Annotated in this window: 106 protein-coding genes, 1 other RNA gene and 2 pseudogenes (1 of these 109 cut by a window edge); 66 read left to right on the top strand and 43 right to left on the bottom strand. The window is 62.1% G+C overall.

Features of this window, described 5'->3' with window-relative positions; all coding sequences use genetic code 11:
- The 6 genes and pseudogenes from PFU01S_RS10760 to PFU01S_RS10785 all read right to left on the bottom strand — a co-directional run.
- Positions 1-914, bottom strand: a pseudogene (locus PFU01S_RS10760) (right-handed parallel beta-helix repeat-containing protein); the annotation flags it as partial.
- Positions 915-932: 18 nt separating this feature from the next.
- The gene (locus PFU01S_RS10765; protein ID WP_028687186.1) at positions 933-2,408 is read right to left on the bottom strand and encodes an alginate export family protein; all 1,476 of its coding nucleotides are present in this window, start codon (positions 2,406-2,408) and stop codon (positions 933-935) included.
- Positions 2,405-3,838: an alginate biosynthesis TPR repeat lipoprotein AlgK gene (gene algK, locus PFU01S_RS10770; protein WP_042139490.1), complete on the bottom strand. Its 1,434-nt coding sequence runs from the start codon at positions 3,836-3,838 to the stop codon at positions 2,405-2,407. The genes PFU01S_RS10765 and algK overlap by 4 nt, the downstream gene beginning before the upstream one ends.
- Before the next feature lie 10 nt (positions 3,839-3,848).
- Positions 3,849-5,015 carry an alginate biosynthesis protein Alg44 gene (locus tag PFU01S_RS10775; RefSeq protein WP_028687188.1) on the bottom strand — a complete coding sequence of 389 codons (1,167 nt, stop codon included), beginning with the start codon at positions 5,013-5,015 and terminating at the stop codon, positions 3,849-3,851.
- Positions 5,016-5,051: 36 nt separating this feature from the next.
- Positions 5,052-6,533: a mannuronan synthase gene (gene alg8, locus PFU01S_RS10780; protein WP_161780414.1), complete on the bottom strand. Its 1,482-nt coding sequence runs from the start codon at positions 6,531-6,533 to the stop codon at positions 5,052-5,054.
- A gap of 69 nt (positions 6,534-6,602) precedes the next feature.
- A complete protein-coding gene (locus PFU01S_RS10785; protein WP_023534285.1) occupies positions 6,603-7,919 on the bottom strand; it encodes a nucleotide sugar dehydrogenase in 1,317 nt (438 codons plus the stop codon).
- Between the two features lie 901 nt (positions 7,920-8,820).
- Here PFU01S_RS10785 and PFU01S_RS10790 point away from each other — a divergent pair.
- The 3 genes from PFU01S_RS10790 (at position 8,821) to PFU01S_RS10800 (ending at position 10,752) form a co-directional block, all read left to right on the top strand.
- Positions 8,821-9,258 (top strand): hypothetical protein, encoded by a 438-nt coding sequence (locus PFU01S_RS10790; protein WP_028687189.1) that lies wholly within the window; start codon positions 8,821-8,823, stop codon positions 9,256-9,258.
- An 88-nt stretch (positions 9,259-9,346) separates the two neighbouring features.
- Positions 9,347-10,129 carry a hypothetical protein gene (locus PFU01S_RS10795; RefSeq protein WP_128610837.1) on the top strand — a complete coding sequence of 261 codons (783 nt, stop codon included), beginning with the start codon at positions 9,347-9,349 and terminating at the stop codon, positions 10,127-10,129.
- On the top strand, positions 10,126-10,752 hold the full coding sequence (locus PFU01S_RS10800; RefSeq protein ID WP_033736888.1) for an ABC transporter ATP-binding protein: 627 nt from the start codon (positions 10,126-10,128) through the stop codon (positions 10,750-10,752). The genes PFU01S_RS10795 and PFU01S_RS10800 overlap by 4 nt, the downstream gene beginning before the upstream one ends.
- 21 nt (positions 10,753-10,773) lie before the next feature.
- On the opposite strand, the gene yaaA is transcribed toward PFU01S_RS10800, so the two are convergent.
- On the bottom strand, positions 10,774-11,553 hold the full coding sequence (yaaA, locus tag PFU01S_RS10805; protein ID WP_028687190.1) for a peroxide stress protein YaaA: 780 nt from the start codon (positions 11,551-11,553) through the stop codon (positions 10,774-10,776).
- 136 nt (positions 11,554-11,689) lie between these two features.
- On the opposite strand from yaaA, the gene PFU01S_RS10810 reads away from it, so the two are divergent.
- The 5 genes from PFU01S_RS10810 (at position 11,690) to moaE (ending at position 15,777) form a co-directional block, all read left to right on the top strand.
- Positions 11,690-12,832, top strand: coding sequence for a polysaccharide deacetylase family protein (locus tag PFU01S_RS10810; protein ID WP_028687191.1), 1,143 nt, complete (start codon positions 11,690-11,692; stop codon positions 12,830-12,832).
- 264 nt (positions 12,833-13,096) lie between these two features.
- The gene (locus PFU01S_RS10815; protein ID WP_023534350.1) at positions 13,097-14,491 is read left to right on the top strand and encodes a PhoH family protein; all 1,395 of its coding nucleotides are present in this window, start codon (positions 13,097-13,099) and stop codon (positions 14,489-14,491) included.
- A gap of 118 nt (positions 14,492-14,609) precedes the next feature.
- Complete coding sequence (gene moaC / locus PFU01S_RS10820; RefSeq protein ID WP_023534451.1) at positions 14,610-15,080, top strand: cyclic pyranopterin monophosphate synthase MoaC; 471 nt, start codon at positions 14,610-14,612, stop codon at positions 15,078-15,080.
- A complete protein-coding gene (locus tag PFU01S_RS10825; protein ID WP_027914453.1) occupies positions 15,080-15,325 on the top strand; it encodes a MoaD/ThiS family protein in 246 nt (81 codons plus the stop codon). Before moaC ends, PFU01S_RS10825 begins: the two co-directional genes overlap by 1 nt.
- A gap of 2 nt (positions 15,326-15,327) precedes the next feature.
- Positions 15,328-15,777: a molybdopterin synthase catalytic subunit MoaE gene (moaE, locus tag PFU01S_RS10830; protein ID WP_027914454.1), complete on the top strand. Its 450-nt coding sequence runs from the start codon at positions 15,328-15,330 to the stop codon at positions 15,775-15,777.
- A gap of 149 nt (positions 15,778-15,926) precedes the next feature.
- Here moaE and rhlB read toward each other — a convergent pair whose 3' ends face one another.
- Together rhlB and PFU01S_RS10840 are read right to left on the bottom strand one after the other, a co-directional pair.
- Positions 15,927-17,375 carry an ATP-dependent RNA helicase RhlB gene (rhlB, locus tag PFU01S_RS10835; RefSeq protein ID WP_028687192.1) on the bottom strand — a complete coding sequence of 483 codons (1,449 nt, stop codon included), beginning with the start codon at positions 17,373-17,375 and terminating at the stop codon, positions 15,927-15,929.
- A gap of 100 nt (positions 17,376-17,475) precedes the next feature.
- Positions 17,476-18,132, bottom strand: coding sequence for an alpha/beta hydrolase (locus PFU01S_RS10840; RefSeq protein ID WP_027914456.1), 657 nt, complete (start codon positions 18,130-18,132; stop codon positions 17,476-17,478).
- Positions 18,133-18,463: 331 nt separating this feature from the next.
- Here PFU01S_RS10840 and PFU01S_RS10845 point away from each other — a divergent pair, with 331 nt between their 5' ends.
- From PFU01S_RS10845 to PFU01S_RS10860, 4 genes are all read left to right on the top strand, one after another.
- The gene (locus PFU01S_RS10845) at positions 18,464-19,492 is read left to right on the top strand and encodes an amino acid ABC transporter substrate-binding protein (protein WP_027914457.1); all 1,029 of its coding nucleotides are present in this window, start codon (positions 18,464-18,466) and stop codon (positions 19,490-19,492) included.
- A gap of 67 nt (positions 19,493-19,559) precedes the next feature.
- Positions 19,560-20,738 (top strand): amino acid ABC transporter permease, encoded by a 1,179-nt coding sequence (locus PFU01S_RS10850; RefSeq protein WP_027914458.1) that lies wholly within the window; start codon positions 19,560-19,562, stop codon positions 20,736-20,738.
- 10 nt (positions 20,739-20,748) lie between these two features.
- Complete coding sequence (locus tag PFU01S_RS10855) at positions 20,749-21,846, top strand: amino acid ABC transporter permease (RefSeq protein WP_023534443.1); 1,098 nt, start codon at positions 20,749-20,751, stop codon at positions 21,844-21,846.
- Between the two features lie 10 nt (positions 21,847-21,856).
- Positions 21,857-22,621, top strand: coding sequence for an amino acid ABC transporter ATP-binding protein (locus PFU01S_RS10860; protein WP_027914459.1), 765 nt, complete (start codon positions 21,857-21,859; stop codon positions 22,619-22,621).
- 72 nt (positions 22,622-22,693) lie between these two features.
- Here PFU01S_RS10860 and algW read toward each other — a convergent pair whose 3' ends face one another.
- Positions 22,694-23,854 carry a Do family serine endopeptidase AlgW gene (algW, locus tag PFU01S_RS10865; RefSeq protein ID WP_027914460.1) on the bottom strand — a complete coding sequence of 387 codons (1,161 nt, stop codon included), beginning with the start codon at positions 23,852-23,854 and terminating at the stop codon, positions 22,694-22,696.
- A gap of 169 nt (positions 23,855-24,023) precedes the next feature.
- Here algW and PFU01S_RS10870 point away from each other — a divergent pair, with 169 nt between their 5' ends.
- The 3 genes from PFU01S_RS10870 (at position 24,024) to cysN (ending at position 27,969) form a co-directional block, all read left to right on the top strand.
- Positions 24,024-24,782: a Nif3-like dinuclear metal center hexameric protein gene (locus PFU01S_RS10870; RefSeq protein ID WP_027914461.1), complete on the top strand. Its 759-nt coding sequence runs from the start codon at positions 24,024-24,026 to the stop codon at positions 24,780-24,782.
- Positions 24,783-24,972: 190 nt separating this feature from the next.
- Positions 24,973-25,890 carry a sulfate adenylyltransferase subunit CysD gene (gene cysD, locus PFU01S_RS10875; RefSeq protein ID WP_023534492.1) on the top strand — a complete coding sequence of 306 codons (918 nt, stop codon included), beginning with the start codon at positions 24,973-24,975 and terminating at the stop codon, positions 25,888-25,890.
- Positions 25,891-26,067: 177 nt separating this feature from the next.
- Positions 26,068-27,969: a sulfate adenylyltransferase subunit CysN gene (cysN, locus tag PFU01S_RS10880; RefSeq protein ID WP_027914462.1), complete on the top strand. Its 1,902-nt coding sequence runs from the start codon at positions 26,068-26,070 to the stop codon at positions 27,967-27,969.
- Between the two features lie 51 nt (positions 27,970-28,020).
- Here cysN and PFU01S_RS10885 read toward each other — a convergent pair whose 3' ends face one another.
- The 6 genes from PFU01S_RS10885 to PFU01S_RS10905 form a co-directional block, all read right to left on the bottom strand.
- Entirely contained in the window at positions 28,021-28,311 is a 291-nt protein-coding gene (locus PFU01S_RS10885) for a GTP-binding protein (RefSeq protein ID WP_028687193.1), read from the bottom strand.
- A 220-nt stretch (positions 28,312-28,531) separates the two neighbouring features.
- Complete coding sequence (locus PFU01S_RS22815; RefSeq protein ID WP_353888273.1) at positions 28,532-28,717, bottom strand: bacteriocin immunity protein; 186 nt, start codon at positions 28,715-28,717, stop codon at positions 28,532-28,534.
- 106 nt (positions 28,718-28,823) lie between these two features.
- Positions 28,824-29,081 (bottom strand): pyocin-S2/colicin E7-DNase domain-containing protein, encoded by a 258-nt coding sequence (locus tag PFU01S_RS22145; RefSeq protein ID WP_154665195.1) that lies wholly within the window; start codon positions 29,079-29,081, stop codon positions 28,824-28,826.
- 190 nt (positions 29,082-29,271) lie between these two features.
- Positions 29,272-29,535, bottom strand: a complete 264-nt coding sequence (locus PFU01S_RS10890; RefSeq protein ID WP_028687194.1) for a bacteriocin immunity protein — start codon at positions 29,533-29,535, stop codon at positions 29,272-29,274.
- Entirely contained in the window at positions 29,532-32,228 is a 2,697-nt protein-coding gene (locus tag PFU01S_RS21420; protein ID WP_050437991.1) for a pyocin-S2/colicin E7-DNase domain-containing protein, read from the bottom strand. The genes PFU01S_RS10890 and PFU01S_RS21420 overlap by 4 nt, the downstream gene beginning before the upstream one ends.
- 112 nt (positions 32,229-32,340) lie before the next feature.
- Positions 32,341-32,820 carry an Lrp/AsnC family transcriptional regulator gene (locus tag PFU01S_RS10905; protein WP_028687195.1) on the bottom strand — a complete coding sequence of 160 codons (480 nt, stop codon included), beginning with the start codon at positions 32,818-32,820 and terminating at the stop codon, positions 32,341-32,343.
- Between the two features lie 127 nt (positions 32,821-32,947).
- On the opposite strand from PFU01S_RS10905, the gene PFU01S_RS10910 reads away from it, so the two are divergent.
- Positions 32,948-34,144 carry a methionine gamma-lyase gene (locus tag PFU01S_RS10910; protein WP_027914464.1) on the top strand — a complete coding sequence of 399 codons (1,197 nt, stop codon included), beginning with the start codon at positions 32,948-32,950 and terminating at the stop codon, positions 34,142-34,144.
- 277 nt (positions 34,145-34,421) lie between these two features.
- Here PFU01S_RS10910 and PFU01S_RS10915 read toward each other — a convergent pair whose 3' ends face one another.
- Positions 34,422-34,859 (bottom strand): Z-ring associated ZapG family protein, encoded by a 438-nt coding sequence (locus tag PFU01S_RS10915; protein WP_023534478.1) that lies wholly within the window; start codon positions 34,857-34,859, stop codon positions 34,422-34,424.
- Positions 34,860-34,994: 135 nt separating this feature from the next.
- Between PFU01S_RS10915 and PFU01S_RS10920 the strand changes: the two genes are divergently transcribed.
- The 3 genes from PFU01S_RS10920 to zapE all read left to right on the top strand — a co-directional run bounded on the left by PFU01S_RS10920 (position 34,995) and on the right by zapE (position 38,258).
- Positions 34,995-35,645, top strand: a complete 651-nt coding sequence (locus tag PFU01S_RS10920; RefSeq protein ID WP_027914465.1) for an alpha/beta hydrolase — start codon at positions 34,995-34,997, stop codon at positions 35,643-35,645.
- A gap of 10 nt (positions 35,646-35,655) precedes the next feature.
- A complete protein-coding gene (locus PFU01S_RS10925; RefSeq protein WP_028687196.1) occupies positions 35,656-37,005 on the top strand; it encodes a tryptophan--tRNA ligase in 1,350 nt (449 codons plus the stop codon).
- Between the two features lie 158 nt (positions 37,006-37,163).
- Complete coding sequence (gene zapE / locus PFU01S_RS10930) at positions 37,164-38,258, top strand: cell division protein ZapE (protein ID WP_027914467.1); 1,095 nt, start codon at positions 37,164-37,166, stop codon at positions 38,256-38,258.
- Between the two features lie 69 nt (positions 38,259-38,327).
- Here the strand turns inward: zapE and PFU01S_RS10935 are convergent, their stop codons facing one another.
- Both PFU01S_RS10935 and PFU01S_RS10940 read right to left on the bottom strand, forming a co-directional pair.
- Positions 38,328-39,224 carry a GlxA family transcriptional regulator gene (locus tag PFU01S_RS10935; protein ID WP_162832347.1) on the bottom strand — a complete coding sequence of 299 codons (897 nt, stop codon included), beginning with the start codon at positions 39,222-39,224 and terminating at the stop codon, positions 38,328-38,330.
- 238 nt (positions 39,225-39,462) lie between these two features.
- Entirely contained in the window at positions 39,463-40,503 is a 1,041-nt protein-coding gene (locus tag PFU01S_RS10940; protein WP_028687197.1) for an NADP(H)-dependent aldo-keto reductase, read from the bottom strand.
- A gap of 258 nt (positions 40,504-40,761) precedes the next feature.
- Here PFU01S_RS10940 and rplM point away from each other — a divergent pair, with 258 nt between their 5' ends.
- The 7 genes from rplM to PFU01S_RS10975 all read left to right on the top strand — a co-directional run bounded on the left by rplM (position 40,762) and on the right by PFU01S_RS10975 (position 45,626).
- On the top strand, positions 40,762-41,190 hold the full coding sequence (gene rplM / locus PFU01S_RS10945; RefSeq protein ID WP_003260798.1) for a 50S ribosomal protein L13: 429 nt from the start codon (positions 40,762-40,764) through the stop codon (positions 41,188-41,190).
- 14 nt (positions 41,191-41,204) lie between these two features.
- The gene (gene rpsI / locus PFU01S_RS10950; RefSeq protein WP_003251821.1) at positions 41,205-41,597 is read left to right on the top strand and encodes a 30S ribosomal protein S9; all 393 of its coding nucleotides are present in this window, start codon (positions 41,205-41,207) and stop codon (positions 41,595-41,597) included.
- Between the two features lie 261 nt (positions 41,598-41,858).
- Positions 41,859-42,452 carry a ubiquinol-cytochrome c reductase iron-sulfur subunit gene (gene petA, locus PFU01S_RS10955; RefSeq protein ID WP_023534417.1) on the top strand — a complete coding sequence of 198 codons (594 nt, stop codon included), beginning with the start codon at positions 41,859-41,861 and terminating at the stop codon, positions 42,450-42,452.
- Entirely contained in the window at positions 42,452-43,663 is a 1,212-nt protein-coding gene (locus tag PFU01S_RS10960) for a cytochrome b (protein WP_028687198.1), read from the top strand. The genes petA and PFU01S_RS10960 overlap by 1 nt, the downstream gene beginning before the upstream one ends.
- Entirely contained in the window at positions 43,663-44,442 is a 780-nt protein-coding gene (locus PFU01S_RS10965; protein WP_027914471.1) for a cytochrome c1, read from the top strand. Before PFU01S_RS10960 ends, PFU01S_RS10965 begins: the two co-directional genes overlap by 1 nt.
- 118 nt (positions 44,443-44,560) lie before the next feature.
- Positions 44,561-45,184, top strand: coding sequence for a glutathione S-transferase N-terminal domain-containing protein (locus tag PFU01S_RS10970; RefSeq protein WP_028687199.1), 624 nt, complete (start codon positions 44,561-44,563; stop codon positions 45,182-45,184).
- 10 nt (positions 45,185-45,194) lie between these two features.
- Positions 45,195-45,626, top strand: a complete 432-nt coding sequence (locus PFU01S_RS10975; RefSeq protein ID WP_027914473.1) for a ClpXP protease specificity-enhancing factor — start codon at positions 45,195-45,197, stop codon at positions 45,624-45,626.
- Positions 45,627-45,712: 86 nt separating this feature from the next.
- On the opposite strand, the gene PFU01S_RS10980 is transcribed toward PFU01S_RS10975, so the two are convergent.
- The 4 genes from PFU01S_RS10980 to PFU01S_RS10995 all read right to left on the bottom strand — a co-directional run bounded on the left by PFU01S_RS10980 (position 45,713) and on the right by PFU01S_RS10995 (position 49,156).
- Positions 45,713-46,291, bottom strand: a complete 579-nt coding sequence (locus PFU01S_RS10980) for a BON domain-containing protein (protein WP_027914474.1) — start codon at positions 46,289-46,291, stop codon at positions 45,713-45,715.
- The gene (locus PFU01S_RS10985) at positions 46,288-46,881 is read right to left on the bottom strand and encodes a phosphoheptose isomerase (RefSeq protein WP_012274070.1); all 594 of its coding nucleotides are present in this window, start codon (positions 46,879-46,881) and stop codon (positions 46,288-46,290) included. The genes PFU01S_RS10980 and PFU01S_RS10985 overlap by 4 nt, the downstream gene beginning before the upstream one ends.
- A gap of 86 nt (positions 46,882-46,967) precedes the next feature.
- A complete protein-coding gene (locus PFU01S_RS10990) occupies positions 46,968-47,339 on the bottom strand; it encodes a YraN family protein (protein ID WP_027914475.1) in 372 nt (123 codons plus the stop codon).
- Positions 47,339-49,156, bottom strand: a complete 1,818-nt coding sequence (locus PFU01S_RS10995; protein ID WP_027914476.1) for a penicillin-binding protein activator — start codon at positions 49,154-49,156, stop codon at positions 47,339-47,341. The genes PFU01S_RS10990 and PFU01S_RS10995 overlap by 1 nt, the downstream gene beginning before the upstream one ends.
- 186 nt (positions 49,157-49,342) lie before the next feature.
- Between PFU01S_RS10995 and rsmI the strand changes: the two genes are divergently transcribed.
- The 18 genes from rsmI (at position 49,343) to lpxC (ending at position 68,786) form a co-directional block, all read left to right on the top strand.
- Positions 49,343-50,218 (top strand): 16S rRNA (cytidine(1402)-2'-O)-methyltransferase, encoded by an 876-nt coding sequence (gene rsmI / locus PFU01S_RS11000; RefSeq protein ID WP_027914477.1) that lies wholly within the window; start codon positions 49,343-49,345, stop codon positions 50,216-50,218.
- A gap of 67 nt (positions 50,219-50,285) precedes the next feature.
- An RNA gene (gene rnpB / locus PFU01S_RS21425) (RNase P RNA component class A) lies at positions 50,286-50,659 on the top strand.
- A 308-nt stretch (positions 50,660-50,967) separates the two neighbouring features.
- Positions 50,968-51,423, top strand: coding sequence for a division/cell wall cluster transcriptional repressor MraZ (gene mraZ / locus PFU01S_RS11005; RefSeq protein ID WP_023534344.1), 456 nt, complete (start codon positions 50,968-50,970; stop codon positions 51,421-51,423).
- Positions 51,420-52,367, top strand: coding sequence for a 16S rRNA (cytosine(1402)-N(4))-methyltransferase RsmH (gene rsmH, locus PFU01S_RS11010; RefSeq protein ID WP_023534295.1), 948 nt, complete (start codon positions 51,420-51,422; stop codon positions 52,365-52,367). Before mraZ ends, rsmH begins: the two co-directional genes overlap by 4 nt.
- The gene (gene ftsL, locus PFU01S_RS11015; RefSeq protein ID WP_023534348.1) at positions 52,364-52,657 is read left to right on the top strand and encodes a cell division protein FtsL; all 294 of its coding nucleotides are present in this window, start codon (positions 52,364-52,366) and stop codon (positions 52,655-52,657) included. Before rsmH ends, ftsL begins: the two co-directional genes overlap by 4 nt.
- Positions 52,657-54,405, top strand: a complete 1,749-nt coding sequence (locus PFU01S_RS11020) for a peptidoglycan D,D-transpeptidase FtsI family protein (RefSeq protein ID WP_161631443.1) — start codon at positions 52,657-52,659, stop codon at positions 54,403-54,405. Before ftsL ends, PFU01S_RS11020 begins: the two co-directional genes overlap by 1 nt.
- Entirely contained in the window at positions 54,405-55,892 is a 1,488-nt protein-coding gene (locus PFU01S_RS11025) for a UDP-N-acetylmuramoyl-L-alanyl-D-glutamate--2,6-diaminopimelate ligase (RefSeq protein ID WP_028687200.1), read from the top strand. The genes PFU01S_RS11020 and PFU01S_RS11025 overlap by 1 nt, the downstream gene beginning before the upstream one ends.
- Positions 55,885-57,252 (top strand): UDP-N-acetylmuramoyl-tripeptide--D-alanyl-D-alanine ligase, encoded by a 1,368-nt coding sequence (locus tag PFU01S_RS11030; protein WP_028687201.1) that lies wholly within the window; start codon positions 55,885-55,887, stop codon positions 57,250-57,252. The genes PFU01S_RS11025 and PFU01S_RS11030 overlap by 8 nt, the downstream gene beginning before the upstream one ends.
- Positions 57,252-58,334 carry a phospho-N-acetylmuramoyl-pentapeptide-transferase gene (gene mraY, locus PFU01S_RS11035; protein ID WP_015271711.1) on the top strand — a complete coding sequence of 361 codons (1,083 nt, stop codon included), beginning with the start codon at positions 57,252-57,254 and terminating at the stop codon, positions 58,332-58,334. Before PFU01S_RS11030 ends, mraY begins: the two co-directional genes overlap by 1 nt.
- Before the next feature lie 6 nt (positions 58,335-58,340).
- Complete coding sequence (murD, locus tag PFU01S_RS11040; protein WP_028687202.1) at positions 58,341-59,687, top strand: UDP-N-acetylmuramoyl-L-alanine--D-glutamate ligase; 1,347 nt, start codon at positions 58,341-58,343, stop codon at positions 59,685-59,687.
- On the top strand, positions 59,684-60,898 hold the full coding sequence (gene ftsW / locus PFU01S_RS11045; RefSeq protein ID WP_023534433.1) for a putative lipid II flippase FtsW: 1,215 nt from the start codon (positions 59,684-59,686) through the stop codon (positions 60,896-60,898). Before murD ends, ftsW begins: the two co-directional genes overlap by 4 nt.
- Positions 60,888-61,967 carry an undecaprenyldiphospho-muramoylpentapeptide beta-N-acetylglucosaminyltransferase gene (murG, locus tag PFU01S_RS11050; RefSeq protein ID WP_028687203.1) on the top strand — a complete coding sequence of 360 codons (1,080 nt, stop codon included), beginning with the start codon at positions 60,888-60,890 and terminating at the stop codon, positions 61,965-61,967. Before ftsW ends, murG begins: the two co-directional genes overlap by 11 nt.
- A 13-nt stretch (positions 61,968-61,980) precedes the next feature.
- Positions 61,981-63,408, top strand: coding sequence for a UDP-N-acetylmuramate--L-alanine ligase (gene murC / locus PFU01S_RS11055; RefSeq protein ID WP_173645895.1), 1,428 nt, complete (start codon positions 61,981-61,983; stop codon positions 63,406-63,408).
- The gene (locus tag PFU01S_RS11060; protein ID WP_027914482.1) at positions 63,405-64,361 is read left to right on the top strand and encodes a D-alanine--D-alanine ligase; all 957 of its coding nucleotides are present in this window, start codon (positions 63,405-63,407) and stop codon (positions 64,359-64,361) included. Before murC ends, PFU01S_RS11060 begins: the two co-directional genes overlap by 4 nt.
- A 5-nt stretch (positions 64,362-64,366) precedes the next feature.
- The gene (locus tag PFU01S_RS11065; protein ID WP_027914483.1) at positions 64,367-65,236 is read left to right on the top strand and encodes a cell division protein FtsQ/DivIB; all 870 of its coding nucleotides are present in this window, start codon (positions 64,367-64,369) and stop codon (positions 65,234-65,236) included.
- Between the two features lie 14 nt (positions 65,237-65,250).
- Positions 65,251-66,510 (top strand): cell division protein FtsA, encoded by a 1,260-nt coding sequence (ftsA, locus tag PFU01S_RS11070; RefSeq protein WP_023534383.1) that lies wholly within the window; start codon positions 65,251-65,253, stop codon positions 66,508-66,510.
- Between the two features lie 55 nt (positions 66,511-66,565).
- Positions 66,566-67,762: a cell division protein FtsZ gene (gene ftsZ, locus PFU01S_RS11075; RefSeq protein ID WP_028687204.1), complete on the top strand. Its 1,197-nt coding sequence runs from the start codon at positions 66,566-66,568 to the stop codon at positions 67,760-67,762.
- A 112-nt stretch (positions 67,763-67,874) separates the two neighbouring features.
- Positions 67,875-68,786 (top strand): UDP-3-O-acyl-N-acetylglucosamine deacetylase, encoded by a 912-nt coding sequence (gene lpxC / locus PFU01S_RS11080; RefSeq protein ID WP_023534425.1) that lies wholly within the window; start codon positions 67,875-67,877, stop codon positions 68,784-68,786.
- 391 nt (positions 68,787-69,177) lie between these two features.
- Here the strand turns inward: lpxC and PFU01S_RS11085 are convergent, their stop codons facing one another.
- Positions 69,178-69,633 (bottom strand): DUF721 domain-containing protein, encoded by a 456-nt coding sequence (locus PFU01S_RS11085; RefSeq protein ID WP_028687205.1) that lies wholly within the window; start codon positions 69,631-69,633, stop codon positions 69,178-69,180.
- Positions 69,634-69,986: 353 nt separating this feature from the next.
- Between PFU01S_RS11085 and secA the strand changes: the two genes are divergently transcribed.
- From secA to PFU01S_RS11100, 3 genes are all read left to right on the top strand, one after another.
- On the top strand, positions 69,987-72,722 hold the full coding sequence (gene secA / locus PFU01S_RS11090; protein ID WP_023534287.1) for a preprotein translocase subunit SecA: 2,736 nt from the start codon (positions 69,987-69,989) through the stop codon (positions 72,720-72,722).
- A gap of 209 nt (positions 72,723-72,931) precedes the next feature.
- The gene (argJ, locus tag PFU01S_RS11095) at positions 72,932-74,149 is read left to right on the top strand and encodes a bifunctional glutamate N-acetyltransferase/amino-acid acetyltransferase ArgJ (RefSeq protein ID WP_027914485.1); all 1,218 of its coding nucleotides are present in this window, start codon (positions 72,932-72,934) and stop codon (positions 74,147-74,149) included.
- 106 nt (positions 74,150-74,255) lie between these two features.
- The gene (locus PFU01S_RS11100; RefSeq protein WP_028687206.1) at positions 74,256-75,200 is read left to right on the top strand and encodes a Nudix family hydrolase; all 945 of its coding nucleotides are present in this window, start codon (positions 74,256-74,258) and stop codon (positions 75,198-75,200) included.
- 29 nt (positions 75,201-75,229) lie between these two features.
- On the opposite strand, the gene PFU01S_RS11105 is transcribed toward PFU01S_RS11100, so the two are convergent.
- Genes PFU01S_RS11105 through PFU01S_RS11115 form a run of 3 tightly spaced genes read right to left on the bottom strand, consistent with a single transcriptional unit; the run spans position 75,230 to position 78,782 of the window.
- Positions 75,230-75,796 carry a cob(I)yrinic acid a,c-diamide adenosyltransferase gene (locus tag PFU01S_RS11105; RefSeq protein ID WP_027914487.1) on the bottom strand — a complete coding sequence of 189 codons (567 nt, stop codon included), beginning with the start codon at positions 75,794-75,796 and terminating at the stop codon, positions 75,230-75,232.
- A 1-nt stretch (position 75,797) separates the two neighbouring features.
- Positions 75,798-77,828 carry an ATP-binding protein gene (locus PFU01S_RS11110; protein ID WP_027914488.1) on the bottom strand — a complete coding sequence of 677 codons (2,031 nt, stop codon included), beginning with the start codon at positions 77,826-77,828 and terminating at the stop codon, positions 75,798-75,800.
- A gap of 36 nt (positions 77,829-77,864) precedes the next feature.
- Positions 77,865-78,782, bottom strand: a complete 918-nt coding sequence (locus PFU01S_RS11115) for a putative 2-dehydropantoate 2-reductase (protein ID WP_027914489.1) — start codon at positions 78,780-78,782, stop codon at positions 77,865-77,867.
- Between the two features lie 99 nt (positions 78,783-78,881).
- On the opposite strand from PFU01S_RS11115, the gene PFU01S_RS11120 reads away from it, so the two are divergent.
- The 3 genes from PFU01S_RS11120 (at position 78,882) to PFU01S_RS11130 (ending at position 81,757) form a co-directional block, all read left to right on the top strand.
- Positions 78,882-79,367 (top strand): YajQ family cyclic di-GMP-binding protein, encoded by a 486-nt coding sequence (locus tag PFU01S_RS11120; RefSeq protein WP_027914490.1) that lies wholly within the window; start codon positions 78,882-78,884, stop codon positions 79,365-79,367.
- Positions 79,368-79,478: 111 nt separating this feature from the next.
- Positions 79,479-80,321: a mechanosensitive ion channel family protein gene (locus PFU01S_RS11125; protein ID WP_027914491.1), complete on the top strand. Its 843-nt coding sequence runs from the start codon at positions 79,479-79,481 to the stop codon at positions 80,319-80,321.
- 191 nt (positions 80,322-80,512) lie between these two features.
- Positions 80,513-81,757 carry an MFS transporter gene (locus tag PFU01S_RS11130; protein ID WP_028687207.1) on the top strand — a complete coding sequence of 415 codons (1,245 nt, stop codon included), beginning with the start codon at positions 80,513-80,515 and terminating at the stop codon, positions 81,755-81,757.
- A 36-nt stretch (positions 81,758-81,793) separates the two neighbouring features.
- On the opposite strand, the gene PFU01S_RS11135 is transcribed toward PFU01S_RS11130, so the two are convergent.
- Together PFU01S_RS11135 and PFU01S_RS11140 are read right to left on the bottom strand one after the other, a co-directional pair.
- The gene (locus tag PFU01S_RS11135; protein ID WP_027914493.1) at positions 81,794-83,341 is read right to left on the bottom strand and encodes an AmpG family muropeptide MFS transporter; all 1,548 of its coding nucleotides are present in this window, start codon (positions 83,339-83,341) and stop codon (positions 81,794-81,796) included.
- A gap of 42 nt (positions 83,342-83,383) precedes the next feature.
- On the bottom strand, positions 83,384-83,725 hold the full coding sequence (locus PFU01S_RS11140) for an MGMT family protein (RefSeq protein WP_033695031.1): 342 nt from the start codon (positions 83,723-83,725) through the stop codon (positions 83,384-83,386).
- 162 nt (positions 83,726-83,887) lie between these two features.
- On the opposite strand from PFU01S_RS11140, the gene PFU01S_RS11145 reads away from it, so the two are divergent.
- The 5 genes from PFU01S_RS11145 (at position 83,888) to groL (ending at position 88,489) form a co-directional block, all read left to right on the top strand.
- Positions 83,888-84,898 (top strand): DUF481 domain-containing protein, encoded by a 1,011-nt coding sequence (locus PFU01S_RS11145; protein WP_027914495.1) that lies wholly within the window; start codon positions 83,888-83,890, stop codon positions 84,896-84,898.
- A 104-nt stretch (positions 84,899-85,002) separates the two neighbouring features.
- Entirely contained in the window at positions 85,003-85,734 is a 732-nt protein-coding gene (locus tag PFU01S_RS11150) for a HugZ family pyridoxamine 5'-phosphate oxidase (protein WP_028687208.1), read from the top strand.
- A gap of 67 nt (positions 85,735-85,801) precedes the next feature.
- The gene (locus PFU01S_RS11155) at positions 85,802-86,266 is read left to right on the top strand and encodes an FxsA family protein (RefSeq protein WP_028687209.1); all 465 of its coding nucleotides are present in this window, start codon (positions 85,802-85,804) and stop codon (positions 86,264-86,266) included.
- A gap of 235 nt (positions 86,267-86,501) precedes the next feature.
- Positions 86,502-86,795 (top strand): co-chaperone GroES, encoded by a 294-nt coding sequence (locus PFU01S_RS11160; protein WP_003251905.1) that lies wholly within the window; start codon positions 86,502-86,504, stop codon positions 86,793-86,795.
- A gap of 50 nt (positions 86,796-86,845) precedes the next feature.
- Positions 86,846-88,489, top strand: a complete 1,644-nt coding sequence (gene groL / locus PFU01S_RS11165) for a chaperonin GroEL (protein ID WP_027914498.1) — start codon at positions 86,846-86,848, stop codon at positions 88,487-88,489.
- 93 nt (positions 88,490-88,582) lie between these two features.
- On the opposite strand, the gene PFU01S_RS11170 is transcribed toward groL, so the two are convergent.
- Positions 88,583-89,311 (bottom strand): phosphatase PAP2 family protein, encoded by a 729-nt coding sequence (locus PFU01S_RS11170; protein ID WP_027914499.1) that lies wholly within the window; start codon positions 89,309-89,311, stop codon positions 88,583-88,585.
- 182 nt (positions 89,312-89,493) lie between these two features.
- Here PFU01S_RS11170 and colR point away from each other — a divergent pair, with 182 nt between their 5' ends.
- The 4 genes from colR (at position 89,494) to PFU01S_RS11190 (ending at position 92,645) form a co-directional block, all read left to right on the top strand.
- A complete protein-coding gene (gene colR, locus PFU01S_RS11175) occupies positions 89,494-90,177 on the top strand; it encodes a two-component system response regulator ColR (RefSeq protein WP_023534349.1) in 684 nt (227 codons plus the stop codon).
- Entirely contained in the window at positions 90,167-91,474 is a 1,308-nt protein-coding gene (locus PFU01S_RS11180; RefSeq protein ID WP_027914500.1) for a sensor histidine kinase, read from the top strand. Before colR ends, PFU01S_RS11180 begins: the two co-directional genes overlap by 11 nt.
- Before the next feature lie 108 nt (positions 91,475-91,582).
- Complete coding sequence (locus PFU01S_RS11185) at positions 91,583-92,263, top strand: class I SAM-dependent methyltransferase (protein WP_028687210.1); 681 nt, start codon at positions 91,583-91,585, stop codon at positions 92,261-92,263.
- A gap of 148 nt (positions 92,264-92,411) precedes the next feature.
- Complete coding sequence (locus PFU01S_RS11190) at positions 92,412-92,645, top strand: hypothetical protein (protein WP_023534390.1); 234 nt, start codon at positions 92,412-92,414, stop codon at positions 92,643-92,645.
- Between the two features lie 27 nt (positions 92,646-92,672).
- Here PFU01S_RS11190 and PFU01S_RS11195 read toward each other — a convergent pair whose 3' ends face one another.
- The 9 genes from PFU01S_RS11195 to PFU01S_RS11235 all read right to left on the bottom strand — a co-directional run bounded on the left by PFU01S_RS11195 (position 92,673) and on the right by PFU01S_RS11235 (position 102,636).
- Positions 92,673-93,770, bottom strand: a complete 1,098-nt coding sequence (locus PFU01S_RS11195) for a DUF1513 domain-containing protein (RefSeq protein ID WP_027914502.1) — start codon at positions 93,768-93,770, stop codon at positions 92,673-92,675.
- A gap of 2 nt (positions 93,771-93,772) precedes the next feature.
- Positions 93,773-94,837 (bottom strand): imelysin family protein, encoded by a 1,065-nt coding sequence (locus PFU01S_RS11200; protein ID WP_027914503.1) that lies wholly within the window; start codon positions 94,835-94,837, stop codon positions 93,773-93,775.
- A gap of 19 nt (positions 94,838-94,856) precedes the next feature.
- The gene (locus PFU01S_RS11205) at positions 94,857-96,284 is read right to left on the bottom strand and encodes a di-heme oxidoreductase family protein (RefSeq protein WP_027914504.1); all 1,428 of its coding nucleotides are present in this window, start codon (positions 96,282-96,284) and stop codon (positions 94,857-94,859) included.
- A gap of 108 nt (positions 96,285-96,392) precedes the next feature.
- A complete protein-coding gene (locus tag PFU01S_RS11210) occupies positions 96,393-96,779 on the bottom strand; it encodes a hypothetical protein (RefSeq protein ID WP_027914505.1) in 387 nt (128 codons plus the stop codon).
- Positions 96,780-96,791: 12 nt separating this feature from the next.
- Entirely contained in the window at positions 96,792-97,274 is a 483-nt protein-coding gene (locus PFU01S_RS11215) for a hypothetical protein (protein WP_027914506.1), read from the bottom strand.
- A 137-nt stretch (positions 97,275-97,411) separates the two neighbouring features.
- Positions 97,412-98,749 carry an imelysin family protein gene (locus PFU01S_RS11220; RefSeq protein ID WP_027914507.1) on the bottom strand — a complete coding sequence of 446 codons (1,338 nt, stop codon included), beginning with the start codon at positions 98,747-98,749 and terminating at the stop codon, positions 97,412-97,414.
- 151 nt (positions 98,750-98,900) lie between these two features.
- Positions 98,901-100,955: a putative bifunctional diguanylate cyclase/phosphodiesterase gene (locus tag PFU01S_RS11225; RefSeq protein WP_027914508.1), complete on the bottom strand. Its 2,055-nt coding sequence runs from the start codon at positions 100,953-100,955 to the stop codon at positions 98,901-98,903.
- Between the two features lie 233 nt (positions 100,956-101,188).
- Entirely contained in the window at positions 101,189-101,785 is a 597-nt protein-coding gene (locus tag PFU01S_RS11230) for a superoxide dismutase (RefSeq protein ID WP_027914509.1), read from the bottom strand.
- Between the two features lie 251 nt (positions 101,786-102,036).
- The gene (locus PFU01S_RS11235; RefSeq protein WP_027914510.1) at positions 102,037-102,636 is read right to left on the bottom strand and encodes a LysE/ArgO family amino acid transporter; all 600 of its coding nucleotides are present in this window, start codon (positions 102,634-102,636) and stop codon (positions 102,037-102,039) included.
- A gap of 91 nt (positions 102,637-102,727) precedes the next feature.
- Between PFU01S_RS11235 and PFU01S_RS11240 the strand changes: the two genes are divergently transcribed.
- The 3 genes from PFU01S_RS11240 (at position 102,728) to PFU01S_RS11250 (ending at position 105,577) form a co-directional block, all read left to right on the top strand.
- Positions 102,728-103,618, top strand: a complete 891-nt coding sequence (locus PFU01S_RS11240) for a LysR family transcriptional regulator ArgP (RefSeq protein ID WP_028687211.1) — start codon at positions 102,728-102,730, stop codon at positions 103,616-103,618.
- 50 nt (positions 103,619-103,668) lie between these two features.
- Positions 103,669-104,664, top strand: coding sequence for an NAD-dependent epimerase/dehydratase family protein (locus PFU01S_RS11245; protein ID WP_027914512.1), 996 nt, complete (start codon positions 103,669-103,671; stop codon positions 104,662-104,664).
- Between the two features lie 85 nt (positions 104,665-104,749).
- Complete coding sequence (locus PFU01S_RS11250; protein ID WP_028687212.1) at positions 104,750-105,577, top strand: hypothetical protein; 828 nt, start codon at positions 104,750-104,752, stop codon at positions 105,575-105,577.
- Between the two features lie 42 nt (positions 105,578-105,619).
- Here PFU01S_RS11250 and PFU01S_RS11255 read toward each other — a convergent pair whose 3' ends face one another.
- On the bottom strand, positions 105,620-106,669 hold the full coding sequence (locus tag PFU01S_RS11255; RefSeq protein ID WP_027914514.1) for an alkene reductase: 1,050 nt from the start codon (positions 106,667-106,669) through the stop codon (positions 105,620-105,622).
- A gap of 16 nt (positions 106,670-106,685) precedes the next feature.
- Positions 106,686-106,987, bottom strand: a pseudogene (locus PFU01S_RS11260) (ArsR/SmtB family transcription factor).
- Positions 106,988-107,132: 145 nt separating this feature from the next.
- Here PFU01S_RS11260 and PFU01S_RS11265 point away from each other — a divergent pair.
- Positions 107,133-107,729: an acyl carrier protein phosphodiesterase gene (locus PFU01S_RS11265; protein WP_027914515.1), complete on the top strand. Its 597-nt coding sequence runs from the start codon at positions 107,133-107,135 to the stop codon at positions 107,727-107,729.
- Positions 107,730-107,743: 14 nt separating this feature from the next.
- On the opposite strand, the gene PFU01S_RS11270 is transcribed toward PFU01S_RS11265, so the two are convergent.
- Positions 107,744-108,535, bottom strand: coding sequence for a lysophospholipid acyltransferase family protein (locus PFU01S_RS11270; RefSeq protein ID WP_028687213.1), 792 nt, complete (start codon positions 108,533-108,535; stop codon positions 107,744-107,746).
- Entirely contained in the window at positions 108,532-109,287 is a 756-nt protein-coding gene (locus tag PFU01S_RS11275) for a GNAT family N-acetyltransferase (protein WP_028687214.1), read from the bottom strand. Before PFU01S_RS11275 ends, PFU01S_RS11270 begins: the two co-directional genes overlap by 4 nt.
- Positions 109,288-109,493: 206 nt before the next feature.
- Here PFU01S_RS11275 and PFU01S_RS11280 point away from each other — a divergent pair, with 206 nt between their 5' ends.
- The 3 genes in view from PFU01S_RS11280 to PFU01S_RS11290 are tightly spaced (at most 51 nt apart) and all read left to right on the top strand, a layout consistent with a single transcriptional unit that may run on beyond the window.
- Positions 109,494-110,075: a YceI family protein gene (locus tag PFU01S_RS11280; protein WP_027914518.1), complete on the top strand. Its 582-nt coding sequence runs from the start codon at positions 109,494-109,496 to the stop codon at positions 110,073-110,075.
- Between the two features lies 1 nt (position 110,076).
- Positions 110,077-111,234, top strand: a complete 1,158-nt coding sequence (locus PFU01S_RS11285) for a phospholipase D-like domain-containing protein (protein WP_027914519.1) — start codon at positions 110,077-110,079, stop codon at positions 111,232-111,234.
- A gap of 51 nt (positions 111,235-111,285) precedes the next feature.
- Positions 111,286-111,748, top strand: partial view of a DJ-1/PfpI family protein gene (locus PFU01S_RS11290; RefSeq protein WP_027914520.1) — the 5' portion only. The gene runs 116 nt beyond the window's last position; the window shows 463 of its 579 coding nt (coding positions 1-463); its start codon is at positions 111,286-111,288; the stop codon falls past the right edge of the window.

Consider the following 111,748-nt stretch of genomic DNA (forward strand, 5'->3'; position numbering starts at 1 on the left):
AAGCGGTCGTGCGGGTCGATGCCGTAGACGATGTTGTCGCGGTAGGTGTTGTCCTTGACCACGAAGTCGCGCGTCTCATAGCAGTAGAAGCCGTACCACAGGTCGCTGAACTGCGAACCGATGATCCAGCCGGTCGGCTCCGCTCGGCCCATGCGCTTGGCCAGGTTGGGGGTGTACTGGGAAATGCTCACGCCATAGGACTTGGACTTCGCATAGCCCAGGCTGGCCAGGGTGCTGTTGACGATGTAGGTCTCGGTGCCGCCCCAGGACAGCAGAAACGGGCGAAACGCCTGGGGCGAGCGGAACGTGGCCGGGCCTTTGGCCTGCTCGCGCCACCCGGTCACCTGGGTGTCGGTGATGAACAGCTTGCCGTCGTTGACCAGAAATGCCCCGCCTTCCTCGGACAGGCGCAGTTGCTTGACCTTGCCGTCGATCTCCAACGTCCCGGTGCGCCCGACCACGATGGGCAGACGCGCCAGGTACACACCGGGCTGCACCTCGGACAGGTACTGGCGCGGCACCTGGCGGCTCAACTGCGCCAGGTCCACGTGGCCATCGTCGATGAAAATGGCCTGTGGAATGCCGTGTTGGCGCCGCACCCATTCGGCGGCCTTGTTGTCGCCACCGACGAATGCCTTGAGGCTGTCTTCCTGGAACATACGGCGCAGGCTGACCTTGCCCGGCTGGCTGCGGTCGATCTTTTGCTGCACGGCCTGTGCGGTGTAGCCACTGAGGTCAGGGAGCTTGGGCGCGTCCAGCTGCAGCGGCGCTATCGGTGCGCTAGAGACGGTATAGCTGCGCGCCTGTTGCAGTTCCTTGGTCAGCAGGCCGGGTTGCGCCGCCCAGGTCGAACCACTGGCAAGCAGCAGGGCGCAGGCCAGCAGGCTATGGCGAAGATGGGGATGAACGTTCATGGCAATTTCCTCGTGGCCTCAGAAACGCCAGATCACGTCGACGAAGGCGCGGTGCATGTAGCTGTCTGCCTCTTTGCCGTAGGCATCGCCCGGCTTGAATACCCCAGCACGCAGGCGAACCAGAGCCGAAGGCTCGTCGATCGCCTGGCTCATCGAGGCGGGGAGCAGGCCTTGCTTGAAGTACTTGGTCACGACCACGTCCATTTCCTGGCCAAGGTCTTTCTCACCCTCGACCAAAGGCCGGTTGATGCCGTTGTCGTTGACTACGGCGTTGATGCCGCTCGAGCCTATGTTCTGCGCACCGTCCACTCGCCAGAACCTGTGGTAGAGGAAGCTTGCGTCGTAGTCGTCGCGCAGCTGCCAGGAGGCGAACAAGGTGGCGGCCTGCAGGTTGCCCAGCTCGCCACGAAAGGCCTCGCCAAAGCGATGCACACGCGATCGGGTGCCGGTGAAGTTGGAGCGGTTGCTTTCAAGGCCGGTCTGCTCGAAGTTGTTGCCGCCCTCGTCACCGCCGCCGCTGCCGCGGGCGTAGGCGGCGCCCACCTGCCACTGCGGGTTCAGGCGCAGGCGTACGCCCAGGTCGGTGGCCCAGGCATTGACGTCGCCGCGTTGGGTACCGGTGGCCACTTGCTGGTCGCCCACCTGGCGGCTGCTGAGGGTGTCGCGGTTGCCGGTCAGCCAGGTCAGGCTGCCCCAGTAGTTGACGTCATGCTCATTGCGCCAGTTGTAGGCATCGCTGTTGGCCTCCAGGCCCAGCCATGTCAGGTCGCCGGTGCGGGTCTTGTCCAGAGCGTCGACGGTTTGGCCGGGGTTTTTCAGGCTACCGCTGTCGTGGGTGTGATGAGCCCGCAGGCCCACCCAATGGCCAGGCGTCCACTGGGCAGCGACATTGCCGTAGAGGTGAGTACGATCCTCGTCCTGCGGGGCCAGGTCGGTCAGGTCGGTTCGGTATTCGCTGAAACGCCGGGCTACACCCAGGTCGGCCTTGAGCAGGGTGGTGTCGAAGGTCCAGTTGAGGGCTTCGATGTTGGTGTCGCGCCACATGCCATCGTCGCTGCGCAACCGTTGCCGGCCCAGTCGCAGTTGCTCGCCGGGGTAGGCGGTCAGGCCGCTGTAGCCCACCCAGAACTCGCGCATGGCCAGGTAGCTCTTGTCCGGTTGACGACTGTCTGCGCCCGTGTCGGTGGTGGTGCCATCGTCGTTCTGGCGCAGGGTATCGGTTTCGATGGTATCGGTGGCAGTGACCGCCTGGCCCATGGCATAAGCGCTCCAGTTGCCGCGCTCGCCGTAGACCCACGGGCGCAGGTCCAGGCCCAGGCCATTGACGTCACCGCCTGGGCGGGTGCCCAGGTCGCGGTCGTCTTCGGACTGGCCAGTGACTTTCACTTCCAGGCCAAAATTGCGTTCGGCCGTGACCTGGGCCAGGCTCGGGCAGGACCACAGCAAGGCAAAGCCAAGGCCGATCCCGGCTTTGACGAAAGGGTTGAGCATCATGGCGCGTCCTCACCGTCTACGTCGTTTTCATCGTCTTGCAGCACATCCAGGGCCAGGGTATTGATGGCGCCGGGCGTCATGGCCATGCGAGCTTGGGTCTCCCGCGCCAGCGTCTGCTGAGCCTGGCGGCGCGCCTCGGGCGCCAGCTGCTGCTCGATCTGCTGCAACAGCTCGGCCGACTGGGGCGTCGGGTTGGCCTGGGCGAGTTGCGCGAAGACCCATGCATCGGCAGGTTGCGGGCGGATGCCATGCCCCTCGCTGAACAGCTGCGCCAGGGCATAGTCGGCACTGACCTGGCCACCGCGTGCGGCCGCCAGCAGGTTGTCCAGCGCTTTCTGCGGCTCGACGTTGCCCAGGTAGCCACGGCGATAGAGTTGGCCCAGGTAGTAGCGGGCACTGGTCTCGCCGGCCGTGGCGGCGGCCAGCAGGTGACGCTCGGCGCTCTCGGCATCGGCCGGCAGCTGCTTGCCCTCGTAGTACAGGCGGCCGAGCAGCAGGTCCGCGCGAGGCTGCTGCGCATCACGGCCTTTTTTCAGGTAAGCCAGCAACTGGTCGGTGTCCCCCAGTTCAGGGAAGTCGTACAGCAGCTGCGCCAGGCTGACCCAGGATGCCGGGTACGCCGGTGCCACGCGTTCGAGTAACGCCTTGGCAGCTTGCCCGTCGGTCTGGCCCAGGCTGCGGTCGGCCAGCACGCGAGCGACGCTGTCCACCCGGCTGGCAGGCACTGCCCCGCGGGCGTAAGCCGATTCGAGCTGGTGCATCAGGGCGGTCAGCTGTTCGGCCTGACCACGCTTGCGGTACACGGTGGCCAGCTCCACGTAGCACAGGTCGGCAGTCGCCAACCCCGCCTGGCACAGGCTCTGCACTTCGTCCAGGTGCTGGTCGTAGGTGCCCTGCGTACGGTAGAGCAGCACCTGGGCGATGCCCGCTTCCGGGTAGCCCTCGGTACGCCACCGCTCGATCTGCTGCTGCGCGTTGATGGTGGGGAAGCTCTGCGGGTAGGCCAGGTACAGCATGGCCAGTGGCACCAGGGTATTGCCCTGGCCCTGGCGGGCGGCAAGCTTGAGCAGCGTTTGCGCTTCTTCGCGCTCGGCCTGGGTGCTGCCCGGCTTGGTCACCAGCAGGCGGCCAAGGCGCGCCTGGGCACGGGGCGAGGTGGCAGCGGCGGCGCGGTAGGTGGCTTCGGCTTGCTCGCGTTGGGCGCTGTCACCGGTGGCCACCTTGATGTCGGCCAGCCCGACCTGGGCATCGCTGTAGCCCAGGTCGGCCAGTGCCTGGTAGTTGCGTTCGGCCACAGCCAGGTCGCCGCGCTTGAGCGCTTCGTTGGCCAGGCGCTGGTCGGGCAGACCGGCGCAACCGGCCAGTGTCACGGTCAGGGCAAGTGCGCACGCAGTAAAGGGGCGCGGGTTGGACCCAGGCAAGGTTGGCATGCTCGTCATCTCACAGGTCACGGGCCGACGCACTGCCGATCAGCCAGTCCAGCGAAGGGCCGCGGTTGCTGGCAACCGACACCGGCCGGCCTGCCAGGGCCGCTGGCAGGGCGCTGTCCGGTTTGATCTGTACGCGGATGTCGGCGGCCAGCGCGTCGGGTTCCAGGCTGCTGCTGGCGACGATTTCCCCTGCGCGCACCTGGTCTTCGCCTGCCACCTGGAAGTTGACCCGCGTCCCCGGCTTGACCTCGTCGAACTGGCGGTAGCTGAAGCGGGCCTGGACAGTGGGTGTGCTCGTGCGTGGCACCAGCTCGAAGATCGGTTGGCCCTTGGCGGCGTACTGGCCGTCTTCCACACGCTGGCGGGCGACGATGCAATCGCAAGGGCTGGTGAGGGTGCCGGACAGTTGCTTGCCGAACAGCTCCTGGATTTTGGCGGGGTCGAGCTGGGTGTCGTCCAGGCTGCCCTTGAGCACGTCCAGCATGCTGGTGCTGAAGCTGGCAAGCGGGGCGCCCTTGCTCGTTTGGGCGCCGCTTGGCACCAGGCTGCTGACGGTGCCGTCCCTGGGCATGGTGATGGTGGTGACAGGCACGGCGACGACTGCGGCCTGGGCATGGCTGACGAAGTACAGGCCATACAGCGATTTGGCAACGAAGCCGAACGCTGCCACGCCCGCCACGAACACGCCCAGCGTCACGCTGACCGCCTTGAACCGGGCCAGGGGGCCCTGCCCGCTGCCGGCGTCCTTTTGCTTGCGCGCCTTGGTGAAGTTGTCCCGTTGCAGCGTGCTGAGCACATCGCCCACGGTGATCAGCTCGCCGGACAAGTGGCTGGTGATCAGGTGGCGCAAGGTGGCGATATCGCGCGGCTCCAGGTTCTGGAACTGCACGCCGGCCCGACCGCTGCCTGGGACGTAGGAGCGCACCTGAAACGCCACGTCCATCGACAGCCCCAGGTTATCGACGCTGAACTGCAACCGGCCGTGCAGCACCTGGCCTACGGCCAGAGGATGCGGGCTATGGAAGCTCAGGCCGCCGGCCGACAGGTCATCTACCTTGGTTTCATGGGGCTGACCCTGGGCGTCGACAAAGCGCAGCCTGGCAGGCATGCGCACCCGTGCGTGCTGGCGCTGGGCTTCGGATTCATGCACGACGTTGACGTTCACGGCGGTATTCATGGCGGTTGTTCCTGTTAGTTCCGATCCGGGGCGGGGTCACACGACCATGAACAGCGCAGCGACGAACAGGCTGGCAGCCGAAAAGGTCATGGCCCGCGAGGACCAGGTGTTGAACCATTGTTGAAAGCTGGCGAGGTCACGCTTGAGGGTGGTGGGCTGGCGCGTCCACGACTGTTTGTCGAGGCGGAAGAACACGTAGATCTTCATCAGCGCGCCGACGATCTGGTTGTAATAGAGAATCACCGGGTAGGCCGGGCCAACGCTGTGGCCCGAGCACAGCAGCATGAAGGTGAGTACCAGGCGGGTGAAACCGATCCACAGCAGGTACACCAGCAGGTAGGCCATGCCGAATTTCAGGCTGGCGATGAGGGCCACTGTCAGGCCCAGCAGGCTGGTCCACATCGAGACCCGCTGATCGAACAGCACGATGCTGGTGAACAGCCCCAGGCGGCGCAGGCCAAGCCCAAGGGCGCGTGAATTCTGCCGAAGGTTGTTGCCGTACCAGCGGTACATCAGCTTGCGGCTGGCCTTGAAGAAGCTTTTTTCAGGCGGATGCTCGACCGTGTTGATGGCCGCATCGGGCACGTAAAACGTGTCGTAACCCAGGCGCATCAGGCTGAACCAGCTGGACTTGTCGTCACCGGTCAGGAACTTGAAGCGCCCCAGGCGCCAGTGCATCAACGCGTCGCTTTCCACGTCGGCGATGAACTCGGGGTTGGTCACCACGCTGGCGCGGAACATCGACATGCGGCCAGTCATGGTCAGCACGCGCTTGGACAGGGCCATGGAACACATGTTGATGTGGCGCTGGGCGAAGCGCAGCTTGTGCCACTCGCTCATGATGTAGCCGCCGCGCACTTCGCAGAACTCGTTGGTGGTCAGGCCGCCGACGTTGGGGAACAGCTTGAACCACGGCACGGTCTTGCGCACCACGCCCTCGTCCAGCACGGTGTCGCCGTCGATTACCGCCACCACGGCATCGTCATCGGGCAGCATGCGGGAAATGGCGCGAAAGCCGTAGGCAAGGCCATCGCGTTTGCCGGTACCTGCGATGCGCACGATGTCCAGGGTGACATGAGGGGGCGGGTTGTACCTGGCCCACAGGCTCTTGACCAGCAGCTCGTCCGACATCTCCACCAGCGAACAGACCACGGTGGTGGGGAAGCCGCAGTCGATCGCTTCGCGAATCACCGAGCTGTACACCTGGGCGGTGGTCAGCGCTTCGATGCGAAAGCTGGTGACCATCAGGTAGACATGGGACGGATCGGCTGCCTGGCCCATCTTCTGCACCTTGCGGCGCAGGTACGGATAGACGCCGTACAGAAAGACCATGCCACGGATGAAGTGGGTGGCGCCCATGGAGTAACGCCAGATGCCAACTGCGCCGACCAGGAAGATGAAGTGCCTGGACTGCGGGTCGAAGATGTCGGCTGGCAGGGCCAGGGCGATCAGCATGAGAAGGCTCATGTAGAACAACCAACCGGCGCACTGCAGCAGCGCTGTCTTAAGCCTTTGCATGTTCAGCATCCGTGAAGAATTCAGGGTAGGGGCGACGCGGGATGGGGCACCGCGTCGCCTGGCCAGGCGTTACCAGCAGATGCCTTCGGTGCGGCCATCGGGGCTGGTGGGCTTGGCCATGAAGCCCACCAGGTCGATCACTTGCTTGCCGGCCGGCGCGTGCTGGGCCAGGGCGCGGAACTGCTCGTCACGGTTGCCGAGCACGATGATGTCGGCGTTGTCGATCACCTTCTGGAAATCGGCATTGAGCAGCGAGGACACGTGCGGGATCTTCGATTCGATGTACTCTTTGTTCGCCCCGTGTACCCGGGCGTACTGCACGTTCTCGTCATAGATGTCCAACTGGTAGCCCTTGCCGATCAGGCGCTCGGCCAGCTCCACCAGTGGGCTTTCACGCAGGTCATCGGTGCCGGCCTTGAAGCTCAGGCCCAGCAGGGCCACCTTGCGCTTGTCGTGGCTGTCGATCAGGTCGAAGGCGTTCTGCACCTGGGACTCGTTGCTGCGCATCAGCGAATCGAGCAGGGGCGCTTTCACATCGAGGCTGGCGGCGCGGTAGGTCAGTGCACGGACATCCTTGGGCAGGCACGAGCCGCCGAAGGCGAAGCCGGGACGCAGGTAGTACTGGGACAGGTTCAGCGCCTTGTCCTGGCAGACCACTTCCATCACTTCGCGGCCATCGACGCCCACGGCCTTGGCGATGTTGCCGATCTCGTTGGCGAAGGTCACCTTGGTGGCATGCCACACGTTGCAGGTGTACTTGATCATCTCGGCCACTTCGACCGACTTGCGGATGACAGGTGCATCGAGTTCTTCGTAGAGCGCCTGGAGCACGTCGCCACTGGCGCTGTCGAGCTCACCGATGACGGTCATCGGCGGATGGTCGTAGTCCTTGATGGCCGTGCTCTCCCGCAGGAACTCAGGGTTGACTGCGACGCCGAAGTCGATGCCGGCACGTTTGCCGGAGCAGTCTTCGAGCAGCGGTATTACCACGTTCTTCACGGTGCCCGGCAACACGGTACTGCGTACCACGATGGTGTGGCGGCTGGCTTTTTCACGCAGTACGAAACCGATCTCGCGGCACACCGATTCGATGTACTCAAGGCCCAGGTCGCCATTCTTCTTGCTGGGGGTGCCCACGCAGATCATCGACACATCGCTGGCCCGGATGGCCTCGGCAAAGTCGGTGGTCCCCCGCAGGCGGCCATTGGCGATGCCCTGCTGCAACAGCGCCTCCAGGCCTGGTTCGACGATGGGCGACTTACCCTGGTTGATCAAGTCGATCTTGGTGGCCGAGACATCGACGCCAATTACGTCATGGCCACGTGCAGTCAGGCAACCTGCACAGACGGCACCTACATAACCCAAACCAAAGATGCTGATACGCATCGCTATCACCTCGTGTGTTATCACGCTGGCACTTGTACTTGCAGGTGCCGAGTGGGGTTGATTAACAACAAATTTAGGGCGCACGGGGGCGTGGCGATTATCGGCATCGCCCCAGGCAATCACATTCAACATTAAACGTATGCGTTTAAAGTGCTTAGTTGAGCAAGCCCATTTGAGCCACGCTTAGAAAGTACTTGGGTGCGGTCGGCACGTCTGTCCATGTTTATATACAGGTGCCGGGTCGCTGGGTGTGCTATTTAAAATAAAAACCATAGCGTTCAATTACCCGCGCTGGGCGTGGCCATTATTGACGTGCTGGGCGCGACATTTTATTGCCAGGGTTTGATATCGAGATGCTGGCAACTTTCCGGTATGGGAATTTATCTTTAGGCCATCTCTTACAACCTACGAACAGCAAAATCGTTACGGCACCTATGAGCAGTAGGGTTGAGAGAAGTTCCGGCCTGAGATTCATTCGTATGCGGGTTTTTTCAGTATTTCGCGAGGGTCATACAATTTCAAATTGATGGCACGAGGCGGTTTGACCTCGGTATATAAAGGGCGAAAATGTTTCGAGATGTTTATATGCCAGCATGAGCGTCGGGTGCGAAAAAAACTAAAAAAATCGGCCTGAGCGATGGTGGCAATCTGAGATTTTTTGGACCGGTGTTTATTTCTTGACGTCAATAAACAGTCCTTTACGGCTGGGTTTCACGATTTCTCGCCATATTTCGTAACGCTTGAAGGCCCTTCGCTTCCTAAGGTTTTTCAGCACCGGGCCGCCAACGTGGCTAGACGTCGTCATCGGCGGCTGTGAACGAAGGATCGTCGCAGTCCATGCGTGGCCGGCCCACGCAGGCGTCTGCTCCCTAACCACATGGAAGAGACGAGGCTTGAAACGATGAAGAACTGCATGCGAATCCTGTCTGCCACCGCCGTCATGCTGGCGGCGGCTCCAGCCCTTGCTGGGCCACCCGTTGAAGTGACGTTCAGAAATCTTGGAACCGAGTCGGTGAAACTCCAGCTGACCAATGCGAACGAGACCAGTACGTATCAGATTGCCAGGCCCGCACCACTTCAGGAGGTACAGCCCGGCTCGTCGATTACCTTTAGCGTGCAACGATTGGTGAGCCCCGACACCAACGGCGCCATGTTGCGATATGCGGCAGGGCGTAAAACCTGTGCGTTCAGCACTACGTTTGTGATGATGATGTCCGGTGGCATCAAACAGCCTAAATGGAACAAGACTGCAACCCCTTCCGGTGGGGCAACGTGCACGGCAGTGAACTCTGGATTCAGCGCAAATTATGCCTGGAAGGCTGAATTCACCATGAAGTAAGCGGCTAAAAAGACTCGCTTGGCCTGTTGTTTCAAGCCATGCGAGCCCTTGGGATATTCGCGAAACTTTAAAAAGTGAGTAATTGCCGATGCCAAAAATAAGTGATTTTTCTGCTGGTTCGATCCGTGGGGTTGCTTTTACGCGCGCCCCTACCCATCCAGCCCCCCAAAAACAAGAGGCCGCGGTAAGCTCAGGTGCGACTCGCCAAGCGTCCCTTGATCTTTCGCCGTTGGCCAAACAACTTGCCAGTGCCGCTCAGCGGGCGGCTGCGCGTGACAGTCAGCTTAGTCGGCAAGAGCTGGCTACTCTGGCATCCAAGATACAGATGGAGCTAGGCGGAAGTGCATACAGGCTTACCAAGCCCCTTCACGACGCACATGTCCCAGACACGGAGGATCCCGAGTTATTGGCAAGGGCAAGGCAAGCCACGGATTTTCTGAACGGAAAGGGGAGTAATCCTTTCCGGAGACTGACAATTGAACAGCTCGCTCTGATCGGTTACGACGAAGGCGGCGATTTCACCCACAACGAGCGCCTCGCCGCAAGCAGAGAGTTAGGCAAGCGCTATGAAGTGTGGTCCCGGGCGATGGTCGATAAATTGAACGCCGAATACCAGCAGACGGGGTATCAAGATGAGACAACCCGGGAAATTATTGCAACTTACAAGGCGTTGCCGCCCATTCTGGAAGCAGGCTTCGGCAACTACGAAGTCAACATGACCCTGATGATAGGCAAAACCGACCCACCGCGCGGCGATGAAGCCGATTCTCTGATAGACACCCTCCTGAAAACCGCCCGCAAGCTTGAAGACCAGGCAAAGAAGGATCACCCGCCGCTCGAAGGCCCTGACGAACCAGGCAAGCCCGCATGATGCCCGCCGTACAGCTGTGCAATGTCAGCCGGTTTCAGGGTGACGTGCCGGTGCTTCAAGGCATCGACCTGCTGATCCCCAGCGGGCAGACGTGCGCTGTCATCGGCCCGTCCGGTTCGGGCAAGAGCACGTTGCTGAACCTGATCGGGCTGCTAGACCGCCCGTGCGCAGGCCAGGTATGGATCGGCGGTACCGACATGACAGGCGCCAGCGCCGACCAGCGCGCCGTGATGCGCAACCGCCTGATCGGCTTCGTTTTCCAGAGTTTCAACCTGCTGCCGCGGTTGTGCGCCCTGGACAACGTGGCGTTGCCGCTATCGTATCGAGGGCTGCGCTTGCCCGTTGCCCGCCAGCACGCCGAGGTGCAATTGCGTGCCGTAGGCCTTGCCAGCCAGGCGGGGAAGCGGCCCGCCGAGATGTCCGGTGGTCAGCGCCAACGTGTGACGATCGCGCGTGCGTTGGTGACCGAGCCGAGCCTGCTGGTGGCCGACGAGCCCACCGGGAGCCTTGACGCCCAGACCGGTGAGCAGGTGCTGCACCTGCTGCTGACCCTCAACCAGGAAAGAGGCACGACCTTGCTGGTGGTCACCCATGATGCCAAGGTGGCACACAGGCTGCCCTGACGACCTGTTGCGCTCAGCGCCCTATGCGTCGGGCTGATCCCGCAAGAACACCAGGTGTTCGGCCTTCGACTGCTCGGCGCTGTAGTAATACCCCTGCACCTCGAACTGCTTGAGCTGCGTCGGGTCACTGATGCGCTCTTCGATGACGAAGCGGCTCATCATGCCGCGCGCTTTCTTGGCATAGAAGCTGATGATCTTGTGCTGGCCGTTTTTCAGGTCCTTGAAGTCCACGTTGATCACCCGGGCCTTCAGGGCGCTGCGCTTGACCGCGCTGAAATATTCGTTGCTGGCCAGATTCAGCAGCACATCGTCGCCCTGTTCGGCCAGGGCCTCGTTGAGCCACTCGCTGATGCGCGTGCCCCAGAACGCGTACAGGTCCTTGCCACGGGCGTTGGCCAGTTTGGTGCCCATTTCCAGGCGATAGGGCTGCATCAGGTCCAGAGGGCGCAACAGGCCGTAGAGGCCGGAGAGCATGCGCAGGTGATCCTGGGCGTAGCTGAGGTCGTCTTCAGTCAAGGTCTGGGCGTCCAGGCCGGTGTAGACGTCACCTTTGAAAGCCAGCAGGGCCTGCTTGGCGTTCTCTGGCGTGAAGGCGGGTGTCCAACTGCCGAAACGCGCGGCGTTCAGGCCCGCCAGCTTGTCGGACAGGTGCATCAGTTCGCTGATCTGCGCCGGGCTCATTGCTCGCAGCTGCTCGATCAGTTCCTGGGAATGGTCGAGGTGGCGGGGCAGGGTGAAACGCTCGGTCACCGGCGGGGTGTCGTAGTCGAGGGTCTTGGCGGGGGAAATCACCGTCAGCATCGGATCGGCTCCTGGCATCGTTGAGCGGGGATTCTAAGGGTTGGAAGAGGCAAGTCCAAACTATGGCGACAATAGTCAACGCCCATGGCCGATACAGCGGCTATAGTGCCTGTTTTCCTTGAGCGGAGCCCTGACCGTGCGCCTCGTTACAGCCCTGCTGGCTGGCCTGTTGAGCCTGGCCGTTCAAGCCGCCCCTGCCACGCCGGCCAGCCTGGACCGTGGCCTGTGGCCGGAGCAGCTGGACAGCCCTGCGCTGTTCGATGTGGCATCACGGGCCGAAATACTCTCGTTCGCCCGGGTGCTGCACGAGAACGAGCTGCTCGACGAGAATACCTTGGCAGCTCGCCTGGGCCTGCGGCAGGTCAACGTGCAGAAGGTCAGGCAGGTGAGGGCGCGGCTGTGGCAGCGGCTTTGGCAAGGTTATCAACAGGCGCAACGCAGTTGCGAGCAGGATGCGTCCTTTTGCTATGCGGTGACGTCGATGGCCGAACTGCGCTTGCAAGCGGCGAGCTTCGCCACGGATGTGGGTGAGTTCTACACGGGCTGGATCGAGCCCAGCCGGCAATTTCATGAGCAGTACCTGAACGAGCAACTGCGCAAGGCGGCGTTGTTGCCGCAGACCAGCAGCGAAGTACAGCGGCTGCCGGCGGCCGAACGCAACGGCGATGAGCTCAATGACCGGCTGTTTCTGCTCACCTTTGCCGGTGGGCCGGGCGCGGCGGCGGGCACCACAGACGCGTTGACCGCCTACCTGCGCAAGCAGAAGCTCGATGGGACGTTCTTCGTGCTCGGCAGCCGTTTGCAGCAACGTCGTGACGGCGAATCGCTGGCGGCCCTGCGGCGCTTGTATGAAGGGCAGTGCGTAGGCATTCAGGGGTGGGAGTACCGGTCCCACGCGCAGTGGACGGATTGGCAGGCCTCGATCAGCCGCAGCCAGGCACGGGTGCGGGCAGACCTGCCCGAGCAGTACGTGCCGCTGTTTCGCCCGCCCTATGGCCAGCGGCGGGCCGACGGCCAGGCCTTCATGCAGCGCCAGCAGTTGCAGGTCTCGCTGTGGGATATCGATGCGCAGGACGACTCGGGCTTGAGTGCGCAGGCCTCAGCCCAGCGTGTGTTGACCTTGATGCTGCTATGGCGCAAAGGCGTAATCCAGTTTCATGACGCGTTGCCCAAGGCCAGGCCTGCGCTGCAGTGGCTGCTTGAACACACCGCGCAAAGCGGCATTGGTTGGCAGGATTGTCGCGAATACGGACAGGGCGCGCAGCAACCTGACTTCTGACTGTAGACCTGCTTGGCGCTGGCGCCAAGGCCTGTTCGTCAATCAGAAAAATAAAGTTGGCAATCGTATAAAAATGCTTTTTCCGGTCATGGCTTTTGCGGTATGAAGAAACCAGACAGCCGATTCCTGCAGCACAGGTGGCGTCACATGGGTCCACCTGGCCAGATCGCTTCCCGCCCGTAACAACGCGGATACGGGAAGAACGGCAGTCACTCCGCGGCGTAACAGACCACGCCGTGCCGCTTCGACATAAGGTGACCGAGTATGGATGACCAAGGACGCACCCCTTCCTCCAGCAAGCCAATCCTCTATGTGCTCGATACCAACGTCCTGATTCACGACCCCAACGCATTACTCAACTTCGAGGAGCACCACGTCGCCATTCCCATGACGGTGCTGGAGGAACTGGACAAGCTCAAGGCCGGTAAGCAAAGTATCGCTGCCGAATGCCGCCAGGCCATCCGCCTGATCGACCAGACGCTGGGTGATGCCTCGCCCAGCGTGGTGGAGCAGGGGGTACCCATCCAGCGTGGCAAAAGTGGGCCAAAAGGTTATCTGTCCATCCTGATGACCCCGCGCAACGAGCCGAACAAGCTGTTGCCCGAAACCCTCAACGACAACATCATCATCAATCAGCTGCTCGAAGTCAGGGCACGGCGTACCGACTTGGACGTGGTGCTGGTCACCAAGGACATCAACATGCGCCTGAAGGCGCGTGCCTGCGGCATTGCCGCCGAGGACTACAGCACCGACCAGTTGGTCGACGACGTGTCGCTGTTGTCCAAGGGCTACCACTCGGTCACCGGCTCGTTCTGGGACCGGGTCAGCAAGGTCGACACGCGTCAGGAGCGTGGCCGTACCTGGCACAGGGTGCAATTGGCCGAGCCGCTGCCAGCGGTGCACGTGAACGAGTTCATCATCGATGAGCAAGGGTTCGTCGGCTGGATCAAGGGCACGCGCGAGGGCGAACTGCTACTGCTCGACCTGCACCAGGAGCCCTTGCTGCACCAGGAAGCCTGGGGCTTGAAGCCGCGTGACATTCATCAGAGCCTGGCGTTGTTGGCGCTGCTCGATCCGGATATCCACCTGGTCAACCTGACCGGGGCGGCGGGTTCGGGCAAGACCATCCTGGCGCTGGCGGCGGCCATCGAGCAGACCATGGTCAGCAAGCGCTACCGGCGCATCATCGCCACCCGTAGCGTGCAGGGGCTCGACCAGGAGATCGGTTTTCTACCGGGCACAGAGGCCGAGAAGATGGAGCCCTGGCTGGGCGCCATCACCGACAACCTCGAAGCCTTGCACATGGACGACGAAAGCACCCATGGCAGTGTCGAGTACATCCTCGAGCGGGTGCCGCTGCAGTTCAAGTCGCTCAACTACATCCGTGGTCGCAGCTTCCAGCAGAGCCTGATCCTCATCGACGAGTGCCAGAACCTCACGCCGCACCAGATGAAAACCATCATCACCCGTGCCGGCGCAGGGTCGAAGGTGGTGTGCCTGGGCAACCTGGCGCAGATCGATACACCGTACCTGTCCGCGACCAGTTCGGGCCTGACCTACCTGACCGAACGCTTCAAGGACTTCCCCCACGGCGTGCACATCACCCTGCAAGGGGTTCCTCGGTCGGTGCTGGCCGAGTTCGCCGAGTCCCACATGTAGCCCCGTGCGCTGGGCGGTTCGCCGCCCGGCGGCTTCTGGCCGCGATGCGTCGGCCTGGCCCCTGCTCAAACCTGACCCACCGGTTTACACTCTCTGCTCCCTTCACAGGAGCAGAGCAGTGCTGACACATCTTGATTCCCAAGGGCGGGCCAACATGGTCGACGTCACTGAAAAAGCCGTGACCGAGCGCGAGGCCACAGCCGAAGCGCGCGTGCGCATGTTGCCGCACACCCTGCAAATGATCGTGGACGGTGAGCATCCCAAGGGTGATGTCTTCGCTGTAGCGCGCATCGCCGGCATTCAGGCGGCGAAGAAGACCAGCGACCTGATTCCGTTGTGTCACCCGCTGATGCTGACCAGTGTCAAGGTCGAGCTCAGCGCCGAGGGCAGTGATGCAGTGCGCATCGTCGCCCGGTGCAAGCTGGCCGGGCAGACCGGCGTGGAGATGGAAGCGCTGACGGCAGCCAGCGTGGCTGCATTGACCCTCTACGACATGTGCAAGGCCGTGGACAAGGGCATGGTCATCGAGCAAGTGCGCTTGTTGGAGAAGCTGGGCGGAAAAAGCGGCCCGTACAAGGTGCAAGGCTGATGAAGATCAAGGTGATGTATTTCGCTCGCTACCGGGAGCGACTGGGACGCGGTAGCGAGTCGCTCGAAGGGACGTTCAAGGATGTGGACGATGTGCGCCTGGCGTTGGTGGGTAGAGGCGAGCCTTATCAGGTGCTGGCCGAGCAAAACCTGATGTGCGCCCGCAACGAGGAATTGTGCAGGCTGGATGAGCCTGTGCAAGAGGGCGATGAAGTGGCGTTCTTTCCGCCTGTAACCGGAGGTTGAGCATGGCCGTTCGGGTACAGGAAGGCGCTTTCGACCCAGGCGTTGAGACCAACGCCTTGCACGCGGCCAACGTGGGTGTCGGGGCAGTGGTCAGCTTCATCGGCTACGTGCGGGACTTCAACGACGGCCAGGACGTGGCGGGTATGATGCTTGAGCATTATCCCGGCATGACCGAGAAGGCCCTGGCCAAGATCGTGGCCGAGGCGCAGCAGCGCTGGCCGTTGCTCAAGGTCGAGGTGCTGCACCGCGTGGGTTACTTGGCGCCCGGTGAGCCGATCGTGTTCGTCGGCGTGGCCAGTGCCCATCGGCAGGCCTCGTTCGAGGCTTGCAACTTCATCATGGATTACCTGAAGACCCGTGCACCGTTCTGGAAGAAGGAAACGACCGGGCAAGGGGAGCGATGGGTGGAAGGACGTCAGAGCGACCAGGACGCGGCGGGGCGGTGGGGGTAGAGGGAGCGATTGACCTTGGGCGTCGCAGAAACGCCCAGGGTTCAGTCATGCAGGCTCAACGCCCAGGGTCGCTGCGCGGCCCATTGCGGCCGATCCGGTGGTCAGGGCCCGGAGCATGGGCATCATCGACCTGACCGCCCGCAACCCGATCACGTGTGCTTACGCGGCACTGGCTTGAGCAACTCATCAGGCGGCATTTCACACTTGATCTTGCGCCCCAGCAGCGTTTCGATCGCTGGTAACTGGTAGGAATCATCTTCGCCGGCAAAGCTGATCGACACGCCGCTCGTGCCTGCCCGGCCGGTACGGCCGATCCGGTGCACGTAATCGTCAGGGTCTTCCGGCAGGGTGAAATTGATGACGTGGCTGATGCCGTCGATATGAATCCCGCGCCCAGCCACATCGGTCGCCACCAGCACCGTGATACGCCCCTCACGGAAGTTCTCGAGGGTACGGATACGCTTGTGCTGGGGTACATCGCCGGACAACTGCGCGGCATTGACGCCATCGCGTACCAGTTTTTCCTCGATACGGCGCACTTCGTCCTTGCGATTGGCGAACACCATCACCCGTTCCCACTTGTTCTGGGTCACCAGGTTGTACAGCAGCTTGTATTTGTCGCTGCCAGCCACCGCGTAAACGTGCTGCTCGACCGTTTCGCTGGCCACGTTCTCGGGCTCGATCTCGACGATGGCGGGATCGGTCGTCCACTGCTTGGCCAGGTTCATCACGTCATCAGTGAAGGTGGCCGAGAACAGCAACGTCTGGCGCTCGCTCTTGGGCGGCGTCTGGCGAATGATCTGACGCACCTGCGGGATGAAGCCCATGTCCAGCATGCGGTCGGCTTCATCCAGCACCATCACCTCGACCATGTCCAGGTGCACCTCGCCACGCTGGTTGAAATCCAGCAGGCGGCCGGGGGTTGCCACCAGGATGTCGCAGTGACGTGCTTCCAGGGCCTTGAGCTGCTTGTCGAAGTCCATGCCGCCGACGAAGCTCATCACGTTCAGGCCGGTGTATTTGGTCAGGGCGACCGCGTCCTTGGCAATCTGCACCACCAGCTCGCGCGTGGGGGCGATGATCAGCGCGCGTGGCTCGCCCATGTAGCGTTCCTTGGGCGGGGGCGTCTGTTGCAGCTGGGAAATGATCGAGATCAGGAACGCGGCCGTCTTGCCGGTACCGGTCTGGGCCCTGCCGATCGCGTCCTGGCCCCGCAGCGTGAAGCCCAGCACCTGCGCCTGGATCGGCGTGCAGTAGGGGAACCCCAGATCGTGAATGGCGTGCATCAGCTCAGAGGAGAGCTTGAAGTCGTGGAAACGGGTCTTGCCCTCCTGGGGCTCGACCACAAAGTCCTCCGGTTTCCACAGGCTGGCCTGCGGCTTGGGCTTTGGCTTGCGCTCTCGACGCGGTTTGTCACTGGCCGGTTTGGTGGCGGCAATGTGTTCGATTTGGGCGGCAGGCGGGTTGCGCGCAACGGCAGGGGCCGCTGGCAAATGGGCCTGTGGGGCCGCTGGCGCCGGGGTAGTGCTGGCAGCGGGCGCAGTGGCCTGGGGGGCAATGTCTCCCTTGCCGAATATTTTCTTGAGTGCCTTGAGCACGGTCATCTCGTCAATTGGTTAAGGAATGTACGCCGGGCAGTGTAATGCAAGATCCCCGCTCGGCGTAGTGCAATGGCCTTGAGCGAACCGTGCGCCCAGGTCACTGCAGTTGCGTGGCCAGCCATTGAAGGATGTCATTGAGTTCTTCGACGATCACTTCGTGCTCCATCGGGTACTCGTGCCATTGGGCAGCGACGCCCCAGGTGTTCAGGTACTCGAAGGCCGTGCGCCCCATCGACGGGATCACCACCGGGTCGTGCACACCATGCAGGCACAGGGCCGGGGTGCGTTGCTGGCAAGCACTCAACGTGTGCTCGTCAGCGAAGGTGGGGGCATAGGTGGAAAGGGCCAGCACGCCACCCAGCGCTTCCTGCCACTTTATATAGGCCGTGTGCAGCACGACGGCGCCCCCTTGGGAGAACCCGGCCAGGAAGATGCGCGACAGGCTGATGCCCTTGGCCTGCTCGGCCTTGATCAAGGCGATGACCTGCTCGGCCGAGGCCTCGAGCTCGGCCTCGTCTATGGCCCTGGCCGGCGTCATGGCCTTGATGTCGTACCAGCTGGGCATGGCATAGCCGCCATTGATGGTCACCGGCCGGGTCGGCGCCTGGGGCATGACGAACCGGGCAGTGAGCAGATGCTGCTGCATGAATTCGGCCACCGGTAGGAAGTCGTAACGGTCCGCGCCCAGGCCGTGCAACCAGATCACACAGGCATCTGCGGCTTTTTGGGGTTCGAGAATGAGTGGGTCGGTCATGGCTGCTCCGAAAACGTGCGTGTGGAAGGGGTCGTGCTTGAAAAGAAGGCGCGCGCCCGACGAGCCGGAAAAAGAATGTCGCAACGATGCAACTTTCCCTACTTGACTCGTGCTTAAACGCTCAAGCCGCGCAATCTGGTACGCGGTTTGCACTTCCCTCTGTGATGCAAGGGACAGGCCGAGACGGTAACACCCTTTGCACGCGAAGGCTGTCACAGAACAGCCCATTGCGCCAAGTGACCCAATAACAAGCCAATACGGGTCGGATGCGCCTCAAAAGGGTGCGGTGCAATTCCGGCTCGATACAACAAGAGCGATTTGGAGGTTGTGAATGAAGATGTTGAAAACCACCCTGGCAGTCCTGACCGCTGCCGCTGCCCTGGGCGCCGTGAGTACGGCCCAGGCCGGTGCGACACTCGATGCGGTAAAGAAGAAGGGCTTCGTCCAGTGTGGCGTGAGTGACGGTCTCCCTGGCTTCTCGGTTCCAGATGCCCAAGGCAAGATCGTCGGGATCGACGCCGATGTCTGTCGCGCTGTAGCGGCAGCAGTGTTCGGGGACGCGACCAAGGTCAAGTTCAGCCAGCTCAACGCCAAGGAACGCTTCACCGCGCTGCAATCGGGCGAAGTCGACGTGCTGTCGCGCAACACCACCTGGACCAGCTCGCGCGATGCCGGCATGGGCCTGATGTTCACTGGGGTCACCTACTACGACGGCGTAGGTTTCCTGGTCAACAAGAAGCTTGGCGTATCCAGCGCCAAGGAGCTCGATGGCGCGACCATCTGCATCCAGGCCGGCACCACGACCGAACTGAACGTATCGGACTTCTTCCGCGCCAATGGCCTGAAATACACCCCCATCACCTTCGACACTTCGGATGAGAGCGCCAAGTCCCTGGAGTCTGGCCGTTGCGACGTGCTGACGTCGGACAAGTCCCAATTGTTCGCCCAGCGTTCCAAACTCGCCGCCCCGACCGACTACGTGGTACTGCCGGAAACCATTTCCAAGGAACCGCTGGGCCCGGTCGTGCGCAAGGGTGACGAGGAGTGGTTCAGCATCGTCAAGTGGACCCTGTTCGCCATGCTCAATGCCGAAGAAGCCGGCATCACCTCCAAGAACGTCGAGGCCGAGGCCAAGAGCACCAAGAACCCGGATGTGGCGCGTCTGCTGGGTGGCGACGGCGAGTACGGCAAGGACCTCAAACTGCCCAAGGACTGGGTAGTGCAGATCGTCAAGCAAGTGGGCAACTACGGCGAGGTGTTCGAGAAGAACCTTGGCCAGAGCACCGACCTGAAGATCGACCGTGGCATGAATGCCCTGTGGAACAACGGCGGCATCCAGTACGCACCACCTGTGCGTTGAATGGTTGCACCTGCGGCGGCATCCCGCCGCCGCAGGCGGTCCGCTACCCTTCTCTTCGGGGCATTTCATGCAAAATCGAATTGGCGCACGAAAGGGTTTATCCCTGAGCGATCCACGTGTGCGCGCGTGGCTGTTCCAGCTATTGACCATCGTCTTCGTGGTCGGTCTGGGCTGGTACCTGTTTCACAACACGCAAACCAACCTGCAGCACCGAGGCATCACCTCGGGCTTCGACTTTCTTGACCGCAGTGCCGGCTTCGGCATCGCTCAGCACCTGATTCCCTATGTGGAGTCGGACAGCTATGCGCGGGTGTTCGTCATCGGGCTGCTCAACACCTTGTTGGTGACCCTCATCGGGGTGGTGCTGGCCACACTGCTGGGCTTCATCATCGGTGTCGCCAGGTTGTCGCCGAACTGGATGATCAACAAGCTGGCTACCGTGTACGTGGAAACCTTCCGCAACATCCCGCCGCTATTGCAGATCCTGTTCTGGTACTTCGCCGTGTTCCTGACCCTTCCGGGGCCGCGGGGCAGCATCAACATCGATGACGCTTTCTTTATCAGCAACCGCGGCCTGAACATGCCTGGAGCCTCCATGGCAGAAGGCTTCTGGCCATTCGTGGCTGCCCTGCTGGTAGCCTTGCTGGCAACCGTGTTGATGGCGCGTCGAGCCAACCGGCGCTTCGAAGAAACCGGCCAGCCGTATCACAAGTTCTGGGTGGGGCTGGCGCTGATGATCGCCATTCCGGGTGCCTGTGTGCTGTTGTTCGGCAGCCCCGTGCAGTGGGAGGTGCCGCAGCTCAAGGGCTTCAACTTTGTCGGCGGCTGGGTACTGATCCCTGAACTACTGGCGTTGACCCTGGCCTTGACGATCTACACCGCAGCATTCATTGCCGAAATCGTGCGCTCGGGTATCCGTTCGGTCAGCCATGGCCAGACCGAGGCTGCGCGTTCGCTGGGGCTGCGCGAGGGGCCAACCCTGCGCAAGGTGATCATCCCGCAGGCACTGCGCGTGATCATTCCACCGCTTACCAGCCAGTACCTGAACCTGGCGAAGAACTCGTCGCTGGCCGCAGGCATCGGCTATCCGGAAATGGTCTCGCTGTTCGCCGGCACCGTGCTCAACCAGACCGGCCAGGCCATCGAGGTGATCGCCATCACCATGAGCGTCTACCTGGCCATCAGCATCAGCATTTCGCTGTTGATGAACTGGTACAACAAGCGCATCGCGCTGATCGAACGGTGAGGATACGTCTGTGAATGCTCATGTTTTCAAACCTGACATGCCGCCTCCGGTGAAAACCGTCGGCGTGCTCGCCTGGATGCGCGCCAACCTGTTCTCCAGCTGGCTCAACACCCTGCTCACCCTGTTCGCCATCTACCTGGTCTGGCTGATCGTGCCACCGCTGCTGCAATGGGCGTTGATCGATGCGAACTGGGTGGGCACCACCCGTGCCGACTGCACCAAGGAGGGCGCCTGCTGGGTGTTCATCCAGCAGCGTTTCGGCCAGTTCATGTATGGCTATTACCCCTCCGAGTTGCGCTGGCGGGTGGACCTGACGGTATGGCTGGCGGTGCTGGGCGCAGCGCCGCTGTTCATCCGCAGCTTCCCGCGCAAGGCGGTCTACGGGCTGGGGTTCCTGGTGCTGTACCCGCTGGTGGCCTACACCCTGCTGCACGGCGGGCTGTTTGGCCTGGAGACGGTACCGACCAGCCAATGGGGCGGCCTGATGCTGACGCTGGTGATTGCCACCGTGGGCATCGTCGGGGCCTTGCCCCTGGGGATCGTACTGGCGCTGGGGCGGCGCTCGCGCATGCCGGCGGTGAAAGTGGTGTGCGTGACCTTCATCGAGTTCTGGCGGGGCGTGCCACTGATCACGGTGTTGTTCATGTCGTCGGTGATGCTGCCGTTGTTCCTGCCCGAGGGCATGAGCTTCGACAAGCTGCTGCGGGCCATGATCGGGGTGATCCTGTTCCAGTCGGCATACATCGCCGAAGTGGTGCGTGGCGGCCTGCAAGCCATCCCCAAGGGGCAGTACGAAGCCGCCGCCGCCATGGGGCTGGGCTACTGGCGCTCGATGGGGCTGGTGATCCTGCCCCAGGCGCTCAAGCTGGTCATCCCCGGCATCGTCAATACCTTCATCGCCCTGTTCAAGGACACCAGCCTGGTGATCATCATCGGCCTGTTCGACCTGCTCAACAGCGTCAAGCAAGCTGCCGCCGACCCGGCCTGGCTGGGCATGGCCACCGAAGGCTATGTGTTCGCCGCCTTGGTTTTCTGGATTTTCTGTTTCGGTATGTCCCGCTACTCCATGCACCTGGAGCGCAAGCTGGACACTGGCCACAAGCGTTAGGAGTTTCGAAATGAGTGAAGCGATCAAGCAGCCTGCCGGCCCCGAAGGCATCATCCAGATGCAGGGCGTGAACAAGTGGTATGGCCAGTTTCATGTGCTCAAGGACATCAATCTCAATGTTCGCCAGGGCGAGCGCATCGTGCTGTGCGGGCCCTCGGGTTCGGGCAAGTCCACCACCATCCGTTGCCTGAACCGTCTGGAGGAACACCAGCAGGGGCGGATCGTGGTCGACGGTGTGGAACTGACCAACGACCTCAAGCAGATCGAGGCCATCCGCCGCGAAGTGGGCATGGTGTTCCAGCACTTCAACCTGTTTCCGCACCTGACCATCCTGGAAAACTGCACCCTGGCGCCCATGTGGGTGCGCAAGATGCCCAAGCGCAAGGCCGAGGAAATCGCCATGCACTACCTGGAGCGAGTGCGTATCCCCGAGCAGGCGCACAAGTACCCCGGGCAGTTGTCTGGCGGTCAGCAGCAGCGCGTGGCCATCGCCCGGGCGTTGTGCATGAAGCCCAAAATCATGCTGTTCGATGAGCCGACCTCGGCGCTGGACCCGGAAATGGTCAAGGAAGTGCTCGATACCATGGTTGGCCTGGCCGAAGATGGCATGACCATGCTGTGCGTGACCCACGAAATGGGCTTTGCCCGCACCGTGGCGAATCGGGTGATCTTCATGGACAAGGGCGAGATCGTCGAGCAGGCGTCACCGGACGATTTCTTCGACCGGCCACAGAGTGACCGCACGCGCTTGTTCCTCAGTCAGATTCTGCACTGATGCAGTAGAGGGGCGAATGGCCTGCGTAGCGCCGCAGGCCAATCGCAAGCGCCCACATGTTGGGCACTTGCGTTACTTTTCTTCCTGCTTGGCCACCGGCGCTGGCGGTGGCCGCAGGCCTACCTCGGCGATCAGCTTGAGCTGCTGACCGTTGCGCATCACCTCGATGGTGATCTTTTCGTTGGGCTTGATGCGCGCCACCTGGTTCATCGACCGGCGGCCATCGCCCGCCGGCTCGCCGTTAATGCTCAGGATCACATCCCCTAACTGCAGGCCGGCCTTGGCCGCCGGGCCTTCGCGGAAAATGCCCGCCACCACGATGCCTGGCCGGTCCTTCATGCCGAACGACTCGGCAAGCTCTGTGCTGAGCGGCTGAACCTCAATACCCAGCCAGCCCCGGATGACCTGGCCGTGCTCGACGATCGACTTCATCACCTCAAGGGCCAGCTTCACTGGAATAGCAAAGCCGATGCCTTGCGAGCCACCCGACTTGGAGAAGATGGCGGTGTTGATGCCGATCAGGTTGCCGTTGGCATCCACCAGGGCGCCGCCCGAATTGCCCGGGTTGATCGCCGCGTCGGTCTGGATGAAATCTTCGTAGTTGTTCAGGCCCAGCTGGTTACGGCCGGTGGCGCTGATGATACCCATGGTCACGGTCTGGCCGACGCCGAACGGGTTGCCGATCGCCAGCGACACGTCGCCGATGCGAATGGTGTCGGAGCGCCCGATGGTGATGGCCGGCAGTTTCTTCAGGTCGATCTTGAGCACCGCCAGGTCTGTCTCCGGGTCGCTGCCGATCACCCTGGCCAAGGTTTCCCGGCCATCCTTGAGCGCCACGACGATCTGGTCGGCGCCGCTGGTCACGTGGTTGTTGGTCAGCAGATAGCCCTCGGGGCTCATGATCACCGCCGAGCCCAGGCTGGACTCCCAGCGGCGCTGCTTGGGCAGGTTGTCGCCGAAGAACCGGCGGAACTGCGGGTCTTCGAACAGCGGGTGCGAGCTCTTGTTCACCACCTTGGTGGTGTACAGGTTGGCCACCGCAGGCGCGGCCAGGGTGACGGCATCGGCATAGGAGACCGGGCCCTGCACCACCTGTGTGGACTGGGGCGCCTGTTGCAGGTTGACATCCTGGCTGGGCAAGCCGACCCACTCCGGAAAGCGTTGGATGATCAGGGCGGCGATGAGCACGCCAGTGAGCAGGGGCCAGCCAAAGTAACGCAGAGCCTTGAACATGAACGAATCCTGGAAAGAGCCGGGGCCTGGGGCCGCGCATTGGAGCGTGGGCGCGCGATCATACACCGGTTCCCCCAGTGCCGACGACGGCCCATAATGGCCGGCATTATACGGACCTTCGCCAGGCCTTGCGCCTGGCAGGCACCCAGTTTTTTCGAGGAGATTTCCCATGGCCGTCGCGCTGAGTACATTGGTCGAAGAAGCCGAGCGCTACCTGGGCAGCAGCAGGATCCAGGACTATTGCCCCAATGGCTTGCAGGTCGAAGGCCGGCCGCAGGTCGGGCGCATCGTCACGGGCGTGACCGCCAGCCAGGCCTTGCTCGATGCGGCCGTAGAGGCTCAAGCCGATCTCGTGCTGGTGCACCATGGTTATTTCTGGAAGGGGGAAAACCCCTGCATCACCGGCATTCGCCAGCGACGCCTGAAAACCCTGCTGAACAACGACATCAGCCTGCTGGCCTTTCACCTGCCGCTCGACGTCCACCCGGAAGTGGGCAACAACGTGCAGCTGGCGCAACAGCTTCAGATCACCGTCGAGGGCCCGCTGGATCCAGAAAACCCCAAGGTAGTCGGGCTGGTCGGGTCGCTGGCCCAACCCATGACTGCCCGCGATTTCGCCCGACGCGTGCAGGATGTGCTGGGGCGTGAGCCATTGCTGGTCGAAGAAGACAGGGTCGTTCGTCGTGTAGGGTGGTGCACCGGCGGCGGGCAGGGCTACATCGACACCGCGATCGCCGCCGGGGTGGACTTGTACCTGACCGGCGAAGCGTCGGAACAGACCTACCACAGCGCCCGCGAAAACGGCGTGAGCTTCATCGCCGCAGGACACCATGCGACCGAGCGTTACGGGGTGCAGGCATTGGGCGATTACCTGGCACGGCGTTTTGCCGTGGAGCACCTGTTCATCGATTGCCCCAATCCGATCTGACCGGCCTGTCGGCGCAGGCCAGATGATGGATCAGCGGGCTTGAGCGCCAACCCGCAGCCCAAACCCGCAGTCATATGGTTAGACGCTTTCGATCTATCCAGGCGTCTAAATAGAATCATCTGCTGTGATAGAGTGGCTCGCTCGAACACGGCCCGCTGGCCGTCCATAAGATCGTTTTTCGTGAGTAGCCATGGTCGACAAACTGACGCACTTGAAACAGCTGGAGGCGGAAAGCATCCATATCATCCGCGAGGTGGCCGCCGAGTTCGACAACCCGGTCATGCTGTACTCGATCGGCAAGGATTCCGCCGTGATGCTGCACCTGGCGCGCAAGGCTTTCTTCCCGGGCAAGCTGCCGTTCCCGGTGATGCACGTCGACACCCAGTGGAAATTCCAGGAGATGTACCGCTTCCGCGACAAGATGGTCGAGGAAATGGGGCTCGACCTGATCACCCACGTCAACCCAGAGGGTGTGGCGCAGGGCATCAACCCGTTCACCCATGGCAGCGCCAAGCACACCGACATCATGAAGACCCAGGGCCTCAAGCAGGCACTGGACAAGCATGGCTTCGATGCCGCTTTCGGTGGCGCCCGCCGCGACGAAGAAAAGTCGCGAGCCAAGGAACGCGTGTACTCCTTCCGTGACAGCAAGCACCGCTGGGACCCGAAGAACCAGCGCCCTGAGCTGTGGAACGTCTACAACGGCAAGGTCAACAAGGGCGAGTCCATTCGTGTGTTCCCTCTGTCGAACTGGACCGAGCTGGACATCTGGCAGTACATCTACCTTGAAGGCATCCCGATCGTGCCGCTGTACTTCGCCGCCGAGCGCGAAGTCATCGAGAAGAATGGCACCCTGATCATGATCGACGACGAGCGCATCCTCGAGCACCTGTCCGAGGAAGAGAAAGCCCGTATCGTCAAGAAAAAGGTGCGTTTCCGTACCCTGGGCTGCTACCCGTTGACGGGCGCCGTGGAGTCCGAAGCCGAGACGCTCACCGACATCATTCAGGAAATGCTCCTGACGCGCACTTCCGAGCGTCAGGGCCGGGTCATCGATCACGACGGCGCCGGGTCCATGGAAGACAAGAAACGCCAGGGCTATTTCTAAGCTTCAAGCGGCAAGCTGCAAGAGCAGTCGAACGCGCTGCGTTCGAACCTTGTGGATTGCCGCCTGCATGGCCCGCGAGCGCTCCAGAATGCCAAGTGGGTTGATCAACCTAATTTCTAACTAGTTGTACGCCGACAAGCTTGCCGCTTGAAGCTGACAGCTTGGAGCTTGAATGAGATGAGTCACCAATCCGATTTGATCAGCGAAGACATCCTCGCTTATCTGGCTCAGCACGAGCGCAAAGAACTGCTGCGTTTCCTGACCTGCGGTAACGTGGACGACGGCAAGAGCACCTTGATCGGGCGCCTGCTGCATGACTCGAAGATGATCTACGAGGACCACCTCGAAGCCATCACCCGTGATTCGAAGAAGTCCGGCACCACGGGCGAGGAAGTGGACCTGGCGCTGCTGGTCGATGGCCTCCAGGCCGAGCGCGAGCAGGGCATCACCATCGACGTGGCCTACCGCTACTTCTCCACGGCCAAACGCAAGTTCATCATCGCCGACACCCCGGGCCACGAGCAGTACACCCGCAACATGGCGACCGGCGCGTCCACCTGCGACCTGGCCATCATCCTGGTCGATGCGCGCTACGGTGTGCAGACCCAGACCCGCCGCCACAGCTACATCGCCTCGTTGCTGGGCATCAAGCACATCGTGGTCGCCGTCAACAAGATGGACCTCAAGGGCTTCGATGAAGGTGTCTTTGAGTCGATCAAGGCCGACTACCTGGCATTCGCCGAAGCCATCAACCTGACGCCGAGCAGCCTGCACTTTGTGCCGATGTCCGCGCTCAAGGGTGACAACGTGGTCAACCACAGCGAACAGTCGCCGTGGTACACCGGCCCGACCCTGATGGAAATCCTGGAAACCGTGGAAGTGGCGGCCGACCGCAACTTCACCGACCTGCGTTTCCCGGTGCAGTACGTCAACCGCCCCAACCTGAACTTCCGTGGTTTCGCAGGCACCCTGGCCAGCGGCGTGGTGCACAAGGGCGATGAAGTCGTCGTGCTGCCGTCGGGCAAGAGCAGCCGGGTGAAGTCCATCGTCACCTACGAAGGCGAGCTGGAAAGCGCAGGCCCGGGCCAGGCCGTGACCCTGACCATGGAAGACGAGATCGACATCTCCCGTGGCGACCTGCTGGTGCATGCCGACAATGTGCCGCCTGTGACCGACCAGTTCGAAGCCATGCTGGTGTGGATGGCCGAAGAGCCGATGCTGCCGGGCAAGAAGTACGACATCAAGCGTGCGACCAGCTACGTGCCGGGTTCGATTGCCAGCATCACCCACAAGGTGGACGTCAATACCCTGGAGAAGGGCGCTGCCAGCGCCTTGCAACTGAACGAAATCGGTCGCGTCAAGGTGTCCCTGGACAGCGCCATTGCGCTGGACGGTTACGAGAGCAACCGCACCACCGGTGCGTTCATCGTCATCGACCGCCTGACCAACGGCACCGTGGGCGCCGGCATGATCATCGCCCAGCCCGTACTGCCCCATGGCAGCGCCGGGCAGCATGGCAAGTCGGCGCATGTCTCGACCGAAGAGCGCGCCCTGCGCTTTGGCCAGCAACCGGCAACCGTGCTGTTCAGCGGCCTGTCCGGCGCCGGCAAGAGCACCTTGGCCTACGCGGTGGAGCGCAAGCTGTTCGACATGGGCCGCGCCGTTTACGTACTCGACGGGCAGAACCTGCGCCATGACCTGAACAAGGGCCTGCCACAGGATCGCGCTGGCCGTACCGAGAACTGGCGCCGCGCCGCCCATGTGGCGCGCCAGTTCAACGAAGCCGGCTTGCTGACCCTGGCCGCGTTCGTGGCCCCGGATGCCGAAGGCCGTGAGCAAGCCAAGGCGCTGATCGGCAAGGACCGCCTGGTGACCGTCTACGTCCAGGCCTCGCCACTGGTCTGCCGCGAACGCGATCCGCAGGGCCTGTATGCGGCCGAAGGCGATAACATTCCAGGCGAAAGCTTCCCGTTCGATGTGCCGCTGGACGCCGATCTGGTCATTGATACCCAGGCCACCAGCGTGGAAGAAGGGGTCAAGCTCGTGCTGGATGTGTTGAGGCAGCGTGGGGCGATCTGACGGCGTTTGACGCTTAGGCTTTATTGCGAGCTACGCTCGCTCCTACGGGTTTTACTTTCCTGCAGGAGCGAGCGCAAGCTCGCCACCTTCCATCTGCACCCAACGCTTGGGCCCCGCCAATATCGCCTCCTCGCTCAGCAAACATCCATTCAGCGCCGACTTCAGCGCATCAACGTCCAGCCGCTGGCCGATGAACACGATTTCTTGACGGCAATCACTCACGTTTTCATCCCATTTTCCCATGCTCGCTTGGCGCCGATAGGCTTCCAGCGGCCACTGAGGTTGCTCGACGAAGCGCCACCAGCGCCCTTGGTATTCCCATTCGAACCGGCCACCACTCAACGCTCAACAGCAACCCGATTTCAAACCCGGCTGGCCGGGCTGGCCGATCAGAAATCGCCTTTATCGCGCAGCAGGTGGCCGTTTGTCCCGGCTGTTCGAACAAGCTTCGCAGACGTAGTGGATGGAAGGACGCGTTCGCAGGGGTACGGAATCCTCGCAGTCAGCAGGGCAGGGAACGCCGGGATGGGCGCCACACTAGGTGCTCGAGCGCAGGCTTTGGTCACCGCAAGTCGGTGAACACCGGGAGTTGGTTGGAAGTGCGCCAGGCTACAAGGGTTGCCAGCACCTGCTCAGCGGTTCGCTCATAGGCGGGATCAAGGGGGTAGATCAGGTCTGAACCGTCGGGATGGTCTACAGCCTCGATGGAAATGTTCGAGCTGCGCGTCTTGGTATGCTGTCGTTCCAGTGGCGGACATTATCGTTTGGATCAGCGTCAGGAAGTCGGCTGCGGTGTAGTCGACCAGGCGTTTGGGCGGGAGTTGCTCCACTGGCGTGGCGCGGCCGCAACACCTTTAATTGAGATCATGGCATTTCGCTTCAGGGCCGTGGTTGCAAAGTTCGTAGGATCTTGAACCCTCAAGGGTTTGATGAAACGGCGCACGGGACGGCCAACCCTCTTTCATAGGATTCAATTGGTAAGTCCCGAACTGTTTTGAAAAGGTCGCGTCGTTGGCATAGGTGCTCCACAAGGCGGACTTGAAATCGGCAAATGTTTCAAACTGTTGGCCACGGAGTTTGGTCTTGATCTGTTCTGGCAGGTGTGTGTTCATTCATGACTCGCTGTAAAGGCAATAGTGTTTTTCGACTGGCGCGGATAGTGCGCGAGTAGTATTCATAATATCGCGCGGGGGGGAATGCTTTCCGGGGCTGACTGAATGTAGGTGAACGCCGAACCGTAGGATTTTTTCTGGGGTTTGGGATGGTGGTTGATAGGCCCTGGTTGTCCAGAGCCTTATGGCTTCAAGGAGTTTTGAAGCTTTCTTTTTCATTGGCTAATCGCCAAGCCTTGACAATTTCCAATACTTCGCCAGGTGCTCCGGTATTGCTCCCAACAGGCCTGAAGAATAAGTCGCTACCACTGGGATGCTCGGTAATGCGTTCAAAGTGCTCAAGTAGTGGGTCGAGTATACGGTCTGGCTCATCTTCGATCGCACGGTTTATCTCGAGTAAGAAGTCAAGGAATTCCTGTTCGGTATAATCGCGATAACTGCCTTTTAAGATCATGGCCTTTTCCCATAATGAATGCTGTTATGAATGAGAGGTGTCAGAATGACTATATTGTTCATGTCGTATACGCCACCATTTTGACTAATGGGGATCACATGGTGTAACTCATAAGATCGCTTGCTTTTGTATTCATCTTGCTTATCCACCCTGGGTGAATAGCCGTGCTTTCTCATTCGGCGAAGTTCTTGAGGGCTGAAGTGTTTAGACAAATCTGGGTCGTTAGCTATCTCCTTCCAAAACCGTCTTCTAAAAGCATCGAAACTCTTGAACTCCCTACCTCTGAGTTTATCCGCGATCTGAGCCGGGACGGGAGCACCTTCCGGGCGTCTCGCATCCTGGCGCCAGGTTTCGGAGGGGACGGCACCTGTTCCCACAGATGTACCCGACTCATACCTCGGACTTTTCAGCACTACCAACAGAGGCGGCAGCCCTGAATCCGCGGGGAACGTGACAATCAGCCGTTCCTGGTCCAGCAAGTCCAAGGCGGGATAGCTTTCCGCTTCGGGGGTAACAGGGTTCAGGCTGGACCCTGTGTACACAATGATCCCTTCTGGTACCTGTGGTAAACCGGTGGGGCCGCCCAACTCAGCCCCCGGTGGACTAGCCGGCGTCCAGGTCAAGGTGCGCTGCGGGTTCTCCAGCGCCACGATGTAGACACCTCGTGCGCTATCCCATCTGGCGGCGCGGACAGGGACCGAAGCGCGACCAGCTGTTATGTGCAACTTGAGGTCAGTACCTTCTTCGCTGCCCGATAGCAGGTACGGAAGGTCCAGTTGCGGTAATGACAAGGAAAGCGCTTCTAGGTCTGGACCCTCTGGCGGCACCAAATCTCTCAGCGGGATACCGATCAGGTATTGCCGGTCGCTGTTGCCCAGATTGGATGGCCATGCCAGAGACATGGTCGCGACAAGCGCCGTGGTGCCGGTGGCCAAAACACTGGCTATCGCTGTGCGTATTGCGGCTTGCAGGCCTGCATATGCGGTTGACAGGTTGCCGAACGAGGCTGACCCGATCGGCAGTACCAATGGCAACGAAGCAGCATCGCGGGCGGGGTAAGCATATGTTCGGCGCACGCGTTCTTCCTGCTGCTTGCGCATCGCCTCGGCCTGCTGCCTGGCTTTGTCTGCACGGCGTTCAGCTGCAAGTTTTCGCGCAGCTTTTTTTGCCTGTCGCTCTGCCAGCGCTTCCTTGACCTTACGTTCAGCTTCAACCCGCTGGGCTGCTCTGGCGGCCCTTGCTGCCTCCTTGGCCTGCTGAGCCTGCTCCCTGCGCAAGCGGAGCATTTCGGCTTTTTCAGCTGCCTCTCTGGCTTTGCGTTCTGCTAGGACCTTTCGTTGGGCCTTTTTTGCCAGTCGCTCTTCCCTGGGGCGTTCAATTGCCTGAAGCTCCCCAGGAACCCACTTGTGTATGAAGGCTTGCTCCTTCGCCCGGAGATCTGCCTGAGCTTTTCGCCTGGCTGCTTCCGCTTCGGCCTGCTGCTGAGCAGCTTGGTCTGCAGCGGCCTGCTGACGAGCTGCTTGCGCCGCAGCGGCTTGTGCCTCAAGCAGAGCGCTTTGTTCGATTGCATGTCTTGCCAACAGCTGCTCTGCAACCTGGGTACGTTCAAGCAGGTTCTGAGTAGCGCTTGCGTAACGCTCCAGAAACCGTATGGATTCGGTGAGCGACATTGCCAGGTGGTAGTCTTTCCACAACGGGCCGGCCCGACGGTTGCGTTGTTCATCTACAAGGTGCTGCAAAGCTTCTGTTTGCGGCTTGGACAGCGGGCTTGTGATCTTGGGGTTGGATGAGGAAAAGGCGGGGATGGCCTGGCGTTTGGCGGCGATCAACGCGTGCGCGGCGGCAAGGTGCGCGGCGAGGTTGTCGGTCAGCTGCTGCCCTTCCAGTCCAACGGTACTGACTATTTCGTGCTGGAGAAAACTTGGCAGGCCGTCGAATTGGATGGCTCTTTCCACGTGGATCTGGCCAAGCCTTCTGGTCACAACTTCAGGCAGGTCGATGCCGGGCTCTTCAAGCTCGATACGATCCAGCGCGGCAGCCAGTGGCGCAAGATCCGCCGCATGCACTGCCAGTGCGCTCGCTTTGAGGTGCAACCTGTAAGAGCCATCGGCAGACCTGTTCAGCCGTGAGTACAGTTCGTTGGCGAACGCCTCCCCTTTTTCTGTAAAGACACCCGGGTCATAGATCCGGGTCATCATCGAGTCCGTGCGCTTGTAGAAAGAGGGTGCCCCGTAGAAGCTCACAGCATCCGGCAAGTCCTGCAAGTAGCCCCTACGCGTGTCGCTTATCAGTTCCGTAAGCCGTCTTTGTTCCTCCTTCAACTGGCCGAGCGTGGTGGTTGCTGAGGCGCTTGCGGCCTCGGTTATGCTCGATCTCTGCTGTGCTATTTGCGCGGGCAATGCCTGAATGGAGGCGGCATACTTGGCATCATGGTCCTGCTCGATGCCCTTGCGCTCGATATCGAGCACGCGGCTGGGGGCTAGTTCGTGTGTGTCTATTACACGAGGTGGGCTGGTGCCACGTGGGCGCCCTGCATCCAAGCCCCAGCCACCGAAGCCGAATCCACCGCCTCCGCTGATTGGGGCCAGTGGCATCCGGTCCGGGGCGGTGTCGCTGATCCAAAGTGCCTCGGTCAAGTACAGCGGGGGGTGTACGTAAGTGGGTTCAAGTACAACGGGGTTGTTTTTGGCCATGTAGTCAGCTCCTGATCTCTACATGGCCAGCTTTTCGTAAGGCAACCTTCGCAGATATCGGCTGCCGGGTAATCAATCCGTAAGACACTTCCCTCGCGATGGAAGGGCGTATCTAGCGATGGTTCTCCCATACCGGAACCACGCGTCTTTCCTTCACCGCCTTATAGGAAAAACTCGAATAGATCTCCTTCACTCCCGGCAGACGCTGAAGCACCTCACGGGCAAATTCTCCGAAGGCCTCCAAGTCCCTGGCCACGATTTCCAGCAGAAAATCGTACCGCCCGGAAATGTTATGGCAGGCGACAATCTCGGGTATCTCCATCAGTCGCTGCTCGAACGCCAGCGCCATCGGTTTGGTATGGGAATCCATCATGATGCTGACGAAGGCAGTTACCCCGAACCCTAGCGATTTGGAGGAAAGCATGGCCTGATAGCCGGTGATATAGCCGTTCTCTTCCAGCAGCTTAATCCTGCGCCAGCAGGGCGAAGTGGTCAGCGATACCCTGTCGGCGAGCTCGGCGACGGTGAGGCGAGCGTTATTCTGCAAGGCCGCGAGCAGTGCGCGGTCGATGCGGTCCAAGGGTGCAGGCATGCTTTGCCCTCAAGTACTCACATTTATTGTTTTTGTTCCAAAACAGCGACGCTGGCTTGGTCATTTTGGAAAAATTCTGGGGTTGCCCTGGCATAAGCTTAGATCAAACCAACAAGAGGCTGTTGCCATGCGCGACTCCCGTCACGACAACGGTTTTTCAACGCGTGCCATCCATCACGGTTACGACCCGCTAGCGCACGGCGGCGCACTGGTACCGCCGATCTACCAAACCGCTACCTATGCCTTTCCAACCGTCGAATACGGCGCGGCGTGCTTTGCCGGTGAACAGGCCGGGCATTTCTACAGCCGTATCTCCAACCCCACGCTGAATGTGCTCGAAGCGCGCATGGCGTCGCTTGAGGGCGGGGAGGCGGGCCTTGCGCTGGCATCGGGGATGGGCGCCATCACGTCCACGCTCTGGACCCTGCTGCGCCCGGGCGATGAGTTGATCGTCGGGCGGACCGTGTATGGATGCACCTTTGCCTTCATGCACCACGGCATCGGGGCGTTTGGCGTGACGATCCGCCACGTCGACCTCAACGATACCGACGCACTGCGCGCCGCGCTCAGTGATAAGACGCGCATGATCTACTTCGAGACCCCCGCCAACCCGACCATGCGGCTGGTCGATATTGCCGCCGTGGCCGAAGCGGTACGCGGCCGTGATGTGCTGGTGGTGGTCGACAACACCTACTGCACGCCTTACCTGCAAAGGCCGCTGGAACTGGGCGCTGATCTGGTCGTGCATTCGGCCACCAAGTACCTCAGCGGCCATGGCGATATCACCGCCGGCTTGGTGGTGGGCCGTCAGGCGCTGATCGATCGGATTCGTCTGCAGGGGCTCAAGGACATGACAGGGGCGGTGCTGTCGCCTCAGGACGCCATGCTGCTGATGCGCGGAATAAAGACCCTGGCCCTGCGCATGGACCGGCATTGCGAAAACGCCCGGCAGGTCGCCGAGTACCTGTCGCGTCAGCCGCAGGTGGAGCTGATCCACTACCCAGGCTTGCCGACGTTCGCACAACACGACTTGGCCAAGCGGCAAATGCGCCTACCCGGCGGCATGATCGCTTTCGAGCTCAAGGGCGGCCTTGATGCTGGACGCCGCTTCATGAATGCGCTGGGCCTGTTCGCACGCGCCGTGAGCCTGGGTGATGCCGAGTCGTTGGCCCAGCACCCGGCAAGCATGACCCATTCTAGCTACACGCCCGAAGAGCGGGTGCAGCACGGTATCTCCGAGGGGCTTGTGCGTTTGTCGGTAGGGCTTGAGGACATTGAGGACCTGCTGGCAGACGTGCAACAGGCGTTGCGCGCCTGCTCATGAGGTGCGAGGAAGCGCTACCTGATGCCTTGTCCAGACTGGGCGAGGGCATTCTGGCGGTGCTGGCGAAAGAGCCAGCGTATCCAAGAGGAGCGTCACCATGAAAGTATCTGCATACCCACTCGATCTGATCATTCGCCATGCTGGCGGAGATGACGATGAGGGCGGTCATTCCTGGCGCAAGCCTTGACCTGAAGGGCGTTCCCCGCCCTTGCAGGGGGCGCCTGGTCGATGTTGATCGTGCATTGAAAAAGGCCTCTTTCGAGGCCTTTTTCAATGTTCAGTGCTTCAGACCATAGCTCTCGTCGAGCATGCCCGGCGAGTTGGGCGTTTTCGGCGCGTAATCGCGCGGCACTTCGGCGGTATCCCTGGGCGGCGTCAGGCGACTGTGCGGGCCGTGGGAGCTTTCCGAGTGCAGCGCTGCCAGCAGGCGTTGACGCGTCACTTCGTCCAGGGCCAGGTTGTTGGCGCCATCGGCCAGGTGATCTTGAACATCCTGATAGCTCTGATTGAGCTTTTTGACCAGTACGGCGGTGCTGTTGAAGTGCGTCACCACCTGGTTCTGGTAGCTGTCGAAACGCTGTTGGATGTCATCGAGCTGGCGCTGGCTGCTGCTGGGCGCAGCGTTGGGCAACAGGCGCGCCACGACGAAACCGACGACCACACCGATGACCAGGGCCAGGGTAGGCAACAACCAAACAAGGAGCGAGAGTTCCACGAGTCCTTCCTCTATAAACGGCTTTGCTTTACGTTAACGGCTCAGACCTGCGCTGTATACCGCGAGCGATCGCAAATCAGAACAGAATTCCTCACCTAGACGAATCGACCTCCCCCAAGGTCACGGAGTAGTGCCTTGCTTGTCCGCGAAACCCCTCTGTTCATCGACGGCCCCAGTGGCCCGCTCGAAGCCCTCTACCTGGACGTGGCAGACGCCCGTGGCGCCGTGCTGATCTGTCATCCCAACCCGGTCCAGGGCGGCACCATGCTCAACAAGGTGGTTTCGACATTGCAACGCACGGCCCGGGACGCCGGGTACGTGACCCTGCGTTTCAACTACCGCGGCGTTGGGCAAAGCGCCGGCAGCCATGACATGGGTGAAGGCGAGGTGGCTGACGCCCAGGCCGCGGCCGCCTGGCTGCAGGCGGCGCATCCCGGGCTGCCCCTGGTGTTGATGGGCTTTTCCTTCGGCGGCTTCGTGGCGACCGCCCTGGCTGGCCGCCTGGAAGCCGAAGGCACTGCCTTGCAGCATCTGTTCATGATCGCTCCGGCCGTCATGCGCCTGACCGATCAATTCCCCGTGCCGCAGCGGTGCCCGGTGACCCTGGTGCAACCCGATGCCGACGAGGTCGTTTCACCGGCGCTGGTTTACGATTGGTCCGACAGCCTGTCACGCCCCCATGAGCTGCTGAAAGTGGCAGAATGCGGACACTTCTTCCATGGCAAGCTGACCGACCTCAAGGATCTGCTGCTGCCGCGACTTTCGAACCGAGCCAAGCCTGAATAAGCGAACACCCATGACCACGCGTATCCTTACCGGTATCACGACCACCGGCACTCCGCACCTGGGCAACTACGCCGGTGCCATCCGCCCGGCCATCCGAGTCAGCCAGCAGCCTGGCGTGGACTCGTTCTACTTCCTGGCCGACTACCACGCCCTGATCAAGTGCGACGATCCGCTGCGCATCCAGCGCTCGCGTCTGGAAATCGCCGCCACCTGGCTCGCCGGTGGCCTGGATCCGGACAAGGTGACCTTCTACCGCCAGTCCGACATTCCGGAAATCCCCGAGCTGACCTGGCTGCTGACCTGCGTGGCGGCCAAGGGCTTGCTCAACCGCGCCCATGCCTACAAGGCATCGGTGGACAAGAACGTCGAAAACGGCGAAGACCCGGATGCCGGCGTCACCATGGGTCTGTTCAGCTACCCGGTGCTGATGGCGGCGGACATCCTGATGTTCAACGCCAACAAGGTGCCGGTTGGTCGTGACCAGATCCAGCACGTGGAAATGGCCCGCGATATCGGCCAGCGCTTCAACCACCTGTTCGGCCAGGGCAATGAGTTCTTCGCACTGCCGGAGGCGGTCATCGAGGAAAGCGTGGCCACCTTGCCCGGCCTGGATGGGCGCAAGATGTCCAAGAGCTATGACAACACCATCCCGTTGTTCACCAGCGCCAAGGACATGAAGGATGCCATTTCGCGCATCGTCACGGACTCGCGCGCGCCGGGTGAAGCCAAGAACCCGGACGACGCGCACCTGTTCACGCTGTTCCAGGCCTTCTCCACACCTGAGCAGTGCGCCGAGTTCCGAGCCGAGCTGGAGCAGGGCCTGGGTTGGGGCGAAGCCAAGCAGCGACTGTTCCAGTTGCTCGACGGCCAGCTGGCCGAAAAGCGCGAGTATTACCATCAGCTGATCGCGCGGCCTGCGGACCTGGAGGATATCCTCCTGGCAGGCGCGGCCAAGGCGCGCGCCATCGCCACGCCATTTCTGGAGCAATTGCGCGAAGCCGTTGGCCTGCGCTCGTTCCGCAGCAGCGTACAGGCCACGGCGAACGTCAAGAAGAAGGTCGCCAAGAGCGCGCGCTTCGTCAGCTTCCGCGACGAAGACGGGAGCTTCCGCTTCCGCCTGTTGGCTGCCGATGGCGAGCAACTGCTGTTGTCGCGCAGCTTTGCCGATGGCAAAAGCGCAGGTGCCGTGAGCAAGCAGTTGCAACAAGGCGACGGGGTGGATATCCGCGCCGAGGGATTGGGCTTTGCTGTGTGGCTCAAGGATCAGCCGGTTGCCGACGGTGCGCCGTTCGACAGCGAACAAGCCCGTGATGCTGCCATCGAGCGTCTTCGCGCAGCGCTTGAGCCGCAACAGGACTGACCGACGGGTGGGAGGTATCCGCCCACTGGTACTGTGATCAGGGTAGCCTCATCGGGTCTCTGGTGCCGGTATGAGGCATATTGACGCAAGTCGCATTGCCATTAGGCGGGCCGCTCGCTACAGTGACGGCCCGTTTTTTGTTGCCTCGCTAACGAATCATGACTCCCCTAGAACGCTATCAAGCAGATCTGAAACGTCCCGATTTCTTTCATGACGCGGCGCAGGAAACTGCGGTGCGTCACCTGCAGCGCCTGTACGACGACCTGGTGCAGGCCCAGAACAACAAGCCGGGTGTATTCGGCAAGTTGTTCGGCAAGAAGGAGCAGACCCCGGTCAAGGGCCTGTACTTCTGGGGCGGGGTAGGGCGAGGCAAGACCTACCTGGTCGACACCTTCTTCGAAGCGCTGCCGTTCAAGCAGAAGATGCGCACGCACTTCCACCGCTTCATGAAGCGTGTCCACGAGGAGATGAAAACCCTAAAGGGCGAGAAGAATCCCCTGACCATCATTGCAAAGCGCTTCAGCGATGAGGCCAAGGTGATCTGCTTCGACGAGTTCTTCGTCTCGGACATCACCGACGCCATGATCCTGGGCACCTTGATGGAGGAGCTGTTCAAGAACGGCGTTTCCCTGGTGGCCACTTCCAACATCGTGCCGGACGGCCTCTACAAAGATGGCCTGCAGCGTGCGCGCTTCCTGCCGGCCATCGCCATGATCAAGCAGTACACCGATGTAGTGAACGTCGACAGCGGTGTCGATTATCGCCTGCGCCACCTGGAGCAGGCCGAACTGTTCCATTACCCGCTCGACGAGGCGGCGCAGCAGAGCATGCGTGCCAGCTTCAAGGCGCTGACGCCCGAGTGCACGGCAGCGGTCGAGAACGACGTGCTGATGATCGAGAACCGTCCCATTCATGCGCTGCGCACCTGCGACGATGTGGCCTGGTTCGACTTCCGCGCCTTGTGCGATGGGCCGCGAAGCCAGAACGACTACATCGAACTGGGCAAGATCTTCCATGCGGTCCTGCTGAGCAACGTCGAGCAAATGGGCGTGGCAAGCGATGACATCGCGCGTCGCTTCATCAACATGGTCGACGAGTTCTATGACCGTAACGTCAAGCTGATCATCTCGGCCGAAGTGGAACTCAAGGACCTGTACACCGGTGGGCGCTTGAGCTTCGAGTTTCAGCGCACGCTGAGCCGACTGCTGGAAATGCAGTCTCATGAATTCCTGTCCCGCGCGCACAAGCCTTGAAAACCTGGGGCTGCCTTGCAGCCCATCGCCTAACTGCCGGCGATGGGCTGCAAGACAGCCCGATTGCGCTCAGGCCTCTTGCATGAACTGCTGGCGATACTGATTCGGTGACAGGTCGGTGTGCTGGCGAAACAGCCGGGCGAAGAAGCTGGCATCGTCATAGCCCACCTCGTAACTGATGGTCTTGATGCTCTTGCGCGTGCTCGACAACAGCCCCTTGGCCGTCTCGATGCGCAAGCGTTGCAGGTAATGCAGCGGCTTGTCCCCGGTTGCGCCCTGGAAACGGCGCATGAAATTGCGAATGCTCATGCCGTGGTTGCGGGCTACGTCCTCGAAGCGAAACTTGTCGGCGAAATGCTCTTCCAGCCAGTGCTGAATCTGCAGGATGATCAGGTCCTGGTGCAGCTTCTGGCCGCCAAAGCCCATGCGTCCCGGCGTGTAGTTGCGCTGCACCTCGTACAGGATGTCGCGCGACACGGCCCGCGCCACATTGGCCCCGCAGAAGCGCTCGATCAGGTAGATGTACAGATCGCAGGCTGACGTGGTGCCGCCAGCGCAGTACAGATTGTCCGCATCGGTCAGGTGTTTGTCCTGGGTCAGGCGTACGTGTGGGAAGCGCTCGGCAAAACTGTCGAAGAAACGCCAGTACGTGGTCGCTTCCTTGCCGTCGAGCAGGCCTGACTCGGCCAGCCAGAACACGCCGCTGGCCTCTGCACACAGCACGGCGCCCCGCGCATGCTGTGCCTGCAGCCAGGGCAGCACCTGCGGATAACGTTGCAACAGGTTGTCAAAATCGTCCCAGAACGCCGGAAGGATGATCACATCGGCATCATCCAGGCCGCCGTCCACCGGCAGCTGCACGTTGCTGAAGCTCTCTACCGGCAACCCGTCAGGGCTGACCAGGTGGATCTCGAACATGGGTTGCAAGCCCAGGCCAAGCTGCTTGCCGTAGCGCAAGCTGGCCAGGTGAAAGAAGTCCTTGGCCTGCATCAAGGTCGAAGCGAATACCTTGTCAATGGCCAGGATGCTGACGCGCCGCAACGACGCGGAGGGTTGGGTAAACATCATTGTCATTGTTCTTATAGGATGGAGTGGTCAATCACTGGCTGGATCGTCTTATTTTTTACGGGTCATGTCTAGCCTGGTAGACAGCGCCGCCCGCTTCGCGGGTAAACCCGAGAAGCAAGCGGCGTTGGGTGCGTGCTCAGGGCGCGGGGTTGGGTTGATCCTGGTGGATGGCCTCGATGGCTGCCAGCAGTTCGTCATCGAGGCTGAGTTCGAGGCTGGCCAGGTTGCTGTCCAGTTGCTCGAGGCTGGTGGCACCGATGATGTTACTGGTCACGAACGGTTGACGGGTAACGAAGGCCAACGCCATCTGCGCCGGATCGACACCATGTTCCCGGGCCAGCTGTACATAACGCTCGCAAGCGGCCACTGTCTGTGGGTTGGAATAGCGCGCAAAGCGGCTGAACAGGGTCAGACGCGCCTTCTCCGGGCGGGCGCCGCCGTCGTATTTGCCCGAGAGCATGCCAAAGGCCAGGGGCGAGTAGGCCAGCAGGCCGCACTGCTCGCGAATGGCGATTTCGGCAAGCCCCACCTCGAAGCTGCGGTTGAGCAGGTTGTAGGGGTTCTGGATGGAGACGGCCCGAGGCCAGCCACGGGTTTCGGCCAACTGCAGGAATTTCATGGTGCCCCAGGGGGTTTCGTTGGACAGCCCGATGTGGCGGATCTTGCCCGCGCGCACCTGCTCGTCGAGCACCTCCAGGGTTTCTTCCAGTGGGGTGAAATGGTCCTGCGGCAGGTGCTGGTAGCCCAGCTTGCCGAAGAAGTTGGTGCTGCGCTCAGGCCAGTGCAGCTGGTAGAGATCGATGCGATCGGTCTGCAGGCGCCGCAGGCTCTCTTCCAGTGCCGCGACAATGTGTTGCCGGTTGTGCCTGAGTTGACCGTCGCGGATATGGCTGATGCCATTGCCGGGGCCGGCCACCTTGCTCGCCAGTACCCAGTCGTCCCGATCGCCCTGGCGGGCGAACCAGTTGCCGATGATGCGCTCGGTGGCGGCATAGGTTTCCGGGCGCGGGGGTACCGGGTACATCTCTGCAGTGTCGATGAAGTTGATGCCTGCGGCCTTGGCCCGGCCAATCTGTTCGAATGCCTGGGTCTGATCGTTCTGTTCGCCCCAGGTCATGGTGCCCAGACACAGCGCGCTGACTTCGAGGTCGGTGCGACCCAGCTGACGGTAGTCCATCGGTTGCTTGCTCCTTGGCTATGGTCATTCATCAAAGCAGGTTGATATTTTTCCCGCAATCTGGATAATTCAGCCCCTCTCCGCGTGGCGGAAGTGATGCACCATCACGCAGGAAGAACCCCGTCGAACATTGGCGTGCCTGACCCGAGCCCCCAAAAGCGTCAGCGTTCGGCTGCGCGCTTGCCCTTGGCAAGCTGTGCACTATCCAGTAAGATTCGCCGTCTATTTTTCGCTGGGCGGCCTCTGAGGCTTTAGAGAATGAAAACTTTTACTGCTAAACCGGAAACAGTAAAGCGCGAGTGGTTCGTAGTCGACGCCGCTGGCCAGACCCTGGGTCGTCTGGCTACCGAAATCGCTAGCCGTCTGCGTGGCAAACACAAGCCAGAATACACCCCTCACGTTGATACCGGCGACTACATCGTCGTCATCAACGCCGAGCAGGTTCGTGTGACGGGTGCCAAGTCTTCCGACAAAATGTACTACTCCCACTCCGGTTTCCCAGGTGGTATCAAGGAAATCAACTTCGAGAAGTTGATCGCCAAGGCCCCTGAGCGTGTTATCGAGACTGCGGTCAAAGGCATGCTGCCGAAGAACCCGCTGGGTCGCGACATGTACCGTAAGCTGAAAGTGTACGCGGGTGCTGCTCACCCACACACTGCTCAGCAGCCTCAAGAACTGAAGATCTAACGGGATAGTTCATTATGTCGGCGACTCAAAATTACGGCACTGGCCGTCGCAAGACCGCAACCGCTCGCGTATTCCTGCGTCCGGGTACTGGTAACATCTCCATCAACAACCGTTCTCTGGACGTGTTCTTCGGTCGCGAAACCGCTCGCATGGTTGTTCGCCAGCCACTCGAGCTGACCGAAAGCGTTGAGAAATTCGACATCTACGTCACCGTTTCCGGTGGTGGTGTCAGCGGTCAGGCCGGTGCGATCCGTCACGGTATCACCCGCGCTCTGATGGAATACGACGAAACCCTGCGTGGCGCACTGCGTCGTGCTGGCTACGTCACCCGCGACGCTCGTGAAGTCGAGCGTAAGAAAGTGGGTCTGCGTAAAGCGCGTAAGCGTCCTCAGTACTCCAAGCGTTAATACCGCTTCGGCAGTCGAAAAAAGCCCGGTTCCTTGGAACCGGGCTTTTTTTTGCCTTGAATAATTCACCCGCTCGGCGGTGAGCGTCTTTCCCATAGACGTAGATCAAGCAAAGCGTGGGTAGTGGCCGTGCAGCCCGGTAATCACCTTGTCAGTGTGTGGTTTTGTTACTTACCATGGCGACCAATTTTTAGCGCCACTGACACAACCTAGGTACGAGCCTGGTTCAACAGGCCAAGCAAGCTGATGGGAGAGGACTGAATGAGCAATGACGGCGTCAACGCAGGCCGGCGCCGCTTCCTCGTAGCCGCGACATCCGTGGTCGGGGCAGCGGGAGCAGTGGGGGCTGCGGTACCGTTCGTGGGGTCATGGTTCCCCAGTGCCAAGGCGAAAGCTGCAGGTGCACCGGTAAAGGTCAACATCGCCAAGGTCGAGCCAGGGCAGCAGATGGTTGCAGAATGGCGAGGGCAGCCTGTATTCATCGTGCGGCGAACGGCTGAGATCCTCGGCAATCTCAAGAAAATAACCGGCGAACTGTCAGACCCCGATTCCCAGGCATCGGACCAGCCGACCTACGTCGATCCGCAGGTACGCTCCATCAAGCCGGAGATCCTCGTGCTGGTTGGTCTGTGCACGCACCTGGGTTGCTCGCCGACGTTCCGCCCTGAAGTGGCCCCTGTCGACCTCGGACCCAAATGGGTCGGAGGTTATTTCTGCCCCTGCCATGGTTCCCACTACGACATGGCGGGGCGAGTGTACAAGTCGCAGCCGGCACCGCTGAACCTGCCGGTGCCGCCGCATGCCTACGAGTCCGACGAAATCATCGTCATCGGTATCGACCAGGAGAACGCATGATGAGCAAGTTCATGGACTGGATCGACGCGCGTTTCCCTGCCACCAAGATGTGGGAAGACCACCTCAGCAAGTACTACGCGCCCAAGAACTTCAATTTCCTGTACTTCTTCGGCTCTCTGGCCTTGCTGGTGCTGGTCAATCAGATCGTCACCGGGGTCTGGCTGACGATGAGTTTCACGCCTTCGGCCGAAGAGGCATTCGCCTCGGTCGAATACATCATGCGTGACGTGGAGTACGGCTGGATACTGCGCTACTTGCATTCGACAGGTGCGTCGGCCTTCTTCATCGTCGTCTACCTCCACATGTTCCGCGGCTTGCTGTATGGCTCCTACCAAAAGCCCCGGGAGCTGGTATGGCTGTTTGGTATGCTGATCTACCTGGCGCTGATGGCTGAGGCGTTCATGGGCTACCTGCTGCCATGGGGGCAGATGTCGTATTGGGGCGCACAGGTGATCATCTCCCTGTTCGGGGCCATTCCCGTCATCGGCGATGACATCACCCAGTGGATTCGCGGCGACTACCTGATTTCGGGCATCACGCTCAATCGCTTCTTCGCCCTGCACGTGGTGGCCTTGCCGATCGTCATTCTGGGCCTGGTGGTGCTGCACATCCTGGCCTTGCACGAAGTCGGCTCGAACAACCCTGACGGCATCGACATCAAGAAGCACAAGGACGAAAACGGTATCCCGCTGGACGGCATTCCGTTCCACCCGTACTACACCGTCAAGGATATCGTCGGGGTGGTCGTGTTCCTGTTCGTGTTCTGCGCCGTGGTGTTCTTCTTCCCGGAAATGGGCGGATACTTCCTGGAAAAACCCAACTTCGAACAGGCCAACGCCTTCAAGACCCCTGAGCACATCGCGCCGGTGTGGTACTTCACGCCGTTCTACGCCATCTTGCGCGCCGTACCGGACAAACTGATGGGCGTGATCGCCATGGGCGCTGCCATTGCCGTGCTGTTCGTGCTGCCCTGGCTGGACCGCAGCCCCGTTCGCTCCATGCGCTACAAGGGCTGGATAAGCAAACTCTTCCTGCTGGTGTTCTGCGTCGCCTTCATCGTCCTCGGCGTGCTGGGGGTACTGGCGCCGACGCCTGGGCGTACCTTGCTGTCGCAGGTGTGCACGTTCCTGTACTTCGCCTACTTCCTGCTGATGCCGTTCTACACAAGGCTCGAGAAGACCAAACCGGTTCCGGAAAGGGTGACTGGCTGATGAAAAAGTTGATTGCTGTAATTCTCCTGGCAGTGATGCCTGCATTCACCCTTGCTGCAGAGCATGGCGTGGAACTGGACAAGGTCGATATCGACCTGAGCGACAAGGCGGCGATGCAGGACGGTGCGCGCACGTTCGCCAACTACTGCATGGGTTGCCACAGTGCCAAGTTTCAGCGCTATGAGCGTGTGGCCGATGACCTGGGCATACCCCACGATGTGATGCTTGAGAACCTGGTGTTCACCGGGGCAAAGATTGGCGACCACATGCAGATTGGCATGAAGCCCAGCGATGCCAAGACCTGGTTCGGTGCCGCGCCGCCCGACCTTACCCTGGTGGCGCGGGTCAGGGGTGCCGACTGGCTGTACAGCTACCTGCGCAGTTTCTACGAGGACCCATCGCGGCCCTACGGCGTGAACAACAAGGTCTTCCCCAACGTCGGCATGCCGAACGTGCTGGTTGGCCTGCAGGGAAACCAGGTGATCGGCTGCAAGCAGGTGCAGACGGTGGTGGATGGCAAAAAACAATTTGACCCATTGACCGGCACGCCGTTGACCCATGAAGCCTGCGATCAGCTGACCATTACGCCGAATTCCGGTACCCTGACCACCGAGCAGTTCGACGAGAAGGTCAAGAACCTGGTGACCTTCCTGGCCTATTCGGCCAACCCGGTCAAACTGGAAAGTCAGCGCATTGGTACTTACGTATTGCTGTACCTGGCTTTCTTCTTCGTATTCGCCTATTTGCTCAAGCGTGAATACTGGAAGGACGTGCACTGATCACGCAGTAACCTCTGGTTGTTGAACGCGCCTGTGGCGCACTGGCAGTTATGCCAGTGCGCCACAGGCGCGTTTTCATTTACAGTTTTTACAAGCATCCCTCGAGAGGAGGCGCTACATGGGCGTAACCAATGGGTTAGCCTGCTATTCCGACCCTGCCGATCAATACTCGCATCGGGTTCGCCTTGTGTTGGCCGAAAAGGCCGTTGACGCGCACATCATCGACGTCGATACCGGCAAGATCCCGCCGCGGCTCGCCGAACTGAACCCGTATGGCAGCGTGCCGACCTTGGTGGATCGGGATTTGGTTCTGTACGAGTCGACCGTGATCATGGAATACCTGGAGGAGCGCTATCCGCACCCTCCGCTGATGCCGGTCTATCCGGTCGGGCGTGGCAATAGCCGGTTGCTGATGCACCGTATCCAGCGAGACTGGTGCAGCCTGGCCGATCAGATTCTCGACCCACGCACCAGTGAGGCTGCCCGTGCAGAGGCTCGCAAGGCACTGCGCGAAAGCCTGACCGGTGTCTCGCCGCTGTTTGCCGAGTTCGCCTGTTTCATGAGCGATGAGCAAAGCCTGGTCGATTGCTGTCTACTGCCCATACTCTGGCGTCTGCCGATGATGGGTATCGAATTGCCGCGGCAAGCCAAGCCGCTGCTGGATTACATGGAGCGACAGTTCGCCCGGGAATCATTCCAGGCAAGCCTGTCGTCCGTTGAACGCGAAATGCGCACGCTTTGAGGAGCTGTTGATGAACTCCAGTCGCCCCTATCTGGTTCGAGCACTGTACGAGTGGATCGTCGACAACGATTGCACACCCCATATGTTGGTCAATGCCGAGTACCCGAAAGTACAGGTGCCGGACGGTTTCGCCAGTGATGGCCAGATCGTCCTGAATGTGTCGCCAAGCGCTGTGCGCAGTTTGCACATGGACAATGACGCCGTCAGCTTCGAAGGCCGTTTTGGCGGTGTGCCCCATTCATTGTTCGTGCCCATTGGCGCGGTGCTGGGTATCTATGCCCGCGAGAATGGACAGGGCATGGTCTTCGAGTTGGAGTCTTCGATGATGGAGGACGACGAGATCGAGGACGATCAGGAGCAGCCTGATGATGATGGGCCGCCAGAAGGCGGCGGGCAGCCTCCGCGCCCAAGCGGGCGGCCAAGTTTGAAAGTGGTGAAATAAAAAAAGGCGATCCGCAAGGATCGCCTTTTTAGCCTGGGCAATAGACGAGGTGCGCGCTGGTCCGCGCTGCCTGCGGGCTCACGTGTTCAGTCGATGTACTCGAACAGTTTCACGATCTTCTGCACGCCAGACACGCTCTGCACGACGGCAGTGGCGGCATTGGCCTCCTGCTGGGTGACGAGGCCCAACAAGTACACGATGCCATTCTCGGTGATCACTTTGATCCGCGAGCTGGGTACTGCTGTATCGGTCAGCATCTGGGTCTTGATCTTGGTGGTCAACCACGCGTCGTTGTTGCGTGCCAGGATGGAGGAGGGCTGCATGACCTGCAGTTCGTTATGCACCTTCTTGACGCGTTGGACCTGGCTGGCCGTCTGTTCAGCAAGGCTCTTGAGTTCGGCGCGTGGTGTCTGGCCAGCCAAGAGCACGATGCCGTTGTAGCTGCTGACGACGATGTGCGAGCCCTTGTCCAGGTCTGGGCTGGCCTTGGCGATATTCACCGAGGCCTTGGTCTCGATCAGTGAGTCGTCGATCTTGCTGCCAATGGTACGAGTGCCTCGGTCATCCTCGATGGGCGAATTACGAGCAGAGTTGAGTACCGAACTGCAGCCGGTGACGCTCAGGCACAAGGTCAAGGCCACAAGGCCAATGCGCATAGGGGTCATTCTTCACTCCCGAACAGTTGGCTGTCGATCAGATCGCACAGGCAATGGATCGCCAGCAGGTGGACTTCCTGGATGCGAGCGGTCACCGTCGAGGGTACCCGAATCTCGACGTCCTCTGGCAGCAAGAGCGAGGCCATGCCCCCGCCGTCGCGGCCGGTCAATGCTACGACAATCATTTCGCGGTCATGTGCGGCCTGGATGGCCTGGATGACGTTGGCGGAATTGCCGCTGGTAGAGATGGCCAGCAGAACATCCCCAGGTTGGCCCAGGGCGCGGATCTGCTTGGAAAATACCTCGTTGTAACTGTAGTCGTTGGCAATCGAGGTCAGGGTCGAGCTGTCGGTGGTCAGCGCGATCGCTGGCAGGCTGGGGCGTTCGCGCTCGAAGCGGTTGAGCAGCTCCGAGGAGAAATGCTGCGCATCGCCGGCCGAGCCGCCATTGCCACACGCGAGCATCTTGCCCTCGTTGAGCAGTGCGTTGACCATGACCAGGCTGGCCTGCTCGATGTGCGGTGCCAGGATGTCCATTGCCTGTTGCTTGGTATCGATGCTGGCCTGGAACAGCCGGCGGATTCGGGATTGCATGTCCATCTGGTGACCTTAAATGGGGCGGAGGCCGGCGCGGCACGCGACGGTAATCAGCCCGCGAAACATAGAGCAAAAAGAACGGAGTGGGTTCAGCATTCGAAGGCGTTTTTCAACCATTCGAGCGGCTTGCCAGCATGATGGCTGCCTTGCAGGGCAACCACGTCGAAGCGGCAAGGACAGTTGCCCCATTGAGGCTTCTGATGCAGGAACAGGCTGGCGGCAAGCACCAGCCGCTTCTGCTTGCGCTGATCGATACTGCCGAGGGCGCCACCGAAGCGTGCGTGCAACCGATAGCGGACTTCGACGAATACTACTGTATCGGCGTCGAGCATGACCAGATCAAGCTCGCCTCCTTTGCATCGCCAGTTGCGGGCAATCAGCTTGAGGCCATGCCCTTGAAGGTACTCAAGGGCCTGGTTTTCCGCCGCTTGCCCGGCATGGCTTGGCGAGGCAGGGGGCATCAACGGGGCGTGTCGGGGAGGCGCTTGACCTGGCCACCGGCAAACTCTGCCCACGGCAGCTGACGCTCAACGCGTTGGCTGGCATTGATGCCCAGGTTGCCAGACAGGCCCTGGATACGGCTGTCAGGCAGAGCCTTGAGCTGCCCCAGGCGCGGGGCCAGGCTGTAGGCGTCCACCCCCATGGCATACAGGCGACCCAGGCTGCCGGCAGCTTGCGGCCATTGCTGTACCACCTGCTGGCGGAGGCTGTTGCTGCTGTCGAGCAACCATGGGGTTTCACAGAAACGGATGCCGTTCATGTCGTTGTACTGGTTCACATCGCCGCTGGCGCTGTACAGGTTGGAGGTGGCATAGACCGGCACATCACCTGCGTACTGGAAGTTCAGGGTCGGCTTGATTTGCTGTGCCTGCTGTGGGGTGGCTGCGAGGAACAGGAAGTCGATGTCCTGGCGACGCGCGGGCTGGGCAGCGATGCTGCCGCCCACGGTGCTTTGCACGCTCTTGGCGCGACCTTCGCTTTGGCGCAGCTGGAACAGGTCGGCAATCTGCTGGGCCAGTGCCACGGGCTGGGCAATACGCTCTGCAGCCAGCAATGTGCCGCCGTTGCTCTCCCAGTCCTGACGGAACGCGGCCAGTACACGGTCGCCCCATTCCCCGCTCGGCACCATGGCAACGGCACGGACCATGCCGTCTGCGCGCGCCCTGCGGGACACCTCGCGGGCTTCGTCCTCGGCGGCAAGGCCAAATTGGAACAGTTGAGGCGGCGCTTTCTGACCGGCGTCGGCGTAGTTCAGTGCCAAGGTTGTGATCGGAAGCTGCGGTTTGGCAGCCAGTTGCTTGACCAGCGGTTTTTCCAGCGGGCCAATGACAAGCTGCACGCCATCGGCCTGGGCCTGGCGGTAGAAGTCGTCCAGCGACCCTAGGCGGGAGCTGTCGACCATCTGCACGGACGGGGCAGGCTGCCCGGATTGCTGGGCCTGGAAGTGGGCAGCCATGAAGCCGTCACGCAGCGCACGCGCCACGCCAGCCAATGGGCCTTCCTGGGGAAGTAGCAGGGCGATGCGCGTCAGAGGCTGGCTAGCCAGCTCCTTGAGCTTGGTCAGAGCGGTTGGCAACTGTTTCGCGGCAGGATGATCCGGGTGCTGTTTGACCCAGTCGTCGATCGCTGCCTGTTGCTGTTCCAAGGTACCAGCGCCCTTGACGGTCAGGGCCAAGCTGGACCAGCCTGCCAGGACAGGATCGCTGGTGGGCTGTTGCAGTTGCTCGTTCGACAGCGAGGCGACCAGTGACCAGATGGCATCGTGGTTGGCGCTGGCAGCTTGCCCGCTGAGCAGCGGTGCCAACAGCACGCGCTGCTGGGCGGCGGCCATGGCCTGCCCGTCGGCCTCCAGGGCGGCGGCGTGTACCGAATAGGTACGCACTTGCTGTTGCGCAGGCAATTCGGGCACGTGCTGCAGGCTGGGGTGCTGCAATGCGCTCAGGGCCGCCTTGGGTTGATTGCGGCTCATGGCAAGTTCGGCCGCCAGCGTAACGGCGAACACCTGCTGGGCTGGCTTGAGCGTCTCTACCTGGACTTGTTCGAGAATGCGTGCGGCGCGCGGGAAGTCCTTTTGCTGGTAGGCCATGTCTGCGGCGCTCAGGCGCAGCAGTGCGGCATCTTCGGCAGACTTGCTGGAGGTCGCCCTTTCGAGCAACTGCTCGATGCTGGCATCCGGCGTACGGGGGAGCTCGCCAAGGCTGGATGAGGGCGAACTGGCGCAAGCTGCCAGCAGGGCAGCGAGACAGAAGGCTGTGAGCAGCCGCAGGCAGGCGATCATGTAATTGTCCTGTTACTCGATCAAGTTGGCTGGCGATTGTACCCAAGCGCTGGCTGGGGCGCGATGTCGCCGTGTGAAAGCATCACTATAGGCCTGCTGCCGCGCAGCGGCGTTCAACTTCTTTGCGCGCTGTTGCGGGTGCTCGGGCTACAATGCCCGCTTTGATTTCAATCGCAGGTGCGTGCAGTGACTGATGTGGCCGGGGCTTCGACCGCCCCCGTGGGAACGCTTTATGTGGTGGCAACACCTATCGGCAATCTTGACGACATGAGTGCCAGGGCGCTGAAGGTGCTGGCAGGCGTGTCCCTGATTGCTGCCGAGGACACGCGCCATTCGATCCGCCTGCTTCAACACTTCGGCATCGACACTCCGCTGGCCGCCTGTCACGAACATAACGAGCGGGACGAGGGGGGGCGCTTTCTGACCCGGCTATTGGCCGGCGACGATGTGGCGCTGGTGTCTGACGCAGGCACCCCGTTGATTTCGGATCCGGGTTATCACCTGGTCCGGCAGGCTCGCAGTGCAGGCGTACCCGTGGTGCCGGTACCTGGCGCCTGTGCCTTGATCGCCGCACTGTCGGCGGCAGGCTTGCCTTCGGATCGTTTCATCTTCGAAGGTTTCCTGCCGGCCAAGGCAGCGGGGCGCCGCGCCCGTCTGGAGCAGGTCAAGGAGGAGCCGCGTACCTTGATCTTCTATGAGGCGCCGCATCGCATCCTGGAGTGCCTGGACGACATGCAGGCAGTGTTTGGCGCAGATCGCCCAGCGGTGCTGGCGCGTGAAATCACCAAAACGTTTGAAACCCTCAAGGGCCTGCCTTTGTCCGAGTTGCATGCGTTCGTGGCCGGCGACAGCAATCAGCAGCGGGGTGAATGCGTGGTATTGGTAGGCGGCTGGAGCGCCCCGGAAGGCGAGCAGGGGATTGGCACCGAGGCGCAGCGGGTACTTGACCTGCTGCTGGCCGAGCTTCCGCTCAAGCGGGCCGCGGCGCTGGCGTCGGAAATAACGGGCGTACGCAAGAACCTGCTGTATCAAGTTGCGCTGGAAAAACAGAAAGAGCAGTAGTGGCTAATTGATATATGTGGCGGTAACGCTTGTTCTTGGCAGCATCTGCCGGTACTCTTTGCGCCGGAGAGTCGATCGGACAGTCGCTGCCCGTTTAAGTTCCACCGCATTGCGGTGTCGCTGGCGGGGGGAGGAAAGTCCGGGCTCCGCAGGGCAGAGTGCCAGGTAACGCCTGGGAGGCGCGAGCCTACGGAAAGTGCCACAGAAAACAACCGCCTAAGCACTTCGGTGCCGGTAAGGGTGAAAAGGTGCGGTAAGAGCGCACCGCACGGCTGGCAACAGTCCGTGGCTAGGTAAACCCCACTCGGAGCAAGACCAAATAGGGTTCCATCAGGCGTGGCCCGCGTCGGAACCGGGTAGGTTGCTAGAGGCGTCCAGTGATGGCCGTCGTAGAGGAATGACTGTCCTCGACAAAACCCGGCTTACAGATCGACTCTCCACCTTTTCCTTCCTGCTTGAATCGATAGCAGATCTCATCTGGTAATGCCGAAAAAATCTTACTCTTGATAAATCACTTTAAGTTCGGCCCGCATCGGGTTGTGCGCGTTTGATTTCTCAAGTCTTTTTATTCCCCAGATAGTCTTTCCACATTCCTTTAACGCGCTAAATCTCGGTCATGTAAGGCTTTTCCTTCCGAACGTGCCTTGACGGTGCTGCGGGCGGATTCCTATAGTGTGCGCAAGTGGCAGAAAGTGGGATGAAGTGGGTTTTCTGACACAAAAAAGCTAATATTGTGGGGAATCGCAGCCGTGTTTCGCGGAGCCAATGCCGTCAGTCTGGATGCGAAGGGCCGTCTCGCCATGCCGAGCCGGTATCGTGACGAGCTCGATTCGCGTTGCAACGGGCAGCTGATCGTGACCATCGATGCTGTCGATCCCTGTTTGTGCGTCTACCCGCTCGATGAGTGGGAGCAAATTGAAGCCAAGTTGCGAGCCTTGCCGTCGCTTCGTGAGGAAAACCGCCGCCTGCAGCGCTTGCTGATCGGTAACGCGGTCGACCTTGAGCTTGATGGCAGTGGTCGCTTCCTGGTGCCGCCCCGCTTGCGTGAGTACGCCCGGCTGGACAAGAAGGCGATGCTGGTGGGGCAACTGAACAAATTCCAGCTGTGGGATGAGGAAGCCTGGAACACGGTTTCGGCAGCCGACCTCGCAGCTATCCAACAACCGGGCGCCATGCCCGACGAATTGCGTGACCTGATCCTGTGACCATAGATAGCGGCTTCAACCACATTACCGTCCTGCTCGACGAAGCTGTCGAGGCACTGGCCTTGCGCGCCGACGGTTGCTATCTGGACGGCACCTTTGGCCGTGGCGGACACAGTCGGTTGATTCTCAGCAGGCTCGGCCCACAAGGGCAGCTACTGGGCTTTGATAAAGATCCACAAGCGATTGCCACAGGGCAAGCGCTGGCGGCCGAAGACGGCCGCTTTGTCATTGTGCAGCGCAGCTTTGCCGAGCTGGGTGCAGAAGTGGCCGAACGCGGCCTGCACGGCAAGGTGAGCGGGATACTGATGGACCTGGGTGTGTCCTCACCTCAGCTCGACGACCCGGAACGTGGCTTTAGCTTTCTCAACGACGGGCCGCTGGACATGCGCATGAATCCCGATCAGGGCATCAGCGCCGCCGAATTCATTGCCACCGCGCCGGTCGAGGAAATCGCCCGCGTGTTCAAGGAGTATGGCGAGGAGCGCTTTGCCGGCCGTATGGCCCGTGCCGTCGTCGAGCGCCGTGAAAAGCAGCCGTTCACCCGCACCGGTGACCTTGCCGAGGTTCTCAAGGTAGCCAACCCTGCGTGGGAGAAGGGCAAGAACCCTGCCACCCGCGCGTTCCAGGGCCTGCGTATCCATGTCAACAACGAACTCGGTGACCTGGAAACCGGGCTGCAAGCGGCTATCGACGCGCTGGAGGTTGGCGGTCGCCTGGCCGTGATCAGCTTCCACTCGCTCGAAGACCGGATCGTCAAGCTGTTCATGCGCAAACTGGCCAAGGGCGAAGCTGACAACCTGCCGCGCAACCTGCCCGTGCAGCACAAGGTGTTCGAGCCCAAGATCAAGCTGATCGGTAAAGCCCAGTTCGCCTCCGATGCAGAGCTCAAGGCCAACCCCCGCTCACGCAGTGCGGTGATGCGTGTTGCGGAGAAATTGCGGTGAGCAAGTTGTTCGCCAAACCTCTGCCGGGCGGCAGCTTCCTCATGCTCATGCTGTTCGTCGGCGTGCTGGGCTCGGCCATTGCCGTGTCGTATAGCGCGCACTGGAACCGGCAATTGCTCAATACCCTGTACGGGGAGCTGAATGAGCGGGACAAGGCCCAGGCCGAATGGGGCCGGTTGATTCTGGAACAAAGCACCTGGACGGCGGCCAGCCGCATCGAAAACCTGGCCACCGAGCAGCTCAAGATGCGTGTGCCAGCCGCTGACGAAGTGCGGATGGTGGCGCCATGATGAAGCTCGAAGGCGCACTCTACCCCTGGCGGTTCCGCGTAGTCGTTGGCCTGCTGGCGCTGATGGTCGGCGCCATTTGCTGGCGCATCATCGACCTGCAGGTCGTCGACCGCGATTTCCTCAAGGGGCAGGGCGATGCGCGCAGCCTGCGTCACATTCCTATCCCTGCGCACCGTGGCTTGATCACAGACCGCAATGGCGAGCCACTGGCGGTCAGTACGCCGGTCACCACCCTGTGGGCCAACCCCAAGGAAATGCAGGCTTCGCGCGATCGGTGGCCGCAGTTGGCAACCGCCCTTGGGCAGAATCCACAGCAGCTCACCGAGCGCCTGACCCAGCAGGCCAACAAGGAATTCATCTACCTGGTCCGCGGCCTGACGCCGGAGCAGGGGCAGCATGTGCTGGACCTGAAGGTGCCAGGCGTCTATGGGCTGGAAGAGTTCCGCCGCTTCTACCCCGCTGGTGACGTGACCGCCCACATGGTCGGTTTTACCGACCTGGATGATCACGGTCGCGAAGGTGTCGAGCTGGCCTATGACGAGTGGCTGGCCGGTGTGCCGGGCAAGCGGCAGGTGATCAAGGACCGGCGCGGTCGCCTGATCAAGGACATCCAGGTCACCAAGAACGCCAAGGCAGGGAAGACCTTGGCGTTGTCGATTGACCTGCGCCTTCAGTACCTGGCTACCCGCGAACTGCGTAACGCCATCGCCGAGCAGGACGCCAAGGCCGGTAGCCTGGTGATCATGGACGTCAAGACCGGTGAGGTTCTGGCGATGGTCAACCAGCCTACCTACAACCCTAACAACCGCCGCAGCATGTTCCCGGCGGCCATGCGCAACCGGGCCATCATCGACGTGTTCGAGCCTGGTTCCACGGTCAAGCCCATCTCGATGAGTGCCGCACTGGAAAGTGGCCGCTGGAAGCCCACCGACAAGGTCGAGGTTTACCCGGGCAGCTTGCAGATCGGTCGCTACACCATCAAGGACGTGTCCCGAAGCGAAGGTCCGATCCTCGACCTGACCGGCATTCTGATCAACTCCAGTAACGTGGGCATGAGCAAGATCGCCTTCGATATCGGCGGCGAAGCCATCTACCGGGTCATGTCTCAGGTCGGGCTGGGTCAGTACACCGGCCTGGGTTTCCCGGGTGAGCGCGTCGGCAACCTGCCCAACCACCGGGAATGGCGCAAGGCCGAAACAGCCACGCTGTCGTACGGCTACGGCGTTTCGGTCACCGCCCTGCAGCTGGTGCATGCTTATGCAGCCTTGGCCAACGACGGCAAGATGGTGCCGCTGTCGATCCTCAAGGTGGACAAGGCGCCCGAGGCCGTCCAGGCGATTCCCAAGGACACCGCAGAGACTGTGCAGGGCATGCTCCAGCAAGTGATCGAGGCGCCGCGCGGCGTATTCCGTGCCCAGGTGCCGTTCTATCACGTGGCCGGCAAGTCCGGTACCGCGCGTAAAGCCACGGTGGGCTCCAAGGGCTACACCGAAAATGCCTATCGCTCGCTGTTCGCAGGTTTCGGTCCGATGAGCGATCCGCGTTATGCGATCGTCGTGGTGATCGACGAGCCCGGCAAAGGCGGGTACTTCGGCGGTCTGGTATCGGCACCTGTGTTCAGCAAGGTCATGTCCGGCACCCTTCGGTTGATGAACGTGCCGCCAGACAACCTGCCGCCCCCTGCGCCGGCAGCGCCGGCAAGCCAATCGCAAGTCAATGCAGCAGCTGCCAACGGAGGGCGTGGATAATGACAATGCCATTGAGCAAGCTCTTCGCCCATGCCAGCCGCGATCCGCTGATTCGTGAACTGACCCTCGACAGCCGCAACGTGCGCCCAGGCGACCTGTTCCTGGCGGTGCCTGGGGCCAAGGTCGACGGCCGCGAGCATATCGCCGACGCGCTGGCCCGTGGCGCTGCCGCCGTGGCTTACGAGGAACAGGGCGCCACGGTGCTGCCGCTGACCGATGTACCGCTGATTCCAGTCAAAGGCCTGATCGCCCAGCTGTCGGACATCGCCGGGCGCTTCTATGGCGAGCCCAGCCGCCAATTGAACCTGGTGGGCGTGACCGGCACCAACGGCAAGACCAGCGTTACCCAACTGGTGGCACAGGCGCTCGACCTGTTGGGCCAGCGTTGCGGCCTGGTGGGTACCCTGGGGACGGGTTTCTACGGCGAGCTGAAAAGCGGCCGCCTGACCACGCCTGACCCGATCGCCGTGCAGTCGACCCTGTATGACTTGAAAAAACAAGGCGCCAAGGCCGTGGCCATGGAAGTGTCCTCCCATGCCCTGGAACAGGGGCGTGTAGCGGCCCTGGCGTTCGACATCGCGGTGATGACCAACCTGTCCCGTGACCACCTCGACTACCACGGCAGCATGCAGGCCTACGAAGCGGCCAAGGCCAAGCTGTTTGCCTGGCCAAGCCTGCGCTGCCAGGTGGTCAATCTGGACGACGACTTCGGTCAACGCCTTGCTGACGCCTACGCTCGCAAGCCGATGGCCGATCGCATCGATACCCGGCTGATCAGCTACAGCCTGGAGCATCCCGACGCCTCGCTGTATTGCCCCGAGGCCACGTTCGACGACGATGGCGTCTGCGCCACCCTCGTCACCGCCCAGGGCGAGCGCACGTTGCGCACGCAGCTGCTGGGTCGCTTCAACCTGAGCAACGTATTGGCGGCCGTGGCGACCTTGCTGGCATTGGACTACGCGCTGGACGAGATCCTCAAGGTCATGCCGCAGCTGCACGGCCCTGTTGGCCGCATGCAACGCCTGGGCGGCGGTGAAAAGCCCCTGGTGGTGGTCGATTACGCGCACACGCCCGATGCCCTGGAAAAAGTGCTCCAGGCCCTGCGCCCTCATGCCCACGGGCAACTGCTGTGCCTGTTCGGCTGTGGCGGCGACCGTGACCGGGGCAAGCGCCCGCTGATGGCAGAAGTGGCCGAGCGCCTGGCCGACCGGGTGCTGGTGACCGACGACAACCCGCGGACCGAAGACCCGATGCGCATATTCGACGATATTCGTCCCGGCTTTACGGCGCCGACCGAGGTGGCGTTCGTGCCCGGTCGCGGCGAGGCCATCGCCCAGCTGATCGCCGGTGCCGGCGCCGCCGACGTCATCGTGCTGGCCGGCAAGGGACATGAGGATTATCAGGAAATCAACGCGCAGCGGCATGCATTTTCCGATTTGACCGAGGCCGAAAAGGCACTCGCAGCCTGGGAGGCCCCCAATGCTTGAGGCGATGACGCTCAGCCAGGTGAGCTCCACCTTGCACGGCCGCCTGACCGGCGCCGATGCTCGCTTCGATGGCGTCAGCATCGACAGCCGTAGCGTCGTGCCGGGGCAGCTCTTCGTTGCCCTGACCGGCCCGCGCTTCGACGGCCATGACTACCTGGCAGACGTCAAGGCCAAGGGCGCCGTGGCGGCGCTGGTAGAGCGCGAAGTGCAAGGCGTCGACCTGCCGCAATTGGTGGTCGCCGATTGCCGCCTGGCCCTTGGCCAGCTTGGAGCACTCAACCGGGCCGCCTTCGACAAGCCCGTGGTGGCCATTACCGGGTCCAGCGGCAAGACCACGGTCAAGGAAATGCTCGCCAGCATTTTGCGCACGCGCGGCCTGGTGCATGCCACACGAGGCAACCTGAACAATGACCTGGGCGCGCCCCTGACCTTGTTGGAAATTGCCCCCGAGCATAGCGCCGCCGTCATCGAGCTGGGCGCCTCGCGCATCGGCGAGATTCGCTACACCGTGGGCCTGACCCAGCCTCAGGTGGTGATCATCAATAATGCCGGCACCGCGCACGTGGGTGAATTCGGCGGCCCGGACAAGATCGTCGAGGCCAAGGGCGAAATCCTCGAAGGGCTGGGTGAGGGCGGTACAGCCATTCTCAACCTGGCCGACAAGGCCTTCGACACCTGGCGCACGCGTGCTGGCGATCACCGGGTCGTGAGCTTTGCGCTCGACGATCCCCGTGCCGATTTCCATGCCAGTGGCATTGGCCGTGATCCCCGCGGTTGCCCGTCCTTCACCCTGCACGGGGCCGGCGAGCAGGTGCAGGTGCAACTCAACGTGCTGGGCGTGCACAACGTCAGCAACGCCCTGGCCGCCGCCGCCGCTGCCCATTCCGTGGGCATCAGCCTGCAGGGTATTGCCGCAGGCCTGGCTGCGGTTCAGCCGGTCAAGGGCCGCACCGTGGCGCAGGTCACCCCGCGCGGTGCTCGTGTGATCGATGACAGTTACAACGCAAATCCCACCTCCATGTGTGCCGCCATTGATATACTCGCCGGCTTTTCCGGACGCACCGTCCTGGTGCTTGGAGAAATCGGCGAGCTGGGTCAGTGGGCGCAGGAAGGTCACCGTCAGGTGGGTGACTACGCACGCGGCAAGGTCGACGCCTTGTATGCGGTGGGTGCCAACATGGCGCACGCCGTCGAGGCGTTCGGGACCCATGGCCACCATTACGCTACGCAGGCCGCGCTGATCGAAGCAGTCAGTGCCGAAAATGCCAGCGATACCACTATCTTGATCAAGGGCTCGCGCAGCGCTGCGATGGAAAACGTCGTGGCTGCACTGTGCGGTGCCAGCGGGGAGAAACATTAATGCTGCTGCTGTTGGCCGAGTATCTGCAACAGTTCCACAAAGGCTTCGCGGTCTTCCAGTACCTCTCCCTGCGCGGGATTCTCGGGGTGCTTACCGCGTTGTCGCTGGCGCTGTGGCTGGGGCCGTGGATGATCCGTACGCTGCAAATTCGCCAGATCGGCCAGGCCGTGCGCAATGACGGGCCGCAGTCGCACCTGTCCAAGTCCGGTACGCCGACCATGGGCGGGGCGTTGATCCTGTCTGCCATCGCCGTCAGTACCTTGCTGTGGGCCGACCTGACCAACCGATATGTCTGGGTGGTGCTGATCGTCACCCTGGCCTTCGGTGCCATCGGCTGGGTCGACGACTACCGCAAGGTCATCGAGAAGAACTCCCGTGGCCTGCCAAGTCGCTGGAAGTACTTCTGGCAGTCGGTGTTCGGCCTGGCTGCGGCGGTGTTCCTCTACAAGACCGCCCCGACCAGTGTCGAGACCACCCTGATACTGCCGTTCATCAAGGACGTCACCATTCCCCTGGGCATCGGTTTCGTGGTGCTGACCTATTTCGTCATCGTCGGCTCCAGCAACGCCGTGAACCTGACCGATGGCCTGGATGGCCTAGCCATCATGCCGACCGTGATGGTCGGCGGGGCGCTGGGCATCTTCTGCTACCTGTCGGGCAACGTGAAGTTCGCCGAGTACCTGTTGATCCCGTACGTGCCCGGCTCCGGTGAGCTGATCGTGTTCTGCGGCGCACTGATCGGTGCTGGCCTCGGCTTTCTGTGGTTCAACACCTACCCGGCACAAGTGTTCATGGGCGATGTGGGGGCATTGGCGCTGGGCGCGGCGCTGGGCACCATCGCCGTGATCGTGCGCCAGGAGATCGTGCTGTTCATCATGGGCGGCGTGTTCGTGATGGAAACCCTGTCCGTGGTCATCCAGGTCGCTTCGTTCAAGCTGACCGGCAAGCGCGTGTTCCGCATGGCGCCGATTCACCACCACTTTGAACTCAAGGGCTGGCCAGAGCCACGCGTGATCGTCCGATTCTGGATCATCACCGTGATCCTGGTGCTGATTGGCCTTGCCACCCTGAAACTGAGGTAGATGCGCGTGTCACTGATCGCTTCCGACCAATTCCGCATCGTTGTCGGCCTCGGCAAGAGCGGCATGTCCCTGGTTCGCTTCCTGGCGAGCCGGGGCATCGCCTTTGCGGTCGCCGATACCCGCGAGCAACCGCCGGAACTGGAAACCCTGCGCCGTGACTACCCGCAGGTGGAAGTACGCTGTGGCGAGCTTGACGTGGACTTCCTGTGCCGCGCCAGCGAGCTGTACGTCAGCCCAGGCCTGGCCTTGGCTACGCCGGCGCTGCAACAAGCCGCTGCCCGTGGGGTCAAGCTGTCCGGCGACATCGAACTGTTCGCGCGCAACGCCAAGACACCCATCATCGCCATCAGTGGATCGAATGCCAAAAGCACCGTCACCACCCTGGTCGGCGAAATGGCCGCCAGGGCGGGCAAGCGCGTGGCGGTCGGCGGCAACCTTGGCACACCGGCCCTCGACCTGTTGGCCGATGACGTGGAGCTGTACGTAATGGAGCTGTCCAGCTTCCAGCTGGAAACCACCGACCAGCTCAATGCCGAAGTCGCCACGGTGCTGAACATCAGCGAAGACCACATGGACCGCTACAGTGGCCTGCCGGCCTACCACCTGGCCAAGCACCGCATCTTCCGTGGTGCGCGGCAGGTGGTGGTCAATCGCCAGGACGCGCTCAGCCGTCCCCTGCCGGTCGAAGGCCGTCCCTGCTGGACCTTTGGCCTGGGCGAGCCCGACTTCAAGGCGTTCGGCCTGCGCGAGGTGGACGGCGAGAAATACCTGGCCTTCGCGTTCCAAACCCTGATGCCGGTTCGCGACCTCAAGGTGCGCGGCGCCCATAACCAAAGCAATGCGCTGGCCGCACTGGCCCTGGGCCATGCTGCGGGCCTGCCCTTCGAGCCGATGCTGCAGGCGCTGCGTGAATTCACGGGGCTCGCTCACCGCTGCCAGTGGGTACGTGAGCGCAACGGCGTGAACTGGTATGACGACTCCAAGGCCACCAACGTTGGCGCCGCACTGGCAGCCATCGAAGGCCTGGGTGCCGATACAGCAGGCAAGCTGGTGCTGATTGTCGGAGGCGACGGCAAGGGCGCCGATTTTGCCGCGTTGCGCGAACCGGTCCGGCGCTACTGCCGCGCCGTGGTGTTGCTGGGCCGTGATGCCGAACGCCTGGGCCAGGCCCTGGGTGATGCTGCGCCGCTGTTGCGGGTGGCCTCCCTGGACGACGCCGTTCAGCGCTGCGCCGAGCTGGCACAGCCCGGTGATGCCGTTCTGCTGTCGCCAGCCTGCGCCAGCCTCGACATGTTCAAGAACTTCGAAGAACGCGGGCGCCTGTTTGCCCAGGCAGCGGGAGCACTGGCATGATCTTCGGCATCCTCAAGCCCTATCCGTCGCCGCTGATCAGCGGCCGTGGCATCGACCTGGACTTCCCCCTGCTGGCCGGTTGCCTGGCGCTGCTGGGCCTGGGCCTGGTGATGATCACTTCCGCCTCCTCGGAAGTGGCCGCCGTTCAGTCCGGCAACCCGCTTTACCACATGTACCGGCACCTGGTTTACGTTTTCCTCGGGCTGGTCGCCTGTGGCGCGACCATGATGGTGCCAATTGCCACCTGGCAGCGCATGGGCTTCATGATGCTCCTGGGGGCCTTCGGCCTGTTGGTCATGGTGCTGGTGCCCGGGATCGGGCGCGAGGTCAACGGCTCGATGCGCTGGATCGGCTTCAGCTTCTTCAACGTCCAGCCGTCTGAAATCGCCAAGGTATTCGTGGTCATCTACCTTGCCGGCTACCTGGTACGCCGTCAGACCGAGGTGCGGGAAAGCTGGATGGGCTTTTTCAAGCCGTTCATCGTGCTGCTGCCCATGGCTGGCCTGCTGCTGATGGAGCCGGACTTCGGCGCCACCGTGGTGATGATGGGGGCGGCGGCTGCCATGCTGTTCCTGGGTGGGGTGGGGCTGTTCCGATTCAGCCTGATGGTGGTGCTGGCGGTTGTCGCGGTGTTCGTGCTGGTGCAGGCGCAGCCCTATCGAATGGCGCGACTGATCACCTTCACCGACCCCTGGTCCGATCAGTTCGGCTCCGGCTACCAGTTGACTCAGGCCCTGATCGCATTCGGGCGTGGCGAGTGGCTTGGCGTGGGCCTGGGCAACAGCGTGCAGAAGCAGTTCTACCTGCCTGAAGCGCACACCGACTTCGTGTTCTCGGTGCTGGCCGAAGAGCTGGGTGTGGTGGGCTCGCTGGTCACCATCGCGCTGTTCGTCTTCGTCACTGTCCGTGCGCTGTACATCGGGCTCTGGGCCGAAAAAGCCAAACAGTTCTTCGCCGCGTACATGGCCTTCGGGCTGGCCTTCCTGTGGATTGGTCAGTTCCTGATCAACATTGGCGTGAACGTCGGTTTGCTGCCGACCAAAGGCCTGACCCTGCCGTTCCTCAGCTATGGCGGCAGCTCGCTGGTCATCTGTTGCGCGTGTGTGGGGCTGCTGCTGCGCATCGAATGGGAAAGCCGTACCCACCTGGGCAGCGAGGAGCACGAATTCAGCGAAAGCGATTTTGCCGAGGAGCCTGCCCATGGCCGCTGAAGGCAAGAACGTATTGATCATGGCTGGCGGAACCGGCGGTCACGTGTTCCCGGCGCTGGCCTGCGCGCGCGAGTTCCAGGCGCGTGGCTATACCGTGCACTGGCTGGGTACCCCGCGAGGTATCGAGAATGAATTGGTGCCCCAGGCCGGCCTTACCCTGCATCAGATTCAGGTCACCGGCCTGCGTGGCAAGGGCAAGCTGTCGCTGCTCAAGGCCCCATTGACCCTGGTCAAGGCCGTGCTGCAGGCCCGGCGCATCATCCGCGCGCTCAAGCCTGCCTGTGTGCTGGGCTTCGGCGGGTACGTCACAGGCCCCGGCGGCGTGGCAGCGCGCCTTTGCGGGGTGCCGCTGATCATTCATGAGCAAAATGCCCGCGCTGGCACCGCCAACCGTTTGCTGGTGCCTCTGGCTGCACGGGTGTGCGAAGCCTTCCCCGACACCTTCCATGCCAGTGAAAAGCGCCGCACCACAGGCAATCCGGTGCGTGCGGAACTGTTCATGGATGCCGAGCGCCCTGCGCTTGGCCAGCGCCAACCGCACCTGCTGGTACTCGGCGGTAGCCTGGGCGCGGAACCCTTGAATACTTTGTTGCCTAAGGCGCTGTCCGAAGTGCCCGAAGCCGTGCGCCCCAAGGTGTTCCACCAGGCGGGCAAGCAACATGCGTCGATCACCGCCGAGCGATACCGCGAAGCGGGTGTCCAGGCGCAGGTCGAGCCCTTCATCAAGGACATGGCCCAAGCCTATGGCTGGGCCGACCTGGTGGTCTGCCGTGCCGGGGCCCTCACCGTCAGCGAGCTGGCGGCAGCGGGCCTGCCCTCGATGCTGGTGCCCTTGCCCCATGCGATCGACGACCACCAGACCCATAACGCCCATTATCTGGCCCGCGAAGGCGCTGCCTTCCTGATGCCACAAGCGACAACTGGCGCAGCGCAGCTCGCTGAACGCCTGAACGAGGTGCTGATGCAACCCGAGAAACTGACTGTCATGGCCGGTACCGCAAGACGCCTGGCCAAACCTGCTGCAACCAGCACCGTCGTCGATATCTGCCTGGAGGTGGCCCGTGGTTGAGAGCCAGAAAGCCATGCCCCAGCCCAAGATGGGCCGTATTCGCCGTATCCACTTCGTGGGTATCGGCGGTGTCGGCATGTGCGGTATCGCCGAGGTGCTGCTGAACCTGGGCTACGAGGTTTCCGGTTCGGACCTCAAGGTCTCGCCTGTGACCGAGCGCCTGGAGTCGTTCGGCGCGCAGATCTTCGTCGGCCATCGTGCAGAGAACGCTGCGACCGCTGACGTGCTCGTGGTGTCGAGCGCCATCAACCCGGCCAACCCTGAAGTGGCAACCGCCCTGGAACGCCGCATTCCGGTGGTGCCACGCGCCGAGATGCTGGCCGAACTCATGCGCTACCGCCATGGCGTGGCCGTGGCCGGGACCCACGGCAAGACCACCACCACCAGCCTGCTGGCCTCGGTATTCGCCGCCGGTGGGCTGGACCCCACGTTCGTCATCGGTGGCCGTTTGACCGCAGCGGGCACCAATGCCCAGCTGGGCACCAGCCGTTACCTGATCGCCGAAGCCGATGAAAGCGACGCCAGCTTCCTGCACTTGCAACCGATGGTCGCCGTGGTCACCAACATCGACGCCGACCACATGGCCACCTACGAAGGGGACTTCAACAAACTGAAGAAGACCTTCGTCGAGTTCCTGCACAACCTGCCGTTCTACGGCCTGGCGGTGATGTGCCTGGATGACCCGGTGGTGCGCGAGATCCTGCCCCAGGTCAAGCGCCCGACGGTCACCTACGGCTTCAGCGAAGAAGCCGATATCCGCGCCATCAACGTCCGCCAGCAAGGCATGCAGACGCATTTCACCGTCTTGCGCCGCGACTGCGAGCCGCTGGAAGTCTCGGTGAACATGCCCGGCAACCACAACGTGCTCAATGCACTGGCGACCATTGCCATCGCCACTGACGAAGGCATTCCCGACGAAGCCATTCTCCAGGGGCTCTCCGGGTTTCAGGGCGTCGGCCGTCGGTTCCAGGTGTACGGTGAGCTGCCCGTGGAAGGCGGCAGCGTGATGCTGGTGGATGATTACGGTCATCACCCCACTGAAGTGGCCGCGGTGATCAAGGCCGTGCGTGGCGGCTGGCCAAGCCGCCGCCTGGTGATCGTCTACCAGCCGCACCGCTACAGCCGCACCCGCGACCTGTACGACGACTTCGTCCAGGTGCTCGGTGACGCCAACGTGCTGCTGCTGATGGAAGTCTACCCGGCTGGCGAAGAGCCGATCCCCGGGGCCGATAGCCGCCAGCTGTGCCACAGCATTCGCCAGCGCGGCAAGCTGGACCCGATCTACATCGAGCGCGGCGCCGAGCTGGCGCCGTTGGTTCAGCCGTTGCTGCGTGCCGGCGACATCCTGATCTGCCAAGGTGCCGGCGATGTCGGTGGCCTGGCTCCGCAATTGATGAAAAGCCCGCTGTTTGCCGGCGCCGTGCAGGAGACGTCTAAATGACCAGCGCCTACGACCTATTGCCCAGCACCTTGGACGTCAAGGCGTTCGGCCGCGTCGCCGTGCTCTATGGGGGCAAGAGCGCCGAGCGGGAAGTCTCGCTCAAGTCCGGCGCCGCCGTGATAGGTGCGCTCACCGAAGCCGGCGTGGACGTCGTCGCCATCGACGTGGGCGATGACCTGCTTGCGCGTCTGCAAAGCGAAAAAATCGACCGTGCCTTCATCATCCTGCACGGCCGCGGCGGCGAAGACGGCAGCATGCAGGGGTTGCTCGAGTGCCTGGGCATTCCCTACACCGGTAGCGGCATCCTGGCTTCGGCCTTGGCGATGGACAAGCTGCGCACCAAGCAGGTTTGGCAGAGCCTGGGCATTCCTACCCCGCGGCATGCGGTATTGGCCAGCGAAAGCGATTGTTTGCGTGCCAGTACGGAACTGGGCTTCCCGCTTATCGTCAAACCTGCCCATGAAGGCTCCAGCATCGGCATGGCCAAGGTGAACAGCGAGCAAGAACTGGTTGCCGCCTGGCGAGATGCCGCCAACTACGATTCTCAGGTACTCGTGGAACAGTGGATTCACGGCCCGGAGTTCACCATTGCGGTGTTGCGCGGGCAGGTACTGCCGCCGATTGCCCTGGGAACCCCCCACGTGTTCTACGACTACGACGCCAAATACATCGCCAACGATACCCAGTACCGCATTCCCTGTGGGCTCGATAGCGCCAAGGAGCAGGAACTGATCGATCTGACCGCCCGCGCTTGCGATGCCATCGGCATCGAAGGCTGGGGGCGGCTGGACGTGATGCAGGACGAGCAGGGCCGGTTCTGGCTGCTCGAAGTCAACACCGCACCAGGCATGACTGATCATAGCCTGGTGCCCATGGCGGCCCGCGCGGCCGGCTTGGACTTCCAGCAACTGGTGCTGGCGATCCTGGCCGAAAGCGTGGCGACGCGAGGTTAATCATCATGCAGGGCGCAATGGTACGTCAGCAGCAACCCGTTACCGGCCGCAGCAAGCCGGTGCCGCGTGGTGCCAGCCGGCTGGTGGCCGACGAGCCCGTATCGGCGCGCCTGCCGCGTCCAAGCCTGGGCGGCCTCAAGCGCCTGCTGTGGCCGGTGTTGCTGGTAGCCGCAGGCTTCGGTGCCTACGAGGGGGCCATACGGCTCATGCCGTATGCCGACCGGCCGATCACCAAGATCGACGTGCAGGGCGACCTGACCTACATCAGCCAGCAGTCGGTGCAGCAGCGTATCGCCCCCTATGTGGCCGCAAGCTTCTTCACCGTCGACCTGCCGGCGATGCGCAAGGAGCTTGAGCAGATGCCCTGGATCGCCCATGCCGAAGTGCGCCGGGTATGGCCGGACGAAGTGGTGATTCGCCTCGAGGAACAACTGCCGGTGGCACGCTGGGGTGACGCGGCCTTGCTCAATAACCAGGGCCAGGCCTTCACACCGCGCGAACTGGCCAACTACGAGCACCTGCCACAATTGGCCGGCCCCCAGCGGGCCCAGCAGCAGGTCATGCAGCAGTATCAGATATTGAGCCAGATGCTGCGCCCCCTGGGCTTCTCCATTGCGCGCCTGGAGTTGCGCGAGCGAGGCAGCTGGTTCCTGACCACGGGCGCGAGCAGCGCAGGGCCTGGTATCGAGCTGCTGCTGGGGCGCGACCATCTGGTCGAGAAGATGCGCCGTTTCATTGCCATTTACGACAAGACGCTTAAAGAGCAGATCGCCAACATCGCCCGCATCGATCTGCGATATGCCAACGGGCTTGCCGTTGGCTGGCGGGAACCGATTGCACCGACGACGGCCCAACCCGCCGTTGCGAAGAATTAGAGAGAGGCAGGACCATGGCAAACGCGCATAGCGGCAAAATGATCGTCGGGCTGGACATCGGCACTTCCAAGGTAGTGGCCTTGGTAGGTGAGGTGGGCGAAGACGGCACGCTGGAAATCGTCGGGATCGGCACACACCCGTCCCGCGGCCTGAAAAAAGGCGTGGTGGTGAACATCGAGTCCACCGTGCAATCGATCCAGCGCGCCGTCGAAGAAGCTCAACTGATGGCGGGCTGCCGCATCCACTCGGCCTTCGTGGGCGTTGCAGGCAATCACATCCGCAGCCTGAACTCCCATGGCATCGTCGCCATTCGCGATCGCGAAGTCAGCCTGGCCGACCTTGAGCGTGTGCTCGATGCCGCCCAGGCGGTGGCCATTCCGGCGGACCAGCGGGTGCTTCACACCCTGCCGCAGGACTACGTGATCGATAACCAGGAAGGCGTGCGCGAACCGCTCGGCATGTCGGGCGTGCGCCTGGAGGCCAAGGTTCATGTGGTGACCTGCGCCGTCAATGCCGCCCAGAACATCGAGAAATGCGTGCGCCGCTGCGGCCTCGAAATCGACGACATCATTCTCGAGCAACTGGCATCGGCCTATTCGGTACTGACCGACGACGAGAAAGAGCTGGGCGTGTGCCTGGTCGACATCGGCGGCGGCACCACCGACATCGCGATTTTCACCGAAGGCGCCATTCGCCACACCGCCGTCATTCCGATTGCCGGCGACCAGGTGACCAATGACATTGCCATGGCCCTGCGTACGCCCACACAGTATGCCGAGGAAATCAAGATCCGTTATGCCTGCGCCTTGGCCAAGCTGGCAGGTGCAGGTGAAACCATCAAGGTGCCAAGCGTTGGCGACCGTCCTCCGCGCGAACTGTCGCGCCAGGCATTGGCCGAAGTGGTCGAGCCGCGCTACGACGAACTCTTCACCCTGATCCAGGCTGAACTTCGCCGCAGCGGCTACGAGGACCTGGTGCCTGCTGGCATCGTCCTGACCGGTGGCACCGCCAAGATGGAAGGCGCGGTCGAGCTGGCCGAGGAAATTTTCCACATGCCGGTACGCCTGGGCGTGCCGCACAGCGTGCGCGGCCTGAGCGACGTGGTACGCAACCCGATTTATTCCACCGGTGTGGGCTTGCTTACCTACGGGCTGCACAAGCAGACCGAAGACCTGCCCTTGACCGGCAACAGCAGCAGCAACAACAGCTATGGCGATGAACCGAAGGCCCCGGTGCTTGAGCGCTTCAAGCGGTGGGTACAAGGCAACTTCTAAGTTTCAAAGCAGTAGTGGTAGGCGCGACAACTAGAGAACTGTAAGGAGAGGGAAAATGTTCGAGCTCGTAGACAACGTCCCGCAAAGCCCGGTCATCAAGGTGATCGGCGTAGGTGGTGGTGGTGGTAACGCCGTCAATCACATGGTCAAGAGCAGCATCGAAGGCGTGGAGTTCATCTGCGCCAACACCGATGCTCAGGCGCTCAAGAACATTGGTGCGCGCACCATCCTGCAATTGGGCACTGGCGTGACCAAGGGCCTGGGTGCTGGCGCCAATCCGGAAGTCGGTCGTCAGGCCGCGCTGGAAGACCGTGAGCGCATCGCCGAAGTGCTGCAAGGCACCAACATGGTGTTCATCACCACCGGCATGGGCGGCGGTACCGGTACCGGTGCAGCGCCGATCATCACCGAAGTGGCCAAGGAAATGGGCATCCTCACCGTGGCAGTGGTGACCCGTCCGTTCCCGTTCGAGGGCCGCAAGCGCATGCAGATCGCCGATGAAGGCATCCGCATGCTGGCCGAAAGCGTCGACTCGCTGATCACCATCCCCAACGAGAAACTGCTGACCATCCTGGGCAAGGACGCAAGCCTGTTGTCCGCGTTCGCCAAGGCCGATGACGTGTTGGCCGGTGCCGTTCGCGGTATCTCCGACATCATCAAGCGCCCGGGCATGATCAACGTCGACTTCGCCGACGTGCGCACCGTGATGGGTGAGATGGGCATGGCCATGATGGGCACCGGCTGCGCCAGTGGCCCGAACCGTGCTCGCGAGGCGACCGAGGCTGCGATCCGCAACCCGCTGCTCGAGGACGTCAACCTGCAGGGCGCCCGTGGCATCCTGGTCAACATCACCGCAGGTCCGGACCTGTCCCTGGGTGAATACTCCGACGTGGGTAGCATCATCGAAGCGTTCGCCTCGGACCATGCCATGGTCAAGGTCGGTACCGTGATCGACCCAGACATGCGCGACGAACTGCATGTCACCGTCGTGGCCACCGGCTTGGGTGCGCGTATCGAGAAGCCGGTCAAGGTGGTGGACAACACTCTGCAGACTGCCCAGCAGGCCTACGAGGCGTCCAACCCTGCCCCTGCGCGTCAGGAGCAGCCAGCCGTCAACTACCGTGATCTGGAGCGCCCGACCGTCATGCGCAATCAGGCGCACGCGGGTGCGGCAGCGGCGGCTAAGCTGAACCCTCAGGATGACCTGGATTATCTGGATATTCCGGCCTTCCTGCGTCGTCAGGCTGATTAATGAAATTTATCAGGGCTATGAAGGTGATTGGTATTCATCAAAGGTTGGGTCTGGTATTATCGCCAGCCTTTGTTGATAACTGTTCGCAATTTGCGCTGAAGCGGCCAATGCCATGATTAAACAACGCACCCTGAAGAATACCATCCGTGCCACAGGTGTCGGTCTGCACTCTGGGGAGAAGGTCTACCTGACCCTCAAGCCTGCACCTGTTGACACCGGCATCGTCTTCCGCCGCGCCGACCTCGACCCTGTGGTCGAGATCCCGGCGCGTGCGGCCAATGTCGGCGAGACAACCATGTCCACGACGCTGGTCAACGGTGACGTCAAGGTCGATACGGTCGAGCATCTGCTCTCCGCCATGGCGGGCCTGGGCATCGATAACGCCTACGTCGAGCTCTCCGCCTCGGAAGTACCGATCATGGATGGCAGCGCCGGACCTTTCGTATTCCTGATACAGTCTGCCGGCCTGGAAGAACAGGACGCAGCCAAGAAGTTCATCCGCATCCTGCGTGAGGTAACGGTGCAAGAGGGCGACAAGCGCGCCACCTTCCTGCCTTTCGAGGGGTTCAAGGTGAGCTTCGAGATCGACTTCGATCACCCGGTGCTTCGCAACCGGACCCAGAGCGCAAGCGTCGACTTCTCCAGCACCTCGTTCGTGAAGGAAGTCAGCCGCGCCCGCACCTTTGGCTTCATGCGTGACATCGAATACCTGCGCAAGCACAACCTTGCGCTGGGCGGCAGTGTAGAAAATGCCATCGTGGTCGATGAGGAAGGCGTGTTGAACGAAGACGGTCTTCGCTACGAAGACGAGTTCGTCAAACACAAGATTCTCGACGCCATTGGCGACCTGTACTTGCTGGGCAACAGCCTGATTGGCGAGTTCAAGGGCTTCAAGTCCGGTCACGCGCTGAACAACCAGCTGTTGCGCAAGCTGATTGCCGAAACCGATGCCTGGGAAGTGGTCACTTTCGAAGATGCCAGCACGGCGCCGATCTCGTATATGCGTCCTGTCGCGGCTGTGTAAGCTCGAACACTCTCTAGTTCATTGAGGCCACCTTCGGGTGGCCTTTTTTATGGCTTGCTTATGGGCAGAGACACCCATCAATCCATCCAGATGGCCCGAGCCGACCGTGTAAGTCGGGGCAGCGTCGGACTGTATCCTGCGGCGCCGAGGCGGCAAAGGCATCGACTCAGGCTTCGATGGTGGATGCGATCCATCGGCTTGGCCTTGGGGCTGCCCTTGCGCGCGGCTCTTTCATCCTCGATATGATCCAGGCGCGCATGCACCTGTGAGTAATGGCGGCCCCCCAAGCGCGGCGCCGCCGAGGATGGCTAGCACCATCAGGCTGAACAGCGCAGTCTGTAACGCCTTCAAAATCTTGGTTGCTGCCGCCCGAAGCCCCCTGGCAAATCGCTCAGTCCTTGGCCTGCGCATGCGCCGCCAGGCGCTCCAGTGCGGCCCGCAATTTCGCGTCAGTGATGCCTTCGGCCGTCTGCAGCAGGCTCTCGGCCGCGCTGTTGGACAACTCGGCCGCATGCCCGCCGCGTTTGGCGGGTACCAAGGGTGGTTGCACCTTGAAAAGAATACGCCTGAGGTTGCCGAACGCATCGGTTGCCTGCAACGCCGCCATCAGGCGCTTTTGCTGGTAACGCAGGCGCGTGGCCCAGTGCCCATCGGTTACCACAAGCAGCAAGGTACCGTCGCGCCATGACGCCACGTGGCAGTGCTCGCGTGCAGCCGGCTGCAACTGGCCTTCGACCAGGCGTTGCAGGTGCTCCAGGCGCTCGGCCTGGTTGAGCAACAGGCGCAGCGGGCGAACCTGGCGCAGCAACGCCGAGGGCGGCTGGGCGGGGGAGGGTTTGTAGGCCATGGGTATACGCATGAGGTTACAAGTAGGGCAGTCTAACACTTCAGCGTCTGTACCGATCACCCGGCGGTTGAGCCCACTGGCCAAGCGCTGCGCCTGACGCTACCGGAGCCAGGCCCTGCAAGGCAGCGCGCACAGGCGAGTCTTGAACGCTTTCATCTTTCCAGGTCTTGAACTCAGGGGAAATGCCCCTATCTAAGACACGCCCCTGTAAAAGCGCTGTGCCAGCATCGTGGAATCCACCACTTTCATCACCATCGTTTCCGGGTAGAATGCTCGTTCGCATGCGGCCTTAGGGCTGCACGGGCGACTCATGGGGCCGCCCTCCATCCCTACGTGTGGAAGATCCTGCCAATATGTTTGCGCCTTTGTTAAAGAAACTTTTTGGAAGCAAGAACGAGCGTGAAGTCAAACGCATGCTCAAGACGGTGAGTATCGTCAATGCCTTCGAAGAGAAGATGGTGGCCCTCTCCGACGAGCAGCTGCGTGGCAAGACTGCCGAGTTCAAGGAGCGTTTGGCCAAAGGCGAAACACTGGACCAACTGCTGCCCGAAGCCTTCGCCGTCGCCCGTGAGGCTGGCAAGCGCGTAATGGGCATGCGTCACTTCGACGTTCAGCTCATTGGCGGCATGACCCTGCACGAGGGCATGATCGCGGAAATGCGCACCGGTGAAGGCAAGACCCTGGTCGGTACCTTGGCCGTCTACCTCAATGCATTGTCCGGCAAGGGCGTGCACGTGGTCACCGTCAACGACTACCTCGCCCGTCGTGACGCCAACTGGATGCGCCCGCTGTACGAGTTCCTCGGCCTGTCGGTCGGTATCGTCTCGGCCTTCCAGCCGCCGGAAGAAAAGCGCGCAGCCTACGCTGCCGACATCACTTACGGTACCAACAACGAATTCGGTTTCGACTACCTGCGCGACAACATGGCGTTCAGCCAGGACGAGAAGTTCCAGCGTGAGCTGAACTTCGCAGTGATCGACGAAGTGGACTCGATCCTCATCGACGAAGCCCGTACGCCGTTGATCATTTCCGGCCAGGCCGAGGACAGCTCCAAGCTGTACATCGAGATCAACCGCCTGATCCCGCGCCTGACCCAGCACATCGAGGAAGTCGAAGGCCAGGTTACCCAGGAAGGCCACTTCACCATCGACGAGAAGACCCGCCAGGTCGAGCTCAACGAAGCCGGTCACCAGTTCATCGAAGAAATGTTGACCCAGGTCGGCCTGCTGGCCGAGGGCGAGAGCTTGTACTCGGCGCACAACCTGGGCCTGCTGACCCACGTCTATGCTGGTCTGCGCGCGCACAAGCTGTTCCACCGCAACGTCGAGTACATCGTGCAGGACGGCCAGGTGCTGCTGATCGACGAGCACACCGGGCGTACCATGCCGGGTCGTCGTCTGTCCGAAGGCCTGCACCAGGCCATCGAGGCCAAGGAAAACCTCAACATTCAGGCCGAGAGCCAGACCCTGGCCTCCACCACGTTCCAGAACTACTTCCGTCTGTACTCGAAACTGTCGGGCATGACCGGCACCGCCGATACCGAGGCCTTCGAGTTCGCCCAGATCTACGCCCTGAACGTGATGGTCATTCCGCCGAACAAGCCCCTGGCGCGCAAGGACCACAACGACCTGGTGTACCTGACCGCCGAAGAGAAGTACGCCGCGATCATCGCCGACATCAAGGAAACCTTGAAGCAAGGCCGGCCGGTGCTGGTGGGTACGGCCACCATCGAAACCTCCGAGCACATGTCCAACCTGCTGCACAAGGAAGGCATCGAGCACAAGGTTCTGAACGCCAAGTACCACGAGAAGGAAGCCGAGATCATTGCCCAGGCCGGTGCGCCAGGCGCGCTGACCATTGCCACCAACATGGCCGGTCGCGGTACCGACATCCTGTTGGGCGGCAACTGGGAAGCTGAAGTGGCCGCACTGGAAAACCCAACGGCCGAGCAGATCGCGCACATCAAGGCCGACTGGCAGAAGCGTCACCAGCAGGTGATCGAGTCCGGTGGCCTGCACGTCATCGCCTCCGAGCGTCACGAATCGCGTCGTATCGACAACCAGCTGCGCGGTCGTTCCGGTCGCCAGGGTGACCCGGGTTCCAGCCGCTTCTACCTCTCGCTCGAAGACAGCCTGATGCGCATCTTCGCCTCTGACCGGGTGAAGAACTTCATGAAGGCGCTGGGCATGCAGTCGGGCGAAGCCATCGAACACCGCATGGTCACCAACGCCATCGAAAAGGCCCAGCGCAAGGTCGAAGGCCGCAACTTCGATATCCGCAAGCAGTTGCTCGAATACGACGACGTGGCCAACGAGCAGCGCAAGGTCATCTACCACATGCGCAACAGCCTGCTGGCCGCAGAGAACGTGGGCGACACCATCGCCGAATTCCGCAAGGAAGTACTCGACGCCACCATCAGCCAGCACATCCCGCCGCAATCGCTGCCTGAGCAGTGGGACGTGGCCGGCCTGGAAGCCTCGCTGTCCAGTGACTTCGCCATGAAGTTGCCGATCCAGCAGTGGCTCGACGAAGACGACCACCTCTACGAAGAGACCCTGCGCGAGAAGCTGCTGCACGAAATCACCACGGCCTACACCGAGAAAGAAGACCAGGCCGGGATGGAAGCACTGCGCACCTTCGAGAAGCAGATCCTGCTGCGTGTGCTGGACGACCTGTGGAAGGACCACCTGTCGACCATGGACCACCTGCGTCATGGTATCCACCTGCGCGGCTACGCCCAGAAGAACCCGAAGCAGGAGTACAAGCGCGAGTCGTTCACCCTGTTCCAGGAACTGCTCGAGTCGATCAAGCGCGATGCCATCCGTGTGCTCTCGCACGTGCAGGTTCGCCGCGAAGACCCTGCCGAGGAAGAAGCACGCCTGCGCCGCGACGCCGAAGAGTTGGCCAGCCGCATGCAGTTCGAACACGCGCCCGCACCTGGTCTTGAAAGCGAGCAGTTGGCCGAGGAGGGCGCTGAGGTAGCCGTGGCTGCCGAGCCTGTGCGCAACGAGCAGAAACTGGGTCGCAACGAGCCGTGCTGGTGTGGTTCGGGCAAGAAATTCAAGCACTGCCACGGCCAGATCGAGTGATCTGACCGCAAGGCCGTCACAGGGCGCACGGCGCCGTGCTGGCTGCTCACTGCCAAGGGGCTACTGCGCAGCCCATCGCCGACACGCCAGCGCCGCCCTGAGCTGCGTCGATTCAAGCCATGCGGTATGCCCGGTTCGCCCGGGCTTGCCAAAGATGGGCCGCACAGCGGCCCTTTTTTTCACCACACGTATTTTCTAGGAGCGCTCCAATGGCTGTTGGTCTTGGTCCTTTGCCTACGCTGCACCCCGTCCCGGGTTTCGAACTCGGTATTGCCTCCGCCGGCATCAAGCGCCCGGGGCGCAAGGATGTGGTGGTCATGCGCTGCGCCGAGGGTTCGAGTGTGGCCGGTGTGTTCACCCTCAATGCCTTCTGCGCCGCCCCCGTGATCCTGGCCAAGCAGCGGGTGCAGGGTACCGTACGCTACCTGCTGACCAACACGGGCAATGCCAACGCCGGCACGGGCGCCCCCGGCTTGGAAGCGGCGCAGCGGACCTGCGCGAAACTCGCCGAGCTTGCTGGTGTGTCCGCCGAGTCGGTTTTACCGTTCTCCACCGGTGTGATCGGTGAGCCACTGCCGGTGGAAAAGATCGAAGGTGCCTTGCAAGCTGCCCTGGACAACCTGTCGGAAAACAACTGGGCTGAAGCGGCCACCGGCATCATGACCACCGACACCTTGCCCAAGGGCGCGAGCCGTCAGTTCCAGCACGACGGCGTGACCGTGACCGTGACCGGTATCAGCAAGGGCGCGGGCATGATCCGCCCGAACATGGCGACCATGCTGGGCTACATCGCCACCGACGCCAAGGTCGCGCCAGGCGTGCTCAAGGACCTGATGCTGGACGGGGCCAACAAATCGTTCAACCGCATCACCATCGACGGTGATACCTCGACCAACGACTGCTGCATGCTGATCGCCACCGGCCAGGCCGACCTGCCGGAAGTCACCCAAGCCAGCGGAGCCCTGTTCGAAGCTTTGAAAAAGGCTGTGTTCGAGGTCTGCATGGAGGTGGCACAGGCCATTGTCCGTGACGGTGAGGGGGCGACCAAGTTCGTGACCGTGCAGGTCAACGGCGGTGGCAACCCTCAGGAATGCCTGGACGTCGGCTACGCCGTGGCGCATTCGCCGCTGATCAAGACCGCACTGTTCGCCTCCGATCCCAACTGGGGCCGCATCCTCGCAGCGGTTGGGCGTGCCGGCGTGCCCGCGCTGGATGTGAGCCTGATCGATGTCTACCTGGATGAGGTGTGCATTGCCAGCCAGGGCGGTCGTAGCCCGAGCTATACCGAAGACCAGGGCGCCCGGGTGATGGCCCAGGAAGAAATCACCATCCGTATCGACCTTGGCCGTGGCCAGTGCAGTGAAACCATCTGGACCACCGACCTCTCTCACGAATACGTGAAAATCAACGCCGAGTACCGCACCTGATGCAGCCGGGGCCGCTCGCGGTCCCGATGTTTCAATGCCAAGGGAGCAAAACCATGAGCTTTATGCCAACCCCATTGCCCACGGCTGGCGTGACGGAGTGTGACCGATGAAACGGGTTCACGTCGTTGCAGCCGTGATTCGGGGCATGGACGGGCGGATACTCATCGCCCGCCGCGCCGACACCCAACACCAGGGCGGCCTCTGGGAGTTTCCGGGAGGCAAGGTGGAGCCCGGTGAAAGCGTCGAGGCCGCGCTGGCGCGTGAGCTCGACGAGGAGCTGGGCATCCAGGTAACGCGCTCGCGGCCCTTGATCAAGGTCAGTCACGACTACCCCGACAAACACGTACTGCTCGAGGTGCGCGAGGTCGAGGCCTTCAACGGTGAACCCCATGGCGCCGAGGGGCAACCGCTGGCCTGGGTCGCGCCCCGTGAGCTGCCGGACCATGCGTTTCCCGAGGCCAACAAGCCCATCGTCAACGCTGCCCGGCTGCCGGATCAATACCTGATCACACCCGACGGCCTGGACGTGCCTGACATGCTCAAGGGTATCCAGAAGGCCGTGGCCAGTGGCATCCGGCTGATCCAGTTGCGTGCACCGGACATGTACGACCCCAAGTACCGCGATGTGGCGGTTGATGCGGTGGGGTTATGCGCGGGCAAGGCCCAGCTCATGCTCAAGGGGCCTCTGGAGTGGTTAGGCGACTTCCCGTCGGCAGGCTGGCACCTGACGGCAGCGCAGTTGCGCAAGTATGCCGACAAGGGCAGGCCGTTCCCGGTCCAGCGCTGGCTTGCCGCCTCCTGCCACACTGCCGAGGAGCTTGCCCTGGCCCAGCAGATGGGGGTCGACTTCGTCACCCTGTCGCCGGTCCAGCGTACCGAAAGTCACCCAGAGGCCGCGCCGCTTGGCTGGGAACAGGCCCAGCACCTGATTGCCGGGTTCGACCAACCGGTGTACCTGCTCGGTGGCGTGGGCCCAGCGGACCGCGAACAGGCCTGGCTAGCCGGGGCGCAGGGCGTTGCGGGTATCAGGGCGTTCTGGCCGACCCTCTGACGCCGGACCGGTGCGGCAAGCGCTTGGCGTCAGCCTTGAGGTTTTTCGGCCGGCTGCCACAGGACCTCGGCAATGCCTTGCCGCCTGCCGATGATACGGGCGGCAACGAACAGCAGGTCCGATAGGCGGTTGATGTACGCCAGGCCGACACCCTCCAGCGGCTCTACGGTATTGAGGTGCTGGCAGCGTCGCTCGGCGCTGCGTGCCAGGCTGCGGCACACGTGTGCTTGGGCGACCAGGGCCGACCCGCTGGGCAGGATGAAATTCTTCAGTGGGCCCAGTTCGTCATTCCACTCATCGATGGCCGCCTCCAGCCGCTCCACCTCTGCCGTGGTCAGGGCCTGGTAACTGGGCATGGCCAGCTCCCCGCCCAGGTCGAACAGGCGGTGCTGGCAGGGCGCCAGAACGCGGCTGACTTCGTCCAGACCTTGTTCATCCAGGCCGGCCAGCAACAGGCCAAGCTGGCTGTTGAGGCTGTCCACTTCGCCGATGGCTTCGATGCGTGGATGATCCTTGGGCACACGCCGGCCATCGCCCAGGCCGGTTTCACCTGTGTCGCCAGTGCGGGTATAGATTTTGGACAAGCGGTAGCCCATGTCATTGCTCCGTGGTGACCGGCAGCGGCGGATGCGGCTGGCCGAGGGGCAGGCGCAGGGTGAAACAGGTCCCCTGCCCAGGCGTGGAATGCACCTCCATCTGCCCCTTGTGGTTATTGGTGATGATGAAGTACGACACCGAAAGCCCAAGACCGGTGCCCTGGCCGATTTCCTTGGTCGTGAAGAAAGGCTCGAAGGTGCGCTTGCGCACGGCTTCGGGCATGCCCACGCCATTGTCCTCCACTTGGATTTCTGCCCAGGGCGGCGCAAGCCGTGTGCGCAAGATGATACGGCCTGGCTCGCAAGGTGCCGGGCGCTGGTGAATGGCCTGGGCGGCGTTCTTGAGCAGGTTAAGCAATACCTGCTCCAGTTCGTTGGCGGTGCAGGGCACAGGCCCCAGCGCCGGGTCGAACTGGCGCACGATGGCCTGGCCTTTGAAGTCGAAACCAATGGCCAGGTCGAAGTCGTTGCCTGCTATGTCCACCGCCTGGTCAATCAAGGCAGGGAGGTCGCAGGGCGCCAGTTCGCGCGTGCTGCGACGGCTGAAACTGAGCATGTGGGTGACGATCTTGGCGGCCCTGGCACCCGCTTGCTGGATGCCATCGAGCAACTGAGGCACTTCGCGGCTTTGCAGGTAGGCGTTGACCGTGGTCAGGTCGATGCCCAGCGCGTGGGCTTGCTCAAGATTGCGCGGCAGATCAGGTGACAGGCGGCGGCGGATATTCTGCACGTTATGCAGGATGGCCCCGAGCGGGTTGTTGATTTCGTGGGCCATGCCGGCCGCCAGGCCACCGACCGAGAGCATCTTTTCCGACTGCACCATCATTTCTTCGAGCGACAGACGTTGGGTGATGTCATCGATCCGGATCACCACGCCCCGGCCTCCACCGCCGGTGAGTGGGTAGAAGGTCAATGCGTAATGCCGCGGCTCATCATCCTTGTGCCAGGTAACACGCTCGATTTTCGCCACCCGGTGCCGCTCCACCGTGTCCTTCAACTGTGGCAAGAAGGGTTTTAGCGGTGCGAAGGCGATGAACACCGGTTGGTTGAGCGCCTCGTTGAGGGTCGTGCCGGATAACGCCGTTGCCTCTTGGTTCCACTGGGTCACGTACAGCTGCTCGTCCAAGGCGATCAGGGCCGACGGCATGGAGTCGATGATGCTGTTCAGGTAGTTCTGAAAGCCTGTGAGCTTTTTCTCGATCTTGCTGCGCACCTGCACTTCGAGCTCGAGCTTGCGGTTTGTATGACGCGTTTGCTCGGCAAGCCCCTGGGCCTGGTCGTAGGCACTCTGGAACTCGTCCCGGGCACGCTTGAGCTGGTGCTCCCGGGCTTCGATGCGCGAGAGCATCGTATTGAAGGCATTGGCCAGGCTACCGATCTCGTCGTCGTTGCCGCGTCGGGCCCGCAGCGCGTAGCTCTCCTCACGGGTAACCTGGCGGCTGAGCTCTTCGAGCTGGTTGATCGGCTGCGTGATCAGGCGTTTGATCTGCCGGGCGATGAAGAGCCACAACAGCACGCTGAACACCAGAATGGCCAGGCTCGCGCTGAGCGTGCCGGTGTAGAAGGCGGTGGGCAGCTCGCTGCTGGCTACCAGTAGCAAATGCCCCGGCGGGCTACCGGCCCGTGGCAGGCGAATCAGCTGCGTGCTGCGAAACTCCATGAATCGCCAGCCTTCTATGTTGCGAAACCGCTTGGGCAGTGTGAGGGGGGCGCCATGCTGCAATTGGGCGAGCATGCGCCCGTCGCTGCCATACAAGGCGGCGGCGCGCAGCGGCGCATAGCTGTCCAGTTCATCGAGCAGCGCCTGGGCCGAGGTGGGGTCGTCTGCCGCGCGGGTCGACAGCTCAGGATTGGAGACCAGCCGGCCGATGGTCTGGAGCGCTTGCGGTGCCATGCTTTCCTGGGTGATCCAGTAGGCGGCGCTGATGAAGGTCAGGTTCGCCACCAGCAGAATGGTCACCAGCAAGACCAGCAAAGCTGCCAGCAGCTTCTGCCCGACGGGGAGGTTCTCCAGGCGTTGACGCAGCGTCATGGGCAAGGCGATGTCCGTGTGGGTTCAAGGGCCGCGTCAGTCGCAGGGCAAGCCCCGCACGCGCAAGTTATCGACCAGGCATTGGAGCAGGTGTTCCAGATGCGGCAGGTGCAGCCCATGTCGGCGGGCTGCCTGGCAAGCATAGCCAAGCAGGTACTGCACCTCGGTACGCCGGCCAGCCCGTACATCCTGGTACATCGAAGCGTAGTTGGTGGCAGTGGCCAGGAGGACCCGTTGCACGTCCTGTTCAAGGTCCTGAGCGGCCTGCGGCTGGCCGCACTGACGCAACAGACGCTCGAGCTCAACGCACAGTGCCTGCACCTGATCGAGATGGCCCAGCAGGCCCCCGTTGCGGCATTGGTGCAGCACGGTCAGCGGGTTGATCGCGCAGTTGATGGCCAGCTTGCGCCAGAGCCGGCTGAGGATATCGGGGCTCCATTGGGCAGGGATACCCGCTGCTTGCAAATCCTCGAGCCACGGCGGTGGAGCAGGATTGCCCGGGTCCCCCAGCCAGTTGTACCCCTGCCCGGCGAAGCGCACCTGCCAGTCACGTTCCCGGTAGGCGCCCTCGGTGCTGGAGACGAAGATGCAGCGGGCCTGCGGCACCTGCCTGGCCACCTCGTCCTGACTACCCAGGCCGTTTTGCAACAACAGCACCTCGGCGCCGGGCACAAGACGGCTGGCAACGCTGGCCACGGCCGGCGCCGCGTCATAGGCCTTGCAGGCCACCAGCAGGCGGTGGATCGGCCCATCACTCTGGGCTGTCTCGGCCGGTATGGCGTAGTGGGCGGTCAGGTCCTGTTCCAGCAAGCCAAGGCTGCCCACTTGCTGGTAAGCCTGCAAACGCGTGCTGTCACGCATGATCAGGCGCACGGCCTTGCCGGCCCGCGCGAGACGACAGGCCCATAGGCTGCCCAGGCTTCCTGCGCCGAGAATGTGCCAGGTGCTGCTCATATGCGTTTCGCAACCGTTATAATGAGCCCGCATTTTAACCGTCAAACCCAGCGCGCTCCATCTTCAGTCCGAGCGCGCTTTTATTTTGGGAGAGTAACCATGCCTTCGTTCGACGTGGTATCGGAACTGGACAAGCACGAAGTGCAGAACGCGGTCGACAATGCCATCAAGGAGCTTGACCGCCGCTACGACCTCAAGGGCAAGGGCAGCTTCGAGTTCAAGGATAAAGAGCAGACCGTCATGCTCACGGCCGAGGAAGAGATCCAGCTCGAGGCGATGATCGAAATCCTGCGCCTGGCCCTGGCCAAGCGCAAGATCGACGTCAAGTGCCTGGAAACCAAGGACCCCTATCCGTCCGGCAAGGAGAAAAAGCAGGAGGCCAAGTTCCGCGAGGGCATCGACAAGGACCTGGCCAAGAAGATCGTCGCCACCATCAAGGATGGCAAGCTCAAGGTCCAGGCCGCCATCCAGGGCGAGCAGGTACGGGTCACTGGCAAGAAGCGCGATGATCTGCAGGAAGCCATCGCCTTGCTGCGTACCAAGGAATTTGACATGCCGCTGCAGTTCAACAACTTCCGCGACTGATCCGGGCCGCCGGAACCCCCGTGCACTCACGGCTGTCCATGGGGGCCTGGCCGCTGAAATGCAGGCGGCCTGACGTATTGTGCAATCGCCGTTCGGCATCAGGAGATGAATATGGATTTGAGTGCTGAAGTCGATCAGCTGGTCCGCCAATCCGAAACCTGGATTCCCATGATCATGGCGTACGGCAGCCGCCTGCTGCTGGCGCTGGTGACCCTCGCCATCGGCTGGTGGGTGACCAACATCGTCAGCGACCGGCTGGCAAGGCTCGTGGGCCTGAAAGTCCACGACCCGGCGCTGCAGAGCTTCATCCGCACGCTGGCCAACATCGTGTTGAAGATCCTGCTGGCCATCAGCGTGGCCTCGATGATCGGTATCGAGACGACCTCCTTCGTGGCGGCCATCGGTGGTGCTACCCTGGCCATCGGCCTGGCGTTGCAAGGCAGCCTGGCGAACTTCGCAGGCGGCGTACTGATCCTGCTGTTCCGCCCGTTCCGCATCGGTGACTGGATCGAGGCGCAGGGCGTAAGCGGTACCGTGGACAGCATCCAGATTTTCCACACGGTGCTGCGTACCGGCGACAACAAGACCGTGATCCTGCCCAACGGCTCCCTGTCCAACGGGATCATCACCAACACCAACCGCCAACCCACCCGCAAGGTGGTGTTCGACGTGGGGGTGGACTACGAGGCTGACTTGCAGAAGGCGCGCAACGTCCTGCTGGAGCTGGCCCAGGACCCACGTGTGCTGGCCGACCCTGCCCCTGTGGCGGTGGTGTCTACCCTGGGTGACAGCTCGATCACCGTCTCGCTGCGTCTGTGGACCAAGACCTCGGACTACTGGGACGTGATCTTCATGCTCAACGAGCAGGCACGTGACCGCTTGAAGGCGGAAGGGATCGACATTCCGTTCCCGCAGCGGGTCATTCGCGTGGTGCAGGAAACGGCCGCGCAGTAAGGCCTCAGCACAGGCTGGCATCGATCGAGCCCGCCCTCCGGGTTCAGCAGCGTCCTTCACAGGGCCTGCTGGGCGCGCAGGGCGGGCTTCGTTGCTCAAGGGGATCTATTCGCGCGCTTACACTTGCTCACAGTCAGTCATCGGGATTTCTGGCATATAGCCTCGTCCCACCGTCATCTTCGTAAACCATCATGAAACCACTGCTGTACATCACCCCGCTGCGGGCCTTGTTGTTTGGCCTGACACTCGCGCTGTTCGAGCTGCTGACCTACCTGGCCAGCGACGCCGTCATGCCGGCGATGCCCGTTGTGGTGGGCGAGCTCAAGGCCGGCCCCGAATACATTCCCCATGCGCTCAATCTCTACCTGCTCGGGGGTGTCTTGCTGCAATGGCTGATCGGGCCGTTGGCCGATCGCTACGGCCGCCGACCGCTGCTGCTCACCGGTTGCGCATTCTTCGGCCTGGCGTGCCTGGGCACCTTCTGGGTCCATGACATTGGCCTGTTCAACCTGCTGCGTCTGCTGCAAGGCATCGGACTGGGTTTTGTGGTCACGGTCAGTTATCCCGCACTCAACGAGGCATTCAGCGAGGCGGATGCCGTGCGCATGATGGCCTTGCTGGCCAATATCGCCTTGCTGTCGCCACTGCTGGGGCCTTTGGTGGGGACGCTGATGCTGCAATGGCTGGACTGGCGCTGGTTGTTCGTGGCGTTTGCCATTGGCGCTGTGGTTGCCTGGTTGCTGCTGTATCGGTTGATGCCCGAAACCTTGGGTGTGGAGCGGCGCGACGGCTCGCGCCTGGCCTTCACCCCGATCCACCTGTTGCCGTTGCTGGCCGGGTACGGGCAGCTGCTGTCGAACCGGCGTTTCGTCGCCGGCAGCGCCGCCCTGGGCCTGGTTGGTCTGCCGTTGATCGGCTGGATTGGCCTGTCCCCGGTGCTGCTCATCCACGATGAAGGGCTAAGCACGCTCGCCTATGCCCTGTGGCAGTTGCCGGTGTTTGGTGGGCTGATTCTGGGCAACCTGATCATCAACCACATTGCCGACCGTCATCCGCTGCCGACGTTGGTGCGCGGTGCGCTGTGGCCTTATGTGGCAGGGCTCTGCCTGATGGTGGTGGCAACCTGGGTATGGCCGAGCGTTATCAGCCTGGTGGCAGGTCTGTCGCTCTACGCACTGGGCCTGGGTATCGCCAATGCCGTGCTCTATCGCATGACATTGTTCGCAAGCACTCAAAGCAAAGGCCTGGTCTCGGCCATGCTCGGCATGATCACCATCGCGCTGCTGGGATTAGGCGGGACCTTGCTGGCCATGATCGGTGCCGGGGCGAGCCTTTTGCACTTTGCCGTGGCGGCCAGTGTGGCAGGGGGGCTAGCCCTGTGGCCGCTGTGGTCGCTGTTGAGGGCGCGCAGTGCCCAAGCGGCTGTGATGCCTTAGGCGGTACACATGCCTTGCCCTTGCAAGGCAGGCGGTTCAGGGCTGCTCGGAGGCCGGGGCAGGTGGGCTGGCCGACTGGCCGGGCGTGCTGTCCTGGCGCCACTGCAAGGCGATCAGGATCAAGGTCGGCACGCCAAGCAGCGCGGTGATCAGGAAGAAATCGTGGTACCCGAACTTCTCCACCATGACGCCGGAATAGCCACCGATCAAGCGTGGCAGCAGCAACATGATCGAGCTCAGTAGCGCATACTGGGTGGCCGAGAACTTGAGGTTGGTCAGGCTCGACAAGTAGGCGACAAAGGCTGAAGTCGCCATGCCGGAGCTGAAGTTGTCCAGCGAAATGGTCACCACCAGCATTTCCAGATTCGGGCCCATGTCCGCCAGCATCAGGAACAGAATGTTGGTGCCGGCTGACGCCACGCCACCGATGAACAGAATGGGCATGATGCCGAAGCGCACGATGAGCAGGCCGCCCACGCCGGCGCCCACCAAGGTCATGATCAGGCCGAAAATCTTGCTGACACTGGCGATCTGGTCCTTGGTAAAGCCCATGTCGATGTAGAACACGTTGGCCATGACGCCCATTACCGTGTCGGACATGCGGTAGGTGGCGATCAGCCCGAGTAGCAGCAGGGCTTGCCAGCGGTAGCGCACGATGAAGTCATTGATGGGCGTGAGCACCGGCGCAAGGCCGCGGCGCCCAAGGCTCGACAGGCAAGCCCAGGACAGCAGCACGTACAGGATCAAGCGCAGGAAGGCGCGGTCCTCGAGCAGCAGGTCCAGGGGCGTGGCGTCGCCCGAGATCACGCTCGACCAGCCTGTATTGAACATCTGCGTGAAGCTGGCCGGCACCGACACCAGCAGGATGATGAGCACGAACACCGAGGCCAACTGGTGGGCCAACCCGTAGCGGGCTGCCGAAAGCTGGGTGCGCAGGGGCACGGGTGGCTCACGCATGACCAGGGTCGTGAAGAGGGCCGGAAGCATCATGACTGCGAACATCACATAGGTGCCGGCCCACGCCTTGTGCAGGTAGCTGAACCCGGTGGAGCCAAACCATTCGGCAAAGAACAGCGCGCCGGCGGTGGCGAGCAGGGCGGCGACGCGATAACCGGCCATGTAGCTGGCGGCCAGGGCCGCCTGGCGCTGGTCATCGGCGATCTCCAGGCGGTAGGCATCCACGGCGATATCCTGGGTGGCCGAGGCAAAGGCCACCAGGACGGCCAGGGCGATCAGCCACGAAAGGTGCTGTTGCGGGTCGCACAGGCTCATGCCGACCAGGCCCACCACGACCAGTGCCTGGGACAGCAGCAGCCAGGAACGGCGACGCCCCATGCCGCCCAGAAGCGGTAAACGCCATTGGTCCAGCAGCGGCGACCACACCCATTTGAAGGCATAGGCCAGGCCGATAAGGCTGGCATAGCCGATGGTTTCCCTGGCTACGCCGGCTTCGCGCAACCATACGGAGAGGGTCGAGAACACCAGCATGTAAGGCAGGCCGGCCGCGAAGCCGAGCAGCAAAAGCACCAGGGTTGACGGGCTGGCATAGGCAGCGAGCGCAGCGCGCCAGGTTTTACGGGGCATGGACCAACATCTACCTCAAGTTTCCAGGACAAAGCGCGCACTCTAACCGCTGTGCTCCATCGGGCGCCAGCCATGGCGCGTCATATCCACGCGATTGTTGGCCACGTGCACGCCTTCGGCACGCAAACGGGCCCGTTGCTCATCGCCCGATGGCGTACCTGAAGGCAGGCTCAGGCGACCGCCTGCGCCCAGCACCCGATGCCAAGGCAAACGCGTGCCCTCAGGCAACTGGGACAGCGTGCGGCCCACCCACCGGGCGGCCTTGCCAAGCCCGGCAAGCGCTGCCAGTTGGCCATAGCTCACCACGCGCCCGACAGGCACCTGGCCGAGCACTGAATACAATGCCGTCCGTCGGCCCTCTGCAGTTTCCAAGGTATGCTCCATCGCGTCGAACACCAGGCCCTCCCTGGGGTGTACATGAAACCTGACCAACGGCCGGCAAATGAGAGTGGAACTCATCGGCGCGTGGCAGGTCTTTGCTTGCTCTTGCCGGTTGCATCTGGATAATGCCCGGTTTTCTCGCCAAATCGAACCTGTAGCCCGCTTATGTCCTTCAAATTACTGCTCTCACTGCTCGCCGCCTCCTGCTGCGTCTCCTCGGCGTTCGCCGATACTGTCTGGATGAAAAATGGCGACCGCCTGAGCGGCAAGATCAAGGTCTTCGACGGCGGCAAGCTGCTGCTCGAAACGCCTTACGGCGGTTCGATCGCCTTGGACTGGAAACAGGTGAAGACCCTTGAAAGCGACCAGGAGCTGCTGGTCAAGCAGGATGCCTACTCCGGCGAGAAGGCCAAGTCGCTCCAGGCTGCCGAGGCAGGCAAAGTGACCCTGGCCAACGGCGAGGCACCCAAGACGGTGGACCTGGCGAGCATCGAGCAGATCATGAAGCCCAAGCCGGTGGTCGAGGACCTGGTCTGGAAAGGCAATGTCGATGTGGCGCTGGACTACAAGCGGGCCGAGAACGACACCGACGACTACGACGTCAGTTTCAAGACCACTGCACGCCATGGGCGCTGGCGTCATAACGCCGAAGGCGAGTACAACCGCGAGACCAAGGACGATGTCACCACCACCGACAACTGGAGCGCCGAGTATGCGCTGGACCGCTTCCTGACCGAGAAATGGTTCTGGCAGGGGCGTGCCGAGTACAAGCGTGACCGTATCGAAGACCTCGCCCGCCAGCGCACGGTGGGTACTGGCCCTGGCTACCAGTTCTGGGACGACGAGCTGGGTGCCTTCTCGCTGGGCTCGCTGATCAACCGTACCGACTTCGAGTACCAGGACGGTGACAAGGACAACTTCTATTCCGCCGCCGTGAAGTGGGACTACACCCGCTACCTGATCGGCAAGAAGGTGCAACTGTTCACTAACGGCGAGCTGGCAAAGCCCCTGGGCAATGTCGCCGACTATTCCCTGGACGCCGAAGTGGGCCTGCGCTACAAGGTCACCGACTGGGCGTCGCTGAACCTCAAGGCCGAGAAGGACATCATCAGTGGCACCCGCGAGAGCGACCTGGACAAGACCCGCTACACTGCAGGCTTTGGCGTTACCTGGTAAGCCGTCGGGGTTAAGCTGGGCGATTGGAGTCAGGCCTGCCCTTGTCGGTCTTGTGCCTGCCATCACCGCCTGCTGCCTGCAGGGTTTCATCGAGGGGTTTCGAAGTGAGTCAGAACGCCGTCCGTCCTGCCCGGGAATTGTTGCTCAAGGAATACCGGGGGGTCTTGTCGACCCATTCCAAGTCCATGCCTGGTTTCCCGTTCGGTTCGGTCGTGCCCTATTGCCTCGATGCAGAGGGCAGGCCGCTCATCCTGATCAGCCGTATCGCCCAGCACACGCATAACCTGCACAAGGACGCCAAGTGTTCGCTGCTGGTGGGCGAGCGTGAGGCGCAGGACGTGCAGGCGGTCGGGCGACTGACCGTCATGGCCGAGGCGAGCAAGCTGCAGGACCCGACCAGCATCGAGGCAGCGGCCCTGCGCTATTACCGCTACTTCCCGGACGCGGCCGACTACCACCAGGCTCACGACTTCGATTTCTGGGTGCTTGAGCCGGTACGGCATCGCTACATCGGTGGCTTCGGTGCCATCCACTGGCTCGACAAGGTGACCTTGGCCAATCCGTTCGCCGGCAAGGTCGAGAGCGGCATGATCGAGCACATGAACAGCGACCATGGCGTGGCCATCGCGCACTATGTGCAGCTTGCCCAGCTTCCCAGCCACATGCCTGCGCAGTTGGTCGGTATCGACAGCGAAGGGATGCACCTGCGCATCGGCCAGGCGATCCACTGGTTGGCATTTCCGACTCATTGCAATACGCCGACACAAGTGCGCGAAGCCTTGGTTTTTCTGGCCCGCGCCGACCGCTGGCCGGCTTCGAGCGAAATACCTGCTTGAAAAGCGGAGCACACGCATCCATTTGTAGGTCTTACTGCAAGGGTGTCTTGCGACGAGGAATGCTTTGATGCGTGTTTTTCTACTGCTGCTTCTGCTGTTTCCAGTGCTGGAGCTGTTCGTCTTCGTGAAAGTCAGCGGTGCCATCGGGTTCTTCCCCGCATTGCTGCTGATTATCGCCGGCTCCGCCCTCGGGGTCTTGGTCATGCGAGTCGCCGGGTTGGCCACGGCCCTGCGTGCGCGTGAAAGCCTGCAACGCGGTGAGCTGCCTGCCGAGGACATGTTCCATGGCATGATGCTGGCGGTCGGCGGCGCTCTGCTGATGATCCCCGGTTTCATCAGCGACGTGCTCGGCCTGCTGTGCCTGTTGCCCTTCACCCGCCGTCTGGCGGCTCGCAAGATGCGCGAGCGTGCCCAGGCCCAGGCGACCCGCCAGCGAGCGTTTCAGGATGACCCTTTGCAGGGCCAGCCCCCGCGTGACGGGGGCCATCGGCCCAATGTGATAGAAGGCGAGTACGAGCGCCGCGATCAGTGAGAACAGGGCCGCCAAGCGGCCCTTTTTCATGCCTGGGCAAAAAAAATTCCCTGCCAAGCCTTGTAATCGATTCGGACGGCCTCATGTAGTGGTCACCGCAAGGTTTCTGGTGGTGACACCAGACATGACTCAGGCCGTTTGCTCGTTGCGAGCGGCCTTCCGGCAACGCCGGACAGCATCAACCCGCCGGTGTCGACACCGGCCGATGAAAACCACAATTTGGGAGAGATCGACAATGAAGCTTCGTCCTCTGCATGACCGCGTCGTCATCCGTCGCAGCGAAGAAGAATCGAAAACCGCTGGCGGTATCGTCCTGCCAGGTTCGGCCGCTGAAAAACCAAACCGCGGCGAAGTCGTCGCCGTCGGCACTGGCCGCGTCCTGGACAACGGCGAAGTACGTGCACTGGCCGTGAAAGTGGGTGACAAAGTGGTTTTCGGCCCGTACTCGGGTAGCAACACCGTGAAAGTCGACGGCGAAGACCTGCTGGTCATGGCCGAAAACGAAATCCTGGCCGTTGTTGAAGGCTGATTTCCACCGACTTCCCGTTACTCCAAAGATTTATCAAGGATTAAACGATCATGGCTGCTAAAGACGTAAAATTCGGCGATTCCGCTCGCAAGAAAATGCTGGTTGGTGTCAACGTTCTGGCTGACGCGGTAAAAGCGACCCTGGGCCCGAAAGGCCGTAACGTGGTACTGGCCAAGAGCTTCGGCGCGCCGACCATCACCAAGGACGGCGTTTCCGTCGCCAAGGAAATCGAGCTCAAGGACGCCTTCGAGAACATGGGCGCCCAGCTGGTCAAGGAAGTCGCTTCCAAGGCCAACGATGCAGCCGGTGACGGCACCACCACCGCGACCGTGCTGGCTCAGTCGATCGTCAACGAAGGCCTGAAGGCCGTCGCTGCCGGCATGAACCCGATGGACCTCAAGCGCGGCATCGACAAGGCGACCTCCGCCATCGTTGCCGAGCTGAAGAACCTGTCCAAGCCATGCGCCGATTCCAAGGCCATTGCCCAGGTCGGTACCATTTCTGCCAACTCCGACAGCTCCATCGGTGAAATCATCGCCGAAGCCATGGAGAAGGTCGGCAAGGAAGGCGTCATCACCGTCGAGGAAGGTTCGGGCCTGGAAAACGAGCTGTCGGTCGTCGAAGGCATGCAGTTCGACCGCGGCTACCTGTCCCCGTACTTCGTCAACAAGCCAGACACCATGGTTGCCGAGCTGGACAGCCCGCTGCTGCTGCTGGTCGACAAGAAGATCTCCAACATCCGTGAGCTGCTGCCAGTACTGGAAGCCGTTGCCAAGGCCGGCCGCCCGCTGCTGATCGTTGCTGAAGACGTCGAAGGCGAAGCCCTGGCTACCCTGGTCGTCAACAACATGCGCGGCATCGTCAAGGTTGCAGCAGTCAAGGCACCAGGCTTCGGCGACCGTCGCAAGGCCATGCTGCAGGACATCGCCGTCCTGACTGGCGGCCAGGTCATCTCCGAAGAAATCGGCCTGTCCCTGGAAACCGCTACCCTGGAACACCTGGGCAACGCCAAGCGCGTTACCCTGTCCAAGGAAAACACCATCATCATCGACGGCGCTGGCGCTGAAGACGATATCCAGGGTCGCGTCAAGCAGATCCGTGCTCAGATCGAAGAAACCTCTTCGGACTACGACCGTGAGAAGCTGCAAGAGCGTCTGGCCAAGCTGGCCGGCGGTGTTGCCGTCATCAAGGTCGGTGCTGGCACCGAAGTCGAAATGAAAGAGAAGAAAGCCCGCGTCGAAGACGCACTGCACGCTACCCGTGCAGCGGTCGAGGAAGGCGTGGTGCCTGGCGGTGGTGTTGCCCTGGTGCGCGCCCTGTCTGCAATCGTTGACCTCAAAGGTGACAACGAAGACCAGAACGTCGGTATCTCGCTGCTGCGCCGTGCGGTCGAATCCCCGCTGCGTCAGATCACTGCCAACGCCGGCGACGAGCCAAGCGTTGTGGCCGACAAGGTCAAGCAGGGTTCGGGCAACTACGGCTACAACGCTGCGACCGGCGAGTACGGCGACATGATCGAAATGGGTATCCTGGACCCAGCCAAGGTTACCCGTTCGGCACTGCAAGCTGCTGCTTCGATCGGCGGTCTGATGATCACCACCGAAGCCATGGTTGCTGACCTGCCGGAAGACAAGCCAGCAGGCGGCGGCATGCCTGACATGGGCGGCATGGGTGGCATGGGCGGCATGATGTAAGCCAGCCTTACCCTCGCTATACCCCTAAGCCCCGGCTCGCAAGAGCCGGGGCTTTTTCGTTCAGGGCTCGGCACTCGACCGGGGGGCACTGACTCAGGCAGGGTTGGGCTCGGCGGCTGGCCTGTCTGCTGCCCGTCTGCGGTACAGCACCAGGTAGTAGGCACCCAGGCCGATCAGCCAGCAGAACACGGCCGTCCACACGTTGTGGGACAAAAAGTGCGCCCCTTGCATCATCCTGCCCACCGACAGGACCGTACCGGCGATCAGGGCGGCCGCAAATGCCACGCGCGCGAGGCGCGGTTTACGATCACGCAACGCGAAAAACAGCGCGAACAGGCAGAACCCTGTGGTCGCGTGACCGCCCGGCCAGCACAGGCCCGGCTTGTCGGTGGCAGGCCTTGGCTCGAGCAGCTTGCTGTAGGTTTCCGAGCCGCCGAACTGCGTGAGGCTCCAAGGGCACTGCACCTGCGTCAGTTTCTTAAGCGGTGTGACGAAGGCGGTGGACACCCCCAGTGCGAGCACCAGGCAGCCCAGTTCGCGGCGCCAGCTGTACAAACCCTTGACCAAAAAACTTGCCGCGAACACAGCCAGTGCCAGTACGCCCAACACGATTACGCCCTGCTTGACCCGGTCATGCAGGATGTTCTCCAGCAGGTAGCTGTGGCGACCGATGAACTGCCCGGTGGCGGTATCGAAGAACAGGTTGGCTATGTCCATGTCCACCGACGTCCATTCGAGCGCCACCAGCCCAAGCATGATGGCCATTGGAATACCTAGGTACAGCCACAGGTTCAAGGGGCGAGGGCAATTTGATTGCTGCATGGCGGCTCCAGGGCGCGAGAAGGTCGCGCATTGTCAGGCCGCTTCTATGCTGTGTCCGTGAAGGTTCGGTGAAAAAAACGTCAAGCCGCCTGAATTCATCCAAAGGCTGGCACCCCGCAGGCTTAGGCCTTAAGCTGCGCCTGCCGCGCATCACCGCGAGCAGCGTCGCACAGGAGAAATTCATGCGCATCCTCTTGGTTGAAGACAACCGCGATATTCTGGCCAACCTTGCCGATTACCTCGGCATGAAGGGCTATACCGTCGACTGTGCCCAGGATGGGTTGTCGGGCCTGCACCTGGCAGCGACCGAGCACTATGACCTGATCGTGCTCGACATCATGTTGCCGGGCATCGATGGCTATACGCTGTGCAAGCGCCTGCGCGAAGACGCACGCCGCGACACGCCGGTGATCATGCTCACCGCCCGCGATCAGCTGGACGATCGGCTGCAAGGCTTCCGTTCCGGCGCCGATGACTACCTGCTCAAGCCCTTCGCCCTGTCCGAGCTGTCTGCGCGTATCGAAGCCGTGCTGCGCAGGGCGCAGGGTGGTGGACGTCGCACGCTGCAGGTTGCAGACCTGAGCTACGACCTCGACACACTCGAGGTCAGCCGGCAAGGCCGCCTGCTCAAGCTCAACCCGGTCGGCCTGAAACTGCTGGCGGTGCTCATGCAGAAGAGCCCGCACGTGTTGCGGCGCGAAGTGCTCGAAGAAGCCCTGTGGGGCGATGACTGCCCCGACAGCGACAGCCTGCGCAGCCATGTACACCAGTTGCGCCAGGTGATCGACAAACCCTTTGAAAAACCCCTGCTGCATACCGTCCATGGCGTCGGCTATCGCCTCGCCGAGGGCCGCGATGGAGTTTAAACAGAGCCTTGCCCAGCGCATCATCATTGCCTTTGCGTTGATGAGCGCGCTGGTGGCGGGGGCTTTCGCCGTGGGTATCGTTTCTACCGTGCACCTGGTGGAAGAACGCCTGATTTCGTCGGTGCTCGGCGGTGACTTGCAGCGTCTGTTGCGCATGGACAGCGTCAGCGACTGGAGTCACCGTCCGCGACCGGACCAACTGTTCTACTTCAGTGGCGGGCGGGACGATTTCGAGTTGCCAAAGGACCTGCGCCATCTGGACCGGGGTTTCCACGAGGTCTTTCGCGATCAGCTTTCGTATCACGCCATGGTGGAGATCGTGGACGGTCGTCGCTACGTGCTGTTGCAGGATCAAAGCGACTTCGAGGAGCGAGAACGGCTGCTGTTCGCGGTGGTGGTCGTAGGGTTCGTATTGAGCCTGGTGCTCGCCGTGATTCTGGGCTGGTTGGTGGCGCGTCGGGTGATGGCGCCGGTCATCCGCCTGGCGCGCCAAGTGCGCCATCGCGATCAGCTGTTGGGGTTGGCGCCACCATTGGCGCCTGATTACGCCGCCGACGAGGTCGGGCAGTTGGCAGTGGCCTTCGACGACACCCTGGGCCGTCTGCGCGATGCCTTGACGCGCGAGCGCCTGTTCACAAGCGACGTCAGCCACGAGTTGCGTACGCCGCTGATGGTGCTGGCCACCTCGTGCGAGCTGCTCATGGAAAACCCGGCACTGGACGCGCGCTCGCGCAGTCAGGTCGAACGGGTAGCCCGCGCCACCGAGGAAATGCGCGAGCTGGTAAAAACCTTCCTCATGCTGGCCCGGGCTCAAAGAGACGAAGGCGCTGTGGCTTCGCGGGCAACCCTGCGCGAGGTGGGGGACGAATTGATCGGGGTATGGCGCGACACCATCGAACAAAAGGGGCTGACGCTGCATTACGAAGGCCGTGGTAACGCAGGTCCGGTCTTGTACAACGCCACCTTCCTGCAATCGGTCATGGGCAACTTGCTGCGTAATGCTGCCCATTACACCGACAGCGGTTACATTCGTCTGACCCTGCAAGCCACGCATTTCACCGTGGAAGACAGCGGGGTAGGCATCCCGGAGGAGCAGCGCGAAGCCATGTTCAAGCCCTTCGTGCGGGGGGATGAGCGCCGAGGTGAAGGGCTTGGTCTGGGCTTGTCGTTGGTCCAGCGCATTTGCGATGACCAGGGCTGGCAGGTCACCCTGACCTCGACCCACCCCCATGGCTGCCGTTTCCAAGTGGACCTCAGCAGCACCGTAGCCAAGGGCGAGCTGAACACACTTTCGTAATAGCCTGTAAGAAATATCCTATTGAAGAACGCTTTTTTCACAAGGCCATAACCTGATTCCAACGCTTGGCTGCTTAGTCTGGCCGCCATTGGAATCAGGAGATGCCCGATGCGTAGCCCCATCAACCTCGAGTTTTCCCGTAAATACGACAAGGCCCATGCCCAACAGTATTTTTTGAAGCACCAGGCTGGCCTGGCCAGGCGTCTTTCCCATAAGCGCGATGAACAGTTGGCTCGACGGGCCCTGATGCTGGCGGGCGAGCCGGGCCTAGTCCTGGACCTGCCCTGCGGGGCGGGTCGCTTCTGGCCACTGCTGGCGGAAAAAGCCAACCGCGTGATCATCGGAGCAGACAATTCAGCCGACATGATCGAGACGGCATGCGCGGCCCAACCATCGGAAATCGTGGCCCGGGTACGACCTTTGCAGACCTCGGCCTTTGCCATCGAATTGCCGGACAACGCGGTGGACAGCATCTTTTGCATGCGTCTGTTTCACCATATTGGCGAAGCGGCGCACAGAAAAGCGATTCTCAATGAGTTTCATCGGGTTAGCCGAGACAGCGTGATTGTGTCGTTGTGGGTGGATGGCAATTTCAAAGCCTGGCGGCGCAGGAAGCTCGAGCGGCGTCGCGGCGCCGAGCACGGGCCGGAAAGTTACCAGAACCGTTTTGTGTTACCCACCGAAACGGTTGAGGCGGAATTCGCTGCCGCGGGTTTCAGAATCCAGGAGCGTCTCGACTTCCTGCCGTTTTATGCCATGTGGCGTGTGTATGTATTGCGCAAGGGTTGAGGCGCATTGACGGCTCTCGAGGGCAGCGCCCTTTGCGTGATCACCCATGTGACAGGTGCCGCCATTCGTCGTTCAAGCGTGCAAAGGGGCGTAGGTTGCACTACGTTGATGAGGTAGCGTTTGGCAGCGCTGTCAAAGGGTTAGGGCAATGAAACTAGAAATAGCTCGAACTTTGTTCCTGGTTGGGGGCCTGGCGCTCACTACCGTTGCGGTGGCAGCGTGGGAACAACCAAAAACAGTGGTGTTCAGCCAATCGGAGCTGGCTGAACAATGTGCACTGCCGCGCGAGGTAAAGCCGCAGCAGCAGGCCAAGGTGCAGCCTGATCATGACCTGCTGCTGTTCCTGTTCGGCATGCGCCAGGGCCTGCGGCCGTTCGGCTAAGCCGCAGGGCATGGCCTGACGCACATTTCAGATTAGGTGCAGGTGATTGTCCCAGAAGCCTGAAGGCAGGTTCAGGGGCTGGCCGACGAGCTGGTGCTTGCGGCAATCATAGAACCGGCAACGGCCTTGGCCAGATGTCACGACGAACCCGTCCTTCACCGCACCAACCCCGGCACAGTCGGGCATGGGCGCATCCAGACGAACGGCGCCGCTGTCCAGGTCCCAGACGAACAGGCGGTTAGCCCGTGGTGCTGTCAAGGCCACCAGACGCAGTTCGTCGTGAATGGCCACGCTGGCGGTGTACTGGGCCATGGCCTGTAGCTGGTGTTGCGCAACGGGGAAAGCCTGGAAAGGCTGGCCCGGCCGTTTGATCGCCAGTAGCTCGGCAGTATCCGAGGCATCCCCCATGAACTGCTGGCACGCGGCAATGGTGCCGTCGCGTGCTACCGCCAGGTGACGAACACTGTTCATCTGCTGGGCCAGGGTTTCCTTGCTCAACAAGGTGCCGTCGCGCTGCATCAGCACCAGGCTCGGCTCCATGGCATCAAGGTTCATTTCCACCCGGCTTTCGGCTTCGGTACGGATGCCACCGTTGGCGACTACCAGCGTTTCGCCGTCCGGCAGCCAGGCGACTTCGTGCGGGCCAATGCCGTGGGTGCTGAGCTCGCCTGTGCGCACCAGGCGCTCGTCGTCGAAACGATAGACCCCCAGCACGCCACGGCCAGGGTCACGGGTATCGTTTTCGGTGGTGTATAGCCACTGTCCGTCCTTGTGGAGCACGGCATGACCATAGAAATGCCGGTCGGGCGGCGATACCACCGTCTGCAGCAGCTTCCCGTCGCGCAGATCGACCAGGTAGCTTTCGGTCCCTGGGCGGCGAGCCACGAACAGGGCGACGGGCCGGTCGGGGTGATCGATGATGGCATGGCAACGCTGGGCGACCTGGGTGCTGAACACCTGGGTGCCGTCCAGGCGATAGCCCACGGCGTAGTGCTTGCCGTCGGCGTCGTCGCGTGCCGAGAGCAGCAAGGGCTCGCTACCTTTGTTGCGCAGAAGCGTCCAGCCGCCCAAGGTAAGGGCACTGAGCACAACGCTACCGAGTTTCAGGGCCTGGCGTCGCAGCATGATCAGTCACCGTCGTTGGCGTTGAAACCCAACTGAATGTTAAGTGCCTTGGCCAACTCACCTTCATGCAGGCGGTGTACCACGTTGAGGCTGTCGTAGATCTGGTTGAGGGTCTGCTGGCCTGCATCGTCGGCCAGCAGCTCGCCCAGGGTTTTCTGATTGTCGGCCAGCAACTTCAACGATGTGGCGTAGGCATCGTCTATCTTTTGCGCAAGCGCCTTCTGATCGCTAGGCAGCAGCCCGCGCAGCCCTTGATTGTCCACACCCACCCAGACCGCCTGGGCCGCCTTGAGGCTGGCCTGGAGGCTGTTCATGGAGTTGTGGCTACGCCAGGCTTCAGCCTGCAGCGGCTGTGGGATGCCTTTGCTTTGCCGCCCCATGGGCGCACCCAGCTTTTTCTTCAGCGAGTCCAAAGCGGTCACCTGTGCGCGCAGCAGGTCGGCGATGGCCTCGTGCGAATCGGCGTAGCGCTGGTTGGGGAACTTGGTCATCTGCGAGAGCATGCCATCAGTGCTGTTCCAGCCCTTGAGAATTTCCTCGGCCAGCCCCTTCTGGTGCTCGGCGATGGCCACCAGCATCGGGCAGTATCGCGCCTTCTGCTCGGCCGTGGCGATGTCCGGCTTGCTGTCGAACAGGATGTACTCATAGGCCGACAAGCCGCGGACGACAACGCTGGCCTTGGCCAGGGAGGCCGCATCGACAGGCTTGTCCGCATTGACCAATTGCTCGACCTGACGGCCGACCAGGTTCTTCTTGTCAGGCCAGAACTGTACCTGCCACGCACGGTTGCCTTCGGCCAGTGGACCCACCAGCAAGGGTTGCAGTTCGGCCCAGGCCTTTTGCGCATTGAGGAAATCGGCGCGCGCCTTTTCCAGGGTCTCCTTGCCTTCACAGAAAGCCAGGGCGCTGGCGGCCAGCATGCGGTCGGCTTCGACCCAGCGGCTGTAGGTGGGCAGGATCACCTGCTTGGCGATGGCCGCGGAGGTGACGGCCTGCGGATCCTGCGGCGAGCAGGCGCCAAGGGCCAGGGCAGCGAGGCTGGTAAACAACAGTTTGGGTCGGAACATGGCCGGCTCCTGTGCATGTTTAAAGTGAGTTCAGAAAAGCCAGCAGCGCAGCGCGCTGCTCGGCATCGAATGTAAGGACGAAATCGCGTGCTGCCTGGGCTTCGCCGCCGTGCCACAGCACCGCTTCGAGCAAGTTGCGCGCGCGTCCGTCATGCAGAAATTGCGAGTGACCGCTGACCGTTTCGCTCAGGCCGATTCCCCAGAGCGGGGCCGTGCGCCAGTCCTGGCCGTTGGCGGCAAATTCGGTTCGTTCATCGGCAAGGCCGGGCCCCATGTCATGCAGCAGCAGATCGGTATAGGGCCGGATGGTCTGACCGGCGAGCTCCGGCTCGGCGGCATCGCTGGCGGTGGTGAACTGAGGAATGTGACAACTCTGGCACCCGGCCTCGTGGAACAGGTTCTTGCCTGCAAGCACCTGGGGGTCAGACACATCCCGCCGGGCCGGTACTGCAAGGTTGCGTGTATAGAAGGTGACCAGGCGCAGGATGTTGTCACTGACTTCCTTTTCGCCTGCCACGCCGTCGCCATTGGGCGCTGCGCGGCATTCGACCTGCGCCTGGGTGCAGTCGTCGTTGGGCTGCAATGTCGTCGTCAGGCCCATGTCGCCGGCGAACGCATGCGCGTTCTGCTGGTTCACGTTGGGCTGGCCCGCTTTCCACCCAAAGCGGCCAACAACTGAACGTCCCTGAGCGTCGTCCCATACGCGGTTGGCGCGCCCACGAATCCCGTCGCGATTGCGGTCGTCCGGGTCTTCGTTGGCCAGCAGGTCGGCCTCGGGGATCGCCTCGAGCAGGCCCAGGCCGATCATCGGTGGCGCCACGCGTGCCGAAAAGCGCGTGTCCGGGTGCATCGCCCCATAGCCCAGCTGAGTGATCTGCAACGCAGGCATGCGCAGCTCGACCTGATAGCCATCCTTGAACGAGACCGTCTGCGGGGTGTAGGTCATGCGCACCTTGCCTTCAGGCACTACGCCAGGAATGGCCATGTCCTGAAGCTGGGTGCCGTACACAGGTTCCGGTACCACCCCGAGCCGTTCGATGACCTTGGCCAGGTAGGGCTGGTCAGGTATCGACAGGCGCACGAGCATGCCAACTGCATTGCTGGCATCTGTTGCGGGGGGGTGGCCACGCCCGTCGCGCACATGGCAGTTCTGGCAGGCGTTGGTATTGAACAAGGGGCCCAGGCCGTCGCGCGCCGTTGTGGTAGAGGGGGCGATGACCCACGGGTTGCGAAAGAAACTGTTGCCCACGGCAAAGTCCAGGCGCCGCTCAGGGGAGAGATTGGCAGCGGGCTGCGAATACGCATTGCGGTCACTGCGCAACACGGTCGTCTTGCCACCTGACAGCGCTTCGCCCGGCTCGGCCTGGGTGAAACGCGGAGCGTCATCACAGGCAGCGAGGGCAAAGACCAGCAGCAGAGGGGCAAGTCGGGACAGCGGCAGGGACATGCAGAATCCTGGGCCTGAACGTAAAAACCGGCGTGCAAGCTTATCAGGCCCAGGATCATTGAATAAGAGCAATTTGCGTTTGCTGGATGAAATCGTCTTGGCAGGTGCTTATGCCATGAAGAGTTTGAACTGGCGATTGACCAGGCTGACGATGAGGTTCTTGCTACCGCCTTCATGATTATCGCCCGGGACCTCCATCACTTCTTCGCTGGTGTATTCCATGGACGAGGCGGTCAGGTATTTCACTACATCCTTGTGGGCGGGCTGCCAGTAATCCTGAAAAACCCAGATGTTGGTCTCTGCACCTGGCCCCAGAATCAAGCGCAGCGCCTTGTAGTTCTCTTTGGATTTACCGATCCAAGGTACCGCGAGCGAGCCGTTCCAGGCGTGCTGGGCGCCAATTGCCAGGCTTTGGCTACGGCTCTCTCCGTCAACCAAAGTCAGGGTATAAGGCGTGTTGTTGGCAATGGAACGCAGGTAGGTGACGCTGGCCATGGTGTATCTCCTTTATGGATGAGTACTCGGACGTGGCAAGGGGGCGCTCGGGGCGCGGTATACGTAGGCCGCGAGCAAGGTGATTTCATTGAAGGGCGGTTCGAGGGTGGCTGGATCGAAGCGACCCAAGGGTTGCAGGCCATACTCGTGAGCCACGGCTTCGAACAGTCGTCGGTCGCTTTCGTTGGGGTCGTACAGGTAGACCTTGCCTGACCCTGCCAATACACGGCACATTTCCTCGGCCACCGTGTGGGTGATCGGCGCGCCCATGAGGGTGACATGCGGGACGGAGTGATCGTCGATCGGGAACTTGGGCGCGTCGTACTCATACACCAGGATCAAGTTGGGAATCGGCCCGCCAGCAAATGGGCCGTTGGAGATGCGCTGCCCTGCTTTGTTGAGGTTATAGGCGTTGTGAAATCCTGTGATCAGGTTCGCGCCTTCAGCGCGCTGCACGATCCGGCCCTCTCCCCAGACATCGAGAATCTGCAGCATTGGCTGCCTCCCTGTTGGCGATTGAATGATGCGTACAGGGTGGTCGATCATCGGCCTGCCAGGCAGCGGGAAGCGCTGCCGCAGACATGAAAACGCCCGGCTCTAGGCCGGGCGTCGGGTGTTGCACAAGGGTGGGATCAGAACTCGTGGTCGGCTGTGTCAGGGTTCAGGTTGTCGATACCCAGTTTGCCGGCTGCCTGTTCGATGGCACCGGTCTGCTTGACCAGGGCTGCAATCGCATCACGCACGATCTGATTGCCGGCGGTGTTGTCGGCAGCGATCAGTTGGTCGTAGTGCTCGCCTTTGAGGGCGTGATCGACGATCACCTGGATCTTCGCTTCGGTGGCTTCCAGGTCTGCGCGCAAGGTCGCATCGGCGGCAGGGTCGGCCTTGGCCACCAGTGACGACAGGCTAGGCCCGGTCAGCTTGGTGCCATCGGGGCGGGTGTACTCGCCCAGATAGACGTTGCGAATGCCCTTGGCATCGTAGAAATGCGAGTAGTGAGTGTTGTCGCTGAAGCAGTCGTGTTCGTCCTCGGGCGAGTTCGCCTCCAGGGACACCTTCATGCGCTCACCGGCCAGCTCACCGAGCGACAGGCTGCCCATGCCGAACAGCATCTTGCGCAAGCCGTCGGTGGCAGGCTCGGCTTCGAGCTTGGCGCGATAGTTGTCGGTCACGTTCGGCGCCCAGTTGGCAACCATCTCGTCGAGATCGGCGACCAGCAGGTCGGTGACGGCCTTGAGGTAGGCACGGCGGCGGTCGTTGTGACCACCCGTGGCACCCTGGCCTTCGAGGTAGTCCGACGCCGGACGGTTACCCGCACCTGGGCCGGTACCGTTCAGGTCCTGGCCCCATAGCAGGAATTCGATGGCGTGGTAGCCGGTGGCGACGTTGGCTTCGGAGCCGCCCAACTCGTTGAGGCTGGCCAGCTTCTCCGGGGTGATGTCCTTGACGTCGATCTTCTCTTCGCCCACCTGGATCTCGGTGTTGGCGATGATATTGGCACTGGCTGCCGGGTTGCCCAGGGCGTGCTCATAGCTGGTGTCGACGTAGTCGATCAGGCCTTCGTCCAGGGGCCAGGCGTTCACCTGGCCTTCCCAGTCGTCGATGATGGTGTTGCCGAAGCGGAACACTTCGCTTTGCAGGTATGGCACGCGCGCAGCGACCCAGGCGTCCCTGGCGGCCTTGAGCGTCTGATCGTTGGGCGTGGCGAGGAATGCGTCCACGGCGCTCTGCAGGGTTTTGGCGGTGCTCAGCGAGTCGCTGTACACGGCATGGACCATCTCGGCGTAGTGCTTGACCACGGCCTTGGCAGCGGCTTCGTCGACAGCCCCCGGCGTTGCTGCAGGGGTGCTGGCGGCAGCGGGCGCCTGGGCTTGCGGCGCGGCGGTCTTGTCGTCCTTGCCTTCACCGCAACCGGCGAGAGCGATGGCAATGGCCAGCAGACTGGCAGAGGCCAGGGGCGTTCGAATCATTGTTGGTTTCCTGCGTCGTGTGGTTGGACCATGGATGAACCGTGCGCGATGGCACGTTGAACCGACACATCATGCGAAAGATTTGCATTTGCTGTAAAGGGTCCAGCCTGCGATTCATGTAAAAGCAGGTCACGACGTGTCATCTGTGCACTCAGAGCACGGAAACCTGATTGCGCTGGGCCTGCCTGAGGAAGCTGGTCAGTTCCCGGGCCGACAGCGGTTTGCTGTAGTGGTAGCCCTGGCCCTCGTGACAGCCTTGGGCAATGATGTAGGCTTCCTGTTCGGCGGTTTCCACGCCTTCGGCAATGACCTGCATGCCCAGGCTTTTGCCCAACTGGATGATGGCGCGCACGATGGTCGCGTCATCGTCGTCATCGAGCAGGTCCTGCACGAAGCTCTTGTCGATCTTGATCTTGTCCAGGGGCAAGGACTTGAGGTAACTCAATGACGAGTACCCGGTCCCGAAGTCGTCGATGGCGATCAGGGCGCCCGAGCGGCGCAGGCTCAGCAGGTGTTGGGCCGCGGTGCTGATGTCCTCCATCAGGCCAGTCTCGGTCACCTCCAGTTCCAGGCTGCGCGGGGGCAGGCGATAGGCCTGGAGCAAATTGTTCACCACCCGCGGCAGTTCGCTGTGGTGAAGTTGGACGGTGGACAGGTTGACCGCCATGCGCAGTTCGCTGAAGCCCAGGTCGTGCCATTCGCGCAATTGCTGGCAGGCCTGGTCGAGCACCCACTCGCCGATCCCGATGATGCTGCCGTTCTGTTCGGCCAGCGGTATGAACTGATCGGGCGGCACCATGCCCAGTTCCGGATGCTGCCAGCGCAACAGCGCCTCGACCCCTACAACGCGATGATCGCGATAGCTGATCTGGGGTTGATACACCAGGTACAGCTGGTTGCGTGGCAGGGCCTCGCGCAGGTCCTTTTCCAGCTCACGGCGCCGACGCATCTCGGTGTCCACGCTCGCGATATAGAACTGGTAGCGATTGCGTGAGCGCGCCTTGGCCAGGGTCATGGTCTGTTCGGCTTTTTGCAGGAGTTTTTCGGTGCTGTCGCCGTCTTCCGGGAACAGGGTGATGCCAATGGTTGCGCGCAGCCGGATCTGCTGGTGGTGGTCCAGGTCGAAGGGCACTTCCAGGTCATCCAGGATGCTTTGCGCAAGCTCTGCCGCTTCGTAGGGCTGTTCGATGTTGGCCTGCACCAGTGCGAACTGGTCGCCCCCCAGCCGCGCCAGCGCGCCCAGTCGTCCGCTGTGGGCCCTCAGACGATCGGCCAAGGCCAGCAGCAACTGGTCGCCTACCTGGTAGGTGAACTGCTCGTTGATGCCCTTGAAATCATCCAGGCCTACGCATAGCACGGCCACCCGGTGTTGCAGGCGCCCACCGTCCACCAGAATCTTGTCCAGTTGCTGCTGCAGTTGCTGGCGATTGGGCAGGCCGGTGAGGAAGTCGTACTGGGCCATGCGCTGCAGACTGTTCTCGGCCTCATGGCGCAGATGGGTATTGCGCTCGATCGATGCCAGCAACTGGTTGGCGGTGTTCACCCAAAGGCCGAGCTCGTTCTTCTCATGGCCTTTGATCAGTGGGATCTGATGCTGGCTGGGGCGATCCGGATTGATCTGGGTGAGGTGTTCGATGATTTTGGAGAGTGGCTTGGTCAACAGCCAGTGGTAGACCAGGTACAGCACCAGCCCCATGGCAAGCGCTCGAAGCACGCCGGAGATGAAGATGATCACGGCATTGATCAGAAAGTCTTCGCCATAGGCCGCCGTATCGAGGGTGATGTTGAGGTCGCCGTAATATTCACTGTAGGGCCCCCGGCCTACCAGCTGCGTGGAGTAGCTACGCTCCTGGCCAAGAATCAGGTCGGTGAGCCAACGCAGGGGCATGTCCTGCAAGGGTCGGGACTTTTCTGCCAGCATCGTCTCGTTGGGGTGGCCGATGGAGGCCATTCGAACCGACTCGTCCTGAAACAGGCCTTCCATGACCTGCATGCCCATTTCTCGGTCCAGGCTGTAGACCGCCTGTGTGGAAGGATCGCGGAACATGTCGAGGATACGCTGGGCGTCATTGTTGACGGCCTGGCGTGTCTTGTAGGTGTCATAGACGATTTGCGCACAGCTGAGCACGACGCCGACCGCTAGCGCCGCCAGGAGCACGACCCTTAGCAACTTGACCGACAAGCTGTTACGCAATTCCAGCTTCAAGGGAGGTTCCTTAATCCATGCAAATGACATTATTTTGCCATCAATCACGACCCTTCACTACGGGAGGGTCATTAGCAGTGTATCGGTTGAAGCCCTGGGTAACTTGAGTGGGCCTCGTCAAGAAACCGGAAGTTTGATGTTAGCGCGCTATGCACACTGAGCAAGTGCCACATCGCCGAACAGCAGGCATAAAAAAGCCCGGCACGTGCCGGGCTCTCAGAGCGTTACGAGGCTCAGGCCTTGAAGGTCTTGCCTTCGAACTGCTCGGCCACGAAGGCCCAGTTGACGAGGTTCCAGAACGCCTCGACATACTTCGGCCGCAGGTTGCGGTAGTCGATGTAGTAGGCGTGCTCCCAGACATCGCAGGTCAGCAGCGGGGTATCGTCGCTGGTCAGCGGGTTGCCGGCACCGATGGTGCTGGCCAGCGCCAGGGAACCATCAGTTTTCTTGACCAGCCAGCCCCAGCCGGAACCGAAGGTGCCGACGGACGTCTTGGTGAACTCTTCCTTGAACTTGTCGAAGGAACCGAAAGCGGTGTTGATGGCTTCTGCCAGGGCGCCGGTCGGCTGGCCGCCGCCGTTTGGCGACAGGCAGTTCCAGTAGAAGGTGTGGTTCCACACTTGAGCGGCGTTGTTGAAGATGCCGCCCGACGAAGAGGTGACGATCTCTTCGAGGGTCTTGCCTTCGAATTCGGTGCCCGGGACCAGGTTGTTCAGGTTCACGACATAGGTGTTGTGGTGCTTGTCGTGGTGATACTCCAGGGTTTCCTTGGAGATGTGCGGCTGCAGGGCATCGTGGGCGTAGGGCAGCGGCGGCAATTCAAAAGCCATGGTAGATCTCCTGATTCAGGTCTAGTTCGCGGTTTGCGCAGGGCCGATCACGGGCGGCCCTATGTGCGTCGGCGAGTTTGTACTCTTTGCGACGCAAGGGCTGGATCATAGCACCAAGCCTTGGCGCATAACCACGCAACAAACATAGGGATTAGAGGTTCCAGGCGCCTTGGCGGGCAGCGACCGGTGGCAGTCGTTTCCAGACCGGACAGGCAGGTAAGTCGCCCGTTGGCACCCACGAGCCCGTACGATCAGTTGAAGATCAGTTGCGCTGCCACGGCGAACATCATCACGGCCACCATCAGGTCCAGCAGTCGCCAGGTGCCTGGCCGTGCCAGCCAGGGCGCCAACCAGGCCGCCCCGATCGCCAGGGTCGAGAACCACAGCAGCGAAGCACTGGCAGCCCCGGCCACGTAGGCGCCCGGCGCCGTCTGCTGGGCCCCGAGCGAGCCGATCAGCAGCACGGTGTCGAGGTAAACGTGGGGGTTGAGCAAGGTGACCGCCAGGGCACTGAGCAGCACGGCGCGCCGTGAGCGCATGCCTTGGCCCTGCTGGTGCTGCAGGCTCTGGTCGGAAAAGACGCTGCGAAGCGCCTTGGCCCCGTACCAGATGAGGAACACCGCGCCCCCCCAGCGGGCAACGCTCAGCAGCGTCGGGTTATGGGCCAGGGCCGTGGCAAGGCCGAAAACACCTGCGGCGACCAGCAGGGCATCACACAGGATGCACAGCGCTGCCACCGGCAAGTGATGCTCGCGGCGCAGGCTTTGCGCCAGGACGAATGCGTTCTGCGTGCCGATGGCCATGATCAGGCCCAGGGCGACCAGCAGGCCATTGAGATAACTCTGCCACATGGAAGACGACTCCTCGAAAGATGCTGGCCAGTGTGACAAGTTGCGGGTTATAAGAAAAATCAATAAAGCTCACTGGGCATTAGGAAAATCGATGTTCGACTACAAGTTGCTCGCGGCGCTTGCTGCTGTCGTCGAGCAAGGCGGTTTCGAGCGTGCCGCGCAGGTGCTGGGCCTGTCTCAATCGGCCGTGTCGCAGCGCATCAAGCTGCTGGAGGCGCGCGTGGGGCAGCCGGTACTGGTTCGCATCGCGCCGCCTGGCCCGACGGAGGTAGGCCGGCAGTTGCTCAACCATGTGCAGCAGGTACGCCTGCTTGAGCGCGACCTGCAGCGTCAGGTGCCCGCGCTCGAAGACGGGGGCATGCCGGAGCGTCTGCGCATCGCGCTCAATGCCGATAGCCTGGCCACTTGGTGGGCCGGCGCCGTGGGGCAATTCTGCGCCGAGCACAAGGTGCTTACCGATTTGGTGGTCGAGGACCAGGAAGTGGGTCTCAAGCGCATGCGCGCCGGCGACGTGGCCGCCTGCCTGTGCGGCAGCGAACGCCCAGTGGCCGGCGCGCGCAGTCTTGCGCTGGGGGCGATGCGCTATCGGGCCTTGGCCAGCCCTGCCTTCATGAAGCAGCATTTTGCCCAGGGATTCGATGCCCGTCGCCTGGCCCGCACGCCCGCGATCGTCTACGGCCCCGACGATTTCCTGCAGCACCGCTACCTGGCCTCTTTGGGCATGCAGGACGGTTTTCTGCATCATTTATGCCCCTCATCCGAAGGCTTTTTGCGCATGACCGAAGCGGGGTTGGGCTGGGGGCTGGTGCCCGAGTTGCAGGCCTGCGAGCAACTGGCCAGCGGCCAATTGGTGGAAATCTGCAGCGATACCCCGATCGATGTACCGTTGTACTGGCATCATTGGCGTAACGGCGGGCAACTGCTGGCACAGCTGACCGACCACCTGCGCCACAGCGCCCGGCACTGGCTGGTGCCGTTGTAGCGCCTAAGGGCGTCAAAGGCTTCTGAACATCAGGCAAGGCGGAGTGTTACATGCGAATTCTGGTCACTGGCGCAAGTGGCTTCATCGGCGGGCGTTTTGCGCGGCTGGCCCTGGAGCGGGGGCTGGATGTGCGGGTCAGTGGCCGGCGCGCCGAAGGTGTGGAGCACCTGGTGCGGCGTGGCGCGCAGTTCATTCCGGGCGACCTTGGCGACGCGGAGCTGGCCCGGCGCCTGTGCCAGGGCGTCGAGGCCGTGGTGCATTGCGCCGGTGCAGTGGGGCACTGGGGCCCCTATCAGGCGTTTGCCCAGGGCAACGTGGTGGTGACCGAGAACGTCGTCGAAGGCTGCCTGAAGGAACACGTGCGTCGCCTCGTGCACCTGTCATCGCCTTCGATCTACTTCAATGGCCGTTCACGCGTGGCCATTGGCGAGGATCAGGTGCCCGGCCGGTTTGCCAATCACTACGCCAGGACCAAGTTCATTGCCGAACAGAAGGTGTTCGGCGCCCAGGAGTTCGGCCTCGAAGTGTTGGCGCTGCGCCCGCGTTTCGTCATCGGCGCAGGCGATACGAGCCTGCTGCCGCGGCTGGTGCACCTGCAACGCAAAGGCAGGCTGGCGATCATCGGCAACGGCTTGAACAAAGTCGACTTCACCAGTGTTCACAACCTGAACGAGGCGCTGTACAGCGCAGTGTTCGCGGACGGGCGCGCGCTTGGGCAAGCGTACAACATCAGCAATGGCCAGCCCTTGCCGCTGTGGGATGTGATCAACTATGTCCTGCGCCAGCTTCAGCTCCCTCAGGTCACCCGCTACCGAGGTTATGGGCTGGCCTACGGCTTGGCCGCGCTCAACGAGGCAGCGTGCACCCTGTGGCCGGGGCGGCCGGAGCCTACGCTGTCACGCCTGGCCATGCAGGTGATGAGTCGCGATTTCACCCTGGACATCACCCGCGCCAGTCAGTACCTGGACTATCAGCCCACCACCAGCGTATGGGCGGCATTGGATGAATTCTGCACGTGGTGGAAACACCAGCCGCCTGGCCGGTAAAGCGTTCAGCTCGACGTCGGGCATCACCGGGCTGCGCGCGCGGTTTATAATCCGGCTTATTTGCAACCTGTGGGGTGGGATGCTCATGCGCTTTGATGCTCGCGATGATTTCGATGATGTACCGGCCTTGCGCGCAGGGACGCAGGATGACGATGAGTTGCTGCCAGCTCATGTCTCGCGCAGTCGCCGTCAAGCGGCCAGGGCGCCGAGCACCGGCCCATTGTGGGCGATGCTGGTGGCCGCGTTCATCGCCCTGGGCTGTCTGGGATGGTGGAGCTATCGGCAGATCTCCCTGATGGAGCAGCAGCTGGTCGCCACTCAGGAGAGCTTCGCGCGCATCAGCGAAGACGCGGCAGGGCGTTTGCAGGCAATCAGCGGCAAGGTCGAAGCCAGCGCGTCGTCCAGCAACAGTGGCAGTGAAGCCCTCAAACAGCAGATCAGCCAGTTGCAGGCCAGCCTGGCCGAGCAAGGCAAGCAGCAGGCAGGTGTAGCGGGCCAGGCCGGGGACCTGGGCAAGCGCCTGGAGCAGGTTCTGGCGGACACCCGTGAACAGCAAAGAGCGGTCACCGAGCTGCAAACGCAGTTGCAGGCACAGTTGAAGGCGGTGAACGGCGAGTTGGCAGCGCTCAAGTCGGGCCAGGTCGATGGGGGCAAGCTCGACGGGCAACTCAAGAGTCTGAGCGAGGAGGTGGCCGCGCTGAAAAAACAAGGCAATCCCACGGCCGCCATCGAAAGCCTGCAGCAGGATGTGCTGGTGCTCAAAAGCCAGCTGGACAACCGCCCGAACACGGCGGCCGGCGGGGGCGCATCGGTGCAGGAGTTCGACGCGTTTCGTGGTCAGATGACCCGTAACCTGAACAACGTCCAGAGCCAGCTGCAGAACCTGCAACAGCAGATCAACGCCAGGCCATGACTGGGAAGGGCAGGGGCCGGGTCCTGGCCCCTGTCTCAGGCCTTACAGGCGTGGGTAGTCGATATACCCCACCGGTCCCTGGCCATAGAACGTTTCCGGATGAGCTTCGTTCAGTGGGGCATCGTCAGCCAGGCGTGCAGGCAGGTCCGGGTTGGCGATGAACGGCACACCAAAGGCCACGGCATCGGCTTTGCCATCGGCCAAGGCCGCATTGGCACTGGCTTTGTCGAAACCTTCGTTGACGATATAGACGCCACCAAATGCGTCTTTGAGGGCAGGGCCCAGGCTGTCGTCGCGCTCCCGCTCCCGTGAGCAGATGAAGGCAATGCCCCGCTTGCCCAGCGCTCGCGCCACATACGTGAAGGTCTGGGTACGGTCGGCATCGCCCATGTCATGGGCATCGGCGCGCGGCGCCAGGTGCATCCCAACGCGCTGCGCCCCCCATACCTGGACTACGGCATCGGTGACCTCCAACAGCAGGCGCGCCCGGTTTTCCAGCGAGCCGCCGTACGCGTCGGTGCGCTGGTTGGTGCTGCTTTGCAGGAACTGGTCGAGCAGATAGCCGTTGGCGCCATGGATCTCGACACCGTCAAAGCCTGCGGCCTTGGCGTTTTCGGCGCCAGTGCGGAAGGCCTCGACGATGTCGCTGATCTCTTCGGTATCCAGGGCCCGAGGCGTGGGGTAGTCGCTGAGCGGGCGAACCAGACTCACGTGCCCCTTTGGCTGGATGGCACTGGGTGCGACCGGCAACTGGCCATCGAGGTAGCGTGGATGGGAAATGCGGCCCACGTGCCACAGCTGCAAGAAGATTCGGCCGCCTGCGGCATGCACGGCATGGGTGACGTGGGTCCAGCCCCTGACCTGTTCCGCACTCCAGATGCCCGGTGTGTCCGGGTAGCCCACGCCCATGGGGCTGACCGACGTCGCCTCACTGATGATCAGACCGGCACTGGCGCGTTGTACGTAGTACTCGGCCATCAGTGCATTCGGCACGCGGCCGGCGTCTGCGCGGCAACGGGTGAGTGGGGCCATGATGATACGATTGGGCAGTTCCAGATCGCCCAAGGTGATTGGATCGAATAGCGTGGTCATGACGTATACCTGAAAGTCAAAGGGAGTCGCGCAATTGTTCGAGCAATGCTTCGATGATGACTTCGTTGCGCTTGAACAAGTGCCATTGGCCGATTTTCTGGCGGATGACCAGGCCTGCTCGCTGCAGGATCGCCAGGTGCGCCGACACAGTCGATTGGGACAACCCGCAGCGCCGCTCGATCTGCCGGCACAAACCCCTTGGTCAGTACTGTGGACCTGCTCGAGAAACTGGGCTGCCGGCGTTTTCAACCAGCCGAGTACTTCCCGCCTCACCGGGTGGGCGAGGGCTTTCATGATGTCGTCCAGGTCAAGCGGCATGGCTCATCTCGCAGCGGTGCATCGGGTCAGCGCGAACCCTACATCGTGATTTTGCGATATACAAAGATTCAAGTGTTCCGAGCGAGTAGCCAGACGGTATATCGCTCGGCGGCGATATGTCCCGAGCAAGTGATAGACTGGCGCCATGAATTATCTTGCACACCTGCACCTGGGAGGGTCGGCTCCGCAGCAATTGCTGGGCAGCCTCTACGGGGACTTCGTCAAAGGTTCGCTGGAAGGGCGGTTCCCGCCGCAGCTCGAAGCGTCCATCCGACTGCATCGACACATCGACAGTTTCACCGACGCCCACCCTGTGGTGCTCGCTTCCCTGGCGCGCTTTGCGCGGGTGCGGCGGCGGTTTGCGGGGATCGCTCTGGACGTCTTTTTCGACCACTGCCTGGCGCGGCACTGGCCCGAGTATGGGCGCCAGCCGCTGCGTCAGTTCACCCAGGCGTTCTATCAGGTGCTGTTAGCCGAGCCCGCCCTGCCGGGCCGGTTGGCCCACATCGCGCCGTCCATGGCGCAGTCTGATTGGCTGGGCTCGTATGCTGACTTTGCCACGCTGGAGCAGGTGTTTGCCGGGATCGCCCGGCGCTTGTCGCGGCCTGAAGGCCTGGTAGGGGTCATGGACGAGCTTGATCGCCTGTACGTGCCGTTGCTCGATGATTTCCGCGAATTCTACCCGCTGGTACAAGCGTTCGCTGCCAGTCATCGGGCACAGGCCAGCCCGTGCGTTGATTGACGGATCTGCTGCATTCAGGCAGCAGTCGCACACTGCCTGCGAAGTGCCGGTGGCTCTGGTGTGCCGTAGAGCGCCTGATGGATCGAACGCTGTGCCTGGAGCCCCAGCAGCGTGCGGCCCTTGCCATGACTTGCCAGTGGCTCGAGCAGGTGAATGCGCACTTGACCGCGAGGTTGCGCGAGCAACCGCAGCAGGTGTGACAGCAGGTCGTCATCTCCCACGAAGGGTGCAAAGGGGTCGATCTGGCCCCGCCGCTGGTATTGGATTGCCACCGGTTGCACGGCGATGCCCTGGTCGATGGCTGCCGCCAGCAGGCGCCCATGGAACGTCCCCAGCTGGTGCCCGTCGGTGGTAGTGCCTTCGGGAAACAGCAACAGGGGGTGACCTGTGACCAACCGCTGACCGATGTGCACGCGCAGCTGCTGGCCATCGCTGGCACCGCGCTTGATGAACAAGGTGCCTGCCTGCTCGGCTAACCACCCGGCAAGCGGCCAGTGCCGGACCTCGGCCTTGGACAGAAATGACACAGGGGCCAGCATGCCCAACAGTGGGATGTCGGTCCAGGACACGTGGTTGCTGACCCACAGCATGGGGCTGCTCGGCAGCTTCCCCGTCACGCAGACGTCGAACGGCAGTGCTGCCACCAAGCGCCGCATGAACAGCCGTGTCCAGCGTTGCCGGCGCGCGAGCGACGCTTTGATGCCAAGGTGCCGCCCGATGACGAGCAGGCTGGCCATCAGCAGCCCCAGCGCCACCACCAGCAGCACCTGAGCCAGGCGCCCCACCTGCCGCAGACGGCCCCTCACACAGCGGCCTTGAAGTGACGGGCGTAGCGCGGGCACAGCGCCTCGCGCTTGAGCAGGATGAACACATCGGCGACCTGGAAGTCTTCATCCCAGCACGGTTCGCCACAGACCTTGGCGCCCAGGCGCATGTAGGCCTTGAGCAAAGCCGGCATCTGGGCGCTCACGTTATCCGGCAACGTCAGCGGTGGCAGCGGTTTGCGGGGTTCGGCACGCAGGTCCTGGGTGCACAGGTGGCGTTCGCGCAGGCGCTGCATGACCGCATGCGCCTGCACCCCGCCGTCCTGCATCGAGATGCTGGCGCAACCCATCAGGTAGCGATAACCGCCTTCGTTGAGTACTTCGGCCAGCTCACTCCAGAGCGTAGCAATGGTGCCGCCGTTGCGGTACGGCGCGGCCACGCAGGTGCGGCCCACTTCCAGGATAGGGCCCTGAAGTTGCAGCAGCCCCTGCAGGCGGAACCCTTCCTCGCTGTAGAAGCGACCCAGGCTGCTGGCCGCCTCGTGGTCGAGCAGGCGGGTGGTGGCCACCAGTCGTCCAGTGGTGACATCGCGTACGCCGATATGGCGGCAGTGCGCGTCAAATTCGTCCTGATCCAGGCCGTGCTCAGCGCCCTTGAACCTTGCCTCGAACGCTTCGCTGAAGACCTGATAGCGCAGGGCCTGGGCCTCCTGCAACGCGGCGTGACCCATCAGGCGCTCGGCGTGCAGGCGGTGTCCGGCGCAGGTGTCGGCAACATGAGCGATTCGCGTCATTACGAGTCTCCATAAAACCAGCCATGCAAAGGTGGCCGGTAGGCGTTTATGTGCACGTTCAGGCTAGAAACATGGGATGTCACGGCGATGAAGGTTCGATGATGCTTGCATGAACCGCCCGTTGGCCGTGGCGGCGAACGTGCTGGCGCTTGCTGTGCCAAAGACCTGCGCGGTAAGGTGAGCCGCCTGCATTTTCGAGACCCCTCATGCTGAAGTCACTCCGCCTATGGCCCGCACTGCTGCTTGCGTTGTGCCTGCCCGCACACGCCAATTGGCACCTTGATGGCGAGTCGTCTCGCCTGTCGTTCATCACCGGTACCAATGGCGAAGCGGCGCAGGTGCACCGCTTCCTGGTGCTGCATGGCACGGTGGACCGCAAAGGCGCCGCGAGCCTTCGTATCGAGATGGATTCGGTCAGCAGTGGCGTGCCGCTGCGTGATGAACGCATGCGTGACGCGTTGTTCGACGTCGCGCGGTTTGCCGAAGCGACCGTGCAGGCACAACTGGATCTGCGCCCGATCAACGACTTGGCCAACGGGGCGCAGATCGAACTGCGCCTGCCGCTGACGGTAACGTTGCACGGCCAGTCCCATCGTTACGAGGCCTTGCTGCTGGCCACTCGCCTGGACGAGCGGCGGTTTCAGGTCGTGACCTTGGAGCCTCTGGTGCTGCGCGCCGAGGATTTCGGCCTGATGCCAGGGCTGCAAGCCCTGCGCAAGTCCGCCAACCTTACGGCCATCAACCCGTCCGTACCGGTCAATGCGGTACTGATCTTCACTGCGCGCTGACATGCCGGGCCCGGTCTTCCCCTGGCGGGATGGCAACCAGTTCGAGCTGCTGATCGATGGGCCACACTTCTTTCCCCGCATGCTGTCGGCCATCGAGCATGCCCAGACGCAGGTAGACCTGGAGCTGTACCTGGTCGAGTCCGGGGCCTGCGCCGAGGCTGTGGTCCAGGCGCTGGAACAGACGGCCCGCCGCGGGGTGCGGGTGCGCTGCCTGTTCGATTATTACGGGTCGCTGGCCTTGAGCGCCAAGCTGCGGCAACGTCTGGTGGATGCCGGCGTGTACCTGCGCTGGTACAACCGGCTGCACTGGAAACGCGGGCTGCGCAACCTGTACCGCGACCATCGCAAGTTACTGGTGGTCGACGAGCAGTGGGCGGTGGTCGGCGGTACCGGGGTGACCGACGAGTTCTGGCAACCGGGCCAGCCCAGCAGCGAATGGCATGAGGTGATGGTGCTGATGCAAGGCCCGGTGGTGAGCGACTGGCAATTGCTGTTCGATCGCCAGTGGCAGGCCAACCATCGCCGCACGGCCTGGCGCCCTGCCGAGGGCTTCGGCCTGCCGCGCCTGCCCAAGGTGCCTGCGCAAGGGCAGGGCATGGGCCGGGTGGCGTACGCCGACGCCCGTCAGCATCAGGACATCCTGCATGCATTGGTGCGTGCCCTCAACAGCGGCAAGCAGCGCATTTGGCTGGCCACGCCTTATTTTCTGCCGACCTGGAGCGTACGCCGCTCGCTGCGCCGCGCAGCGGGCAAGGGCGTCGATGTGCGGTTGCTGCTCACCGGCCCGCGCACCGACCACCCTTCGGTACGGTATGCCGGCCACCGGTACTATCCACGCCTGCTGCGCGCCGGAGTGCGAATTTTCGAGTATCAGCCGTGCTTCCTGCACCTGAAGATGGTGGTGGTGGACGATTGGGTCAGCGTCGGCTCCTGCAACTTCGACCATTGGAACCTGCGCTTCAATCTGGAGGCCAATATAGAAGCGTTGGACCTGCCGCTGACGACCGCAGTGGTCGCCAGTTTCGAGCGCGATTTCGCCCTGAGCGAGGAAGTCGACCTCGCGCACTGGAATGCCAGGCCGTTCTGGCGCCGGGTCAAACAGCGCATCTGGGGATGGCTGGACCGGTTGGTGGCCAACGTGCTCGACCGGCGCGACTGAGCGCAGCTATCGTGCAATGACGGTTCACAGGCAATCGATGGAGTGGATGCGATGACGGCTAAGAAGATACTCATGCTGGTGGGCGATTACGTCGAAGACTACGAGGTCATGGTGCCCTTCCAGGCGCTGAGTATGGTCGGGCATACCGTGCACGCCGTGTGCCCGGAAAAGGTAGCGGGCCAGACCGTGCGCACGGCTATTCACGACTTCGAAGGCGACCAGACCTACAGCGAAAAGCCAGGGCACCAGTTTGCCCTGAATCAGGATTTCGTCAGGGCCCGTGCCGAAAGTTACGATGCCCTGGTGATCCCGGGCGGGCGGGCGCCTGAGTACCTGCGCCTGAACGAGAAAGTGCTCGACCTGGTGCGAGCGTTCGACCAAGCAGGCAAGCCCATCGCCGCCGTGTGCCACGGCGCCCAGTTGCTGGCCGCCGCCGGTGTGCTCAAAGGCCGGGAGTGCAGTGCGTACCCGGCCTGCGCTCCGGAGGTGCGCCTGGCAGGCGGCACCTATATCG

Origin of the sequence: Pseudomonas fulva NBRC 16637 = DSM 17717, from assembly GCF_000730565.1 — a bacterium.
Taxonomy (GTDB): Bacteria; Pseudomonadota; Gammaproteobacteria; order Pseudomonadales; family Pseudomonadaceae; genus Aquipseudomonas; species Aquipseudomonas fulva.

Excerpts from the sequence above, each read along its gene's own strand:
- PFU01S_RS10925 (WP_028687196.1), top strand. The coding sequence starts at position 35,656 with ATGACCACGCGTATCCTTACCGGTATCACGACCACCGGCACTCCGCAC.
- yaaA (WP_028687190.1), bottom strand. The coding sequence starts at position 11,553 with ATGCTGACGGTGATTTCCCCCGCCAAGACCCTCGACTACGACACCCCG.
- algK (WP_042139490.1), bottom strand. The coding sequence starts at position 3,838 with ATGCCAACCTTGCCTGGGTCCAACCCGCGCCCCTTTACTGCGTGCGCA.
- PFU01S_RS10850 (WP_027914458.1), top strand. The coding sequence starts at position 19,560 with ATGCAAAATCGAATTGGCGCACGAAAGGGTTTATCCCTGAGCGATCCA.
- PFU01S_RS10985 (WP_012274070.1), bottom strand. The coding sequence starts at position 46,881 with ATGGACATGCAATCCCGAATCCGCCGGCTGTTCCAGGCCAGCATCGAT.
- PFU01S_RS11025 (WP_028687200.1), top strand. The coding sequence starts at position 54,405 with ATGACAATGCCATTGAGCAAGCTCTTCGCCCATGCCAGCCGCGATCCG.
- PFU01S_RS11030 (WP_028687201.1), top strand. The coding sequence starts at position 55,885 with ATGCTTGAGGCGATGACGCTCAGCCAGGTGAGCTCCACCTTGCACGGC.
- PFU01S_RS11140 (WP_033695031.1), bottom strand. The coding sequence starts at position 83,725 with ATGGAGCATACCTTGGAAACTGCAGAGGGCCGACGGACGGCATTGTAT.
- PFU01S_RS11250 (WP_028687212.1), top strand. The coding sequence starts at position 104,750 with ATGCGCTTTGATGCTCGCGATGATTTCGATGATGTACCGGCCTTGCGC.
- PFU01S_RS11100 (WP_028687206.1), top strand. The coding sequence starts at position 74,256 with ATGAAACGGGTTCACGTCGTTGCAGCCGTGATTCGGGGCATGGACGGG.
- PFU01S_RS10825 (WP_027914453.1), top strand. The coding sequence starts at position 15,080 with ATGAAGATCAAGGTGATGTATTTCGCTCGCTACCGGGAGCGACTGGGA.
- rpsI (WP_003251821.1), top strand. The coding sequence starts at position 41,205 with ATGTCGGCGACTCAAAATTACGGCACTGGCCGTCGCAAGACCGCAACC.
- PFU01S_RS11210 (WP_027914505.1), bottom strand. The coding sequence starts at position 96,779 with ATGGCCAGCGTCACCTACCTGCGTTCCATTGCCAACAACACGCCTTAT.
- PFU01S_RS11265 (WP_027914515.1), top strand. The coding sequence starts at position 107,133 with ATGAATTATCTTGCACACCTGCACCTGGGAGGGTCGGCTCCGCAGCAA.
- murG (WP_028687203.1), top strand. The coding sequence starts at position 60,888 with ATGGCCGCTGAAGGCAAGAACGTATTGATCATGGCTGGCGGAACCGGC.
- PFU01S_RS10890 (WP_028687194.1), bottom strand. The coding sequence starts at position 29,535 with ATGATCTTAAAAGGCAGTTATCGCGATTATACCGAACAGGAATTCCTT.
- PFU01S_RS11255 (WP_027914514.1), bottom strand. The coding sequence starts at position 106,669 with ATGACCACGCTATTCGATCCAATCACCTTGGGCGATCTGGAACTGCCC.
- PFU01S_RS11155 (WP_028687209.1), top strand. The coding sequence starts at position 85,802 with ATGCGTGTTTTTCTACTGCTGCTTCTGCTGTTTCCAGTGCTGGAGCTG.
- PFU01S_RS11130 (WP_028687207.1), top strand. The coding sequence starts at position 80,513 with ATGAAACCACTGCTGTACATCACCCCGCTGCGGGCCTTGTTGTTTGGC.
- PFU01S_RS11205 (WP_027914504.1), bottom strand. The coding sequence starts at position 96,284 with ATGTCCCTGCCGCTGTCCCGACTTGCCCCTCTGCTGCTGGTCTTTGCC.
- PFU01S_RS22145 (WP_154665195.1), bottom strand. The coding sequence starts at position 29,081 with ATGAACACACACCTGCCAGAACAGATCAAGACCAAACTCCGTGGCCAA.
- cysN (WP_027914462.1), top strand. The coding sequence starts at position 26,068 with ATGAGTCACCAATCCGATTTGATCAGCGAAGACATCCTCGCTTATCTG.
- argJ (WP_027914485.1), top strand. The coding sequence starts at position 72,932 with ATGGCTGTTGGTCTTGGTCCTTTGCCTACGCTGCACCCCGTCCCGGGT.
- PFU01S_RS10860 (WP_027914459.1), top strand. The coding sequence starts at position 21,857 with ATGAGTGAAGCGATCAAGCAGCCTGCCGGCCCCGAAGGCATCATCCAG.
- PFU01S_RS10785 (WP_023534285.1), bottom strand. The coding sequence starts at position 7,919 with ATGCGTATCAGCATCTTTGGTTTGGGTTATGTAGGTGCCGTCTGTGCA.
- PFU01S_RS11185 (WP_028687210.1), top strand. The coding sequence starts at position 91,583 with ATGCGTAGCCCCATCAACCTCGAGTTTTCCCGTAAATACGACAAGGCC.
- murC (WP_173645895.1), top strand. The coding sequence starts at position 61,981 with ATGCCCCAGCCCAAGATGGGCCGTATTCGCCGTATCCACTTCGTGGGT.
- PFU01S_RS11195 (WP_027914502.1), bottom strand. The coding sequence starts at position 93,770 with ATGCTGCGACGCCAGGCCCTGAAACTCGGTAGCGTTGTGCTCAGTGCC.
- PFU01S_RS11240 (WP_028687211.1), top strand. The coding sequence starts at position 102,728 with ATGTTCGACTACAAGTTGCTCGCGGCGCTTGCTGCTGTCGTCGAGCAA.
- PFU01S_RS10775 (WP_028687188.1), bottom strand. The coding sequence starts at position 5,015 with ATGAATACCGCCGTGAACGTCAACGTCGTGCATGAATCCGAAGCCCAG.
- PFU01S_RS11230 (WP_027914509.1), bottom strand. The coding sequence starts at position 101,785 with ATGGCTTTTGAATTGCCGCCGCTGCCCTACGCCCACGATGCCCTGCAG.
- PFU01S_RS10765 (WP_028687186.1), bottom strand. The coding sequence starts at position 2,408 with ATGATGCTCAACCCTTTCGTCAAAGCCGGGATCGGCCTTGGCTTTGCC.
- PFU01S_RS11220 (WP_027914507.1), bottom strand. The coding sequence starts at position 98,749 with ATGATTCGAACGCCCCTGGCCTCTGCCAGTCTGCTGGCCATTGCCATC.
- groL (WP_027914498.1), top strand. The coding sequence starts at position 86,846 with ATGGCTGCTAAAGACGTAAAATTCGGCGATTCCGCTCGCAAGAAAATG.
- PFU01S_RS10815 (WP_023534350.1), top strand. The coding sequence starts at position 13,097 with ATGGATGACCAAGGACGCACCCCTTCCTCCAGCAAGCCAATCCTCTAT.
- PFU01S_RS11110 (WP_027914488.1), bottom strand. The coding sequence starts at position 77,828 with ATGACGCTGCGTCAACGCCTGGAGAACCTCCCCGTCGGGCAGAAGCTG.
- PFU01S_RS11115 (WP_027914489.1), bottom strand. The coding sequence starts at position 78,782 with ATGAGCAGCACCTGGCACATTCTCGGCGCAGGAAGCCTGGGCAGCCTA.
- PFU01S_RS11085 (WP_028687205.1), bottom strand. The coding sequence starts at position 69,633 with ATGGCCTACAAACCCTCCCCCGCCCAGCCGCCCTCGGCGTTGCTGCGC.
- cysD (WP_023534492.1), top strand. The coding sequence starts at position 24,973 with ATGGTCGACAAACTGACGCACTTGAAACAGCTGGAGGCGGAAAGCATC.
- colR (WP_023534349.1), top strand. The coding sequence starts at position 89,494 with ATGCGCATCCTCTTGGTTGAAGACAACCGCGATATTCTGGCCAACCTT.
- PFU01S_RS11120 (WP_027914490.1), top strand. The coding sequence starts at position 78,882 with ATGCCTTCGTTCGACGTGGTATCGGAACTGGACAAGCACGAAGTGCAG.
- PFU01S_RS11170 (WP_027914499.1), bottom strand. The coding sequence starts at position 89,311 with ATGCAGCAATCAAATTGCCCTCGCCCCTTGAACCTGTGGCTGTACCTA.
- PFU01S_RS10800 (WP_033736888.1), top strand. The coding sequence starts at position 10,126 with ATGATGCCCGCCGTACAGCTGTGCAATGTCAGCCGGTTTCAGGGTGAC.
- ftsZ (WP_028687204.1), top strand. The coding sequence starts at position 66,566 with ATGTTCGAGCTCGTAGACAACGTCCCGCAAAGCCCGGTCATCAAGGTG.
- PFU01S_RS11145 (WP_027914495.1), top strand. The coding sequence starts at position 83,888 with ATGTCCTTCAAATTACTGCTCTCACTGCTCGCCGCCTCCTGCTGCGTC.
- ftsW (WP_023534433.1), top strand. The coding sequence starts at position 59,684 with ATGATCTTCGGCATCCTCAAGCCCTATCCGTCGCCGCTGATCAGCGGC.
- PFU01S_RS10845 (WP_027914457.1), top strand. The coding sequence starts at position 18,464 with ATGAAGATGTTGAAAACCACCCTGGCAGTCCTGACCGCTGCCGCTGCC.
- PFU01S_RS10905 (WP_028687195.1), bottom strand. The coding sequence starts at position 32,820 with ATGCCTGCACCCTTGGACCGCATCGACCGCGCACTGCTCGCGGCCTTG.
- algW (WP_027914460.1), bottom strand. The coding sequence starts at position 23,854 with ATGTTCAAGGCTCTGCGTTACTTTGGCTGGCCCCTGCTCACTGGCGTG.
- PFU01S_RS21420 (WP_050437991.1), bottom strand. The coding sequence starts at position 32,228 with ATGGCCAAAAACAACCCCGTTGTACTTGAACCCACTTACGTACACCCC.
- PFU01S_RS11180 (WP_027914500.1), top strand. The coding sequence starts at position 90,167 with ATGGAGTTTAAACAGAGCCTTGCCCAGCGCATCATCATTGCCTTTGCG.
- rplM (WP_003260798.1), top strand. The coding sequence starts at position 40,762 with ATGAAAACTTTTACTGCTAAACCGGAAACAGTAAAGCGCGAGTGGTTC.
- alg8 (WP_161780414.1), bottom strand. The coding sequence starts at position 6,533 with ATGCAAAGGCTTAAGACAGCGCTGCTGCAGTGCGCCGGTTGGTTGTTC.
- PFU01S_RS11285 (WP_027914519.1), top strand. The coding sequence starts at position 110,077 with ATGCCGGGCCCGGTCTTCCCCTGGCGGGATGGCAACCAGTTCGAGCTG.
- PFU01S_RS10910 (WP_027914464.1), top strand. The coding sequence starts at position 32,948 with ATGCGCGACTCCCGTCACGACAACGGTTTTTCAACGCGTGCCATCCAT.
- PFU01S_RS10990 (WP_027914475.1), bottom strand. The coding sequence starts at position 47,339 with ATGCCCCCTGCCTCGCCAAGCCATGCCGGGCAAGCGGCGGAAAACCAG.
- PFU01S_RS10965 (WP_027914471.1), top strand. The coding sequence starts at position 43,663 with ATGAAAAAGTTGATTGCTGTAATTCTCCTGGCAGTGATGCCTGCATTC.
- PFU01S_RS10790 (WP_028687189.1), top strand. The coding sequence starts at position 8,821 with ATGAAGAACTGCATGCGAATCCTGTCTGCCACCGCCGTCATGCTGGCG.
- PFU01S_RS10795 (WP_128610837.1), top strand. The coding sequence starts at position 9,347 with ATGCCAAAAATAAGTGATTTTTCTGCTGGTTCGATCCGTGGGGTTGCT.
- PFU01S_RS11280 (WP_027914518.1), top strand. The coding sequence starts at position 109,494 with ATGCTGAAGTCACTCCGCCTATGGCCCGCACTGCTGCTTGCGTTGTGC.
- PFU01S_RS10980 (WP_027914474.1), bottom strand. The coding sequence starts at position 46,291 with ATGACCCCTATGCGCATTGGCCTTGTGGCCTTGACCTTGTGCCTGAGC.
- PFU01S_RS11245 (WP_027914512.1), top strand. The coding sequence starts at position 103,669 with ATGCGAATTCTGGTCACTGGCGCAAGTGGCTTCATCGGCGGGCGTTTT.
- PFU01S_RS11020 (WP_161631443.1), top strand. The coding sequence starts at position 52,657 with ATGAAGCTCGAAGGCGCACTCTACCCCTGGCGGTTCCGCGTAGTCGTT.
- PFU01S_RS11060 (WP_027914482.1), top strand. The coding sequence starts at position 63,405 with ATGACCAGCGCCTACGACCTATTGCCCAGCACCTTGGACGTCAAGGCG.
- PFU01S_RS10970 (WP_028687199.1), top strand. The coding sequence starts at position 44,561 with ATGGGCGTAACCAATGGGTTAGCCTGCTATTCCGACCCTGCCGATCAA.
- PFU01S_RS11125 (WP_027914491.1), top strand. The coding sequence starts at position 79,479 with ATGGATTTGAGTGCTGAAGTCGATCAGCTGGTCCGCCAATCCGAAACC.
- PFU01S_RS10995 (WP_027914476.1), bottom strand. The coding sequence starts at position 49,156 with ATGATCGCCTGCCTGCGGCTGCTCACAGCCTTCTGTCTCGCTGCCCTG.
- mraY (WP_015271711.1), top strand. The coding sequence starts at position 57,252 with ATGCTGCTGCTGTTGGCCGAGTATCTGCAACAGTTCCACAAAGGCTTC.
- secA (WP_023534287.1), top strand. The coding sequence starts at position 69,987 with ATGTTTGCGCCTTTGTTAAAGAAACTTTTTGGAAGCAAGAACGAGCGT.
- zapE (WP_027914467.1), top strand. The coding sequence starts at position 37,164 with ATGACTCCCCTAGAACGCTATCAAGCAGATCTGAAACGTCCCGATTTC.
- PFU01S_RS10960 (WP_028687198.1), top strand. The coding sequence starts at position 42,452 with ATGAGCAAGTTCATGGACTGGATCGACGCGCGTTTCCCTGCCACCAAG.
- PFU01S_RS11135 (WP_027914493.1), bottom strand. The coding sequence starts at position 83,341 with ATGCCCCGTAAAACCTGGCGCGCTGCGCTCGCTGCCTATGCCAGCCCG.
- moaE (WP_027914454.1), top strand. The coding sequence starts at position 15,328 with ATGGCCGTTCGGGTACAGGAAGGCGCTTTCGACCCAGGCGTTGAGACC.
- ftsA (WP_023534383.1), top strand. The coding sequence starts at position 65,251 with ATGGCAAACGCGCATAGCGGCAAAATGATCGTCGGGCTGGACATCGGC.
- PFU01S_RS10975 (WP_027914473.1), top strand. The coding sequence starts at position 45,195 with ATGAACTCCAGTCGCCCCTATCTGGTTCGAGCACTGTACGAGTGGATC.
- PFU01S_RS11235 (WP_027914510.1), bottom strand. The coding sequence starts at position 102,636 with ATGTGGCAGAGTTATCTCAATGGCCTGCTGGTCGCCCTGGGCCTGATC.
- PFU01S_RS10870 (WP_027914461.1), top strand. The coding sequence starts at position 24,024 with ATGGCCGTCGCGCTGAGTACATTGGTCGAAGAAGCCGAGCGCTACCTG.
- PFU01S_RS11190 (WP_023534390.1), top strand. The coding sequence starts at position 92,412 with ATGAAACTAGAAATAGCTCGAACTTTGTTCCTGGTTGGGGGCCTGGCG.
- petA (WP_023534417.1), top strand. The coding sequence starts at position 41,859 with ATGAGCAATGACGGCGTCAACGCAGGCCGGCGCCGCTTCCTCGTAGCC.
- PFU01S_RS11160 (WP_003251905.1), top strand. The coding sequence starts at position 86,502 with ATGAAGCTTCGTCCTCTGCATGACCGCGTCGTCATCCGTCGCAGCGAA.
- PFU01S_RS11215 (WP_027914506.1), bottom strand. The coding sequence starts at position 97,274 with ATGCTGCAGATTCTCGATGTCTGGGGAGAGGGCCGGATCGTGCAGCGC.
- PFU01S_RS11105 (WP_027914487.1), bottom strand. The coding sequence starts at position 75,796 with ATGGGCTACCGCTTGTCCAAAATCTATACCCGCACTGGCGACACAGGT.
- PFU01S_RS11275 (WP_028687214.1), bottom strand. The coding sequence starts at position 109,287 with ATGACGCGAATCGCTCATGTTGCCGACACCTGCGCCGGACACCGCCTG.
- PFU01S_RS10940 (WP_028687197.1), bottom strand. The coding sequence starts at position 40,503 with ATGGACTACCGTCAGCTGGGTCGCACCGACCTCGAAGTCAGCGCGCTG.
- PFU01S_RS11065 (WP_027914483.1), top strand. The coding sequence starts at position 64,367 with ATGCAGGGCGCAATGGTACGTCAGCAGCAACCCGTTACCGGCCGCAGC.
- lpxC (WP_023534425.1), top strand. The coding sequence starts at position 67,875 with ATGATTAAACAACGCACCCTGAAGAATACCATCCGTGCCACAGGTGTC.
- PFU01S_RS11200 (WP_027914503.1), bottom strand. The coding sequence starts at position 94,837 with ATGTTCCGACCCAAACTGTTGTTTACCAGCCTCGCTGCCCTGGCCCTT.
- PFU01S_RS10840 (WP_027914456.1), bottom strand. The coding sequence starts at position 18,132 with ATGACCGACCCACTCATTCTCGAACCCCAAAAAGCCGCAGATGCCTGT.